The organism is Butyrivibrio hungatei DSM 14810, from assembly GCF_900143205.1.
GTDB lineage: Bacteria > Bacillota > Clostridia > Lachnospirales > Lachnospiraceae > Butyrivibrio > Butyrivibrio hungatei.
Window position 1 is genome coordinate 1 of the sequence record NZ_FRDH01000003.1, and the last position, 115343, is coordinate 115343.

Below are 115343 nucleotides of genomic sequence, written 5' to 3' on the forward strand. Positions count from 1 at the left end.
CTTCAGGAATCGCAAATGATTTCTTCCGCAGACGTTTGATAGCAGTACAAAACGAAGAGTTTGGAATTCCATTTACTCTGCAAAACTGAGCATCGGATAGTCCACTCTTACGGCAGTCCATGATGAGTCTGTACCAGTCCTCATCAGATCTGCGAGGTAATTGTTTCCTTGGATTCGACATAGCAGCTCCTTCCAAGTCGTAGTGAAATGTTCATCATTCGACTTTAAACATAGTAAAATGTACGTTATTCGAATCCATTATGAACTTGTTTAGTGGCGGCAGCTATCCGCCTAATAATTTAGCGCTTACGTTATTATATCGTGCATCACTTGTTTTATTTTATTAAAGTCTCTCACTATATTGTATCCTCGTATGTAAATTCACTGTAGTATTATCATCAATTATACCTAAGCAGAAAGCGGGCTACAATCATCACATGTGACTGTAACCCGCCTAATCAACATACAAATTGAATTTTGATTTAGCCTTCCATAACATCAGGTAAGGGAAAAGGAATTACATTTGTTGGAATATGCTGGCTAGCCTTCCAAAGAGTTAGTTTTGTCTGCATGTTAAGCCAGCTCTCTGCAGAAGTATTTGTGGCCTTACTGATACGTAGAGCCATTTCAGGACTTAATGCAGCTTTTTCATTTACAAATTCTGATAAGGTTTTTCTGCTAATACCAAGCATTTTTGCGGCATCGGTTATAGTTAAACCTAAAGGTTTCATTACATCTTCTAAAAATACACTTCCCGGATGTGTAGGTTTTCTAGTCATTCTTCGGCCTCCTTCCTCAATGATAATCCATATAATCTACAAGATGAGCATCTTGACCTTCAAAATAAAAAGTCATACGCCAATTTCCATTTACTGTAACCGACCACATATCTTGCTTATCACCTTTTAACTGATGTAAACGATACCCTGGCAAGTTCATGTCGTGAGGACTTATACTTGCATCTAATCTATCAAGCATTCGCGCAAGTTTTGGTGCATGCTCCGGTTTTATTCCTTTTTTTGATCCAGTTTCAAAGAACTCCTCAAGTCCTTTGTGAGCAAATGATTTTATCATACTTATATTGTAACCCGTAACGGTACAGGTGTCAATGATGCAGTACCCCTTTCGTCAGACAGTGCCTAAGACAATTTACTTCGAAAGTCTGAAAACTCATGCACTTCGCAGTATAAGCATATTAAGAAGTAAATGCATCATACGGGGCTTGAACCATGAATTCCCGTAGCACCACTGAACCATTTAATTACGAGATAAAGGGCTATGTCCTCATCCCGACAATTTTGAATTTGTGCGATTAACTTCCGATTATTATGTGTTAGCATTAGCACAATTGTCTACTTGCTTCCTAATTGTTTTAGTAGCAAGCATAATAGCGATTACTATAATAACAACCTTACTGAAATAGCCTACATATTGATTACTTCCAGTTACAAGTTGTGAAAAAACATTAATCAGGGAATGTGTCATTACACATATCCAAAGGTTATTTGTTTTCACATATAACGCTGAAAGAATAAAGCTATTTACAAGTAAACCAATTAAAAATGGGATCACATCAGCATGTGTTTCATCTAGATAAAAAAACAAAAAATGCCATAATCCCCACGAGAAAAATGTGATGATCGTAGCTAAAATGTAGTGCAGTCTTTCCTGCAAAAGCGGTTGAAACAGGTATCTCCAGCCAATTTCTTCTATACCGCCTAGTACTATATGCTTAAAAAACATTATGATCGGTAGATACCACACTCTTATTGATATCCTTCCTCCGAATACAACCGGAAGAAAATCCAAACATAAGAACAAAATCATCCAACCGTAATTTAGAGGGCTTTGTCTTATCCTAAAGAAATCACAGATTACGGTTTTAAAACCTGTATTTCGATATTTGATTGAAATAATGGCTCCCCATAACGCTGAAGAAATACCACCAATTGCAATGATGATCCATCCTAACGGTGTGGCATACCCTACCTCCAGTCCATATCGTCTTAGTACAAAGGCAATTATGCATACCACGATAATTTGCCCTAATGCTCCGGCCAAATAGAGCGTCAGTGCCTTTTTATTATTCATACCATTTCTATATCCTTTTTATCTTCCGATTTGTTAATTTCGCTGTCTTCCATTATATCGAATCAACCTCCATCAAGGAATGTACAATTCAATATGAGCGCCAAAACTCTTGTAATATGTTTGCAATATCACCATCAATACATATACTTCTATCTTCAATTTCCTCAGGACAGAATGCTTCCCCGAAATTTACGCAGGCATATACAGCCTTATCATTTGCCAATGTCATCTGCCAGAACGGATACTTTATTATTACGGGCGTATTAGCTCCTACTCCCAATTCAAGATAAAGAACATGAAGATTCTCATGTCTACGAATAAAATCAGAATATGCTGCAGATGCCCTATGCCATCCTTCATCTTCGACAAAAGAATCATCAGCTCTCAAATTCATAGTCATATCAGAGCCATCATCAGGACACTTTGGAATCATCTTAGAAGGAATCTCCATCAGTAGCTTACCGTCAATCGGTACCTGAAATACTCCCTGAGCATCTCTTACAAACCCTTGTACTTCCATAGCTTTCATTACCCACTCTTCATTATCAAAGGTTTTCTGAATAGCAGGATTCACGCTCTGAAACAAACCATAATCACCCTGAGTATAGAACAGTCTTTTCTTGTCAAAACCTGCTCTTTGAAACTGGTGATCTACATTTGTTGTGATAACAAAATAGTCCTTATCGGAAACCATCTTAAGAAGATCACTATACACTGGCTTTGGAGCATCAATATATCTGTTAAAATAAATATGTCTTGCCCACCAAGCCCAGCGGATTTCTTCACTTGGAAACGGATAGAATCCACCTGAATACATATCCCTGATACCAAATCTTTTTACAAAATCAAAGAAGTATTTTTCAAAACGTTCGCCACTATATGTCAAACCAGCAGATGTAGATAGTCCCGCTCCTGCACCAATGACAATTGCGTCTGCTTCCTTGATTTCATGAAAAAGCCTTTTTATTTGCTCTTCTTCGCTTCCCTTACCATAGGACATGCTTCTAGTAAAGTATCTCACAGCATTCATTCCTTTCTCTATAGTTTCCTGATAACCATTAGGCATATCATCATATAAGTTTTTCATAAATGGCCTTATCTTCGTCTTTAAAAACATTGAATATCACTCTTTCTACCTTACCAGGATTTTCACGAAGCCATTCTGACACAGTCTTAACGGCAATCTCAGCTGCTTTTTTGTTAGGAAAATGAAATACTCCTGTTGAAATACAGCAAAAAGCAACGCTCTTCAGGCCATTTTCAGCACACATATCCAAAGTGTTTCTATAGCAGTTCTCCAAATCCTTTTCCAATTCAGGAGTAAGTTTGTATTGGACAATTGGTCCTACTATATGAATAACTTTCTTTGCCGGAAGATTATACGCTTCAGTGAGCATTGGAACGGCGGTCGGCTGCTCATAATCTCTTCCATATCTGATTCGAAGTTCATTCATCTGCCTGTTGCACTCAGCTCTTAATTGCACTCCTGCAAAAGTGTGGATACAGTTTGCGACACCCTTCTGAATCACACAGCTCGTCACTGCGAGACTCGGCATCGATAAGGGTGTCGCTATCGGCGAAAAAATCGTCGTAGTTCTCACCCGGCTGTCCTTTCAGGAACAGATGAACATTACTATCCTTGCCCTCCTGGGTAACAATAATTCTCTCAACAATACTTCTGATAATTGATACAATGACTTCCGGATCTTCATCCTTGGTCATTCTCTCAAAATTCATTGCTATTTCAAGCGTCTTGCTTAGGTCACTATACTGATCTGAACGTTGCTTTTCGATTGCATCCAGCTTCTGAAGCTTCTTCTTTTTATCAGCTATCTCTTTTGCCATGTTGTCCATATCAGCCTGTACATATGGTCTTAAAGCATCTGATACATCTCTTAAGTTTTTAACCTGAAGCATTATATCCTGCTCCAGCTTTTCTATATCCTTTTTTAGGGTTAAGATGTCCTGCTCATTCTTATCACTCGCCTTAAACTTCTTGGCTTCTGCCTTTATGAGCTTAACATACTGATTGTCCTCTTCTTTCAGTTTTGCAAGCTCGCTTACTACATATTCATCAAGTTCCACTCCGCGTACTGCCTGATAAGTGCATGCACCTTTTCTCACAGCATTTGGACATGCATATTTAAAACGAGGTTTTCCATGAGTATAGCGATTGCTCTCAGAAATAACTGAAAGCTTTTTCCCACACAATGGACAATATATAATGCCTGCTAACAAAGCATTTGTTGCTCGATGTGGCCTATTGTATTTATCGGCAATGTCATCTTTAAGTTTCTGTGCAGCAACCCATCTTGTAGAGAGAATAAAACCTTCATGCTTGCCTACTGCAACAATCCACTCATCTTTTTCCTTGCGGATCGTATATCTGGAAAACTCAGGATTTAAGAAAGTAGAATCATCAGATTCTTCCTTAGTCTGGGTAGTCCTGTTATAGACAGAGATTCCATGAAATCCATCATATTCTTCCTTGTCTCCATACATATTACAGTTTTCATCAAGGAAATAATTATAGGAATATTCATCAGCGATACAATAGACAGGATTACTAATCAGATCCTTGACTGCAAGCGTAGTGAAATCAGCATTCATCTTTGTCCTGTAGCCTTCTTCATTAAGCCTCTGTGCAGTTTGATTGTAGGATCTTGTTTCAAGGAACACCTCAAAAACATGTTCAACTAAAGCTCTTTCTTCAGGAATAGGCACCAAATAAGTAAACGCGTTCTTACTCTTTCCTCGGCCGGTCTTGGAGCGCTCTGTAGTGAAGCCTGTTGGTGGTATACCTCCCATCCAGCGCCCATCCTTAGCCAGTTCTTCCAGATTATCCTGAATACGTTCTGTAATGATATCACGCTCAAACTCGGCAATCATACCGAGCATTTGAATCATCATCTTGGAATTATTATCCTTAGTGTTCAGATTATTTGAACTGATAAGTAATGCGCAATCATATTTATTCAGAAAATCTATCATATTAGTAAGATCCGACATCTTACGACTGATACGATCCAGCTTGTAGCAAACAATAGCCTTTATCTTACGGCGCTCCACATCATGAATCATGCGCTGAAAATCAGGACGATCTGAATAAAATCCACTTTTACCTTCGTCCTCATAAACCTCAAACTCATAATCTTCAGATAAATTCAAATGAAGTCTTGCATAGTCTTTACAGTATTCTTCCTGATTTGCAATAGAATCACCCTTATGAGTTATCTTAGATTTCCTGGCATAGATGACTACTCTGCGGTCATCCGTTTCTGGTGTGACTTTCCTCTTCATAAAATCAGTCCTTTCTTTTCATATACACACATTATAATGCTGCAATAAAAAAAGAACAACCACAAGCTATGATTGTTCTTCCCTATCCTTAGTTAAAAGCTCTTCTTCCAACATATTACAGAACTTCTCTAGTTCCGCTGGATTTAATAATTCCAAATGCTTTCTTAATATAGCAACTTTCTTCTGCTGAAATTCTGAGATATATTTTTCGCATCCTTCTGTATAATGAATCACACATGTAAAATGAGGTTCTTCGTACTGATTACGGTGAGGTTTCTTTTCCATTAGCGCCCCTCCCGATTATTCAGCTCCAAGCATTCCACTATTTCCTCTCGGATTTCATTCCTGATTGCTGTAAGTTTTCTTTTTATCGTATCGTAGGAGCAATCCTCTTCCTCAGCAATCACTCTGTAAGCCTTGCGCTCTGCCAGTCTCTTTCTGATGATCCTCTGGTCATCGTCTTCGTAGCTTTCGATGATATCCTCAAGAAGTTCAAAGTCCATTCTCATGGTGCTAATGAGCTTGATCTCAGTTTCATAAACAGAAGCTTCTTCAATTCCCTTTAGAAGTCCCTTATCTACTTCACCGGTTGCAAAAGCTTCTTCCAGTGTGACATTTGCAATTGCTTCCTCAGCAGTTGTATCGCTCTTCTTGGATGTCTGAACCCGTACTCCCAGTTCGCCCCGACTATGGCTTCTTAAATACTCCCGCTCAGCCTTAATCTTATATTCTGTTTTTTTCTGGGCTTTCTTGATCACCTTAGGAAACACAGCGTAATTTTCCATCATAATGGAAAATCTTTCCTCGGAATCAGCAGTCCGATAGGTCTTCATTAAATCTGTATCTTTCGCTTTAGCAGCCATAAGAATCACTCCTTTTCGCGTACTAAAGCAAGCCGGCTTGCTTGTTTGTTATGGTTATATGTTAATGCCTGCAGGGACCTGTTTCCCTCCCCCTGTTGGAATAATTCCATCCCGTTTTGGGATATTTACTTAAGCTGTGCATCCATCTGAGCCAGAGCCAACATTTGTTTTAATGCTGCTTCTCTTATAGCAGGATTCTTAATGCTACCGGCAATGATATTAAGTTCTGAAAGCCACCCTTCTTCCTCTGCACTTCCCCATACCAGGTAAGACGGTGTTGTATTAAGAAGCTTTGCAACCATAGATAAAACATCTGTAGGAACATCATGATCACCACTTTCATACTTGGATAATGTGTTCTGCTTAATCATCAGCAGTTCAGATAGCTTTTCCTGTGAAAGTCTTGCTTCAACTCTCTTTGCTTTAATCCTTCCACCGATAGTTGTTGTATCAATTGCTTTTTTCATTACTGCACCCTTTCCGATGCCTTCCAAAACGGAAGCAAACCGAAAAAAGCGCAAAAAGAAAAAGGGCTCTGCAAAACAACTGCTAAATATACCTTCTGATACGTAAAAACATATCTTAGGTTAGCTTCCGTTTTGCAGGCCCTTTTTAATCTGGTATCAACGTCTTACGCTTAATCTGCGTTGACCCGTGGTAAATACGACTCTCTTCACAAACTCTTGGCTGACAGACGTCACTCATTTGTAAGTCTTTTAACGCATATTTCAGCGACCAATCCAGCGATCTCCCTGACAGCCTCAATAATATTCAGTTTTAAAGTTACTTCTTATTACAAAGTTCCTCTACCAAGCTTTGCTGCATATCCAGCCAGACGTACAGACCTCTTTCGAGCCATCTCATCTGCGGATCTAGTATCATCAAATACGGATACTTTGCCATTCTTTACATTGATAGAAACTCTGGCTCCGCATCCAGGGCAGACCATATGGCTACTTGCAATTACAGACTCCATAAGAATCTCCCCGCACCTGTGGCAACAAACCACACATTCCCCAGCTTTTTCCTCCGCTGAACTCATCATCACGCCTCCTTAAAGTATCAAGTTTCTGATATCTCTCATTCGGAAAAGGGAAAGAAACCGATATGATGAGCATATTTAATTCTCTCTGACAATGGCCTTTCCGTAAGTGTAGTCAGCACTGCCATTGCCCAATACTGTGACTGTTCTGATCTTTTTCCTGTTTAGCAACACATTACGCAAGGTCTTTGATAACCTTGACTGCTACACCCTGAATCTTACAATCCTGAACAATGATGTCCTTCATGTTCTTATTCTCCGGATGAAGCCTGATTTGATTATTCTCTGTGTCTACAAAATATCGCTTCAACGTGTTCTCATTTTCTACCAGAGCAACAACTATGTCACCATCCTTGGCCTCTGACTGTTTTCTGACAAGTACCAGATCTCCGGTAGATATCCCAGCATCAATCATGGACTCCCCACTTGCTCTCAGCATAAAAAAAGTTCCCTTGCCAAACATTGATACAGGCAGTGAGATAAATTCTTCTGCGTACTCTTCCTCCAGTGTGGGAACGCCGCAGGAAACGGAACCCAGAAGTGCAACGCTTGTAAACTCTGTCTGAACCTTCTCGGTCTTCTCAGTAGAAATCTGCTGGCCATCATATCTGATCATGCCGTTATCACTCATGGCAACCAGATACTTATATGCAGTTCCTCTGGCTATACCGACCGCATCTGCAATATCTGTTGTAGACGGTGAGTGGCGATATTCTTTGTAGTAGTTCTCTACATATGACTGAATCTTTTCCATCAGCTCTGTAGATTTGTGTCTCATACGCCGCTCCTTTCTAAAGGAAGCAATCTGCTTTCGCCACTTCCTGTTTAGTAGTATATCACTCAGAACGTACGTTCGCAATGTTATTCTGCCAAAAATAAAAAAATTCTGACAAGCTGCTAAAATCGAGGCTCTTCCCCTTTTATGACTTCTATGGTAGCAAACCGGAAGTCCCAATAAATGGACAACCGGTCGCAATCATATTTCATCTCACCTTCAACCCGTTTGAGTATCCAGCCCTGACCATGATTTTTCGCATTTGTTCATACGTCACGCTGTATTCTTTTGCAAGTTGTCTTATCGTCTTTTGACGACCAGCGTATTTGCTTACAGCTGCCTTTTTCTGAACATCAGTTAACTTAACCATCGCAAACTCTCCTTTCCTGTTTCTTATAGGAAGAGTTTACAGCATGAACTGATTGATAAATTTAACCCCAACATTTAATTTGAATCTTGTGTTAAAAAAGCCCATAACATCTGCCCAATATATATATCCGCATACCGCTGATTATTTGTCTGCTTACCATACTTATCATTGAAATATTCTACGTATGCATCATTAATATCTTCTAATTCATCAACGGTTACTGGAAAAATCGATGGATTATTATTTTTTATAGCCTCTAAGCGCTGTTCTAATGCCATAACTTCCACTCTTGCATCAGCAAGTTGTTTCTCATAAAATGCAACAATTGCATCTTTTCCTTCCATCTCTCCGGCTTCAATTTTTTCGGCCCAATTTTTCCAAGCAGAAGCTCCTTTGGAATATGTATTTGTTGTATATTCTTCAAGCTCTGAAGAGACATACCACGACTGTACCATTTTGTAATACTCATCCCTTATAGCGACAACATCAGATTCCTCATCTTTTATAGACTCATACTGAATTTCTTCCTTATCGCTATTCATCTCTAGTGCAATAGCCTTAATCAACTCTGCCAAGCCAACGTCTAGGCCAACATTTTGAGTACCTATTGTTGGTTTCTGCATAGAATTCATGTTAAATGGATTTGGATATACACCAAATTGAGCAATCCAAGGGATAGCCTCTTTAAGCTTATTATTCATGTATTCCATGTATGTCATTTTATCCAAATTAATAGCAAGAGCCTGACAAAGCTTACCTATATTTTCCTCTGGTTGATCCATATGAGTTTCTGTAAATAATGCCAATCCATTTACAACTCTTTCCGCCCATATTACAAGACACTTTGTAGTAAAATGACTCTGGCAAGATTTATATATAAGGCCTCTCAATTCTTTTGGAAGTTCATCTACATCTTTTAATAATGCCCTATAAAAATCGCAAATCTGAGTCACCGTAACATTGTCTCTGTTAGCATTTTTTCTACTTGAAGGATTCTTATCCCAATTCCTTATTAGGATTGCCAATAATTCAGCACAAATCACTGGATAGAAATTTTCTCCACCAGTCTCTATATTTGGATCCATTTTAAAAAGATTTGGATCAATCTCGTATCTTTCAAAGACTTTATCTCTTTTATTTTCAAAAGTGCTACTAGCCTTCATCCCACAAAGCTTTACCATCTCTGTAGTAGAATAATCAGCAAGTCTTCTTTTTTTCTGCTTTGGCATAAATACCTCCTCTCTAAGAAAACGAAAGCGGAGCCATAACAGCTTCGCTTTGTCAGATCATTACTTATCAAGTAATGCACACTCAATAACTTTCAGTGCAACATCTCTAAGACTATGAATCAATTCAATTATCACTGTCTCAGTCATTACTATTACCTCCCCACATGTCAGATTTCACCATACTTAAAGCATCAGCAAAAGTGTTCAAAGCTGCAATTACACCTGGTGGAACCGTTACATCTCCATTATCAGCAGGATCCTCATATAAACATGCAAAACGCTTCTTGGGAATATCAAGTATTTTCGAGAGTTTAACCCACAATTGCTTATCCGGTTCACATATCTCTCGTTCCCACTTCGATACTGCCTGCGCCGAAACATTAAGTTCTTTCGCAAGTTCCTGCTGCGTCAGTCCCTTTTCTTTCCTTTGCTTCTTAATGAGCTTACCAATCGATAACTCATCATCCTTTAATTCTGTTGATAAACTCATGATAAGCCCTCCTCCATGAATAATCTAACGACCTGAGGTTGCAAAAACTAAACCTGAGGTTGAGTTTTACTCAAAAACATCTATTCCTCTCCGTCCTCACTCAGCATCCATATCCTTTTTAGTGGAATCTCCGCCTGAAGCTCGGAGCTGAGCTTGTCATAATTCTTAAACAATTCATCAATTACATCGTTTGCATCCCAAAGACGTATTTTAAAAAACTGATTACCACGTTCCTGTTCTACGCTGCTCTTAAACCCGCTCCAAGATACGAGAAGTCCATACTCCGCGCCGACCTTATTCATTACTCCACCGAGCTGATCAAGTGTAGGACGATCTACCGGTGTATCATGAGATTTCACTTGAACACAAATCTTTGGTGAACCAAATCCCATTTCTCCGCCAGCTGCAAGTATATCTTTTCCTCCGTCTGCACCTTGTTTACTATGATATACAGTAAACCCTTTTGCCTTCAGGATTTCAGATATCAATTGTTCCATTTTATAGCCCTGAAACTTCTGAATAATATACTTAGAAATAGCATCTCTCGAAGCCTCTTCAATATTGGTCTGAGATACTGTTTCAATGTCATCGGCATCTGCGAATACTTTCTGTGGAGCGCTTTTTACCTTCCAATTATTTGCAGCCATATCCTTTATTCTTTGCTCAGCATCATTTCTGGTAATCTTGCAAACAGTCATGAACGCGCCAAAGGAATACAAGATATCCTGATCAAAGTTATTTCTTGGTATATCTGTAGCGAACCAATCAACACTTCTATAATGGAAATAAGGGTTAGATGCATCTCCATCGAATGTATAATCGCCCACAACTTTTCCAAAATGAATGGTGCTAGACATTTTACTTGGAAGAACAATCCAGTCGCCCTTTTCAATACGATGAGCAATTGGATATATCTGTGACGCCCAATTTCTAATGGTATTTGGCTTTTCACCACTATACATCTCTGTCAGTTTTTGTAAGAGTTTATCTCGGTCCTGATATTCTGAAAGATCTACATTTAATCCATCCCAAGTTAAATATATCCTCTTATCCTCAAGAAACTTGGATTCATATTCACCATTTCTTCCTGCCCTAAATAGCCAAATGCTCATAAGAAAACCACCTTTCGTTTATACCAATATTGAAATCACCCCTAAAACTATTCCGATAGGAACTGTCATTATAAGAAGAAAGCTTGTCAAACATCCGCCTGTATGATTTGTGCTTCCACTTTTATTACTGCCTTCATTTATTTCATTTAGCATATACAGATCAAATAACTCGTCTTCTTCGTCATCTCCATCTGTAAAAATACCCATGCTTAGTCCTCCAAATATCGAACCTTCTTACCATGTTCAATAGCATAATCAATCTCTGAACGTGTACTGTCGCCTATATAGCCACCGACATTGATTACAAATATTTCATCTGCCATATCAATCTTTCGCTTATGCATATCATCAAGCATGTTCTTGGTCTTGGTTAATGTTCCTTCATCCATGTTCTCCCAGACCTCGGTATCTCCAGAATGCCCAAAGAGGCCAACACTAATAACTATGTTGCCCTCTAAAGTAAGTCTTTTCTGCACTTCCATAAATTCATTTTTAAAACGTGTACTGCCACATAGAGTAATTACGTTATAATTAGCAACCAAATAAATTCACCTCGTTAAAAAATAGATTCATCATCGCCCATAAGCGCTAACATAAACTCAGCTAATGATACCGACGTATTTACATATAAGCGCGCATGATAATCTTTAATCTCAATTCTTTTGGCACCTACGCCATGAGCATCACTATCCTTATTTCTCATCTCTGCCACAGAACTGATTATTTTATTAATTCCATTTATTAAATCATTTATCCTTTTATCAGTCTGAGCATCTTGATGAATTCCATATAATTGTCTTACTTGGCTATATAATTTGTTTACGTCACCACTTTCAGAGGGAGATTGATTTTTCTTTTCTATCATGTAGCAGAAAACTTCTTCCAGCAATGTTCGAGATTGCGTAATAGCGCTATCAAAATTCTTATCATCGACATTTTTTAATGCCCTTTCTGCAATGCTCGTAACATATTGCCGATCAATATTCTTTATCTTTGGCGCTTCAACTACAACCTGCTCACCTATTTTGCTAATAACAAAAGTTTTACCTAATACTCGTAATTCATGACCTCCAAAGTATAGGATGCCGTTTATTTGAGCTAATATATCTTTAATAATCTTTTGATATACAACATCTATTTCATCTGCAGGTAGACCAGTCAGTGCTTTTCTAAACTGATTTTTACCAAATAAATATCCTAATAAATCAGAACACCTGTCATTCTTCATACAATGCTCGAAGAGTTTATCTACATATTGCCAACGGCTAAGATTAACGCCACCCCAGCTATATTCCATAGGTATTCCAAAATCTCTACATATTCCGCAAAGATCTGGGCCACTCAAGTACGGCATTTGAATTTTAATCTGTCGTCCGGACTCAGTTTCGTAATCTCCGTAATTTACATCTCCATCAAGGATCTCATATATTTGTTTCGTTTTTAGTAACGCAAATAAATTATTTTGAGTATAAATATTTCACACTTCCTTTGTTTGATAAATCCATAGAACGATGTCCTGCATCATTCTAAACATCATTAATGCATCGGCTTTTGAAGGGATCTCTACAGTACCTTCTTCTCTATGAGTTCCATAATCAGACATCATTGAGTATATTGCATATATGGCTTTTGTCTTTTTATATGAACCTGATCTGTTTTCCTCAAAAAAATCCGCCAAATCATTTTTTGCAAGCGCGTCTATACTTGCCTTTAACGTTGCAACATCTGTCATTTCACCAGACATATTTGCAGCACCCCTAAACCATTTAGCAAATTGCTCAGGACCTTTATATTTTGAAAAAATTCCAGTAAGAACAGTCCTGCATGATTCGATACATGTACCGTAATTATTTGATGTATATGAATCTAATGCTCCCTGATATGCGCTAAATACGCCTTCAAATTCCTGTTCTAACCAGTTCTCTATTTCACTTATATCACTTAAGCGATCATCGCTACCTGTATAAGGCTCTACATCAAACGAATCCTCATTTTCTACCAGTTTATATCCAACTAATTCATATAAACCCTTTAATTCTTCAAGTTTTCTCCTTAGAACACTATCATCATCTTCATCTTGAAATCTTGATACTGGTATGTTTTCACCTAATTCTACTAACAAATTTCCTATTTTTTCTTCTTCATTGTTATATAACAAATCTGAAAAGACATTATCTAACCCGGTAAAAACGTCATATTCCTCATTTTCATTATGAAAGGTTCTTGAATAACCTTCGTTAACATAATACGGAACCAAATACTTTGAGTTAATCGTATAATATCTGCTTAAATCAGCACATTTAAAAATCTTCTTAAACTGACTATCCTTCTGGATTACAAAAGCCTTATTATCGAAAATCGCACATATTCTAGCCAGAACCACACTTTGCTTTGCCATTTATTCCACCCCTAACGCTTTAAATACAGCATCCTCAGCGCTCTGATAGAACACAAGGCTAAAGCTGCTCATAAGCTCAGCCGGTACAGTCCCAAGATCCACTGCTGATGTCTGTGGTAATAATACTTTCTTTGCACCACTATCAAGGCATACCTGTAATGTGCTTGCCAGGTTGTCAGCCTTCATAATTGTGCCACCTATGCTGAAATCACCAATAACAGCCATTGAACTCTGTACTGGCCTACCTAGAGCGATTGAGCATAATGCAATCAATGTAGGAAGTGCCAACTTATGTGTCATTCCTATACCCTGAAGATCCTGATAATTAATAACAAAATCTTTATTGAGCACACCGAGAGATCCGCTGATTCTGTTTCCGTTTGCTTTAAGGAAATTAAACGCAGTATCTACTGCCTCTTTACATTCTCTATCTGTTCCAAGACCTGTTCGGTCAAACTTACCATTTCCCGGTAGCATCTGTGACTCTAAGCGGAATACACCTATCATATCTGACTTACCATGAGAAATTGTATATACCTGCCCCGGATTACACATACCTTCAGGAATAAGCTTGCCGCCACCTTGCTCAGGTACAGAAACGTAATGCTCTGACATATCGTCCATATCGATGTAAGAGAAATTAACGTCATAGAACTCCATGCCTCCAAGCTTCTTAAGCTGCTCTTTGACACGCCTTCTCATTTCAAGAGCAATTTCTAGTACTTCAACAACATCTTCCTTACTGAAATTTCCATCTGGGTAAAGCAGTTTCAAATAGCCATCAACCATTCTGCGAACGGCGATTGTATCTCTCTGATTAAGGTTCTTTCCCAATCTGAAGTACTTATCTATAGCATCACCAAATTGCTCTTTTCTAAGCTCACGGATGAATCCAGCAAGATAGTCTGTGATAAAGCCATAATCATTTGTAAAATGTTCCGGTCTGAACTTAGGAATCTCCCAGCCAGGATTATAACAATGCATTCTATCTAGGAAAGCTGTATCAGTTCCCATTTCCGGTGGAAATGGATCAAATAAGCTGCTGGTCTTCAAGAGCACATCTACGCTCTGGTTGATGTTTCCAACAAATACCATAGAAGCTGAAGCAGCCTTTTCTTCCTTGCCCCTTGCAAAAGATCCTGAAGCCATGTAATCCTTCATAATCTGGATGCCGTCTTTATCCTTGAAGTTGATACCGGCAACCTCATCAAAGGCTACAACATCCCAAAGACCAACAAGTCCCATAGTTCGCTTACCCATGTTATAGAAAAGGTTAGCAACAGTGGTCTGTCCGCCTGAAACAAGAATACTGTTTGGGGATATTTCTTTATAAAGGTGAGACTTACCTGTGCTACGTGGTCCTAACTCACAGAGATTGAAGTTGTTCTCTACAAGCGGAAGCATACGAGTAATCAAGAGCCACTTTTCACGGTACGATAACTCATCCGGCTCCATTCCAGTAGACCTTAAGAGCACATCAATCCATTCATTTTTAGTGAATGCAGCCCTGCCCTGCTTCAGCTGGTTCATATCTACATTTGGCATCTGAATAGGTGTCAGCTTTGTAATAGATACCGGTGAAACATCCTTCTGTTTAGATTTTTTTGAACGAAGCTCTGCTCCATCCATATCTACAATGCCGAAATCATCAGAACTATCACCATATTCAAGCTGAACAATACACCAAATACCTCCGCAGAGAAGCCTGTCATACTGTTCAGGATACTCTTCTGAAATCGGAATCCTTGATAATCCAAGATTTGAGAAAGTCGCCTCATACATATCCATTTTCATATTCAGTTCAACGGTAATCATATCAATTACAGTATGGGAGCCTTTCTGACGGAGAAGTGAAAGAACCTTCTGAGCCTCATCAGGACGCACATAGTTGTTAGACAATATGTTTTTTACTGTCTCCACTCCACGCTCAATAATAGCTTCATCATCGGAATTACAATACTGCCCAAGCAAATACTCTAATACATAGATTGGAACATTTGCCCCTTCCTTGATGTGCTTTGTAAGATCCTTACGGACAATCTTTCCATCAAAAGTTTGACGCAGTTTTCTATTCAGTTCCTCTCTGCTATTTTCTTCAGATGTTTCTGTTGTAACAGTTATTTCATTCTCTGTTACTTCATCATTTTTGCTAAATGCGTCCATAAAACCCATTTTTAACGTCTCCTACTTTATATCTCTTATAAATTCATCGATTAGGTACATTGATTTTTGCTCATCATCTTCTAAATCAAAGAAAGCCTGAACCTTATTCTTAAACTCAATCATACTTGCTTTACAATTAGCGTCACCGTTCAATACAGCCCCCATCTTCGTGGTATCAATAGGGACTTCATGGTATTTAGGATTTCCGAATGAAAATTCTGGGCAGTAAATTCCTATATAATCTGTCTGTGTAACCCAAGCAGCCCCCATTTCACTTAAGCAAGCAGGACTTTCCAAATAGTCATTAGACCAGAGAATAATCATAAACACCTGATCATTGATATTTTCACGTAAGTAGTCATAAATCTTTTGACCTAACGGTATTTTATGTAATGGATGTGATGTATAAATCAGCTGATCATTTTTGACACCTAACCCAACAATAAGTTTTTCCAATGCATCCGCATACTTTTTATCACTGGACCTATGACTAAGAAAGATTTTCTTTATATCATTGTGCTTAATTCCGCCAGTTGAAGATCTGTCAGTTATCTCACTAAAATCATATCCTTTTAGCTCTGAATAAATATCTTCAAGGAACTTTTTGTTATCAGCATGTTCCCTTTGCTCAGAATCATATACATATTCATTTGACTGAATTGCTGGCATATTATCGGCATACCATTTGTTTATCTGTTCTAAATAATACAAGATGTCTTCTTTTTTATATGCGTCTATTGCCTCTTTTAAGCCATCCAAATAGCAGGTAATAGCACCTGAAGTATATGAATGGATTACAGAATAAATACTATTGTATTCCATTCGCAATTTATTATATGGATCTACCATATCAGTACATATCCCCCCTTATCCAAAGAATCCAAAATCATCTGCCGCAAATGCAATATCAATCTGGAATTCAATTCTCTGTGGAAGATCTGTGCTATCTTCCTGCTCTATAATCAAGTAATACAGTTCTTTGCTGTCATAAGCCTGCGATTTAAGACTAAAGTTACATCTGAATGTTCTATCCTGAACATCTTCGCTGGTCTTATCAGCAAAGATCTTCTGAACATCAGAGATCTTCTTACCAGTATTGTCTACAAAGTATGCATCGTAAACAGCTTTTTCTCTGTTTCCGCTAACTGCATCCTTCTGATAGAAATTCAACGAGAATATCATATTGCTGACCTTATGGTTAGCTGACAGAAGTGTTACCTCTACAGACTTTGTGTCATACTTTTCTCTGTTCTTCTGATACTCCTTAGAGCTGTTACGAAGATGCTTATACTCAATAAGTGGTACACACATCTCCTGCAAGCTCACACCACCATGAACAAAGTTCATACCGGAACCAGCATTAGTTTTAATACGGATGTCTCCGCGCGGAGCATATCCATAATAATCCGTCTTTCCTTCCATAAACTTAACAGGAAGTAAATACTCTGGATCATCGCCCTTTGTGAGAATAGCAAATCTACGGGCGTACTCTACAATTCTATGTACGAACTCTGACTTTTCAGTCTTGGCTTCCTCTGTCAAAGGACTGTATGTGTAAAGGAAACCATGATCTGCTGTAATCATGATATTGATTCCACCGAAATCATTAACAATTGTCCTTACAAGTGTTACAAGCTCCGATATAGTCTCTTCACAAGCATTAAATACCTTTGTCTCTGATGTATGGCTTGTCTCATCAATAGTGTCGTGATAAATATATACAACATCCTTGCCCTTAACAAGCTCAGATCTCTCTGCACGGCTAACAGCCATCAAATCCTTTGCTTTAACTGCAATACTTTCCGGATTTGATGCCTTTAATAAGTTTTCTCTATTAGTGCTCTCTGATGACTGGCCATCTGCTAACACTTTAAGAAGCTTCTTTCCATTATCAGATTCTTTCAACTCTACAGTGAGTTCCTTATGAGGCAAAAGTGCAGCCATTCCAAATTTTGTCTCTGTAGGGAATATACCCTGCATACTTGAAAGATTAACTTTGCCCTGCATCTCACGGCTAAGTTCTTCTTTCAAAGATGCTGCGACCTCATATCTCAAAGCATCGGAAATAATTACATATACCTTGTTGTCAGCATTCTTGACCTTACGATCATAGAACTGTTCCTGTCTGTCTATGCCATCAATATAGCCCTTCTCTTCAAGCTCTGATGCAGCTTCCTCGGACCAGTTATGTCCAAGTCCATCCAAGAACCAATTTGAATACAGTCTCTCTACCTTATTACAAACCTCTGTGAACAGATCCTGAAGATCACCACCATAAGCCTTTTTACTATTCTCATAGCACATATGGAACTGTCTATAATAGGTATCCATCTTATAGTAATCAGTTGTATATGCGTTCCAGATATTCTTAGCACCTACAACATGGAATCCAATAGCATTATCCTTATAGAACTCTTCCATTCTTGCCAGGGCTACTATGCCTTTGTAGTAATTCTCATAATCTGAAAACCACGCTAATGACCTACGCTTTTCAGCAATAGCGAAAATAATATCCGGCTCAAGAATTTCATTTTTTATATCCGTCATAAGCTTTGACAGGATAATACGATTGAGAGAAGGCAGTACCTCTGTATCTGCCAACTCTGATGCAGTCTGTTTTGAAAGTCTCTTTACAAGATGCATCTCTTCTTCTACTGTCTCAGCCATTGTCACATAAGAAGCAGAATCATCACTGTGAATCCAATCTGACACCAAATCACTGCAATAAGCCTGAAGCTGACCATTCTCAGACATATAATCTGACAATCCATCAAACACAGCCGCCGGAAGTGTTCTGCTGGCTGCTGTTAATATAATATGAGCAGCAAGCTTGCCAAGATTATGATCAACATCGTTGTAGCCGGTAATAGATGAAACCATTCCCCAGAACAAATCAGTTGCTTCATACTTTACAAATTCCTGATATAAATAATTATCATCAGTGTTAAGTCCTGCCTTTAATACTGACTTGATGATTGCAATAGGTTCTGTACGTCCTGCCTCACCAATGGATGCCATCACAGCAAGTTGAAGCTTCATGGGTGAGTCAAGACTATCAGAAAGCTTAACTACATCTTCACGTCTTGCCTTGGCATTAAGGAACTTGCTGTACTTCTTTACCTGATTTCTAAGAGCAACGGATGAAGGAATTCCCATCTCATCCATCCAAATCGCTATAAGATCAGCTCTAAACTCCTCACTGTATAATTCAACATCAAGAAGCCAATCATCCTCTACCTTTTCATAGGAAATTGGATTATAAAGAAGAAAATTTTGTGTTGGTTCATCTACATCGATTGTCTTTTTTACAGCAAAATTATTGTTTCCAGTAAGAGTAAGTATCTTAGCATTAGTCAACTCAAGATTATCAATTTCCTCGGCAAATTCCTTGTCCTCGTCATACCATACGATAATTCTTCTCTTATAGAACTCCGGTAATGGTTCTAAGAATCGTTTATTTAATTCCTGTGATATTGTTTGTAAATCCATATTTAACCCTACTACTTATTTTCTTTTAACCAATTTGCTAAATTTTTGTGTTTCTCAACATGCCAAGCAATTGGACCGCTCACACTATACCCGCATACAAACTGGGCTGCTGCTGTTGGATTGCTAAACTCCACGTCTTTTAGTAGCTCACCACTCTCATTTGTTACAGCTAGTCTTAATGCCTTGATTTCTTCCTTATGAGTAAAATCCTTTACATCCTCAGAAACAACTGTTCCTTTTAGCACTTTAACCTCGCCTGTATTAACATCGTATTTTGCCGTTGCATTGGTTCTATGAGTTCTACCCCAAATAAATAGTTTTAACATGATGAGCTCTCCTTATTTATTTTAATTTTGCAAGTACATCCTTAAATAATTCGTAATTTCCTTTAACCCCATCATCTAAATCAATACTAATCATTTGATCAGCTAAGTGATGTATTTTTTCCTCATACGCGTGAATCTCGTCATCTTGAGCTTTCAATGAATCAAGTTTTTTAGACAACTTCACTTTGTCAGAACCGGATGCTTGCCCTATTCTATTTTCTGTTTCCTCTATAGCCGTCCTATATCTTGCCTGCTGTTCATGAACATAGTCTGTTCTTATTCTCGCAATGGTATCTTGTTGATAGCGATGCATGTATATAAGGCACTTGAACCCGTTCTTTTTTCCAGAATCAAACATCCAGTATATCGGACGTTTTCCGGAACCCATTACCGAATACATAGAACAATGATCTGCATAAAACTCTGTATTAAAATACTCTCTTAAAGCTGCTCTCGATTGTCCAGTATAACCGATAGCTTCAACAATATAACTTAAGTTATCTTCTAAAGTCTTCTCTCCGTATACATATTTTATAAAATCTATAAATCTATTTACGATATCGTCGCTAAAATAGTCATCATCGGTTACTGGAATAATATTATCTTTATCTGCTGCAAACGTCTTATAACATTCATCATTCCACTCACCACCTGCATATACAATTCCAGGCATATCTAACGAATATCGTCCAAACATGCACCCAACCGCATATGAAATAAGTCTCTTAATATCCTCTTTAACATCTGCTTTTCTTAAGGTTACGTTCCTATCTTCTACTGTTCCATCAAGATCGGTAAATCCATATATTTCAAGGAATAACTTATTAATGGTTTCTTCATTTTTCTTTTGTTTATCAAAACGTTCCTCACATAAATTATCCCATCTAGTATATAAATCAGCTATCAAGATATTATCACCAAATTTATCAGGTATTAGTGGATGCCGTTTAAAGTCCCAAGATTCCTCATATGAATCCCATTCTGCTTTTGATATTTCAATATTTTCTTCAACAAGCCTTACTATTTCATCTTGTACAGATTTCTCAGCAAAGAGTATTGGCAAGCTTCCCACATGACCAACTTCATAATTTAAAGTCGGACTAATCAATGATAATATATATGCATTTGCTGCTGAATTCATATAGCCCAGAACATACTTTATTTTCTCAGCATCTGTAAATAAAGTGCATCCAGCAACATCAAACAAGAAACCTTCTGGTATATATCTCATAGAAAAACTGCCGCTAGTTACCTTGCACCACGATATTCCTTGCTGAAAATAAAACTGTGGGCTTCGAATAACACTTCCCTTAAATGCCTTTAATTCAGCTCCATCATGCTCCCAGTTAATTAAGTACTGGTTATTTCCATACCACTTTTTAAACCCACCACCTTTATTATATGGGAACCATTTTTTACCGCACTCTTCAGCCTCTTCATGTGACTTGCAATGCAAATTTGTTTTATTTATGTCTACCTCGAACCATAGACGTAAAAATCTATTATTATCCGCTGTAGCCATCCCCTGCTTAGGAAATGCAAATGAATCTACCCTAACGCCATCTTCGAAGCACTTTACAGCGCTATGAGTAACACTATAGGCCACCGGTTTACCTGGGATTTTTTCAAAATCTTCCCTAAATACATAATAATAATTGTCTTTATTAAAGAATTCTGGTTCTTTTCTGTCTCGAAGCGAATAGCAATAGTTTGAAAGCTTTACACCTAATGTTTTTGCGTTTTCATTGGTTTTTTTTGTAACCCATGCCACTATTGCATTATGTCCAACCTTACCTTCAAACAACTCTGTTCCAAAATCAACTAATGTGTCAATTGAGTAATTGGAAAATACTTCCTCACGTAAATTCTCAAAACTACTTAAAAACATCCATGATGTAGTAGTAATAAATGCTACATAACCATCTACTTTGGTGTACTTGTCTAACGCATGCTTATACATCACCATTGAAAGGTCGGATTTTACAGTAGCAAATCTTGATTTGACATAATTATCCAATTTTTTCCCAAATCTATTGCTGCCAAGGTACGGTGGATTCGTAATAGTAACATCATATTTCTGCGACATAACATCTGCTATCTGTACAATTGGATATAACTGCTCCAATGCCATTGCCGAGAACAGATTTAATTCATTAGCGATTTCCTCAAATCTTTCATATAACGCATCAAAATTTACTCTTGGAATATCCAGTATTGAACCATATTCCTTAGCATCGATATAGCTATCTATTATTGTTTTTATATCATTTTTTAAGTCTTCTTTAGAATTACTAAAATAATCAACTACACTAGCATCAATACCATTACTTTCCTTAATTGCAAAAATATGTGGAGTTATAGTCTTGCTAAAAATCCTTCTATCATAAAAACGTCCCTTCATCATTACTGCAAAATAAGATAGCTGCGCTGCTCTATCATCAATGTCCAATCCATATAGATTGTTATTAATAATCAGTGCCGCAGCATCCCTTGCTGAATATCCATATTCTTCATAAATAGCAATCAGAAAATCAAATAAGTATGTCAGAATATGTCCACTTCCCATACAAGGATCAAGGCATTTAATCTTTTCGGGTTGAATATCTCTATCTAGTCCTTCATTGTCAGTATTTATATCTGTTTCCTTGTCGAGATAATACTTTGCTTTTTCTCTTACAACACCATTTTCTCCACGATTACTCTTCATCCATAATCTACCAAGGCTATTATCAACCATATATCTAACAGCCCAGTCAGGTGTGTAAATTGTTGTGGCTGCAGGCACTAATTCCTTCGATAAATGCGCTTTTGACAATGTTCCATCATATACCAGTTCATTCTGCTCTGTGTTATAGTACTGATACATCCATCCAATTATTTGAACCTGATCTGTCCAGTCTTCTTCTGGAATCATCTCAATCATCTGCTGAATAACACTTCCTTCTCTCAACAAATAATCAGGAAGTAGTAATTCTGTATAGTCCATTATCTTTTGGAACATCAATGGTAAAATCTTGCTCAATTCATTGCACTGTGAAATAAGCAGGTACTTATATAAATCATCATCCTTGTTCTCCTGCCTCATCATTATGATTTTTTCTTGATCAAGGTTTTCAAAATCTAGGTGCAATGCTTCCGCCATTATTTGTGGCTTAAAAGCATTATTTTCATCCGTAAAAACTCTAACATGACTAGGTAAATACCCATTTACCTCCATAAATCTAATTGCAATGAATCTATTAAACCAAGTGTATGCAACCTCTTCCATCACTTGATTATATCCGTCCTCATTTATCTTATTGATTAAAGCCTGGCGCTGTTTTTTCTCAACATCAGAAAGCAAAACTCCATTGATACTTTCAAGCTTTAAATCTAGTTCTTTGCCTTCTTCAATTCCAAACTGAAGGGCTTTTTGTGAAACCTTTTCAATAAGTTCTCTTCTTGCCCATACCGCATATTTCTTTATCGCATTTTTATCCATTTGCGCATCTCCTTAATTGGTTATCTGGATTCCATCACTACCCTGCATGTACTGTTTCATCTGCTTACGAATGTTCTCAACATAAGCATCTATCTCTTCATCACTCTTAAGAACCTTTGCAGGGAACATCTGCTGTCTAGCCACCTTTTTGATGATTTCCTTCTTAGGTGGTGTTGGAGGAACATCCCCTCCCGCTGGTGTTACAGAAGACTTTTCTGGTACCTTAGGTGCCTTAGCTGCATCAATAGCCATCACTGCTTCATCTCTGCGTCCCCAGAGCTGAACTGAAACACCATCAAGAATTCTAAGGCTCTTTTCCGCAGCAATTGAATCCTTCTGCTGTGAATAGAACTTATCTGCTTTATCGGAAATAAGCTTTGTATCCTCATTTACATTAGCATCTTTATGAATGTCAGCCATGCAGGACTGTACTATTTCATACAATGATGCTCTCTTTTCATCAAGCATTGCATCATGTGACTTCTCAACGATTGCCTGAAGTCCGTTAAGCTCTGGTATTCTCTTATAGTCATACTTCTTATCAGAAAAAATTGTAGTGATCAATCTCATCTGATTCAAAGCATGTGTAGCATCATCATCTTTGCTAATATAATCAAGATCCTTGTTCATATTTTCAACAAACTTAGATGCACTATCAAACAGAGATACCTGAGTCTTAAAGAAGCTCTCAACATCCTTAAGATGATCTTGCATATCGTAAAGTGTATCTTCACTTGTTACCACCTTATCAATAAGGGCTATGTTGTCACTCTTCTGTGAAAGAACATCTTTAACAACTCTAACGGCGTCACGAACAAGCTGCTTATCCGGATACTTATGCTCCTCATACTTGTTAAGCAGTTCATTATAATGATTCTCAAGCTCTGTAAACTTTTCAATTATAAATGCAATGAGTCCGTCTTCATCTGTAGGTACATCCATAACATCAAGAAAGTCCCTAAGAAAATCTCTTGCTTCCTTCATTTTTGCAGGACTTACAACATGACGCTTTGTAATCTCAGTCTTACCTATCTCTGTCTTCTTACGGAGCATATCCGGGAGCTTTGGATCTGTAGGCTGAATTGTCATACCACCATACTTGATAGTTACCTTTTGCTCATATATAAGAAGTGCAACAACCGCTGCAATATCAATTTCTCTCCAACCGCTAGGTATACCCTGATATCGAGCCTGGATATCTGACATCTTGGTTGTGATGTGCTTCATATCCTGCATCTCAAGGTAGCCCTCAATCTTCTGAGCCGCGCCGCTATTTTCATTGGCACCAGGAATTGTAGGGCTCTGTCCGGTGAGAATGCCAATGATATCGGAATCATCATTATAATTCTTTCCAATGAGATCAAGGTCGTAATAAACATGAGTAACAAGATACTCAAGAGCCTGATCAAGCTTACTCTTAGCATCTCCACCTTTTATTTCAATATGCTCCCCATCAACATAGAACTCAGCTTCTTCTATAGCTCTCTTGATGTAATCAAGTGCATCGCCTTCATACTTTGTAGCTTCATCCTGCTGTGCACGGATTATATCCTGTACTGACTTAGGAAGTTGTGAAATATTTCTTGTCTTTACATACTTACGAATTTTTAATGCGCTTTCGATGCACTCATAATACTTACCATCACCAAGTACAACTATAGCCTGTCCCTTGGAATTGGTTTGAAGCCTAAGATCCTGCTTCTCGTAGTCATCTGTTGCAATAGAATAGATTTGCAACTTCATACCACCGGTCACAGAACCTATAGCTGTTCCATCAACATACTGGTCATACGGGAAGTCGTAAATCTTATAACGATATTTCTTTTTGTCGTAGATATCACCAAATACAAGATGACCAATACGCTCAATAATCTGTGCTGTATCTACAGAAGTTTCTTTGATATCTCTTGCGATATCCTGCTCTTCATCAGTGAGGAAATTATAAGTATTCCCATTTCTTCCGATGTAATTCTGGCTGAGAAGTCTGTCTAATGACTCCTGCACCTGAGCACGCATCTGGATTTTATCCATGTTGATATTATCTGCCATGAGGATAACAATTGAATCCAGTGTAGACTTAACATCAGTATCAACGTAACGAATAAGGTAAAGCAGTTTTAATACGTCAACATCCTGCTGCTTAATGCCTCTATCTTCATCAGCGGCATTCTGGCATCTGTCAATAACACGATTAATAGCACCGTCAAGAGATGTCTTAACGGTGTCATAGAATTTATAGAATGGTACAAGTGCAAACTCGTCCTGCTCTTGAACGCTCTTTGCTGCTTCCTGGAATCCTGAAAGCATTGAACGCTCACCACTGGACTGATGCTTGCCAGCATTACCATGTTTTCTGATTGCTGTATAAACCTTCTGTAACAGCAAAAACTGATATGGTACAAATGGGAAGTCTCTTGCAAATTCCTGTGGTGTCTCAAATCCTCTTACATCAAGAAGTGCATCATCCTTATTAAACTTAAGGAGGTTTCTAAGAACAGAGTCGTTTGCGTTATAAACCTTCTCTAATTCTTCCTGTGCTTCATCAGTCTTTGAAAGGAGTCTTTTCTGGATAACCTCATCAGCAGATGTTGAAGAAAGAGATAGTCTGGTCTTAAATCTTGCCTGAATACGTGAGAACTCGTCCTGACGAGTCTTGATAATTTCATCAAGAGCTTCCTGACCAGTACACATTACCCAAACCTTACCTTCACACTTGCTACCGATTTCCTCGATAAGTGACTGAAGGTTAAGAAGGTGATCTGTGTTCTCACCAACGTACTGACCAACCTCATCTATCATGAAAAGTAACCTAAAGTTTTCAGGTTTCTTATCTACATAATCTTTGATTTCTGATACAAGCTGAGCAATAGATGTCTCTACAGTTTCTGTTCCATTGAACCAGTTACGAGCGGCCTCTTCACTCATACCAAGAACTTCCTGAAGAGTAGCCACTACATCATCCTCAAAGAATACGAATGACTCCCTGGTATTAATCCAGGAATCACCGTTCTTTTCCTCAAATACTTTGCGGAACTCTTCTGTCTTGCCCTGCTTATCAACAAACTGCTCAAGTTTTGCAACTTTTAAGTCCTCGCCATAAAAGCCAAGGTAGTTATAGAACATCTTTGCGAATACACGAAGGACTGCTGTTGCATCTTTATTGATAGAACCCTCGATATCAATATTGAAAAGGATTGTATCTGTCTCACCCTTTGTAGCTTTATCAATGAGCATGAATGTCGCAGGATCATCCTCAAACTTTGTACGAAATCTCTCTACAGTCTTGATGCCCTGAACTTCCTTGTTGGCAAGAATGTATGAAAGAATCTTTAGGAAATGAGATTTACCACTTCCAAAGAAGCCGGAAATCCATACACCGACATCATTAGTCTTATTATCAAACGCATCGCCATAATTGTTGAAGAGTGTTATGAAATGCTTCTTTAATTCCTTGGTTACAACGTACTCATCCAACTCCTGGATAAGAACTCTTTCTGTATCCTGTTCTACCTGTACGACACCATTAATAGGTCTATTGATATCGTCTTTAAACATCTTTTGAATCTTCATTATCGTGTACCCTCCACAATTGCATTAAATGCTCTATAGTAATCCTGCTTAGGAAGCTTGTTGAACAAATATACATCTCTTCCGTCAAATGATCCCGGATATAAAACAACAATTGGAATGCTGTTTAACTCCTGAGGCTGAATGGCATTCAAAACATCATGTGCTCTTATAAACGGATAAGCCTCGCCAACTCCGGTAATGAGAAGTACATCCCCTTCCTTGAATCCATCTTTACAGATTTCAGCCACGAAGTTCTTCGCTGAAGCTGACTTACCTTGGATGTTATCAAGGATGAACTTTGTACCTTTTGTCTCTTCAAGCTTTGGAATCTTATCTAACAACCTCTTATCTTCACAAAGTTTAAGTAATACCTTGTAAAGATTTTTTTCTATAACATGACAGTTGACATCCTGATCAGAAACCAGCTGCTCTGTAAAATATCTCACAGCCATTTCATCTTTGGGGTCATAACAAAATATATGAATATTGACTTCGTTGCTAAGACCATTCCCCTTTTGGAAATCAGGGTCCTGCATCTGGGCTTTTAACTTATCAAGCCTTTCTAATATGTTGCTCATCAAAACATCTCCTAACTTTTAATAAAAACAATTGAATGCCGGTAATGCTACATCCTCACCATTTGCCCTAATTGCATTTTCAACTTCAGAGCAGATCATAACCGGATTAAGCGCTGTTGCCCTTGGACTATCAATGTAATCATTTTCTATAAGAATTTTATTAAGCACCTGTTTTATTTTGTTTATGGTTGCCTCTGACCATGAAGCCACCTCATCGTCCTGCTCCTGCAATCTCATAAAAAAAACATTGAGATCAATACGCCCATACGAGAAATCCTGCTCACGATACTTTGCTCCGATAACCGTAATCATATAATCCCATACCAAACGATACTGCTTCATCATGGCATAAAGACAAGCCTGCTTAGCAACTTCCATTGGACTGTGTGCTATAACACCGATAAGTGTCATATCATCCAATGTACGTAATCGCTTAACACATACCTTTGCTATATTTTTAATCATTCTTTCTGTGGGAAATTGGAATAAGTTATCCCTTACAACTCTGTCCACAATTTCATCATCAGAAAGCTGATCATCAACCATGAGCTTGGCAACTATCTTTGTTTCATGAAAAAGAAATTGTTCTCTGGTCAGACTTCCACTTCCACTATATGGTGAATCATATTTTGCCATTCATTTTGTCCTCTGCCTTATCAGTTTTATCAAAATGAACAAGATCTCCAAAGTCACAATCCAGCTTGTCACAGATTTTTTCTAACACAAGCATAGAAACAGGCTCACCCTTGCTCATCTTAGCAATAGTTCCACTGCTGAGCTTCACTTCATTCATAAGGTCTGTCTTGTTCATGTTTTTGTCGATTAATAATTTCCACAATCCGTTGTATGATATTGCCATGTCTTTTATAAACCTTTCTACAATTAGCGGGTTTTAAATAAGCCGCTATTCACGCAACATACAGAAATTATACTACAATCTCAGAGAACACTCAATAAATACATGCATTAAATCTTCGAGTTTGTAAAGATTTCATTCTCATTATTTGCTATAATTACCTCCTTCTCTCCACTATTATTATGCGCACACGATATGTCCATTAAAAAGGACTCTCAACAAAGTTTTTTCATTTTCGCAAGCAGGGCACCGAGGACCCTCGGCGCGTTTTTGCTTGTTGGTGGTCATTCCCCCAATCCCCCTGAACCTCGTTATCACTCGGAGCCACGCATCAGATAAACTGACGCTGAGTGCATTTTCCTATAACGCAAAAAAGAGGGAGACTCCACTGTGTCATCACAATGAAATCTCCCTAATTCTTATCGAGTCTGTTCAGTTGTCATTTGCTTTTCAGCCTGATCTTTCTGCTCCTCAAATTTGAGGAACAGATCAACATTGTATTTTGCCATCTGTATATCTTTCATTTCCTGCTTCGCCTGCCGGTACTCGGCATAGGTCTTTTTCTTTTCCTGAAGGACTTCGCTGTATTCCTGATTCAGTTCTTTGATTTTAGGAAGTTTACCCTCGATCTTGGAGAAAGCTTCCTTAGCAGCTTTACAAAGAGTGATAGTCTCCCTGTGCTCTTCAAAGAACTTTTTGCTATAACCGCTCTTGCGATATTCGGCATAAGTGTCCTTAGTCTTGGAATAGTTTATGATATGCTTTTTCAGGGCAGCTATCTCAACAAGCCTTGCCTCAAGAGCTTTCTGCTTCTCAGTAATTTCTCCAAATCTCTCGGAGGCAGCCTTGGCTTTTTCTGAGAGTTCATCATAATCTCTGAGACCATGTTCTTCAAGAAACAAAAGTGTCTGTGCCATCTGCTTGATGTTATGAACCTTAGCCCAGCGTTCATAGCCTGGTCCTTTTCCCTTGGCTATCATAGCCTGGATATCAAGAAGCATATCCACCTTTGGCTCAGGTTTAACATAAACATTTTCGTCAGTACGCTGTTGCTTCGGATCAGGTGTAAATGCACTTTCCCCGGAAAAGACTTTCTCCAGATCCTCTTCTCTGTAGCCTGCTCCAAGAGAGCGCATTCGTAAGAATTTCTTTTGATCTCTACCCTTAAGAGAAACATATTTACCGCGTTTTATTTCGTAGCCCATTTCCTGGAGAAGCTTTATAAGTTCTTCCATATCCTTGGGCTTTTGTTCCATACAGATATCAATGGACTCACGGATTTCTTCACGATAGCTTTTCCGCTGAGGATAAACTGTGCGCTTACTCCGTTCACTGGGTTTCCTTGGAGTTATGACGGAGAGACCATTTTCAAGGCATACAATGTCACTGACTTTTTGGAGTGCTATTCCTGATAAATGAAAATCTCTGAACTTGCCGTCACAGGTAAGATTCGTTGAATTATAGATGATGTGGTTATGAATATGAGCTTTATCTACATGAGTTGCAACTATAAAAGCATGTCTCCCCTTAGTCCAGCGCATAGCCGTTTCATATCCGATTCTGTTTGCTTCCTCTGGTGTGATTTCTCCGGGTTTGAAAGCCTGCCTGATCTGATAGGCAATCACATCGCTATTATTTTCTCTGCCGGTATTATGCTGATATTCTCTTTTGGCAAGAGCGAACTGCTCCTCCACAAGCTTAGGATCACACTCATAGCTGCTGACCAGAATACCGCCATCTGTCTTCTCAGGATTCTGAGCATAATCCGTTCTGTCCTTCAGGCACTGCTGAATGGATTTTCCTTTATTCATATGCATGGCTATAAGTCTGGTAGCAGCTATAAGTCATCACCTCTTTTCTTAAATCGTAGCAAGCCTCTGTAATATTTCTTTCATAAGAATCCAAAGTTCTTCCTGCTGTCTCTGAACATCTTTGATATCTTCCAGGTATATGCTGCCTGTCTCATTGGCTCTTTTTGCATACTGATTGATGTTATTGGCATTGATGCGAAGGAGTCGTGATACCTCCTTCACATCGCTAAGATCCAGCTTTATAACATAACCATCAATCGCCATTTTTCTGATATAGGCAGACATGTTTCTGATACCGGCTTCTTCCATACGCTTTCTGATTTTTTCCTTATCTCCGGGCTTTATCCATACCCGGATTCTGTCAGTATACTCACGCATGTCAGAATCTCTCCATGGCATTACAGATGCAGCAAGGAGTTACAGGCTTTGGCTTTTCAACATCATAGGCAGCTTCCTGAAGTTTCTTAAGAACAGATTTTTTCTCCTGTTCCTCGTCTATCACATCAGCATTTGTCTTCTGAGCAGGTGTCTTATCTTCAGGAAGATTGTTAATGACACCATCGAAATTGTTATCATTCTGCTCAACCATGTCCTCAATGCCTCGCATGAAGTTCCTGCTGACAGATGGACCAGCTCCGGGATCTTCTGTCGGGCTTTCCGACAAAACTTCTTCCTCGACTTCTACTACACCGCCGACTTCATCCCATTTTCTGATCTTATTCTTTCTCTTTTTCTCCATAGGCTATTTCCCTCCCTTCGCAAAGTCCAGAGTGAACTGTGGCTGACCATTATCAGTTGTAGATAGGACTACTGTAGTGTCATAGGTCTTGCCAGTTTTTACCGACCTGCATTTTTTCAGCTTTGCCTTTCCGTCTGTAAGCAGCTGCACTGCAATCTGCTTCGTAAGCTTCTTGGAGAGAGAATCGAAGAAACGATTATCCTTCCAAAGAGCAAATTTGCAGTCCTTATTCTCACAGAAAAAGCCCTTGGACTTCTCCACTACATTGCTTCCACAATGAGGGCATTTACCCAAAGGCTCATATACAGGATGCATAAGTACCTCTGCATCAGGAACTATCCTGTAGGTATCAAGCAGGTTTCTTATCATCTGTGTGATCTCAATCATAAAGGCATCTGCATCATAGCTGCCCTTTTCAATTTCTAAAAGCTTCTGTTCCCAGTCGGCTGTCATGGAAGCTGACTGAATGGATTCAGGAATAACTGTGATCAAGGTCTCGCCCTTATGCGTAGGAACAAGATATTTTGTTTTCTTATCTCCACGCCTTTCCAAGAATCCAATGCGGACAAGCTTTTCTATAACACCGGCTCTTGTGGCAGGTGTGCCAAGTCCTTTCCTCTCAGCTTCATCAGGGATTTCATCACAGCCTGCCTTTTCCATGGCAGAAAGAAGTGTATCTTCTGTATAGGATTTTGGAGGTGTGGTCTTCCCTGCTTTCACAGAAGTTTTATCAATTGCAACTGTATCGCCTGCCTTAAAATCCAGAATAATAACTCTGCTATCCTCATCAGAATCCTTATCTTTGGTATTAGCTACACTTCGCCATCCGGGATCAGCTATATATTTCCCTTTAAGCGTATAGGTTTTCCCAAGGCAACTGACTTCTGCAACAGTTTCCTTATATTTGCAAGGAGCTGATACACTCTCGGCAAGCCTTGTAGCTGCAAGCTGCAATATTTTCTTTTCCCCTTCAGGAAGTGCTTCAACATCTGTCGACCTAAGTGTTTCAGTTGGGATGATTGCATGGTGATCAGAGACCTTTTTGCTATTAAGGATCTTTTTGAAATTAAGCTCATCCGTTACCTTTATGGAGAGCTTGTTTTCAATGATTCCAAGGATAGAACTCGCTGTTGTCTCCATATCATCTGTGAGGAATCTACTGTCAGTTCTTGGATAGGTGAGCAGTTTTTTCTCATAAAGGCTCTGAGCATAATCAAGAGTCTGCTGAGCTGTGAAGCCATATCTTTTATTAGCTTCTCTCTGCAAAGAAGTCAGTTCAAAAAGAGCAGGAGCGTTTTCCAACTTTTCACTTATGTCTGCTTTTGTTACTACTGCCTTGCCCTCGATTCTACATTTCTCCGCAAGATCATCAGCCTCAGCTTTATCAGGGATACGTTCTCCTGTGAAGATGAGATCATTCCCTTCCAGCTGTACCTGATAAAAGTCTTCCGACTTGAATGCCCTGATCTGTGCCTCACGCTCTACAGTGAGAGCCAGTGTAGGAGTCATAACACGGCCTACATTTAAGGTCTGTCCATAAGAACAGGTGAAAAACCTTGTGGCATTGATGCCAACAATCCAGTCGGCTCGTTCTCTGCAAAGTGCAGCTTCATAAAGCCTGTCATAATCCTTCCCATCAGCCAGGTTATCAAAACCGTTTCTTATAGCCTCATCTTCCATGGATGATATCCATAATCTCTTCATTGGCTTTTTGCAGCCTGCCTTATCATAGACAAGTCTGAATATTAGCTCCCCTTCACGTCCTGCATCACAGGCATTTGTTACTACTGTGACATCATCTCTGTTCATCAGATCCTTCAATATCTGGAACTGCTTTTTGGTGGAAGCTGCAACCTGATACTTGAATATATCTGGGATTATAGGAAGATCTTCCTTTTTCCATTTTTCGTATTTGCTATCATAAGTCTCCGGCTCAGCAAGCTCTACGAGGTGCCCAACGCACCAGCTGACAAGATATCCATTTCCTTCCAGGTATCCATCCTGTCTGCCGGTGCATCCAAGTACCTTTCCGATGGACTGCGCAACCGAAGGCTTTTCAGCCACAACCAGGTTAATCATCGCAGTCATCGTCTCCTTCCTCATCGAAGTCATCACAGTAGTCATCCTCGAAATCCTCATCATAATCATCCTCAAGGAAATCGTAGTCGTCCTCAAAATCATAGGTGCGATCAAGGAGCTTTATTGCCCTTTCCACTACATCCATAGATTTCTCTACAAGCTCTGTTGCCTCGCTGACTGCACGATTTGCCCTGCGTACTTTCTGATTGCTCCTGTGAACTATTCCTGCAACCGTACCTACTACACCTACTCCTGCAACAATTCCCATTACCAACTTCTTATTCATGCGTTTTTCTCCTCTCATTTACATAGCGGCCTGAAGATCTTTCTTCGGCTCAGTTTTTGTTTTATTTGTCTTTGATACTTTTTCTTTTCCGGCAGAGAGCTTATCCTTTACGGAAGTCTTCTTTGCAGATTTCCGGCTGGCAGTTTTTTTCTCAGCCTTAGCAATTTCTTTGGTTTCATCCTTCTTTTCTTTGGATTCCTCTGCATTTTCTTTGGATTCAGCTTTGGGTTCAGCCGTCAGAGTGATCTTTTTATCATTCTTAAAATCACTGAAATCAACCGGAGGTGTGATCTTGATATAGCCAACCGGCTGGTCAGCCTCCGGATCAGCGAAAGGGAGCTCATCACCATGAACCTCCATGAACTCATCAATCTCTTTCACAGTGGTAAGAGCCTGAACCTTGTCATCAATCTTTTGAATCATCTCTGATGCAGTTCTGCGGATTGTGTCAAGTGATGCCTTAAGCTCAGGCACTTCTTTTCCCTCAGACCAGGAAGCGACATAGCCAAAGGAATAATCAGAAGTGTCTATGCCATAATGCTGGCAGACTACATAGGCTACAGATTCGGCCTCTGTCTCTTTCTGATTCTTCGACTTTTTCTCTCCTGAAGCTTCCAGTGCATTCTTGGAATGAAGAGCCTGGTGGGCTGCTTCATGGATGATAGTCTTTACAGTTTGGGCTTCACTCATGCCCTCCTGCACAGCGATACGGTTATCCTCCAAATGAAAATATCCCTTTGCACCGGATTCAATGTTTTCAAAAGTGATGGGTACAGGAACTACTTCTGTGATTGCATCGAGAAGCGTCTTATAGCCATCCACACTTCCGGTAAGTTCTGCAATTCCAAGTGTTGGAAGCGGATCGCCATCAGTCTGACTCACATCAAAAGTACTGACAGGCTTAAAGGCATTGATTGTCACTTCAACCTTTTCTTTTACAGGCTCACCATCTTTATCAAGGATTGCCTTGCCGTTTGCATCCAGCTTGTCCTGCTCACGTTCCATTTTGTAAGGAGCAGGTGCAAGAATCCTGATTCCCTTCTCACCCTTTACCACATGGCGGTTCATTTCTTTCCAGCCGGTGAAGGACTGACACATGGTTGCATCAGGTTTTTGCATCATGATAAGGATCTGATTGTTCACAGAGTACCTGGGAAGCTTGGCGCAGAAATTCAGATAATCCTTGAAGTTATCCGAGGAAAAGATATCCTTAACGCCTTTTTCAAGTTTTGTGGTGATCTCTTCCATTTCCTTTTTTCTGGCTTCAGCAGCTGCTTTGGGATCAAAATTATTTTTGTCATATGCCATGTTTACTCACCCTCCTTTCCCTTCTTATCAGGCTTTTTATTTACCTCTTTGGACTTTTCTTTCATCCTGGAAAGTTTGTCCCTAATTGAAAGAGCAGGGACACTGCCCTGCTCTCCATACACTGCTTTCGCATATTCGCTGTATCGTGATTTTCTCGCCATTACTCTTCCTCCGTTTCATCTGTTGCTTCGTCTGCCGAATCCTCAGATAGCTCATAATCCTCATCCAGATCATCAGGGAGACTTGCAAGATATTCATCCTCATCCTCGTTATAATCAGCATCAGGATCTACGGTAGTTACCGTTTTTCTTTTGGTCTTAATCTTAGTAAAGTAGATATAGCCTCCTGCACCACCGATTGCTAAGAGTAGGATCAGTGCCATGGCTCCTGTAGGATTTTTCTTCTTTTCTGGTTCAGGCTGTACCGGCTCTTCAGGCTCAGGCTCCGGCTCCGGTTCCTCTGTAGGTTCTTCTGTTGTTTCCTCAGGCTTTTCCTTACCTGTAGCTGCAAGATATTTATCTACCTCTTCCTCATCCATCAGAGCTAAAAGATCTGACTCATCGACCATATTCAGGAAGTGAACTGTCTCCTCGCCCTCATCATCACGATCTATAATGATATAAAAATAGTTGCCGGACTTTGTAACAACAGTGATGAACTGCTTGCCTCCTGCTTCAAGAGTGCCGTAGTCATCAACAAGAGTCATGTTGCCATCAGGTGTAAGCGGTCCCCACTTTTCTTCCTCAGGTTCTGTAGGTTCTTCCGGTTCTGTTTCCACAGGATCTTCACCCTCACACATGGTGTAATCGTATTTGCAAAGCTCACAGTCCGGATCAATTTTATCCGCTGTACACTTGTGCTCACAGGTGCAATCAGGACCACCTGCAAATGCTGTGATAGGTGTCGCTCCAATAAAAGAAGCTGCGACAATTGCCACAGCTCCCAGTAATCTACCTCTGATATTCAGTTTATTTTTCATCTTCGATATCCTCCCAGTCAAAATCATCCTCCGAATCAGTTTCCTTTGTTTCAGCTACATCAGCTTTGTCCGTAGCTGTAGTTACAACAGTTGCCTGAGTGCCTGCATTACCGGCCTGACCATTTGCCACAAGTTTAAGGAACTCTGCAAGCTGCTCTGGTGATAAGTTCAGTGCTCCAACATCAGCAAGGATCTGTGAATTTTCAGCTTCCTGCAATCTCTGCTGTGCAGCCTTAAGCCTTGCCTTATCATCTTCAAGTTTTTTCTCCATACGCTTAACCTCAGCGCGGAGCTTATCTAATCTCTCATACATGTTTCATCATCCTCCTATCTGATTCTGCCGTAGCAGTAAAAATGTGCTCTCCAGTACCGTGTGTCATAGCTTGCATACTGAATCGGATTGCCGCAGTGGATCATGATCTTATTAACAGGATCTACAACAATTCCAACATGGCTTGCGCCTGCCGTATCATAGGTGCCCTGGAAGAAAATCAGATCTCCCGGCTTTACATCACCTTCATGGACTCTTGCAGTAGCATTCTTCCATCCATTCGCTGTAAGCCTTCCATAGTCCCAGCCGTTTCCACAGTGATTGATAACCCAGCTTACAAATCCAGAGCAGTCAAAACTTGTGCTTGGCTTGCTTCCACCCCAGACATAAGGATATCCAAGGTATCTCTCTGCCTCACGGAGCATATTTGCAAACTGAGCATCTGTAAGATATTCACCCGGAACAGCATAGTCATCATATTCTCCTGGCGAGAAGCCTCCTACATAAGGATCATCACCAAAAATGTCAGGCTTATTGCCTTTCATCTCCACAATGACTTCATAGCGTCTGATCTGATCTACAGTAAGCCCTACCTCATCAAGGGCTGCCCTGATTCCTTCATTTGTGAGTTTTACATTAAGGATGTAGTAGTCATATTCTTCCTCTGACTCATTCCCCTCATCATCAGTGACCGTCCTTGTCCTGGTTTCAACAACTTCTTCAATTTCCAGTTCATATTGAGCTTCGAAGATTGTTTCCAGAATCTCTTGGGCTTCCTCTTCCGTATAATCCTCGTAAAGAACCGTAAGAAGTGCTGCAAGCTCAAAAGGATTATGACCAATCTCAGCCAGATCATAGTTGTACTCGTCATAATCAGGATAGTCATCCTCAATGTTGTCTATCTGATCCTGAAGATCAGCTTCCAGCTCTTTGTAGTCAGCTTCAGCAGCAAGGATGTCACTGTCATCTGCTGTATAGCTTGTACCAACCAGCATGTTGTTGGTTCCGCCTGCCATCATGGAACAAGAAGTAAGAGTCCCTGACATTACAAGAACAACGATTAGAACAATAAGAGCTATGATGAGTCCAAGGGGATGCTCCTCAGCAAATTCTTTTATCATCTCAGCAATACGCCCTGCCATATCCTCAGCCTTATCTGTGAATCTTTTTGTAATGCTGTAGGAAGCATTGGCGGTTTCTTTTGCCTGAGCCTTAAAAGCATTCCTTTGGATCTCCTTTTTCATGAGGTTCTTCTGAACTTCCTTAGATCCCGGCTTTACATTTTTTGTTTCCGTCCTCCCATGGATTTTCTCAGAATATCCGCCTTTATCAGAACTCTTTAGTTCTTTCATCTTTGCCGCATATCCGAGGTCTTCCGCTAATTCTGTAACAGAATTTACTGCATCGCCTCCTGCATTGTTATCTTCATTAGCCTTATCAACCTGGCTGTGAATTGTCCTTGATACAGCTGCATCGGAATAGATCTTTTTTCTGCCCTGTTTCTGAAGCTTCTTACGCTTTTTGATAGCTTCTGCACTTTCAGAAATATCAACTTTTCCGGTACGGAGTTTTTTTCTCATAGCCTCAGCCTGAGAAGTTTCGTTTTTCAGCTTCCCGGCATGAGACTTTTTCTTTGCTGTATAATCAGGTTCTTTCTTAGCTTTGGATCTGCCCTTATCCCTCGTGTAGATTCCTTCATTCATTTATCCGCATCCTTTCCTTTATTTTTCTTCCTTTTTTGCCTCTGTGATTTCAGACAAGCGGGTTGTCATGATACGATAGAGCTCAATGTCTGTAGGGAATCTGTCTACGAATGGCAGGATTACATTGCCATAAAAAATAAGCCCTTCACCGGCTCCTGAGTGTGTGACATAGGATAGCTGATGTGGACTTATATTGAGCTGCTTGGCAAGAATCTGTCTGTCACCTACAGCCTGGTTCAGCATATATACGAAGTCTGAATTTTCAAAGATATTCTCTACCTCTTTGGATGCAAGCAGATCTTTGACGTTCTGCGTAATACCTGTAGGAATACCGCCCCACTTTCTGAAGCGCTTCCATATCTCTACCGTATAGGCCGCTGTCTGCTCTTCTTTTAACAGAAGATGCATCTCATCAAGGTAGTATCTGGTAGAACGTCCTTCACTTCTGTTGGAGGAAACCCTGCCCCAGACCTGATCCTGAACGATAAGCATTCCAATTTTCTTTAGCTGCTTACCAAGATCCTTGATATCAAAGCAAACGATTCTGTTTGTGATATCTACGTTGGTTCTATGATTGAAGATATTCAGAGACCCCTTTACATAAATTTCAAGAGCCGTGGCTACATGCCTTGCCTCTGCCTCATCCTGCTTCAAAAGCTCATTATAAAGATCTTCCAAGAGAGGCATATTCTCCGGTACAGGATTCTCATAATAATCTCTGTAGACCTTACGGATGCATCTGTCGATTACGGTCTTCTCTACCGGAAGAAGACCTTCCTTACCACCAACGATAAGCTCACACAGCGATAACAGGAACTCTGCCTTTAATGACACAGGATCATCGTCATCGGAATAGTTATTGTTGATGTCCATAGGATTGATATACTGCGTCGAAGTGGTGCTGATCTTAATGACCTGACCACCGAAACGCTCTACCAGTGGTGCATACTCGGCTTCTGGATCTGAGATAATTACATCATCATCCGTAACCAGGAATGCATTTGCAATCTCTCTTTTTGCAGCAAAAGACTTACCGGAACCCGGAGTACCAAGGATAAGACCATTAGGGTTCTTAAGAAGCTTTCTGTCTACCATGATCAGGTTGTTTGAAAGAGCATTTAAGCCATAATACAAGCTTTCATCTCCTGCCTGGAAAAGCTCCTGAGTAGTGAACGGTACAAAAATCGCTGTTGAGCTTGTAGTCATGCCACGCTGAATCTCGATAAGGTTCTGTGCAAGCGGAAGGCTCGACATAAGCCCCTGCTCCTGCTGGAAATCGAGTCTTACAAGATTACAGTTATGCTTCTGAGCAATGGACTTTGCCTGGAACACATTATTTTCAAGCTCCTGTTCAGTACGCCCTGTATTCATCACAAGGAAAGTCAGAAGGAACATTCTCTCATTTTGGCTCTGCAATTCTTTTAACAGGTCTTTCGCATCATTGCCGAAAGTAGCTAGATCAGAGGGGATGATGTCCATATCATACCCGGCACGAACCGCCTTTTTCTGCTCCTCGATCTTACTTCTATCAAGCTCTGTGATTGTATGTTTTACTGTCTTAATCGCCTCATTCTGATCTACTGACTGGATGTGCATGGTTACGATCTGGCTTGATTCCATATTGAGGAAATCTGCCAGCATCCTGTCACTGATATCAGAGGCATCAATGGACAAAAAGCTCATGGCTCCGTAGATATTTCCCATCTGAAACTTCTTTCCATTTGGAAAGTTGAAGCTGCTTGGTGCAATGAAGTCTTTTACTGTAAGACCTGAGCCCAGTAGATATTTCCAATCGAAGTTGAACTTATCCCTGTCTCCCATATGGAACTGCTGATGCATAAGAGCAAGGCGCTCTTTTCCGTTCAGGATTTTCGCCTGTACTCCAAGTCTTTTGAAATTATTAAGGATATCCGTCTCAATGTGGATAATCCTTGGTTTTGCTGCCCTCATAGAATCCGCATGGATGCCAAAGGTCAGATATTTTGTTTTTGTCAGACCGTTATTGCCTGCTTCCATCTGATGAAAGAGCATGGTGCTATACTCATCTCTTACGCTGTCAAAACCGTCTTTTGCATGAGGAATCGCAATGCTGGTCCTGAAATCATCAATATCTGTAGCCATGTTCATGAAGGAAAGCTCAAAATGTACTGAGCTGTCAAAGAAGTTAAGAAAGGCACACCATTCCTCGAAAATCTCTGTCTTATCCTCCTGAAGAGCAAGCTGATAGTTGATATCCTGAAACTGTATTGTCTTGGTATAGTAGTCTGTTCCGATCCTACAGATACCATCCTGAAACATCCTGTCAAATGGAATGCTCTGCTGGGCTGTTCTTGGAATGCCATCATTTTTCTGAGCATTCTTTATGATCTCTCTGATTTCTTTCTGCTCAGCCCTTGTCAGGTTAGCAGGCATTTTGAAATCTCTTTTCTCCTGCTTCTTAAATAGTGAAATCAAGAATCCTTACCTCCTTCTTTTTTGTGTTTGTCATCTCTCATGGCTTGTGAATACATGATGATCTCATCGATTTCTGTCTGAGCTTTTTCATATCTTACTAATGCCGAGAAGTTATTGTCTGTCTTATAAGGCCTCTGTTTTGGTCTTACGAAGGTTGCTTCTATAAGATGTCCTAACAGGACTTCAAGATGCTGACCGTTCTTTTCATACATAGCCAGGAAGAAAAACGGCATCATGATAACCATCATTCCCATGGCTGCTGTACTTACGGATGCAATCTGCTTTATCAGAAAGAATGACGGCACTCCGAAAAGTGCCGCCACAGAGAAGCAGATCAGCTGTCTTTTAGTCAGATTGAACATCACTTTGCTTTTGACCTTTGTAAGATCACGAGGCACCGAAATATACGATGCTGCCATATCTGAAAATCCTTTCTTATTTTTGATTTACAGTGACATTTACTGTGACAGTTTTTGTCACTGTATTCTTCATCAATGTGCGTGAAGCACTGACTTGGCTACTGCTCCGGTCTTAAAAAGCGTAAACGCAAGAAGAACCGTATAGCCCATGACTCCCCAAAGAGAGCCAATGATATCTGTCGTGAATGCTACTGACTGAATCAGTACTGCATATATTCCGACGCAGACCATGATCAGAAATCCCTGGAATCCCAGTGCAAACAATGACCTCAAATAGTTCTGACCAATCATGCTCTGCTCTCTGTTTCCAAAGGTTGCAAAGGGGATTGGTGCAAGGCTGACCATAAGATAGATCTCAATCATCCTCGCATATACAATGACAAAAATCAGAGCTGACAAAAGATATATCAGGAACTGCACAATAAAAGACTGCAAGAATATGGATAAAAGCTCCGGCACTTCCATGGCCTCAAGTGTTGATTCCATGCTTGCCAGGGTACTTGCATCTATCGCTGTACTGCCTGAGATTATTCCTCCTGCATTTGATATAACATGCTGCGCCACATCAAATACTGCCATTGTGATATTCATCGTATTTGTGATTAGTGTTACTGCTACAAAGGTTTTGAAAATCCATTTCCAGAAGATCCAGGTCTCAAAGTTTGCCAGATTGTTATGGCTGATGACTAGCTGTATAAGCTCGTAACAGGCTATGAAAGTCAGAAGTATTCCGGCAATCGGCATAATCACATTTTCTGACAGGTTCTTAATCATGTTGAAAACTGCCGGTGAAAAGCTTGCCGGTGTCGTACCTACTTCTGTTGCAATCTCACCTACCTGAGTATTAACTGAGTTGAAGGTGTTATTCAGATTGTTCATAATGCCTGAAACAAGCAGACCTCTTAGCCATTCTTCAATCGATTCAATAATGCTGTCCACTTGTTACCTCCTCTTCTCAAAATGGAGCCAGGGTTTTATGCCCTGACTCCGGCTCTTTCGGACCGATTAAAAAAGTCCGGAAAGAAGAGGAACAAGTGTAGTTCCGATGAGGGCAACACCACCTCCGGCCATGAGCTGCTTCATTCCCTGGCTCTTTGCGCCGGGATTATCATTGCCGTATCCTTCCATAAGGTTGATTGCTCCCCAAATTCCAAGACCTGCACCAAGTGCTACAACGAGTGTCTGAAGTACGCCTACTGCGCTATTAAAAAATGCCATAATGTCAAAAACCAAAAACGCAGATGATTGTTATTTTGTAGTTTTTTGTTTGCAGACTCCAAATATAAAAAGAGCTGCTTCTTTTGCTGAAACAACTCTTTCTAACTGCGTTTTTGGTTATCCTCCTTATAATGTGTGATTTATTTGGAGCCTGCTTTTTCCATATTCAGTTGTCTTTCCGTGAGTCCGTCGACTGACTCAGGGATATGCGCGCATATTTATTTGCCCTCACAGCTTAAAAGCCTGGTCTTGGGCATAAGAAAAAGCCCATGCTGAAATGCCTTTTATTGACACCTCAGTGGGCTTTATTCTTCATCAAGTTCGATGACTTCATATTCGTCATCGGGTTTCAATATTAAGTTGTGATCAAGGAACTTCTCTATATCAAACCAGTTCCTTTTGTCTGCATCCGCTGTAAGTGGATAATTCGGATGCTGAGTCAGATCATATTTATCTGACAAAAATGGTCTTACACCACGGACCTGCACTATACATTTGCTTCCGTCCATGACCGCCAGCTCATCAATGCTCATAAGATCATGACCGAGCTTCTGATAATTCATATTGTAACTCTGTGACGTACCCCTAGATTCTCCGGTGTTGTACATGTCAATTGTTTCCTTACCCAGGACAGTATTGAGTTCCTTCAGGGTTGTCTGTTCAGAGCCACCAAGGAAAATCTGACTATCGCAATTGCCTGTGATCGTGTCAGCGTTATCCTTGTAAATAGCCTTAAGCTGTGATTTTGCCTGTAGTACAAGTGCAGCTGAAATCTCACGGCTTCGTATGGTTGCCATTAGCTTTTCCAGATTCGGTATCTGTCCGATATTGGCTGCTTCATCAATAAGGCATCTAACATGAACCGGAAGTCTACCACCATATACATCATCTGCCTTTTCACAGAGCAGATTAAAAAGCTGAGTGTAAACCATGGAAATCAGGAAATTAAAGGTTGCATCTGTATCTGACATAATGAGAAACAATGCTGTTTTCTTATCACCCAAGGTATCAAGCTCAAGCTCATCATAAGATGTGATCTCTCTCAGCTCCTTAATATCAAAGGGCGAAAGTCTTGCACCACAACTCACGAGTATAGATTTTGCAGTTTTGCCGGCACTTAATTTATATTTGGCATATTGTCTTACCGCGAAGTGATCAGGATCTCTTTCTGCCAGTTCCTCAAACATAAGGTCAACCGGATTCTTAAATTCCTCATCATCTTCCCTGACCTCCATTGCATTCAGCATTTCCAGAAGAGTTGAAAAGTTCTGTTCCTCTTCCGGAGCTTCATAATGGATATAGCCTATAAGCGCCGAATACAGCAGTTTTTCTGCTTTCTCCCAAAATTCATCACCTGCCTTACCTTCACCTTTTGTGTTGGCTATCAAGGTAGTGACGAGCTTCAGGATATCCTTTTCATCATGCACATAAGCAAATGGATTGTAATGCATCGACTTCTTAAAGTTGATGGTATTAAAGATCTTCATCCTGTATCCATTCTTTACAAGTGCGTTACCCACTTCATTTACCACAGTGCCTTTCGGATCAGTAACAACATAACTTGAATGCATCTGCAAAATATTCGGTTTAATAAAAAACCTCGTCTTACCTGATCCAGAACCACCTACGACAAGCACATTTTTGTTTCTTGCATATTTTGGATTTGTGGGTCTACTGTTCATCGTAAGCCTCTCAGTTTGCGACAGAATCACATTATTTTGGAAATTCGGATCGATGTAAGGCTCTATGTCTTCCCTTTTGCCCCAACGGGCTGACCCGTATTCTCTATTGTGACGAAAATTTTTTGCATTCTTTCCCTTTAGATAAACTGCTAGTCTCAGTGCCGCGCCTATACCAATTCCCACAAGTAGATCTATAGGATTCAGACTCGGCAAAGGATTTGAGAATGCTGTTCCGAAGCATCCATCCAGCACCAGGCTCTGTACCTTTTCTGAGGCATTTGTACCTGATGCAATACGGAATGCTTCACCGATATTTGTAGCGATTGCTCCCACAACAACATAAGGAATGTTGAGGATAAGGAGCTTTTTGGTTTTATTATTCATCGTTCCGGCTCCTTTATCTTTTCCTTTGCTTTGTGAGGCAGGTTTGCCACAAGTTCCTTGAACTTCTTAAGCTTCTGTAAGATACTTGGACGATCCTTTTCCATGGATTTCTTACGCTTGGTTTGCTTAGCCGCATATTCCTTTAGAACCGAGGTTATAGCATCCGCATCCTTTGCCTTGAAAAACACAGTGTATTTTGGCGGATCTACTGTTTTGTCCTTTGTGATGGCAAAGTCTACACCATATTTATTGGCAATACGTTTGAAATCTCTGATTCCGGAATCACCTATCTCCATACTGGAAACACCCTGTCCTTGACCTACAAGCTGCTTAACAGTCTGCTTCCCCTTTATGGGAGTATTCTTCGCAGCTTTTCTTTTGACTTTATCTTTCTCAAGCTGTTCCAGATAAGCTTTTACATATTTATAGATGCCCCTAACTGACAATTTTGTTGTTTGCCAAGCCAGGTTTACTGTTTTTTTGGATACTTCCTCCTCCAATGAATCACTTCCTTTCTGTCATCATTGCATTATTCACCACATTCCAAAACTCCCTCCAGTGTTGTAGGTATCACCTTGGAACGCTTTGCTACGGAAATATCTGCACGAACGTCATCGTTTATCTTTTTACCGCATACCACCAGAAATCTGGCACGTTTTAAAAGGTCCTCAGACATCTCTCTGCGCTTCTTTTCTCCATCAGGATCATCCTCTGAAATAATCCCGCTAAATGCTAGTACCGGGCAAAGAGGAAGATATCCTGCTTTTACCAACTCGCTGCAATACTTTCTTGCCTGATCTTCCGCATCCACGCGGTTCTTGCTCCATGCTGCTGTAACATAAGCTCTCGGTATTGTTCTACTCATCTCATCCTCCTTAGTTTGTCTTAAAAGCGGTGTAACAACGCTCATCAACAGTAATGACTGTCCTCCGACTTTCCATCTCCTTTAAGGCAGCCTTATAATCCTCATCATGAAGAAGTTCAATGCCATATTCAGTCAGCTTAAAAACTATCATTGCTCCTCTGATATACTCATTTTCCTGAAGTTTAACGATTCTACCTTTATAGAAAAAAGCCACAAATGGCGTTCCGCTTATTAATGCGCAGTCCATATGTCCGGAAAGACATTCCAAAACATCCATGACCTTCAAAAGATCTGCTTTTCTTGCCTGCATGTTTGGACCTATGATCAGAGCTCCTATTCCATCCAGGTTGATTGTTCCAATCTCAAAAAGCTTGCCGGTGCTTTCAAAATCAGGGTTAATCCCTATACAAAATGCTTCCAACTTCTATCCCTCCTTAATCCACACAAAGCGCACTGTAACGCTCACCATCTACTATCAGGTCTGCACAATAATCTGAAAGGGTCTTTTTGACACATTCGACATCGCCTTCTCCCAATCTGGAATAAGCTCCCGTACCATCAGTGGAAATCTCTACCAGCAAGAAACTGCCTATCAGGTATTTGCAGTCATCCACTTCAATCAGTTTTGATTTGTCATAATAGATCATGAAGTCCTTAACAATAAGAAGCCCCAGTCTATCGTCCTTACCAAGCTCATCAGTGTATGCATCAAACTGTTTTTCCGAGATAAACCTATGCTCTGCATTTGTTCCGATGACTACATACTTTCCTGATGTAGCCACCATAGTATCTACCTTTCCTACAATTCCATCCTTTGTAGGATCTAATGTTATTGAGATAATATCTCCCATTTTTCTTTTCCTCCGTTAAATACGTCCCTCAGCCATGTCATTGTTGACCATAGCCTGGTAATAACTGTTTATAGTAAGTGGTGCATTATAAATAGCAGCCAAGAGATATTGCTTGATGTTTCTAACTTTTACTGGATTATGCTGCATACAGTCCATGACATACTCAATATGTGATGAATTAAGCTTCAAAAACTGCGACTTCACTATGCCGACAGGCTTATCATCACCAGCAATCCGGATAGTTTTCCTCTTGGAGCAGATCACATCCAGCATCATATCCATAATTGCTTCAAGTGTTTCCTTTTCAAATGGATACCTCTCGTAAAGAATTTCCATACTAAGCTGTTCCATAAGATATTCACGATATGCGTTTCTCTCATCCATATCCTTATCCATATCGTTATCCACATTATTCCCTGATAAGATAGGATTGTTATTACTAATATCAGTATTATTAATCTCAGTATTATTAGAGGATGATTCACATACTTCTAGAGGTATGTCAGACATACTACCCTGAGTATGTTTCTCATACTTCTTGGAATATGAACCACATACCACTATGAAGTTCTTCACATAAATCCTGGTGGGTTTACCCTGGCCCTGCTTTACTCTCTCAATCAGACCTATTCTTTCAAGCTCATCGAGAAGTTTGCAGGATTTCTGATGACATCTGCCAATGGATTTCTCAATACTGGAGATTGTCATGTAGACGAAGATCCTGCCCTGCTCATCAATCCATTTGTTTCTGGCTGATAAAGATACCCGGTCCAAAAGTATCCCGTAGAGGATCTTGGCATCTGAGGACAGGCATCTGAATCTATCATCTGTAAAAAACACTTTCGGAGTTCGGTAAAAGCTGTAACTCTCTGACTGCTCGTTGTAAAAGTAGTCAAATTTCATAGCTTTATGCCTCCTGTGGAGTCACCCTTTTTACAGTTCTGTGTTCTGCCATTATTTTTGCCATACAAGGCCAGCAAAACGCTCTGCCATAGCCATATGGGCACTCATTCTTACAATTCTTTGGATGAGCAACCGGCTCCTTCTGACCGATTACTGATCTTGTGACTGTTTTTGGTGCCCCGCCCATTCCGTTTACGACTGTTTTTGACATATTCTTATCCTTTCCGGGCATAAGAAAAGCGCCAAACCGGAGATTCACTCTCAGCCTGACGCTTTTAGCCCACCAGCTATTGTTTATTTTTTGTTGAAATCTGAAGGATCAGATTGCCTCTCCGCCCTTCGATTTAGCTGCCTTTTCAACTGCTTCCTTCTTTGGCGCTTTAGCAACCTCTTCCTTTTTTGCTTTCAGTTCACCGATCACGGAGCCTTTCTCCTCCTTATCGATGTCCTGGCCTTCACGCTCTGCCTGACGTTCCACAAACTTTTCACCAAGCTCAAAGATCTTAGCCTGGGAATCGTAGTGGTAAACGTTGTCTGTAAGCTTATCAGCAGGAGCAACCTGAGTTGCATTTACTTCCTTTACCATATTCTCAAGATCTGAAAGTCCCATCTTTCCATTGTCAGGAACAATGAGAATTTCATGGATGCTCGAAGGTAAGATATAGAAGTCACCACCTACTCTTTCAGCAGCCTGATCCATGAAGTCCTGATAAGCAAGAACTCCGGCACCGTGAACCTTATCAGGTACAGATGCTACAAAGATCTGTTCATCCTCAGGTCTTACAGGATAGAGCCCCATCATTTCAGCCTGCTCAACTCCCATCATCTCAGCAAGAACTTCGCCCATGCCCTTGATCTCAGCAGGCTTGATACGAGGTGCATTCTCCAGAGCATCTGCATGAAGCTGCTCAGGTGTAACCCCCATGTTCTCAATCATCTGATTAGTAGCAAGGATTGAAGCTCTGCCCTCATCATCAGAATTAAGAACAAATCTGTAAACAACAGCCATGTCTTCAATGTTCTGATGTGGAACATTTTCAAGCATCTCCTTATTAGTTTCAGCAGAAACAACCTCCATGACCAGCTTATCTTTCATCTGATCATAGTCTGTAAGAGAAGCTACGTCGATCTGAGGCTGATTGAGAAAGCCATCTGAAATAGCCTTCACAGCTTTATCTACCACATCATCATAGGAGATGCCGTCCTGCGTTGCTCCGTAGAACTTGTCGATTCCGATGTTCACTCCGATGTTGCTGCCCTCAGGCTTAACCGTCATAGCCTCATAGCTCTCATTGAGCTTGTTTACTGTGTTTACAGTGATGTCAACTTCAGTTCCCAGCTCGTAAAGCTTTTCCTTTACATCTTCAACGAACTGCTCTTTGAAATTTTCATAATCCATAAGTGTGTTTTTCCTTTCTGTTTGCGATTGGCCTTGGATCGTCATCCGCTGGCTGGTTACAGGCATAAGAAAAGCGCCAGACCTATGACTTATTAAATCTAGGCTGACGCTTAAAATACCTTTATTCTTTTGCAAAAGAAAATGGGCTTTGCAACCGGTGCTGTGTTCCGTTCGCTTGACCCATTGTAAATATAACACGTCCAAAATCCATTGAAAAGATGCACCAATGGGGAACTTTTGGGGCACCGATGGGGAAATTATGGGGCACAGACAGGCAAAGGATTATCTCGATAGCATAAATGTGGCTAAAGAGTTCCTTCCAACATCTAATAATGATGAAACAAATGCTGCCAATATAACTACAAGATATCCCATAGCAAGTATAATTCCGAATAATACAGCTGCAAGCCAGGACTTAGTAAAAAGTGCAAGAAGGATACAGATGCCAACAAGTTTCATCGGAAGACCTGCTACATTCTCATAACCGCTTGCTACTATCGTGATCATCAGGCTTAGTAAGCTCATTACAATTATCATTGGAAGAATTATCGGTGCCAATAGGATTTTTACTAATACTCTACTCATATCAGATCCTCCCTTCGCGTTTTTCATTTGCTACCTTATAGGCAATCAAACGAAGTACATAGTCAGGCATCTGTCTACGTCCAAGCTCCCACTCCTGCATAGTTCTATAAGGAACTCCAAGCCACTTGGCAAATTCTGTACGATTCATACCTGACTGTTCCCTGATTACTTTAAACATGTAAGCTGTCTTACGACGCTCAGCGTCTTTGTCATCCTTGTCAGTTCTTTCAACTTCAATCTTGATGCCTTCTACATCATAAATATCTTTCTTCATAGGCTACCTCCGTCAATGTAGTCAATGCGTGTACTTGTCCACCCTCATTTTAATGTAGTCATTGCGTGCATGTCAATGCAAAAAATAAAGCTGACTGCCATAATCGACAATCAGCTTCTTTTACGGGATCTCTATCATGAAAATGTATCTCCCTTTTTACAAAAGTGTTTCTATATGCACAAACTTGAAGTTGTGCGATTAACTTCTGATTATCGACGATGCAAATCAAGCCACTTGTGCTTCTTTAGCGTCATCTTCATCGCTGTTGATTTTGGAGTCAAGCTCTTTTACAACATTTATGGACATCAGAACAACAGCTACTGTAGTTACTATGTCCGCTACAGGAGCTGATAAAAGAGCTCCTTCTACGCCAAAGAACATAGGAAGAAAAATGGCAAGCGGAACACTTAATACAAAGTCCCTGAGTAATGATAGTCCCATAGCCATTACTGGCTTTCCAAGAGACTGAAGGAAAACACTAGTAGACTTCTGAATACATGTCAGAATGATCATTGAAAGGAAAATCCTGAATGAAAGAACCGCAAATTCATTATAAAGACCGTCCTCACTTCCAAATATTGATGTAATCTGAAGAGGGAAAAGCTCAAATAAAAGCACTGAAACCAGCCCTACAATTGCTTCAGCTTTGAGGATTGTTGTAAACAGCTCTTTTACCCTTCTGTATTCTCCTGCTCCATAGTTGTAGCCAACGATAGGCTGAGAACCTGCGGCAATTCCGATACATACCGATACTACTATCTGGAATACCTTCATAACAATTCCTACTACTGTAAGTGGGATATCAGCGCCATACTTACTCATTGCTCCATATTTAACAAGAACATTGTTCATTACACCCATGATTACCACAATAGAGAGTTGTGTTAAGAAACTGCTTATTCCAAGAGGGACAAACTTACCTATTACGACCATATCAGGAGTCATGTTTTTTAAAGTGAGCTTAAAGGTCTTTGCCCTGAAGAGAATGTACACAATTCCGCAGATTGCTGTAACAATCTGACCTGCTATAGTCGCGATAGCAGCTCCCTTCATTCCCATATGAAGGGCGAAAATTGCAACAGGGTCAAGAATCACATTGATGATGCATCCTGCAAGAGTAGTAATCATGGCAAATTTAGGGCTTCCATCAGCCCTGATAATGGAATTAAGGCCATTACCGACAACAAAGAAAGGAATTCCCAAAATGATGTAATCAAAGTACTCATTTGCATATGGAAGGTTGTTCTCAGTAGCTCCAAACGCTGTAAGGATCTGTGACTTAAATACAGCAAAAAGAACTGCCATTATAACTCCGAATGCCACAAGAAGCATTACAACATTGCCCATGCTCTTATTTCCGGACTTCACATCTTTTTTACCCTGACAAAGACTAAGATATGCAGCAGCGCCATCCCCAAGCATCAGAGCAATCGCAAGTGATATAACTGTGATTGGAAAAACAACATTTGTTGCACCATTTCCAAGATATCCTACGCCTCTTCCAATGAAAATCTGGTCCACTATGTTATAAAGTGACGATACGAGCAGCGACATAATGCAGGGAATTGAAAACTTGAGAAGAAGCTTTCCTATCCTCTCTTCTGCTAGATAGTTATTTGTGTTCTGATTCATTTTTACCTCCTTAAAATCCGTAAAAAAAGAACACGGTAAGCGAGTCTTCACTTACACGTGTTCGGTTACAACCCAGTATTCATAAATCGCCTGCCCGCTGGGCGGCATTCAATTACTCGGTTATGATACAGATTTTTTTGAGCTCACGTAATAGTCAGATTTGACAAAAAAATTAGCTTTTTTGAAAATTCCATGCGCCAATAATCAGAGAACTCAACATTTATAAATTCGCCTGTTCTTTCATCTTCGGAAACTCTCTTTATTTCCGTTATTTTTCTCCTCCCGATTCACACAAGTTTCTAACACTTTCTCCCCACACGAGCTTAACAGGAACACACACGCTTTGGGAGAAGCTGCTATCCTGCAGCATCTTAAGAAGCAGTTCCATAGCCATCTTAGCCCTCAGTTCATTATTCTGGTACACAGATGTAAGCACGGGCACAACCCTTTGACAGTCACTGCTTCCGTCAAAGCCAACAACAGAAATATCCTCCGGAACGGATATTCCGCAGCTCTTTAAGAATACCATAATGTCAATTGCATAGTAGTCGGAAACTGCGAATATGGCGGTATATTTCTTTATTTTCTCCAGATTCTTTTGGTAAAAGAGCTGTCTCTTTTCCCTGCTCATCGGAATCATAAGGAAGTCGGCATCCTTCCCGAGGCCACGATTAAGGCCGTTAAATCTGTCAAGGTCCATACATACGTTGTTATCAGAGATGCACAGCACCTTCTTATGTCCATTCTTCTTAAGGTATTCCCCGACCTGTCTGCCGCCGTCAAAGTCATCTATGGTCACGTTGCTGATGCGGCCCTGCTCCTTCATAAAGCCGTCGTAAACAACGAAGGGAATTCTTATGTGATCCCTCAGGTTCTTGTATTCATTCTCGCAAAAGCCGATTATGATAAGACCGTCCAGGTTCCACATTGAAGAAAAGCGCACGGCATCCATGATCTCTTTCGCTTTTTTGAGCATCATGAAGTACCCTGCATTTTCTATTTCGTCGGATAAATAGTTAATGGCAGAACTGATAAAAGGGTCTTCTAAAACTCTTCCCTCATACTTTTCATGGTTGTTGACCACGACTCCGATAATCCTTGAATTGTTTCTGGCCAGGAGCGTAGCAGCCATGTTGGGAATATAGCCGCTTTCCTCTAGCTTTTGCTCGACCCTTTTGATCGTTGCATCGGATATCTTTTTGGTCTTGCCATGCAGTACATTTGATACTGTGGCCGTGCTGACTCCAAGATCATTTGCAATATCTATGATCCTTACTTTGTTCTCATCCCACATTATTTGCCCTTATTCTATGGTGTTCATCCACTTTCTGCTTCTAAACATAAACACAGTTATGATATATCTTACCAGTTCTTCCTGGGACAGTATAAAATACACCCAGACAATCGGAAGCTTGAGATACAGGCCGGTAAAGAGTCCAAGCGGTACTCCCACAAGCCAGGTTCCCAAAAGATCTATTATCATAATGTACTTGGTCCTGCCGCCGCTTCTTATTATACCGCCGCCCAGGATCATGTTCTGGACCTTGACCGGCGCCAGAATTGCAAAGGCAAGAAGCAAAAATCCACCGATCGCAGCGACATTTGCATCAACCTTAAACAGGCCCACATAAAGGCTTCTCAGCAATATCAAGGCTGCTGATAAAATTACCGAGCCAGCAAAGCCATATAGACACAGCTTCCTGGACTCCTCATAGGCCTTGTCATATTCCTGCTCTCCGAGGCGTTTTCCGATGAGGATCCCTGCTGCCTGTGCAAGTCCCGAAAGAGCTCCGATTGACAAGCCCTGGACCGGACCTGTAAGAGACATGCCCGCAAGCTCGTCTGTCCCCATGTGTCCGTAAATAAAGGTATTTACATTCTGTCCCACAGTCCACATAAATTCATTAAACACTATTGGGAACAGGATTGTAATGTACTGTTTTAATTCTACTTCACTTAGTTTGATACAGAAACGGAATTTACAGATCTTATTATAAAATCGGATCATGAGAGCCAGATTAACAACCTGAGATGCCACGCTGGCAATGGCTGCGCCTTTAACTCCAAGAGCCGGTGCACCAAGATGTCCGAAGATCAGGATGAAGTTAAGCGCTGTATTGACGATGGCCGCCACGGCACTGATGTATAAGGGATATTCCGAATGGTCATTGCACCTTATCTGCACCGCCAGAATAGAAGCTATTCCCGAAAGAGGATAAACCAGTGAAACTATGCGTACATAATCGGTTCCGGTCTTAATGACAGCCGCATCCTTCGTAAATATTCCGGTCAGCATCTGCGGAATAAGAAGACATGCCATTGTGGTCAAAAGAGCTATCGCCATCATGACCAGCAGATTCACCGACATACTCACATCGACTTTTTCATCATCCTCTTTTCCCATGTACTGAGAAACCATGATGCCTGTTACCGTTGCCACCGCTCCGCTGACAAAGGCAAAGACAAAGCCCGGCTTACCGCCAACTTCTACAGCAGCTATGGCTGTCTTTCCAAGCTGTCCCACCATAACCTGATCGATCATAGAAAAAGAAGATTGCAGCATGGCCTGTAATGCAACAGGGACTGCAATCTTCATTGATTTTTTGAAAAAAGATTCTTCTGCCATCACTTGCCTCCCCTAATAATCCTTAACAGTATTATTAGTATAAAAAGCCGATGATAGCAATGGGTTAATCGCGTAACCTTTAATCAGGCAGACTCTCATTTCCGGCCGTTTCTCTTGCTTCTACCGCTCTTATTTCACCCTTATCAACCAATCTGAAAAATGCATCAACCACTTCAGGGTTAAGCTGGGTCCCGGAGACTTCTCGGATTATTGACAGCACCTTCTCAAAATCCATTTGCTTACGGTATTGCCTGTCGGAATACATAGCATCAAAACTGTCTGCGACCGCGATAATACGTGCCACCTCAGGAATGTCATTCCCTGAAAGTCCATTGGGATAGCCTTTTCCGTCATGCCTTTCATGATGAGACAGCGCACCTACCGCAAGTTCAGGTACAGCACTTATATCTTTAAGCACTTCGTGTCCCTTTGTAGTATGCTCTTTTATTACGTCATATTCTTCATCTGTAAGTTTACCGGGCTTATTAAGCACAGCTTTCGGAATTCCAACTTTTCCTACATCATGCAACAGACCGATACGATAATACTTTTCAACAGTCTCTTCGTCATACCCCATCTCTTTTGCGATCATGGCTGTATATTTTGCAACTCTCTCAGAATGGCCGTTGGTATACGTATCCTTCATATCTATGACTTTGGCAAAAGCCGCTGATATCTCGGATGCAAAAATAGCGTTCATTATCAAAGTTTTCCCTAATTGCAGGATTCAGACTTTGAAACAGACCAAAATCTCCCTGAGTGTAAAATAATCTTTTCTTATCAAAGCCTGCTTTCTGAAAGCAATGATCCACGTTTGTAGTAATCACAAAGTAATCTATATCCTTAACAAGGTTATAAAGTTTTGTATAAGTATCTTTAGGTGCATCAAGGTATCTGTTGATGTAGATATACCTTGACCAATATGCCCAGAACTCTTCCTTGGTTTTGTATGGATAAAACCCTCCTGAATACATGTCTTGAAAACCATATTTTTCTTCAAAATCAGAAAACCACTTTTTAAACCGGTCTCCACTGTACGTAAACCCTGCGGAAGTAGAAAGTCCTGCCCCGGCTCCAATAACAATAGCATCAGCTGTCTTTATTTCTTCTTTTAATCTGTCAAGCTGCTCTATATCATCATCTTTCCCGAGGGACATACCGCTGTTAAAGCTATGTATGGCACTTAAACCTTTTTTTATTGTATCCTGATAGCCATTTGGCTGAAACGATCTGATCTTAGTCGTTGTCATTATAAAACACTCCTTACAGCTTAACCATTTAACAGTTTTTCATATATTTCAAAATCAATGTCCTTAAAAACATTGAAAACAATCTTCATCTCACTGCCTGTCTCATCAAGCCAGTTTTTAACTGTCTCTACAGCAATCTCAGCAGCTCTCTGATTAGGAAACATGAAAACACCGGTAGAAATGCAGCATAAAGCAATGCTCTTTACGCCATTTTCTTCTGCTATATCAAGACATGATTTATAGCAGGATGCCAAAAGCTGCTCATGTTTTTTAGTCAGAGGTCCTTGAACTATAGGACCTACTGTATGAATAACATAATCACAAGGTAAATTATATGCCGGAGTGATTTTGGCCTGACCTGCAGGTTCAGGATGCCCCTGCTTTTCCATTATGCAGTTACACTTGTAGCGGAGGCCAAGCCCAGCTTTCGAGTGAATAATGTTATCTGCGCAGGAATGAAGAATTTGCCAGCATCCTGTGAGCCCACTGTTCGCAGGATTTACGATAGCTCCAATCTTTAACGTAGTCATATCACCTTGCCAAAGAATGATTCTATCATCACCTTTTATAGGTGGTAAGCTTTGTACATTAACTATGCCAGCTAATCTATTTTCCTCAGATAAATAATCGTCATGAATTTTCCAAAACTCGTCATCATAATCCTTTGGAATCCAAATATTCATAAGTCCGCGCAGCAAATCCTTTTGCCCCTGTTTGTCCTTAGGTATTGGATAATTGCTAAGCTGACTATCTTCTTTCTGTAATTCCTGTATCAACCAAATTCTTTGTTCATCATGATTCATCTAAAGATAGCCCCCTTTCTTCCGCATATTTCTTTAATATATTGTAATTATCTCTGCTAGGAATAAACCTTCCTTGCTCCCAATTAGCTAAAGATGATCTTGACACATCCAATTCCTTAGCAAATTCTCCCTGTAGCATTCCGCATTGTTTTCGTATACTTCTTATTACTTTACTATATCCACTATTACAGAATAGCTCATAATCATCACCAATCAATTCCGGAGTCTCATTTAACTCCGCAATGGTAATTCCTTTTTCCTTAGCTATTCTCTCTATAGTTTTGAAGTACTTAAGCTCTGGAGTACAAATACCTCTTTCCCATCTACAGACTGCTTCTCCAGTACACCCAATAAGATTTCCCAAAGCATAGGTTGTCATTCCATATGCCATTCTGATACTCTTTATTTTCTTATTGCAGTCTTTCTCTATAAATCTTTGAAAATCACTTCCAAAATAGGACGGATTTGCATTTAATCTATCAAGTTCAATACCACAGGCGATAGCAGTTTCTTTTATAGCTGGAAAATACTTTCTTAAAGGTCTTACACATTCTATCTCCCAATGCTCCAGAGTTTGTTTGTCACATCCTATCACTGATGCATATTCTTCCAAGAGCATACCATGTGCTAACCTAATTTGTTTAATCTTCAGACCCCAATTGCTTTCAACAAAAGTATTGTACTCATCTCTATATTCAGCAGGATTATCCATCAGCCTATTAAAATCAATTCCAATGCTCACTGCAAGATTTTTTATCTTATTGAAACTTTCTTCGTTTGGATGGAAACCCGTGCATTCAGATTCCCATGCTGATAGCCTGCTTCTGTTTACACTGATAAGATCTGAAAACTCTTGTTGAGTCATACCATACATCTCTCGTATTTTTGCAATGCAAATACCATAACCAGGTTTGCAAAATCGAGTATGCTCATTAAGAAGTTCATCCGGATTAATATTGAGAATTTCGCCAAGCTTGACTGCATCTTTATAATGAATTGGATTGAATCCTCTCTCCAAATCCACTATTCCATATGCCCTCTTATATCCAAGTTTATCTGCCAATTCCTGATGACTAATTCCACGGTTCACTCTATGATACAAAAGAATTTCTCCAGGAGTAGCATCTTCAGAAGGCTTTTCTACAGGTAATGCAAGGTTTACGAGCACCTTGCCATTCTTTTGTTGTATGCCTGTGTGATTGAGGTAGGTGCCGCTTTATCTATGCAAGTATGCATCGGGACAAAACAACCGAGCATCTGCGAATTAGCAGCATTAACAATAGCATCCACCGAAAGTCTTGTGATATCTCCTTGCCAGACAGAAAGTCCATCCCTGATAACCGGGATGTCTGACAGATTCACCACACCCTTTTCAGCCGCTCTTTCTGTCAGATATTCATCCTGTACTTTCATTACTTCAGAGGACAATTCTTTTGGCATACGGATGTTCATAAGCGACCTTAAGATTCGTCTTTTATCTTCCGTACTATTTGGAGTCTGTAATTCCTTATATTCAGCAGAATCTGCCTTGAACTCTTCTACAAGATAATCAAGACGTTCTTCCTGTGTTGTATTCTTTGGCATAGCCTTAGTTTCCATATTCCACATCCTTCTAAAAAAGGCTCTGAAGTATACACCTCAGAGTCTCATTGTTAATATTCCGCCTGTTCCTCTGATAACATTTATTAACCCTGCGTTCTTAAGCTGAGTAAGTATCTTTCTAATGATGACAGGATTCGTATTTATACTGGCTGCAAGAAAATCGCTCGTTACCTTGTGTTCATCTTTAAATGTATCCAGGTGCAGATAAACACCTGGACTATTATCCTGAAATTAAACACTCCAAAATTTCATTAATTCAAATACTACCATTGCCGTCGCGAAAGAAGCATTGCCGAGTACGTTTACTATGTACTTAAACTTGCCCTTCCCGCCCTTTGTGAGAGCTTTGACGGATACAAATGCTGACGCGAGACATACTGCAAAGCAAAGCATCTGCACGAAGCAGCCAATGATGCCCTGCGGCTTATACAGTCCGTACTGCGCTCTCAACACACTAAGCCAAAAACCGATGACACCGGCAGAGACAATCTTAGCGATCTGCGCTACCGTTATGATCTTTGAACCTGCGTAGGGCTTATTCTTCTTGGCAATTACTCTGATGAGCTTTATGATAAGAAGCACGGCTGCAACAAGTACGATCAACACATAAAGACACATCAATATAAGCTCAGCCACTAGTCCCTTCTCTGTAACATAACCGGAAGACGCGACACCGAACACGCGAGTGCCGTCATCGAGAACCTTATACTCCGCCGCCATTCCGAACGAATCATCTTGTAAGTAAAAAGCATCCTCGGCAAATCTTGTAATGGTATACATGCCCGCGACGTCGTACTCTTCTTCGCTTACACGTGTGATCGGCATGAGTCCCAACATCGACATGAATCTTAACGGACCGCGCCTCCACGACTTCGCGCTGATGCACAGCCCCGAAAGATCCTGTGAAGTAAAGTCGCCGCCTATCGTCTCCGGGATCTGAATGACAGGATCACCGAACACGAGCTCAGCCATGGCCTGATGAGGCTTTCCGCTGCCGTTCATAAGAGTAACCACACCGATTCCGCTTTCGGGATCGAACTCAAGGTTAGCGGAGCCGCCGTTGGTTCCTCCGTTGTGACCCAATGTGGTTGCATATTCATAATCGTCAGGCCAGAATCCGTGACAGCCGAAAGCAATATCAGTACTGCCGCAGAACATCGTTGCAGAGAACAATTCATCTCTTGTGGACTCATTCTCGAACAGAGGATTCTCGTCTGACACAAGTGCGGAACAGTAAAGTGCCATATCCTCGATCGTACCGCAGGCAGCACCTGCAGGATACGGTAAGATGAAGCAAAGCTGATGACCGTTAGATGCCCAGGAATCAGCGGCTCGTTGATAATTCACGAACTGCTGTCTTCTCTCGTAAACCCACTCGTTATCGTTATGTGTCGGTCCGATGGCAGTGTGCTCCATACCGAGCAAATCGAAGATATGCTCATGTATATAATCCTCATAAGACTGGCCGGTGATGCACTCGACTACATAGCCGGCAAGTGCCGCTCCATAGTTGCTGTAGGAAGAAACCTCGCCCGGGCGGTACATTTGTACCGGCTCTGCATACTGCAAAGCTTCCCCCAGATCCATGATGTCATTCTCATCTGTGGACTGCATCGCCCATGTCGCCTCGCCCCAGCCGGCATTGTGGTTCATGAGGTTCAACATGGTGATGGGATCGTCATATCTTAAGTTATGGAAGAAGCCTTCCGGCAGGTAATTACGGATGTCCTCGTTAAGGTCTATCCTTCCCTGCTCCCACAACTGCATTACACTAACCCAGACCATTGTCTTGGAGCAAGACCCCCACTCATAAACAGTATCATCAGGTGTCGCCTCGATTCCGTTCTCAATGTCGATATATCCGAACGCCCCCGAATAGACCAATTCATCGCCTTTTACGACTGCTACCGCGAATGACGGATACTCGTTCTCATTCTCTGAAGCCCACTGTTCGATACGACTTCCTACTTCATCGATTGGGATGCCAGAGGGCGTCTCATTCTGGGCCGCCATTGTCGTAATGGACATACAGGCGAGCATCGAGGCAGTTGTTAAACATGCAATTATCTTCTTAAGCATATCTATTCCTCCATCATTTCGACAAATCTCGAGTTGTTGATTTCACTGCCTTTCATTCATCTTTTTATAATAATCTGAATCGGAAGTTGCATCAAAGCCATCAAGTAAATACTCTTCCGGAATAAACTTTGTATAATCAAGATCCATGTAATAGTTACAGAATATCTGCTCTCCATATATTATTCTGCCTTTGCCATCAGTGAGCGCATACACAAATCCATTGTAAGAATCCGCATTTACTGCAAGCAGGTCATAAGTTTTCTCTTCTTCAACGCAATAATATCCTATATACTCTGTAGACTCATATCCTTTTAATCTCTCTACCTCTTTTGCATATGCATCCGAAGAGTAATCCACAACCATATATCCTAAAAACTGCGCATCCCATGGGTTATAGTAGACCATCTTAAAATCAGCCACATCCATGGAATCTGTTATTTCTGAAGGCCATATAGTTTCGTCCATTCCCCACTTGGTCCACACTGTATCCACGCCCTTTTCATAAGCTCCGTTTGAGAAGTTCATAAACTCATTGTAACGGGACACATCGTCATATTCTTCAATAGGAGCTGATTTAAAAGAAAAAAGCAGGACCCCCACAATAACAGTCATAACAACTACTCGCCAAAAAGCTGCTATAAGGCCCACTATAGTAACAATTTTTATTCCGCGAACAAGCTTTTTATTTCCTGCTATTTTTTCCAATAGTCCGGTCACATAGAGCGTAACGATTGCCATTATAACCAGAGCGATAAAGGTAACAGCAAGCACGACTTTGTTGATCTGATCTGCATCTACGTTAAAAGTCTGTATGCCAATTGATAATAGTAAAACCAATACTCCTATAAAACTGATTATCTGAACACTCTTAAGTAGTTTACCTTTTTCTTCACTAGCATAATCAGCCATCTTTGTGGCTACTTCTCTTACTTCTTTATCCATCATCTCGCTTTTTCTTTCTCCTTCGATTATTTCTCTGACATCAACATCATAGAAATCCGCAATTTCAACCAATAATGAAATGTCCGGTAGATTGGTTCCGTTTTCCCATCTCGATATGGTTCTTGAGCTTACATTAAAAACCTGTGCAAGCTGTTCCTGTGTCATTTGCTTTTCATGTCTTAATTCTTTTAAAAATCTGCCGGTCTTTTGTTGATCCAATTATTGATTACCTCCTCTCCTTGGATAGTTGAAGTATATTAAACCTATCCGTGCATTACCACGACACAAAGCGAGAAATGCCGTATTTATGCACCGGACAAGGTATGTCTGGTAGTTCCAAAGGTACTGGTCTATTCTTCCTGTGTGGTATTCTTAGCCATAATTTTATACAGCCTTTTCCTCGTTTATTTCTGTAAGATATGCTGCAATAGGCTCTATATACTTGATATCTGATATGTCATAGGATGAAGCCATCCTCTCAAACATCTCTTTTTGTTCACTGGTTGCATCTTTTTTATTTTTTACAGCAGAAACAAACATCTTCATAGTGATCCTTGTAGGGGCACTCATCTTTTCGTAATTCATTCCGCCCTGACAGTAAAACACCTTAATATATTCACTCTGAGGGTCAGTGAGCGCATTCTTAAGAAGTGCATCCACCTGAGGCTCTCCATTTGGAGTTCCTCCAACACAAAACATAGCAAGTTTCTTGTTTTTCCAGCTCTCAGCTTTTTCAAGGAACCACTTTGACTTCACAATCTTTTCAGCCATAGCCCATCCACCATAGCAAATTGCGTCATAGCCGTCGAAAAAATCATTTTCCTTTTTTTGCGCATCCTTAAGCTCAAGTACATCTCCATCTACTTTACCAGCAAGCCACAAAGCGTATCTCTTTGTAAATCCGGTCTGCGATGTGTAAATAATAAGTGTTTTCATTTTTCTCCTCCTCATTTGAATCCGTATCTTATCAAAAATGTATCTATATGCTTTTCTATTGTTTGAAGTGCTTCTTTCTTTTTCCTTGGTTCCCTGTCTATCAGTTGAATCATGATAGTTATCGGTGATAGAAATTCCAGCGCGATTATCTTCGCGTCACCTTCTATCATTTGTCCATTATCCATCATCCTTTGAAAAATCGAAGCATATAAATTCTGAAGATATGTTAGTTGATGCCAGGTTGCCAGCTTAGCAAAAGTTGCATTTCTATATTGTTCCATGGTAACGAGTCTTCGCATCTTTTTAGCTGTGTCATTTTTAAGCGTAAAATCCAAAGACTTTAAAACGTACTCCTTCAGTTCCTCTTTGGAATTGATCAGATCTGGCAGCTCATCAGGCGCTCCGCTGATCATACCTTTGACATACTCCGCTTCTGAGCTTTCTATTACCGCTTTTAAAAGTTCCTCTTTATTCTTGAAATATTTGTAAATCGTCGGTCCCTTTATTCCAATAGATTCAGCGATCTCATCAACACTTGTCCCATCATATCCTTTTATGGAAAAGATATTTCTTGCCGCTTCTATCAGTGGTTCCTTAGCATTTGTCCTTGCCATATAGCCACGCTTTCTACACTTTTTATCTTTTACTGGTGTTTTTCTAACCATCGTTACCTATTATATGGTAACGCACGTTAACTGTCAATAAACCATGATGCCCGTGTTCATGGGTAAAAAAATAGGAGGCAACATATGCCTCCTGCTTTACATTTACCAGACAGTAAAGGATTCAATTTCTAAAATTAATCTTACCTGTTTCAGGGTCCATTCCATCAACTATTGCGAGAGATTCAAGTTTGTAGCCCAGATTTCTGATTATCTGTCCACCTGACTGGAAGCCCTTTTCAATAGCTATACCAATTCCTGCCACAGAGGCACCAGCGCTGTTTATTATTGAGATAAGTCCCTGCAATGCACATCCATTTGCCAGAAAATCATCGATGATAAGGACCTTATCATTTTCATTAAGGAACTTTTTGGATACGATCACATTGTTCTTGTTTTTGTGGGTAAAAGACTCTACTTCTGCAGTATACATTTCGCCATCAAGGTTTACACTCTGAGACTTTTTGGCAAATACCACAGGAACATTAAAATGCCTTGCTGCCACGCAGGCAATACCTATGCCTGATGCTTCGATAGTCAGGATCTTATTTATCTCAACACCTTCAAATCTTTTTGCCCATTCTGCGCCCATCTGATCAAAAAGCTCAACGTCCAATTGATGATTTAAGAAACTGTCTACCTTTAATATGTTGCCTTCCTTAACAACACCGTCTTTAATAATTCTCTCTTCAAGAAAATTCATCTCTCTACCTTCTTTGCTTGTATATTCAGAATAAAAGATCTTTATCTTTCTTCACGGAAATAATTGGTTCCAAGACTCTTTGGAGGCTGGTCTTCCTTTTTGTTCCTCATACTGGTAATAACAAGGACCACAAGAGTAACAATATAAGGGATCATCTTGTACAGCTCTTTGTATTCAGTATGTGTACCTGAAGGAAGATACAGGTATAAAATGTAAAGTCCGCCAAAAAGAATTGAGGACAAAATACCAATATCAGGCTTCCATATTGTAAAGATAACCAGCGCAATAGCCAGCCATCCTCTATCTCCGAAAGCATCATTAGACCATACACCGCATGCATAATCCATTACATAATATAATCCGCCAAGTCCAGCTATCATACAGCCAAGACATGTTGAGACATATTTGTATTTTTTTACATCGATTCCAGCTGCGTCCGCTGCTGCAGGATCTTCGCCAACAGCACGAAGGTGAAGGCCTACTCTTGTCTTTTTAAGCACATAGGCACAGATCAAAGCAATGATAATAGCTACATATGCCAAAAATCCGTATGATAAGAACACTTTGCCAAACCAGCCTGTTTTTGATGCAAAAGGAAGACTCTTACTAAAATATGCAGAGGTTGCTGACAATGAAATTGATGGAACGTCAGCACCTGCAAGCTTTATTAGTGATCCGCCAAAGAAATTTCCAAAGCCTATACCAAAGGTCGTCATTGCAAGACCTGTAACATTCTGATTAGCTCTTAAGCTAACTGTCAAAAAGCAGTATAACAATCCCATTAAAAATGAGCCTATAAGTGCACAGATAAGTGGTATAAATATTGCCAGGAAACCATTGAGCTGTCCTGAAGGAACTGACTGTTCATAGAAAAAAGATCCTATAACACCGCTTATTGCGCCAACATACATCACTCCAGGAATTCCAAGATTTAAGTTTCCTGATTTTTCTGTGATCGTCTCACCTGTACTTCCAAGAAGCAGAGGAACGCCCTGCTGTACAGCTCTTGGTATAAAAGCAACCAAACTAAACATTATGCGTTCTCCTTTCCTAAATCTTTACGTACTACAATCTTATATCTTATAAAAAACTCACATCCAATAATAAAGAACAAGATGATTCCAGTCAGAATATCTGCAAAGCTCTGATTAAGCTCAAAGGCTGTAGATATTTCGCTGGCGCCTCTGCCCATGAAGATGATAAGAAGGCTAGTAAAGATCATTGCAATCGGATTAAACTTGGCAAGCCATGAAACCATAACACCTGTAAAGCCCTGGCCATCAGAAATAGTTGTGGTTATCGTATGGTTAATACCTCCAACCAAAAGAAGTCCTGCCAAGCCGCAGATTGCTCCAGATAGTAGCATGGTCCTGATAATAACCTTCTCAACGCTGATACCTACGTATCTAGCTGTATTCTGGCTTTCACCAACTACTTCTATCTCATATCCATGTTTGGTATATTTCAGATAGATCATCATTCCAATAGTTACAACGGTAGCAACGATAATACTTAAAAGATATTTGTTGCCAACATTTGGAAGCCAGCCAACGTTTGAATTCTGGTTAATGATACCAATCTTACCTGATCCCTTAGGAACTTCCCAAACTATAGTAAAGTACGCCACAAGCTGAGTTGCGATATAGTTCATCATCAGGGTTGAAAGAGTTTCATTTGTATTCCACATAGCTTTAAAAAGTGCTGGGATAACTCCCCATATAGCACCTGCCAATATAGAAGTAACGATCATAAGAAGGATCACAACTGCATTTGGAAGCTTATCCGCTAATGTGATCATACAAGTTGCAGCCGCAAGACCTCCCATAAGTACCTGTCCTTCACCACCGACATTCCAAAACTGCATTTTAAATGCAGGTGTAAGTGCCAGAGAAATAATAAGAAGAACAGCAACATACTGCAGTGTTATCCAGGTTTTTCTCTGGGTACCAAATGCCCCTTTGAAGATTGTTGCAAATATGGATATTGGATTGTCGCCTGTGCAGACCATAGTGATTATTGCGCATAACAAAAGAGCTGACAGAATTGCAACTACTCTAATGATCCACGCTTCTTTGCCGCTGATATCTGCTCTTTTTACAATATGATAACGAGGCTCTTTTACTTTCTGTTCCATTATTAAGCCTCTCCTTTCTGTGTCATCATTGATCCAAGTGTATATTTATCGGTATTTCTTCCATCTACTATTCCTGTAACCTTACCACCGCAAAGAACAAGGATCCTGTCGCAAAGTTCAACAAGAACATCCAGATCTTCTCCTACAAAGAGTACCGCTGCTCCACGTTTCTTTTGCTGGTTGATAAGGTCATAGATCTGGTAGGAAGAACTGATGTCAAGACCTCTTACCGCATATGCTGTCAAAAGTACCTTAGGCCTTGAAGATATCTCTCTTCCAACAAGGACCTTTTGTACATTTCCGCCAGATAAAAGTCGTACTGGTGTGTCGATACTTGGAGTTGCTACCTGAAGCTTATCTACAACCTTCCTCGCAAGTTCTCTAGGCTGTTTTTTCTCAGTAAAGAATCTTGACTTACCGTTTCTATAGGACCTGAGCATCATATTATCAGCAAGATTCATGTTTCCAACAAGTCCCATTCCCAGTCTATCTTCAGGAACAAATGAAAGCTTTACGCCAAGTTCAGAAATTTCTCTTGGAGATTTACCAAGAAGTTCCTCTGTCCTTCCATCCTGATGGATATATGTGATCTTTCCCTCTTTAACAATCTCAAGACCTGCAATTGCACGGAGAAGTTCCTTTTGTCCACAGCCTGATATTCCTGCAATACCAAGAATTTCTCCTGTGTTAGCAGTAAAAGAAACATCATCAAGCTTAACTAATCCCTCTTCGTCAACAACAGTAAGATTCTCTACTGTGATGCGAGGCTTAGGATCTACTGGTTCAGGTCTTTCAATATTAAGAGAAACAGAATGACCTACCATCATATCAGTCATCTCCTGGGCATTGGTCTTGCTTGTCTTCATGTCATTAATGAATTCTCCATGACGCAGAACTGCAACTCTGTCAGATATGCTCTGTACCTCGTTTAGCTTGTGAGTAATGATAACTATGGATTTTCCATCATGCTTCATATTGCGCATGACATTAAAAAGTTTCTCGGTTTCCTGAGGCGTCAGTACGGCTGTAGGTTCATCCAATATTAAAATATCAGCTCCCCTGTAAAGTACCTTAACGATCTCAACTGTCTGCTTTTCAGAAACGGACATATCATATATCTTCTTTTTGGTATTGATCTCGAATCCGTACTTGTCGCAGATTTCTTTGATCCTCTTTTCAGCCTCTTTTATATTAAGCTTACCTTCAAGACCAAGAATAATGTTCTCTGTCGCATTAAATACATCAATAAGCTTAAAGTGCTGATGAACCATTCCTATTCCCAGATCAAAAGCATCTCTAGGAGAGCGGATAACAGCCTCTTTGCCGTTTATGATTATCTGACCGGCATCAGGATAATAGATTCCCGCAAGCATATTCATAAGAGTGGTCTTTCCACTTCCATTCTCACCAAGAAGAGATAATATCTCGCCCTTATAAACATCGAGATTAACATTACTATTTGCCGTTACATCACCAAAAGACTTTGTAATGCCACGAAGCAATATGGCTACTTCCCTATTTTCCACAATTATCACCTTTCAAAATTTCTTTATAGACTAAAAATAGGAAATCTTTGTGAGCACAGAATTATCTGTGCTTCTACAAAGATTTCCTCAAATTACATAATGTAATAATTAATATGCAGTATCAAGAAGTGAAATTCCGTCGATCTGTAAATCGAAGTAAGGAGCTGAACGGAATTCTGAACCAGACTCTGCAAAGTAACCATCAGTGATAACTTCTGTATCAGCTGTATAATCAGCATCTGTATCAACATCAGCCATGTATGATGTAAGTGTCTCACCGTTTACAGTAAATGTAGTTGTATCAAATACATGAAGTGTTCCTGCATTCATAGCCTTTTCAGCCTCTGCAATTGCATCAGCTGTACCCTCTGCTGCTGCATCTCCAAGGTCTGTAAGAACAACTGAACCTGTCTCAAGTGTTCCAACCCAGTCAGTATCAATTGCTTTTCCATTTGCTACAGAGTCGATGATGTATGCAAAATATGGAGCCCAATCAATTCTTGAAGAAACAATGAATGTGTTAGGGCAAGCAGATGCTGTGCTTCCGTTGTAAGATACATCAGGTACACCAGCCTTTTCACATGCTGTAGGAGCACCCATTGAATCAGCGTGCTGTGAAAGAAGTACGCAGCCATCTTCGATAAGCTTGTTAGCGCCTTCCTTTTCAGCTGTCTCATCGTACCAAGAACCTGTGAAAGTTACTTCCATTGTAGCTGATGGGCAAACTGAACGTGCGCCAAGGAAGAAGGATGTATAACCTGAGATAACCTCTGCATATGTGTAAGCACCAACATAACCAATCTTTGTCTGGTCTTCTGTGATCTCACCATTTGCGATCATCTCATTAAGCTTCATTCCTGCAGCGATACCTGCAAGATAACGTCCCTCATAGATTGTAGCAAAAGCGTTGTGGTAGTTTGAAAGATTCTCAGTATGTGCCTTTGTACCTGTTGCATGGCAGAACTGAACTTCAGGATATTCCTTAGCTGCCTCGATCATATAATCTTCATGACCAAATGAATCTGCAAAAACGATATCGCAACCTGCATCTGCAAGCTCACATGCAGCCTCATAGCACTCCTGTCCCTCAGGAATATTTGTCTTGAACATATATTCAACACCTGCAGCCTTGCAAGCCTCTGTAGCACCGTTGATAAAGTTAAGATCGTATGTTGAATTCTCATCGTGTAAGAAAATAAATCCAACCTTTACGTCTGATGCAGCTGTCTGCTCTGCACCTTCTGTTTCAGTAGCCTCAGATGCTGTCTCTGCTTCTTTTTCTGTTCCAGTCTCGTTTGAGCAAGCAACTAATGACATTACCATTGTTGCAGCAAGAACTGCTGACAATACCTTTTTAATCTTTTTCATCTCATCCTCCTATTTTGTTACCGTGCACAGGTCATTTGTAAGGATGTTTTTTCTACGCTTTTTCTGAAATAAAAAATAGGCGTAGAGCCAACGTTTCTACGCCTATCTGATTTGATATCTTCAACAATTAATATAATAAACTATTGTATATGCATCAAACACTCGATAGTCCGGTAATTTACGGTAACCGGGTAGAAACATCAAATCCATATCATTTGACCTATATCGATAAAATACCCGCTTATATTAGCAAAGTAACATCAAGATTACAAGCTTTTTTTAATCTTTTTAATAGCAAATTTTGACTAGTTTTCAATTTACATAAATTTCCTCACAAAAAGGGAGCAGCAATGCTGCTCCCCACAACAAGTCCACACCCTCACGCAAGTTTCCAGTTATCTGACTGCATCTGCATAGAGATCATATGACTGTATATTCCATTTTCTTCTTTTAATTTGACAGGGCTTCCAAACTCTGCAACCTTACCGTTCTTGAGAACTACAATCTTGTCGGCACCATCTACAGTACGCATACGGTGAGCAATGATGAGTACAGTCTTATCTTTTATAAGCTTACTGATAGCTTCCTGAATAACTGACTCGTTATCAACATCAAGAGACGCTGTTGCTTCATCCATGAGAATGATAGGTGCATCCTTAAGGAATGCTCTTGCTATAGATATTCTCTGACGCTCTCCACCTGAAAGTTCTGAACCATTTTCACCTATAAGAGTATTGTAGCCATCAGGAAGCTTTTTGATGAATTCCTCACAGTGGGCAAGTCTTGCAGCTTTTTTAACCTCCTCATCTGTAGCATCTTTTCTTCCTATCCTGATATTCTCAAGAACCGTATTATTAAACAGTGTTACATCCTGGAACACTATTGAGTACATTGATAAAAGAGTTTCCGGATCGATCTTACTAACGTCCATACCGCCTACAGTGATGCGTCCGCTTCCGATATCCCAAAATCTTGCTGCAAGCCTTGATACTGTAGTCTTGCCGCCACCAGAAGGGCCAATAAGAGCTGTGACTTCGCCCTGCTTTGCTACAAAGCTGACATCACTAAGTACTGTCTCGCCGTCATCATAAGCAAACTTAACATTCTGAAACTCAATATCATAGCCGTTATTAGAAAGCTTCTCTACTCCAATCTGCTCATCATGTGTTAATATCTCATCCATTCTCTCACACTGGGTATCTGTAGCGATAAGAGCTGAGAAATTCTGAAGAGCAATCTGAAGAGGCTCATACATTCTTGATACTACCAGCAGGAACATGAAGAATGTAACTATGTTGATATCTCCTTTTATCAAAAGAGTTGAACCAACGATAGCCACAGTTCCAATGCCGAATTTAAGGATCATCTGGGCATTGCACACAAATGCTGCATTAAGGAACTCTGAAAAGATATTGTGCTCTTCTACAGCTTTTATCTTTTTGTTAAGTCCTTCAAGGTATGTATCCTGGGCATTATAAGCCTTGAGATCTCGAACTGTCTCAAGCGCTTCCTGAATACCATCAAGGCAGGCAACCTTGTATCTGTTACCTCTTCTGTTTACCTTATGCATTACATTTCTAGATGTAAATACAATGATAAAAGAAACAGGAAGTACCCAAACTGCTGCCAGTGCCATTCTAGGTTCATAAAAGAAAAGGCTAATAACAACTATAGTAGTTGAAATAAAGGCTCCGATCAGTTCAGGAAGCCAATGTGAAGAAGCTGTCTCTAACAGTGCACAGTCAGCCATTATGGTATTTGTAAGGTCTGCCAGATCTTTTTTGCCAAAGAATGAAAGCGGGATTTTTCTAAGTTTCTCAGCAAGTGAACGCCTTCTAACACCGCTCTCTACATATGTTGAAAAGAATGTTGCATTGTACTGAAGGTATTCTGTTCCAGCAACGGCAAGCAAACAAACGATAGTTCCAATTACATATATCATGATATGAGACTTTGGAAGTTCTCTATTAAAAAGATCGCAGGTCAAAAAATAAAGAAGTCCAACAGGCATCATCTGAGCAAAATTTGCTAATGTGCATGCTCCGATCGCCTTTATCATATCCTTGGCTCCCTGCTCAGAGAGCGCGTATTTATGCTGCATTTTTTCTATTATACTCATGCTCCCTTACCTACCTTCCAATTTACTGATTTCTGGTACTCATTCCACATATGGCTATAGATACCATTTCTTGCAATAAGTTCTTCATGCTTTCCTGATTCTGCTATCCTGCCCTCTGTCAGTACACAGATCTTGTCTGCATCAACTACTGTAGATAAGCGATGAGCTATCATGATAACCGTCTTATCCTTTGAAAGATTTGCAAAAGCCTTCTGAACCATTACCTCATTATCAGGATCAGCAAAAGCTGTTGCTTCATCAAGGATCAAAATAGGAGCATTTTTAAGGAACGCTCTGGCAATTGATATTCTCTGAGCTTCGCCTCCAGATACATATGTGCCTTTGCTTCCTATCATAGTATTTAATCCCTCAGGAAGCTTTTCTATGATATCCCAGCACATGGCATCCTTAAGAGCCTTGACCACCTCTTCGTCTGTAGCGTCCTGTCTTCCCATTCTGACATTGTCTAAGATAGACATCTTAAGCAGCTTACTGTCCTGGAAGACGTAAGAAACCTGTCTCATAAGCTCGTCGCTTGCAATATCCTTTACGTCAATTCCGCCAATCTTTATACTTCCCTTATCTACATCCCAGAACCTTGCAATAAGTGAAGCAAGTGTGGTCTTACCGCCGCCAGAAGGTCCTACAAATGCCACATGATCTCCAGGCTTTATTTCAAGAGATATACCGTCTATTGCATTACTCTTTTTCTCATCATAGGTAAAAGAGATATCTTCTATGCTGATGCTGCTGTCCTTAGGAACCTTTGGATCCCTAGCTTCTGAAAGAGGTTCCTTATTAAGGATAGTGTACATTCTGCCAAGGGCATCTTTTACCACCATCTCACTCTCACCTGCATAGGCAACCTTCATAAGAGTGATCGTCAGTAGTGGAGTGATTATCAGGTAAAAGAGAATATTGTACAAGAAGGTATTAGTGATGCCTCCTCTGGTAAAGATGAAGCTGCATACAATAAGGGCTGCAAATACAGCATTGGCTGCTGTTGTAAAAAGAACCATCGGAATTCTCATAAGAACTGTGTATTTGATTGTCCACTCTTCATACTTATCAATAGCTTCTTTAAATCTCTTAAATGAAAATACCGACTGGCCAAAAGTCTTAACAACAGGAATACCTCTTACATACTCAACCGCTTCAGCTGACATCTCATCAAGGGCATTCTGGTATTCCTTCATATCATTCTGAAGTTTTTCTCCCATCATGCCGCCCATTGCAAGAAACGCCAAAACTGCTGGAATAAGGCAGATAAGGCCTATTCTCCAGTCAAAAATAAGAAGCATAGCTATAAGTCCTATAGGTGTTGCATAGCTTACAGCCTTATCAGGAAGGCTATGAGCAAGGAATGTCTCTGTTGCAGCAGTTGAATCAGCTACTACTTTTCTGATCTTACCGCTTCCTTCAGCCTCGATATAGCCAAGCGGAAGCTTCATGATATGCTGCATCAAAGATACTCTCATATTGGTCTGAACTCTAAAGGCAGCCACATGGGAACACATAAGCGCAGCTATGTAAACTATATAAGCTAAAACGCTCATTCCCACGGCTTTCCATCCGTAAGATACGATATGAGTTGCCCTGCTAAAATCAGGTGCCACCTCAACTACTTCCCTTATGATGCACCAGATAAAATAAAATGGCGCAAGGGATAACAACGCACTTATTACAGCCAGTATCCAGGAACTAATAGTAAAATATTTGTGATTTCCGGCATACTTAAACAGCTGCGGTATAACACTTTTCTTCTTTTCTCCCATTTTCTCTCTTTTCTCCATATGTATATTTATTTGCTATGACCCCATTCTCCAGGCTAAGCACCATTGTGGCGCATCTCCTTACAAGATCCGGATCATGAGTTACAACAAATACTGTTTTTGAACCCCTAAGTAATCTGATAAGATCTGCAACCTTTTCCATGTTGTAAAAATCAAGACCGCTGGTTGGCTCATCAAACAATATAATGTCCTTATCCGATAGGATTGCACTGGCAACTGCAACCCTCTGTTTTTGTCCACCTGACAGGCTCATAGGATGTCTTTGGGCAAAAGAGCTAAGGCCAAGCTCATCTAGAACTTTAAGGACACGCTCTTCATTTTCCTCATCCATTCCAAGAGTCACCTCTTCCATTACTGTTTCGCAAAACAGTTGATGATTTACATCCTGCATCACCATATATGACTTCTTTAACAGTTCTTTTTTCCTGCATCTTTTACCATCTATAAGTGCATAACCCTTGAACCCCTTCATAAGTCCGCAGATGCACTTTGAAAACGTTGATTTACCAGCTCCGTTAGGTCCAACAATGGCAATCACTTCATTTTGAGGAATCTCTAAACGGTCAATATTAAGTGCATCATACTTTTTGTAGCTATAGGCAAAATTCTCAAGAACAATATTGTTAGCAAAAGAAATCTTCTCTTTTACAGGCATCATAGAAAGGTTTTCTTCTATTGATCTAAGACCGTACTTTCTATGGTCATCTTCTCTTAGGAGCCTGAATTCTTTCATAGGCATATCAAATACAACTTCGCCTTTATTAAGGCAGATAACTCTGTCACAAATGTCTTTTAGCCAATACAGCCTGTGCTCAGCAACTACGATGGTTCTTCCAGCTTTTTTCCATCTCTTTAATGTCTCTTTAAGATCATCAATTGCTTCAAGGCTCAAGTTAGATGAGGGTTCATCCAAAACGCACACTTCAGGATCAAGAGTATCTACAGAAGCACAGGCAATCTTTTGCTTTTCGCCTCCAGACATATCAAAAATACTCCTATCCATAAGCTTTCTGATATTCATGGATTCAACCGTTCTTTCTATCCTTGCCTTTATATTTTCTTCTGGAAGTCCCATGTTTTCAGGTCCAAAAGCAAGCTCTGAAGTACTATCAACGCAAAAGAACTGACTTCTTGGATTTTGGAAAACTGATCCGACTTTTCGGGCTGTCTCATAGAGCTCTTCACTAGTGATGTTCATTTCATCAACAAGAACCTGTCCCTTCATTTCTCCTTCATAAAAATGAGGAATGAGACCATTTATCATGCGAACCAATGTTGTCTTTCCGCAGCCTGATTCGCCGCACAAAAGAACTGCCTCGCCTTCTTTAATTTCAAGATTGATATTCTTCACAGATCTGTCATCTGATTTTGAATAATTAAAACTCACATTCTCAAATTTGATCATTTCACCACATCCATAATCAGTAATATCCAAGGAACTATACAGATAGCTATTGCAATATAATCCTGGAAATGAAAGCCTACCTTGCAGATATTAGTTCTTTTAACCTTGCCTCCAAGTCCCCTTGTAAGGGCAGCTGCAGATAACTCCTCGCCAATGTTCACACAGCAGGTCATAAGAGGAACCAGCCTGTACTCGATCATCTTGGAAGAGTGTTTGCCCCCAAAGCTTATTCCTCTCATCTTCATGGCACTTCCAATTGAATCAGCTTCATCCATTACTGTGGGAAAAAAGCGAAACATAACAGAAAGTGGAATGATGATATTATCACTTACATGGATCTTCTTCATAGCTGCAGTGAATTCGCTCACAGTCGTGGATTCCATGAGATATCTTCCCATCATGATGCATGGAAGAAATCTTCCAAGTAATCCACAGCAGCCCAGGATCATGTAATACAAAAATCCGCCCATATTATGTGCGTTAGCACTTGAAAGAAGAAGGCTGGATCCGGCAAAGAGGATGATTCCTATTAAAGCAGTTTTAAATCTCTTAGCTGTCAAAAGAAGCACGAAAGGCACCATGCATAAGACAGGAACCATCTTTGCAGTAGCTTCACCTCCAGCTCCGCCAAGAGCAAAGGTTGTTACTGTTATAAGTATCAGCAGCTTCGTCCTTGGATCCATAAGGATTCCACGATCCAATTTCATTAAACGATACCTGCTTTCTCAAAATGCTTTTTAAGGAAGTGCTGTCCAAGGAGTGCTCCAAGAATTCCAAATACAAATGAGCATCCAAAAATCACAGGTGCTGTCCAAGGCTGGAATATCTTTGTAAGAGCTTCTATATATTCACTTCCAAATGAGGTTCTGGTAGCAAAATATCCGTTTATATCAAGATATAAAGGAAGGAAACATCCAAATATCGTAATGCTCATGATTCCATGGCTAAGTACTGCCTTTTTCTTACTTGTATAATTGCCGCTCCTTGCTACAAGATCAGCTAATACACCACAAATTATTCCAAAAATAAATGGCCAATAGCCCATTCCTGTCACCCATAAAAATGCTCCGATGATCACAGTAATTATGGTTATCATTCCAAATTTCTTTACCTTAGTAAAAAAGAGCATCATTGTAATACCGCCGACCAAAGGGCACAAAACTGCAAGCATTGGCATCATAATAGGAATAAATCCAAGCATTGATACTGCAGTCATGATCACCAGATAGATTGCCGCATAAATACCAATGTTGATGAGATCCTTTCCGCTAAGCTTTTCTTTTTGACTATTCTGAGTCATTATTCCATCCATTTTTTTCTCCTCCTGCCTCATAAGGCATATCATTTGTTAGCAAGCGCTAACACTATCATCTGATTTTATTTGCTCCATATCCTTTTTTCAACGCCGAAACAACAATTTTAGCCTTTTTAGCAATGGGTTGTTATTTTATTTTTTCTTTGAAATTTCTTCTCTTGAATTCCATAGGTAGAACTTTGTGATATTTTAAGAACGCATCTGAGAACCTTGATTGATTCTGATATCCAACATCCTCAGCTATTTCCCCAAGACTTTTCTTGCTGCTTATGATAAGTTCTGCTGCCTTTTTCATCCTGATCTCTCTTATCATATCGTTATAGCCTCTCCCATAGACTGCTCTAAAGTAGTTTTTAAGAGAGGATTCACTCACCCCGAATTTTGCAGCAAGCTCTGCTGCAGTATGTCTGCTTGAAAGATCCTCTGTTATGATTTCAAGAGTTCTTTTAGCTATATCCACCTGAGAAGGAGTACAGTAGGTCCTTCTCTTATCTGCATCAAAAGAAATGTCTCCAAGTAAAAGAAGAAGCTTTATTATGTCTGCCATCAAAAGATTGGTATCATAATCGCCCTGTATGTCTTCCTTTATCTCTTCAACACATCTTTTAACACGCTTATCTGCCACTGTTATTACAGGCTCATTTCTATGACTTAATTTTTCAATCAAATTATTAGCTGTCTTCTCAGCGCCAAATATGGAAATCTCACTGCTTAACTTTTCTGATGGAACGATTATAACTTCTATTCCCTCATACTCAGCTGTAGGGTAAAAGAATGCTTTTTTACCATCTCCAGAAGTTCCATAATCAAGGGCAATCTCATCCCCTGTAACAAAGGTCGTAGTTCCTGAATTAAGCCCAACTTCACACCTGCCCTTAAAGCAATAGTTGATCTTAAAAGGAACTGTTCCCTGCTTTCTAAAAGAAGGAGACCTGAACACGCTATCTGGAAGGTACCTTGACCAAATATCTATATATCCAATATACAGGCATTCATTTAACACTATCCATTTCATTTTTCCTTCATGTTCGTTATTTTTTCCAGGAATCGTAAACTGTATCTGAGTTCCTTTTTGTTTTTCGTTTCTTCCCATAATAATCCCTTACGCTAACACTTTTTCTTACTCCACGTTCAATCATAGCACTTCTTGTTAGCAATGGCTAACTTTTTCACAAAAATGAGCCCTAGGGACGGAGGTTGTGGCTCATTTTTGTAAAAGTGAGTCACACACTGCATCCCTAGAACTCAATACTTTGGAAAAATGAGCCACAACCTCCGTCCCTAGGGCTCATTCAGCATAGATTTCATGCTGTCATCAACTACGATCTTAGCGTCCATTTCGATGTTTTGTGCATTTCTTAGCATTTTACAGGTTGCCTTCACGGGGTATCTCCCCCTTTCAGAGGGACGCTCATCGACTATCATCTCTGTTTTTCCGGACTGATTTGTGAAGTGAAAAGAAGATTCTGTGATAGAAACATTATCTATAGGAGCATATGTTTCTCCAAGAAGCATTATAGGAGCTTCGCAGGTGATGTTTATATGGTCCATTTGTATGTCATGAACTCTGCCTGGAAGTTTTGAAGAGCCTTCTCGCTTTGTTGCTGTAATAGCTATAGGCTCACCCTCTCCCCACCAGTTGCAGACTCCTGTAGTCCTTACCATGGAGTCACAGAAATTCCTGGTATTACCTTGGATGTGATCTAAGAAAACATTATATATTTCGCCACCATCTCTGGACCATATCCCTACTCCCCTTATACAATCCTTAAGAATACAGCTACTAACTGTAACATCGTGGATATCTCCATAGGTCTCAGTTCCTATTTTGATGCCAGAACAATTAGATGACAAAATGCAATCGCTTACAATAATATCCCTGCAGTCTCCATATCTTTTATACATCGGTGTTGTAGACTTGATAACAATACTGTCATCTCCACTTACGATCCTGCAGCCTCTAATGATCACTTCCTGACAGCAATCGGGATCAATGCCATCAGTATTGGGACCTCGTTTATTATTCTCAATAACAATATTCTCTATCCTTACCTTCCTGCAGCCAGCAAGGTGAAGAGTCCAGAAGGCAGAATCCAAGAATGTAACATCAGATACCAGGAGATTTTCCACATCTTCCAGATAACTCATTCTTGGCCTGAATCCGATAACAGCCAGTGGACTTCCTTCTTTGGCATGCTCTGGATCATCGTCATAAAAAACTTTCCTACCCTGACCATCAATTACTCCAGTTCCAGTTATTGCAATATTCCTTTCATGAAGAGCAAACAGAAAGCATCCGTCTTCCCAGCCATCAACTCCATTGTCATGGCTACTATCCTTGAAATAATCTATGATATCTTTTTCATCAAGGCTGGATATAAGACAGGAACCTTGTTCTAAATGCAGTTCCACATCAGACCTTAATCTTATTGTTCCTGACAAAAAAGAACCTGCTGGCACCAAAACCCTTCCGCCGGTTTTGGTACATTCATCTATAGCTCTTTGGATTGCCTCTGTACACACGCTCTTCCCATCCGGGATAGCCCCAAAGTCCAAAATATTATAGACCATTATATCTACATAGTTCCTTTCCATTCATATCTGTCTCCAACCTTACGCCCCTGTCAAAGCAACATATCTGCCTGTCATCAATAAACGCATATGCTTTATCCTTTATATGCTCGATTCTGTATACATGACCATTCATATGCTGCTCATAGTAGCCGGTGTAATCTTTAACGCTGCTCCAGATGAGTCTGTCCCTGCTAAGCACTACTCCATACATCCTGCTGATATACTCAAGTACAGCCAGCATGGCTGGACCATAGGCATCCTGCTCTCCCTCTACTCCAATAAGTGAAGGCTTCATAGTTATTGGATCATACTGCTGTACAAAAATACATTCCTCTCCTATTGCCTCAAAAAGCTTTCTTCCAAGCTTTGGAATAAGCCCGTAGTATCCATAGTTTTCAAGAGCTATGATAGCTCTTTGATAAGTAAGGGCCTGGGCTTGTCCGCTCCAGTTATTGATCTCATCATTTCTGTACAAAGGATCTGAAATAGAAACTGATGGAAGTGGCATTGGAGTCCAAAACTCTTTTTCATTTAAAAGATGCTCTTCAACAAATCTTCTGGCATCTTCAATGGTCATACTTTTCCAGTACATCATCCTGAGATTGTTGTGGATCAAGGCTTCCATCTGTTTATGCTTATTATCCCTGTCAAAAAAAGCTCCCTTTTTATCATCCCAGAGAATTTCTCTGATGCGAACCTGTAGGGAATCAGCTTCTTTCCTGTGAAGGGTATATAGTTCCATGTTACCTTTTATCCTGGCGATCTCTGCCATGGTATCTCTGGCAGCATATGAATAACTCATAAAATCCATAGAAGCCATAGGTACAACTTCATATCCCTGGGGAGCTGTTTCATCTTCCCAGTAATCAGGAGCATCTCCATACCTTACTGCGTTATCTTCACCGGTATCGTACTTGCACCAGCTCTCAAGGCACCCATCACTGTCTGAATCTCTGTATTTCCACAGGTATTCATCATACTTTTTTAGTACCTCATAGAGCTGATCAAGAAATGCCGGATCCTTTCCTGTCATATAGTAGACATCCAAAGCAGGTCCAGGAAAGCAAAACCCCTGAAATTTATCATATTGAGGAATTAATTTATCCCCTGTATATTCGATGCTACCTGGAAGCCTTCCGTCGCTTCTCTGATTGTCCATGAATATCTTCTGATTGTTATAGGCCACTTCAAGATCTCTTTTACCGTACATTGCACCACCCATAGGCTGCGTTTCTATCCAAACCTTGTTATAGCCTCCCCCTTCGATAAGAACCTTTTTTCCGGCAAAAGATTTAATATTCTGCCTGCATTTGGCTTCTGCAGAGTCAAAAAGCTTTTGCAATAATCTATCAGAAATCTTAAAAACAACTTTTGTCTCTCCCATAAGCTCATCCCTTCAGCCCACTTGTTCCAATACCTTCCACCAGGTATTTGTTAAAAAACAGGAATATTAAGAAAACAGGAATCAGCGATAATGTAGACATGGCAAACATTGCTCCATAGTCTGTAACTGACGCTGAATCTGCAAAAAGTTTTATAGCTATGGATGCAGTATAGGACTGAGGTCTTGAAAGATACAGCAAAGGTCCCATGTAATCATCCCATTTCCAGTAAAATTGAATTATTATAGTCGTTACAATTGCTGGTTTCAGAAGCGGTAAAATGATCTTGCCATAGATGCCATACTTGCTACATCCGTCAATCTTGGCTGCCTCGTCCAATTCTCTTGGGATTCCCTGCATGAACTGCATCATCTGATAGATAAAGAATGCCTGTCCGCAAAAATATGGAAGTATAAGTGGCACATATCCAGGAACAAGTCCCAATCTGTAGTAAATAAGATACTGAGGAATCATAATAACCTGTCCCGGAAGCATCATGGTTGCAAGCATAAAGGTGAACCAGACTTTTCTTCCCCTGAACTTTATCCTTGAAAAGGAGTACGCCACCAAAGACGATGAAATCACTGTTCCAAATGTTGCAATTGTAGTTACAAAAAGCGAATTCTTAAAAAATGTTGCAAATGTAGTTCCGCCAAAGCCCTTCCAACCGGTGTGATAATTGGAAAACTTGGAGGACTGCGGAATAAGGCTCAAGGTTCCTCTTAATATTTCAGCATTATCCTTAAATGAACCGCTTATCATCCACAAAACCGGATAGATCATCACAAAGCCAAACAGAAGGACAAAGAGGTGATAAAACACCTTCTTTACTATTTTCTTTTCTCTCATATCCAACTGTCCCCCTACCCTTCAGATTCACTAAATACCCAGAACTTGGAAGTTCTGAATATTACAAGTGTGATAAGACTCATAACAATCAGCATGACCCAGCTCATGGCACAGGCATATCCCATATTGTTGTACTTAAAGGCCTGATTATACACATTAAGTGCATAGAGCATAGTGGCGTTATTAGGTCCACCGCCTGTAATAATAAATGCCTGAGTAAAGGTCATAAATGCAGAAATAGTCTGCATTACAAGGTTGTACAAAATGATAGGTGAAAGGCATGGCAAGGTAATCTTAAAGAATCTCTGAAAGCCGTTGGCACCATCAATTTCAGAGGCTTCATAATAGGTTGTAGGTATCTCTTTTAACCCTGCTGCAAATATGATCATGGATGAGCCAAACTGCCATACCGCCATGAGAATAAGCGGATAGATAGCAAGAGCCTCACTTCCAAACCAGTTTATCTTTTTAAGCCCCATATCCATGAGAACTGAATTAAAAAGTCCCTTTCTGGCAAAGAGCTGTTTCCATACCAGTGCCACTGCTACCGAACCACCAACAAGAGAAGGCACATAGTAAAGAGATCTGTAAAAGGTCACCATTCTGCTCTTTCTTGTAAGTAAAAAAGCAACAAGGAGTGCAAAGGTAAGTTTTAAAGGCACAGCAATAAAAACATATTGCAAGGTTTTACTGATTGATTTTAAGAACACTTCATCCTTAAGGAGCATCAGAAAGTTCTTGAGCCCCACAAAAACTGCCATTTTGCTTCCAAGTGAATAATCTGTGAATGCATAATATAAAGACATACAGATTGGAATAAAGGAAAAGCAAACAAATCCAAATATAAATGGTGCGGCAAAGACATGGCCTACAACATTGTCATTATTCAAAAACATACTGAGGGAATCTGCTTTTGTTTTCTTCGTATCTTCCATGTAAAAAAACTCCCCTTTCAAGTCCTAAAAAATCCTGCCCGTTTTTACACGAGCAGGATTTAAAAATTCATTACTTAAAAATTGCCTGGGCATCAGCGTAGGTCTTTTCCGCTGCCTCTTGTGCTGTAATCTCACCACTAGCAACCTGCTGGATGTAGTTAAGGTAATTGTCCTGTACCTGATCCTGTCCCTCAGGAGAAAGAACATTGTATTCCTTAGGAGTCGGATTCTTGCTGACACTGTCTACGTAATCGTACATGATCTGCTGTCCTTTGGTTGCAGATGATGAAAGTGCTTCTCTTACATCCTCATTGGCTGGAATTCCTCTCTCAGCCTGAAGGATATTATTGCAGTCCACGTCATTTTCAAACCAGCTGATAAATGCTGCAGCAGCCTCCTTGTGCTCAGAATCCTGTGAAACACAAAGCATCTGTGAAGACTGAATCAGTGTTCCGGAATTACCACCTGCTACTGCCTTTGGAAGAGGTGCAAGAGCAAGTTCTCTTCCCTGCTCAGCGCAAGCATTGTAAATTGTAGGGAACTGATTTACAGCAACCCATACCATTGCTGCTTCTCCTGTAACAAGGAAGTCATTTTCAATGTTTGTAACCTCTGCAGAAGCACCAGCGTCAGGATATGAACCTTTTTTGATCATATCTGCTCTCATCTGAATGAAAGGTGCCAGCATCTGTGGATCATCAAATCCCATTCCTGTAAGATCAAGATTGAAAAAGCTGTACTGTCCAAGATCTCCCTGCTGTCCAATGTATGTAGAACAACCTGCAGTAAAGTCTGATGAAAGGAATGTAGATGAACCAAATATACCAAGCTTTTCAGTTATGGTGTCTGCAGCCTTCTGGTAATCTTCCCAAGTCCAATCATCTGTTGGCAATGTAGCTCCAGCTTCTTCAAACAAAGCAGGGTCATAAGCAATACCATAGGTGTTGATTCCATTGGTAAGTCCAAGCTGTGTTCCATCTGTCTCTCTTGTTGTCTTTAAATTAGCCTCTGATATCTTGGAAACATCTACTACTCCAGATTCTATGAACTCATCAAGAGGATATATCTTATCGATATACATAGGGAAGTTTCCTCCAAGCTGAAATACATCCCATACTTCATCAGATGCAACTAAAGTTTTAAGCTTGGTAAAATAGTCATCAAAGGAATAATACTCGTACTCGATAGTTACATTAGGATTAAGACTTTCATACAGCTCAATCGCTGCTATAGTCTTGTCATGTCTGTCCTGAGATCCCCACCATGCCATTCTCAAGGTAATTGGCTCATCACTGCTGGTATCCTCAGCCTTATCCTCTGTAGCAGCTGTTTCTTCTTTGGCTGAAGTCTCGGCAGCATCCTTAGTCTGGGAGTCATTTGCTGTAGTACTATCTGTCTGGCTGCCGCATCCCACAAGTGAACCTGCGATCATTGTTGCAGCCATCATTATGCTAACTAACTTTTTCTTCATTTTTCCTCCAATATCCCTGTCGCAATTATTCAAAAATAGAACTTTTACGACATTACCTTCTCTCACAAGTTATTTTTTTACTTCCTCAAGACGTCTTTTGTTGTAAAAATCTTATAACTGCAGCGGAATATTTTCAATATTTTAGGGCAATTGTGACAATAAAGTGAAAACCCATAGAATTTTCAAACTATATTTACCTTCCCTTTTAAAATTGACTTACGATACTGAAGTGGAGTTATTGTCATCTGCTTTTTAAACACCCTTTCAAAGTAAGTAAGACTGTCATATCCAAGCCTGTTGGCAATCTCAGCCATGCTCATACTCTCGTCCATAAGATACTGCCTGCTGGCAGCTATCCTATATAGATTTATGTACTCAGAGATTGTGAAGTTAGTAACCTCCTTAAAAATGCGGCAAAGATATGCATTGCTCATATAGAAATGCTCAGCCAGCACCGTCACTGAACTGATCTTGTCATAGTTCTCAGCAATATAATCCGCAACCTGATGAACTCTTTTCTGCTTTTCTATGTGAGTCTTCACTCCCACATCATCCAGTTTGCCAAGTTTTCTCCGCTCAAACCTGTCGGCATCAAGAAAAAGCCTTAAAATTTCAAGCTTAATCCTGCCTGCCGTCATTTTATCCTTTTTACCGGTAGCGAGCCTTTCTATGTTAGCAAGTACTTCCTGGATCAGATCGTCTTCTCCCACCTGATAGACACCGTGATACTTAGAAAAAAAGCTTTTAGCATCTATCCCGAACATGGCGCACATGGGAGCAATAAAACTCTCCTTAAGCTCGATAAGGAGTCTGTCATGGCTGCTTCCGCCTATTATATTGGTCTTGGCAATCTTGGCCTTATCGATGATGGTAATAGTTCCTGGCACCATGCGATAGCACGCCCCCTCATAAAAGAAATTTCTCTGGCCGCCAAATATATACTGGATCTGATATTCATTGTGATAAAATCCAAGAGCCTTGGTAAAGTCCTGATTTCTCGACACTCTTCCAACAGCTATACCATCAAAATCACCCTTGTAAATTTCTTTAAACATTCTCCACCTCTGTCATAATGAAATTATTCAGGAAATATCTTTTTCATCTAACTTAATAAACACCGGATGTTCGAGAGGTGTCTCGTTTGGCTGATGAAGGACTAAAAAAAGCTCTCCTTCAAAAGTTTCAAACAGCATTCCATGTCCACCATCCTTGTCAAAAAGTGGCTTATTATCTACTGTCCAGTTGCCACTAATATCCCCATTATCTGATCTTGCGATTCCCTCCGCATATCCCTGATCAGCCATGGTAGCCCACAGCATGATAAGTTCTCCATTCTTAAGTCTATGCAGAAAGGGGCCATCAGTTACATATACCGGGCCATCCCAAAGTCTGTGGGTTATGCTCTTTACCCAGGGCTTTGCCATTGAAGCACAAAAGAGAGTTCTAGGCTCTGATACCGGTCTCTTAAGATCCTCCGACAGCTCAACTGCACAGATCTGTCCATCTCCCACATCCATCCACTCATGGGAAAAAACCATATAAGGTTTTTGATCTGGAGAAAGATAAAATGTTCCATCAAGACAGTTCCACTCATCAGGAGTTATCTTTCCTTCACTGTGGATCTTGAAGGTGCCAAGCGGATCATCAGAAGAAAGGATCATTGTTCCTTTTTTGTCCAGTGCCTCAGAATTAAATGTAGCAAACATATAAAAAGATCCTTTATAGACATGTACTTCAGGTGCCCAATAGTTTTTGTCAGCCCAAAAGTCTTCCGGCTTATGAAATACCTCAAAAGGGCCATCCCAGGTCACAAGGTCACTACTGGTATAGCAGTCAAACCCATCTGCCTTGCCCCAGCAGGTTTTAGCTCTGGTTCCATACATATAGTAAACTCCACCATATGGCAAAACAAAGGGATCTCTAATGTTAATATCTTCTAGTCTCATTCTTGCTGCTCCTTTATATACAATTTTTTGAACACTTTTTTATAATAGCACACAAAAGTGATTGTTTAATTGCAAAAACTGTACAGAGTAACAATAAAAAAAGGAGTGACCGTAAGGTCACTCCTAATGAGCCCTAGGGACGGAGGTTGTGGCTCATTTTTGTAAAAGTGAGTCACACACTGCATCCCTAGAACTCAATACTTTGGAAAAATGAGCCACAACCTCCGTCCCTAGGGCTCATTTTGGCTACATCAGAATATCTGCTTCTTCACGTCCTCTTTGGTTGCAAAAGGTCCAGGAATTACGTCTGTACCTCTATGCTCTCCAAGATAGTCAACGTTAAAGGTAATTGGTGTTCCATCAGCATTTTCGTACTTTTGCTGAGGCTCAAAGGCTTTACCCAAGACTTCAGTATCAATCATATCTACCTTGAAGTCCTTAAGTACATCATAGATGTTAGTATCAAGATAGTATCCACCATCCTTTTCAACTACATCCACATAAACCTTTCCTGATCCGTCGATGAAGGAATTCTTCTCCTTTGCCCAGCCCTTGGCGCCTTCAAAGTAGGCATTTCCATCAATCCAGACAGGGAGATGTGCAAAGTGGAACTGATCATGCTTCATCATATTTGGATATGGATCATCAAGATCAAACTGTGGAAGCCACTCGTCATAAGTTGGATACTCATCAAAGCAGTATGTTCCAACCTTTCTGTTCTCTGTATACTTCTTGTCAGGCTCTGAATCATTTAAAAGAACCAGGTCATCAGAAGGCCACTTCTGGATGAAGATATTGTTGTAAATGCGGTCATCACCATGAAGAATAGTCATAAAGCCCATTACTTCTGTTCTGTGTGGCATATGATATGGTGTGTATCTCCAGGTTGTTCCCTCTCCAACCATAGTAAAGGAGCCAGCACAGAGATTATGTACCATAGCTACGCCCTGAGTTGCTATGCGAAGTGAAACATCTGACAAAAGGATATTGTTATCGATAAGTGTTGGTCCATGGCTTACTTCTACGAAGATATCCTGACATGTCATTCCGCCCTTAAGCTGCTCAGCAAAGGAAGGTCTTTCATTATCATGTAAAAGATTCTGTGTGATCCTTGTACCCTGAGCTTCCCAGTCACACCAGATTCCCATTGTGCAGTGGTGGATGTGATTGCGGCGCATGACTACATCGATAGCTGCGTGCATCTTGATACCTGCAATCTCAGCTCCGCCAAGCTCCATCATATTGTTGATATGATGAATATGGTTATCTTCGATGATGCTGAATACGCCGCCCATACGTCCGATAATACCACCCTGCTCACAGTGGTGGATATTATTGCGGCGAATTATATGGCCTCCGATCTTTTCTTTTAACCAGCCATAATACTGACCACGGCATACAGAATCTCTCTCCATCTGAGTAGGACTCTTTAAATGCTCTGTTGTGTAGTAGTTGCTGTTTTCAGGATCAAAATAGCGTCCAACGCAGATTCCTGCGCATTTACTTCCCCAGATGTCGCAATCTTCAATGATCCATCCCTTACTCCAATGAGGACTGATCATTCCATCCTGATAAGCTGCTGGTGGAGCCCATGTTGTTGCAGCTTTATTGATGTTAAAACCGCTGACTGTAATGAATCCCACGCCTTCTTTTTCCGGCATGAAGCACTCACGTCTTACTGTGATCTCAACGTTTTCTTTATTAGGATCTGCTCCGCCAAAGTTAGCGTAAAATACTGTTTCGTTATTTTCTTTATCCTGCTCTGCGTACCATTTTCTGGTGGATTTCTCAGGAACCCATGAACATTCATAGACTTTAGCCTCAATACACTCATCTACGCTCTGAGCCTCGTAAAGAGCTTCATCATTAAGCCATACACAGCCTGTGTGCTTGTTTGGTGTAGCGAAATACCAGTCGCCATAAACAAGTGTTGTATAAGGATTGTATTCACCAAAGATGCTGTTCTTTACTCTGGTTTTCCACACATCACCTTCATGTTTTTCCCAAGAGCTGACCTTCTCAGCGCCTGTGATAATTGCACCAAGTGGCTTTTCGCTTCTATATACTATTCTGTTTTCCTCTGTTCCTGGATTAACAGGATTTACATATTCTCTGTAAACACCAGGAGCAACTACTATCTCATCACCTGGTAATGCGACTTTAGCTGCTTCATTTATTCGTCTAAAAGGCAGCTGCTTACTTCCATTTCCATCGTGCTTTGCGTTAACGTCTACGTAAATTGTCATAATTACCTTCTTTCTTTTGCTGTCTATTAGCCCTTAACCGCACCTGCCATCATACCTTTTACCAGCTTATCCTGGAATATGATGAAAAGAGAGATCATAGGAAGTACTGAGAGTGTCAGAACTGCTAAAATTATAGGAATATCAAGTGAATGCTCACCTTTGAACTGACCAAGTGCTAGTGGAAGTGTCTTTTTTGAAGGAGTAATGATAAGTGTATTCGCAAAAGCAAATTCATTCCACATTGCTACACCGTTATATATTGCCAGTGTTGATAATCCGGACTTTGAAAGTGGAAGTATCATCCTGAAAAAGTTCTGATAACGGTTGCATCCATCAATTTCTGCTGATTCCTCAATCTCTTTTGGAATAGTCTTCATAAATGCTGTAAGGATAAATACAGACATTGGAAGTGCAAAAGCTACATATGGTCCGATAAGAGCCTTAAGTGAATCATAGATTCCTATGTTTGTAGTAAGTTTAAAGATAGGAATAAGTGTAACATGCATTGGTACCGACATCATAGCAACTATGGTTGCATATATAAATGGGTTTAACTTGAAGTTCATTCTTGCAAGTGGATAAGCTGCAAAGGCTGAAATGATGAGCATAAGTACCAAAGAAACACCAACTACCACTACGCTTCTAAAGAAGAAGCCGAAAAATCCGTGGGTTACAACTTCCACATAATTGAGGAAGTACCAGGGATCTGGTAAATGAAATACTCCCTGCTGAAGCATATCGAACTGTTTGCGGAACGAGTTGATCAGCATAAAGCAAAATGGTGTAAGTGTAAGCACTAACTGTATAAGTGCAAATATAATAGCAATCGTCCAAGCAATCCTTGACTTGATCTTGGACTTTTTATATTCATTTTCAATTGTCATTAGTAATCCTCCTTAACCTTGAATACTTTGTTAAAGAGCAGTGCTATAGCTGTTATCAGAACGAACATTCCTGCTGCTACGCACGAACCATATCCCATATTAAACTGCTGGAATGACAGCTTGTACATATATGTAGCCATGAGCTCTGTGGATCCTGAAGGACCTCCCTGAGTCATATTCCAGATCATATCGAAATACTTAAGAGATCCGATAAGTGACATTGTACATGCAGTCTTAAAGATAGGTCCCAAAAGAGGTATTGCAATGTGGCGGATATACTGGCCTCTGGTGGCGCCATCGATAATAGCTGCCTCATATATAGCAGTATCGATATTTCCGTATCCGGCAATGAAATAAACCATATAAAAAGGTGTAAATTGCCATGCCATTACCCCAATAACAGTAAATAAGGCGTTTGGAGATGTTCCAAGAAGATCGACAGTAGTTCTTTTACCATTTATAAGTGTTGCAAGAGAAGAAATGATACCTCCATTAGTTGCAAGTGCGTATATGAAAAGAAACGCGATTGCAACAGAACTCATAAGATATGGTAAAAACCAGATGATCTTAAAGATATTAAACTTCTTACCACCTGCATCAAGAAAAGTTGCAAGTAACATTCCGATAGGAATCTGTAAAAGAATTGAGAAAACCATTACAGTCAGATTGTGTCTGAAGGATTTCCAGAACATCTCATCATGTAAAAGAGTTTTCCAGTTTTCAAAGCCTATAAACACCCTGTCTGCAGATATACCATTCCATTTGTAGCCGCTTATGGCAAATGTATCTATTACAGGATATACGATAAATATTGCTATCAGCAAAAGCGCTGGCAACAGGAATACAGTTGCTGCCTTGGCTGTACTCTTTGCTTTTGCCTGAGCAAGCCCTTCTTTTTTACCTTTACTCACATTAGCTCCTTCCCTGCCGCCTATTAGACGAAACAATCTTAACTAGTGATTATGAAAAACCGCCCGCAGGAAGTTTATTTCCTGCGAGCAGTTACTTTTATAAGACTTCAGTAAAGACATTCCCCTTTGCTTTACTGTTCAGCAATCGCTTTCTGCATTGCTGCATCTTCTTCCGCACCAATCTCTTCTGGAGTCTTCTCAAGACCAAAGAGCTCTGTCATGCAGTTCTTGTGAACTTCTGTTACAGATGCTGGAAGGTACTGGTCATACCAAAGCTGTACGTTTGATGCGCTAAAGAATACGTTTGCTACAACCTTATCGTTAGGGTCATCAACAGTATCAGCACCGTAGCCCTTGATTGAAGGAATTGCACCTACTGCAACCTGCATCTGATTGTATGTATCATCGTTGTAGTACTGAGTAGCAAGAACATAGCAAGCATCAAGCTTCTCCTGGTCAATAGAACCATCTTCCTTGAAGCAGTTGAATGAGAATCCGTTACCGATAGCTGTTCCGATTTCAACATTCTGAGGAACACCAGCTGCCTTAGCCTCTGTATCCTCAGGGAAGCGGAATACACCGATGTTCTCTGTGTACCACTCTTCATTGTCGTTCTTCATTCCTGAAGACTGCCATGAACCATGAAGCATCATTGCTGCTGAGCCATCATACATAAGCGCTCTATCCTGGTTATCATCTGCTGTAAGAGAGTTAACACCATCTGGGAAATATCCCTTTCTTACCCAATCCTGGATCTTCTCAGCTGCATAGATGAATGCAGGGCTGTTGAAAGAACCGCCATTTTCCTGTGTATAAGCTGCATCAAACTCAGCATTTCCTGAGTGACGAGCTACAAGATACATGTAGTACATTGAACCTGTCCACTTGGAAGCATTTGCAAGTGAGAATGGAATGTAGCCTGCTGCCTTAAGCTTTTCGCAAGCTGCCTCGAGTTCATCGATAGTTTCAGGAACTTCGATTCCCTGCTCAGCAAAGATTGTCTTGTTATAGTAGATATCGCATCCTGAAAGTCCACCGAAAGGAATAGCAAGAAGCTTTCCATCATATGAAGACTGTGCTATAGCAGCATCAATAAATTCAGGGTGATCATATTTGGCATACATATCTGTGATATCGATTGCATGACCTGACTTGTAATACTCAGCCATAGGACCGCCGCCCCAGTGCATGTACATATCAGGACACTGTCCTGAACTCATAGCAACAACCAGCTGCTGCTTGTAGTTATCATTCTGCTGATGAACCTGAGTAACCTTGATATTAGGATAATCCGCCATGAATCTCTGAACTGCAGCTTCCTGCGTTGATTTTCCAGGATCATCTGTAGCGATATCCCAAAGAAGAATCTCTAAAGGCTCTGTTGTTAAAGTTGGAAGATTCTTTCCATCTGTCTGCTTACCTGTTGAAGCACTAGCACTATCTGTTGTTGTCTCTGTTGTTGTCTCTGTTGTAGTCTCTGTCTTTGTTTCAGATGATTTGCTATCAGATGTTCCTGAGGCAGGTGCTGAACTTGATCCGCAACCAGCAAGTGTTGTAACAGCAAGTACTGATGCAAACAAGACAGCCAAAAATTTGTTTTTCATACAATATCCTCCTAAATAAAGTTATAAGTTTCTTTGCATACCTTCTGAGAATATCCTTGTTTCGAAACATTGGATCGATCATTTGATAATACAACTTTATAATGATTCTCCTTTTTTGGCTTGTGCAAAGTTGCTAATCACCATACCAAAATTGCTATTATAATATGTATATTGTTAATAGTTTTTGTGGCTACATCTTATCTTTGCATCAATTTGTCGGTTTTTTTCACGTTTTTTAAGTATATATATGTTATAATTCACATTAATCTTCAAAATACATTTATTGCTTTTAGGCAATATGTATTTTACCCATAGCAATTTTTAACCTATTAAGCATCTCAAAAACTACTTCAGGAGAATTTACAGAATATGAGAAGCGACTTAGACCTTGCAGCAAGCGCAAAAGAAAACATCCAGCACAAGATCGGTACCAACCTTAGAATGTTCATAAATAGGCTCCATACCGACTTCCCGCCACACTGGCACACTGACGTTGAGATCATATGGCCCAAGGAAGCACCATACAGGGTTGTATGCTCCAATCAAACCTATGACGTAGAGATAGATGATATACTCCTCATCTGCCCTGCAGTTCTACACGAAATCTTTTCCCCTACTCCGGGATCAAGAATCTATATTCAGGCAGATTTTTCAGGCATTGTTTCACTAAAAGAAATAGACAAAGCCTTTCGCCTCATGTCTCCAGCCCTGCATATAAAGAAAAAGACCTGTCCACCAGAAATCTATGAACAGGTCTGCAATTATCTAAACAGTATCATGGAATTATATTTTGGTTCCGCTCCTCCAATCCATATTAGAGAAGGAGAAGTTGATGACGACAGTGTCGTTGCCTTTACTGAGCTTGCCCCTTTTGGCGAGCTTGAGATCTACTCTATTCTTTTGCAGTTTATTGCCTTTTGCAGCAAAAACATAGACATTTTTAGAGGTACAGATTCTGTCTTGGTTTCATCAACTTATAAGAACACTATCTCACTTAGTAATGTATGTACTTATATCTCTGAGCACTTTGCTGAAAATATAAGTCTTGAAAGCATCGCCACATATGCTGGTTTTAGCAAGTATCATTTTGAAAGGATCTTTAGCGAATACGCCGGAATGACCTTTTACCAGTATCTACAGCAGATGCGTATTAACTATGCTCAGACTCTTTTGTCTAATCCTGAGCTATCTATTACTGATATATCTTTCCAGTCAGGTTTTGCCAGCTCTACTGCATTTACAAGAGCCTTTAAAAAAAGTACCGGGTACCCGCCCTCACAATTTAGAATGTTAAATGAGGCCAAGCACCCGTTATCGGCAAATCCTTATTTCGCTAGTACTTAAAGTTCCGTACCTGAAGTCCGTATATGAGCCCTAGGGACGGAGGTTGGAGCTCATTTTTCGGGACAATGGGTTTTATCAGATATCGAACACCAGAGCTTTCCCGAAAAATGAGCTCCAACCTCCGTCCCTAGGGCTCACTTTCCGTCACTCCACATTCTTCAATGCTTCATTCATCGGAATCTTACCGATCTTGCGGTACTCAATGATGGCAACGACTGCGTAAGTGATGATTCCCATCAGGAACATCTTTACATAAGCTGAAGGGTCAAGCCAGATCACCATCCAGCCGCTCATCATCTTTTTGAGCATCACTCTGAATATGCCAACCATCACGTAAGATAGTATTGGATATGAAATAAGGAGCGAAGCTACAACAACTAATGCTGTTGGGATTATGTAAAGAGTTGCGATCTCTTTTTTGGAATAACCCAGGATCTTGGCCATTGAAATGGACTGCACGTTTCTCTCTATAATGAGCTTGGATAATATGTAAATAAGTACAATGAACATGATGACTGAGAAACCATCCACCATGTACATGAGATTACCCATAGATATCATGAGCTGCCTGGACACTCTTGTAAGAGATTCCTCATCAACCGTCGTTCCTATGTATTTCCCCTCTATATCAGTGATCTCGCTATCTGAGAAGTATCCTGAAAAGAACTCTTCGTCATAGCCCAAAACATCATTTAGATGCTTCTTACTCATAAATACTGTGATTCCGCCGTCGTAATCATAGATTCCCGAAACCTTAAAGCCATAATATCTGTCTTCGTATGGCTCTTTTAAGGTAATGACATCACCCTTTCCAAGGCCGTATTTATCCGCATAGGCCGAGGATATAAGGACCATCTTCTCATCGAATTTGGCATCTATATATCTGCTGTCTTCCTGAATACCATAAAGAGTAACTTCCTCAACTCTTGTTCCACCTTCTCCTGTAGTTTTCAGACTGTAGGCCGAGAACTTTTCTGCATCAGGATTATTGGTTGTGATCTTACTTTGTAAAAAAGTATATGAAAAAGCTGCTGAAAGCTCATCATTTGAATCTATGGCTCCTGCAGGCATCTGCAAAAGATATATATGCTTAGCCAGCATGGACTCTGTCACTATTCCCTGATAGTGAACTAGAAGTGGTGGCAGCATCATACCAAAGAAAAGAAGCATGTTTGCAAATAAAAGACCTGTAAAAAGGATAATGTAGCTACTCTTATTTTGTATAAGAATACGAATGCGGAACCTATCAAAAAATCTGATCTTCTTATTTAGCCTAACCGCTGTCTTTTGCTTCTTACCTGAAAGGTCACGTTTTATGAGCTTTAATGGGCTAAGCGCAAGTTTTTTCCTAAGGATAAAATATGTGATCACCAGCATTATGACCATTGGGATTATTGTGGTCCTGATAAAAGCCTCAGCATTCCACAATGTCACATAAGTTGGAAGTGAGTAGCTTCCGTAGTACATTGCAGCGCAAACGTCCTTAAAAAACGTATATCCAAGGATATTACCTATAATGGATGCGATTATAGTAACAACTAGTGGCATTGCCATATAGTGCCTTATGAGCTCATTTATGGTATATCCTGAAGCTCGTAGAGTTCCAATTACAGTAGCTTCTTTGTGAATCGTATTATTTATTGTGATACCAAATACGAAAGCTACAATGATAATAATGATGTACAAAAGAACTTCCATCATGGCCTTATCACTTCCAAGGTCCTCACCAGTAAAGGTGATAGCCTGATCAAGATATCTTGGAATGAAATTCTCCAAAGTAACTTTCTTGGCCATGTGCTCCATGAGATCATCGGATGCTTCTTTTTCCTTTTCTTCTGTAGTAGGTCTAACGTCATAGATCCAACCGTAATTGTACTCAACATCATCTTCGTTATAAGTATTAAACTGATCCTTAGAGACTATTGCTACTCCAAAGGCTGATGAATCAAACATCATATCGTTGTTACTATAAAAAAGTGCACTGTAGTCAGATAATGCCACAAGTCCTACGATGCTATAGTTCTTGCCCTCAGATACAAGACTGTCTCCAACCTTTAAGTCATTGTTATCAGCATACATTCTGTCTATTGCTATTTCCTGCGGTTTCTTAGGAAGACGTCCCTCCATAACACAGACCTTATCTATTTCTTCTCTATTTGCAAAGATCCTAAGCTTTGTCTCATTATCAAAGTTCTTTTCCACATAGAAATTCTCATAAACAGTAACGTTTTCTTTTTCTATCCAGTCTTTTTCAGTATCTGTAAGTTTATCTTCTGTCCTAAAATTACCATTCTCTACGTTGTACTTATCAAAGCTTTCGTTATATGCAGTTATCATACTGTCACCTGCAACCAAGAAGCCTGATACAAAACCGATTGAAAGTACCAGCAATATGAAGATGACTATGTATTTTCCGACATCGCTTCTAAGCTCTCTAAGGAGCCTTTTATTTAATGGATTCTTCATAAAATGCTCCTTTACCAGTCGAGTTCTTCAGCTGTCATCTTATTTTCATTTCTGTAGCTCTTTCTAATGACGCCGTCTCTTAGCTTCACCACAAAGTCAGCCATATTCTTGATGGCATCGTTGTGAGTAACCATGATGACTGTATTTCCATACTTTTGATTGACCTGTTCGATAAGGGTCAGGATCTCTTTTGACGTATTGTAATCAAGGGCTCCTGTTGGTTCGTCGCATAAGAGGATATCAGGATTTTTTACTATAGCTCTTCCTATGGCGCATCTTTGCTGCTGTCCGCCAGATAACTGGCTAGGAAGCTTATTCTGGTGCTCTTTGAGTCCCAGAATTTCTATGATCTCATCGATATTAAGTGGATTGTGGGAAAGATATGCTCCCACCTCGATATTTTCTCTGACAGTAAGATTTGGGATCAGATTGTACATCTGAAAGATGTATCCTAGGTGTTCTCTTCTGTAGGACGTAAGAGCCTTTTCATCCATATCCGCCATGCTCTTACCTCGTATTACTATCTTGCCGGAATCTGCGTTATCGATTCCTCCAATGATATTAAGGAGTGTGGATTTACCAGAACCAGACGGTCCAAGAAGTACTACAAATTCCCCCTGCTCGATTCCAAGGCTTATATCCTTTAGTACTTCTATTCGGCTTCCACCTTCTCCATATGATTTTTTGATGTTTTGAAGTTCAAGTTGCATAGATTTTTTCTCCTCCTATCTGCTCATAAGATCAGCACACAACAGCAAGCTCTTCCAAAGTAGCCCCCTTTCTATGAGCATCGCTGTATATCTCCGTGCACTTTTTGTATCTGTCAAAGGTCTTAAGAGCTGACTCTTTATCACCATAAACTTTCCAGAAGCCTGTATACATGACGCCTTCTGCGGAACTTTTCATGAATCCCTTTACGTCTTTTACCGGATACCCCAGGAAAAGACCTATCTCATGAGGAAAATCCTGGTCCTCATTTAGGTGTCTTGCAAGCTCTGCAACGCAAAGGTCAGCGTTGGTACAAGAATAACCTTTCTCCTTAAGGATCTGGCAAACCTCTTCATTGGCAAAATCCCTTTTTAGAAATGATGGCCTGTAGAGATAAATAAGAGCATGGTCCTTGGTATACTTTACCGGAATCATTCTAAGACCTTTTTTGCATAGTCTTTGATTAAATTCCCTTACCTCCTGGATGAACTTTTGTCTGTCATCCATATCCACGTTGAATAGATTTCCTGTCTTGAGCCCTGCCAGGGTTGGTGAGCATAGGCTAACAACTAGTTGGTCCCCCATTGCTGTCCTCCGGTGTTTTAGTTTTTTGTGATAATTATTGTCATTTAAATTCCTTGATTTGAATGTTAGCATATGCTAACTTCTTTTTCAAGAGCACTACTATTTATTTGTTGCTCAGAAAGGATGAAACAGTATGAATAAAGTTAAAGTTGTTTTTTGGAGTGGAAGTGGAAATACACAGGCAATGGCTGATGCCGTTGCAAACGGGATCACTAGCGCTGGTGGTGAAGCTGAAGTAACTACCTTTGATGCACTTAGCCCATCTGAGGCTTCTAAAGATTCTGTAATTGCTTTTGGATGCCCAGCTATGGGCGCAGAAGTTCTTGAAGAAGGAACTGTAGAGCCATTCATGGAGCAGTATGAGAATATCTGCAATGGCAAGAAGATTGCCCTCTTTGGTTCTTATGGCTGGGGCGATGGCCAGTGGATGCGTGACTGGGTAGATCGCCTCAAATCAGCTGGCGCTACTATCATCGGTGGCAAAGGCGTCATTGCCAACAACGCCCCAGATGATGCTGCAATCTCTGAGTGCGAAGATCTCGGCAGAATGCTTGCCCAGGCTTAAGTCGACCTAGACAGGAAAGTGAGCCCCAGGGACGGAGGTTAGGGCTCATTTTTACAAAAGTGAGCCCTAACCTCCGTCCCTGGGGCTCACTTTTTTGTTACTTCATGTAACGTCTTCTACAAACAGCAAGTCCCAAAATTCCCAAGACTATGAATATTCTTGAAATATTAGCTATCCATGCGGTATCGACATAATACCCTGGTTCAACCTGTTTTTTATCTGAAAGTTTTAGATTAACTGTAATGGGAATATCCGTGTAATTATCTGTCATTGCTGTAACAGTTATTGTTCCAGTCATGTCTTTTGGCCCAGCATCTACTGTATATAAGAGTTTGTCATCTATGACAGTGGGTGCTGAATGGAATGTCACATCTCCTACATAGCTAAGAGCATAGCTTGTAAGCTTGCAATCTTCTGGTAAAAGTGCCACAAGATTTATGGTATCTGCTCCCCCTGTTGCGTAAAAGTAAGTCTGTGTAACTGATGGATATTTATCCAAAGTCTTTTTTCCATCTGAAGTTGCGTAAGTTAAAAAGCTTGTGTCCTTAAGTAAAAAAGCTATAACTCCAGCTAGTAACACAAATCTGCATAACATTTCCCAATTCTTTTTCATACTCATAAAGTATCTCCCTATACTTTTTTCTAATCTCTTTTCGCCTCGATTCATTTTATTGCACTAAATTGTTTTTTCAATGAATTTGGGATGAATGTCTAAAATTATGGGATGAATGATATCATTATTTCTTGAATATCGTTTGCAAGATGATATTATTAAAAAAGCTGTACGAAAAGACATTAAAAAAGGGAATTAACGTATGAATATTGCTATTGTTGATGATATTTCTTTGGAAATAGATCGTTTGACCACAATGATTGAAAAATACATGGAAGAAAACCACCATTCTGTTAAAATCAGCTCTTTTAACAGTGCTGAAGAGTTCCTTGCTGACTACAGACCTCTTAAATACACACTGATCTTCATGGATATCTACATGGATCAGATGTCTGGTATTGAAGCTTCTAAACAGATAAGAGAAATGGATAGCGATACTCTCATCGTTTTCCTTACTACAAGCCTTGATCATACCTTTGATGCCTTTGGTGTACACGCTTTTCAGTATCTCATCAAATCGCCTGATGATGAGACTTTAAGGATTTCTGTCTGCAAGGTCCTTGATGAAGTCATTTTTCTTCGCTCAGCAGAGGGTAAAAAGATTTCTATCGTAGTAGATGGCGAAAATATAGATATTGCTTTTTCTGATATTGTCTATGCTCAGAGTCAAAAGAACTATATTCAGCTGATAGACAGAATGCAAAACAGCTATCGTACACGAATGACCTTTTCTGATATCTGCGAACTTCTAAAGTCCGACAATAGATTTTTGCGGATAAACCGCGGTATCATGATCAACATGGACCATATCACAAATTGGGGCAAAGAAACCTGTGAGCTAGCAGGCGGACACATGCTTCCTATAAATGTAAGGGAACAAAAGACCTTGAATGAGATCAGACAGAATTATGTGTTTGCTAAACTGCATAGTAAAAGACCTTCAGGAGGCGCAAAGTAATGGAACTTAAAAACTTTCTTTTACCTTTCATGAACTTCATGCTCCTTTTTCCAACAACTATTTTGTGCCTTGCGCCAGCTCACGATCATCTTAGGGAGAAGTGGTCTTTCGCTGTGATAAGGCTTTCTGTGCTGATCATATGCACTGCTGTAGTTCTTTCATTCTTTGCAATGTACCTTTCATATTATTGGAACATTTTATATGTACCAGCCTTTGCAGTAGTCTTTTGTGGCTACCACTTTGCAACAAAGCTACACATATCACAGTCTTTTTCAATTTACCTTTTGGTGTGTGCACTTACCACTTTTATAAGTAATTTCTCCATTGTTTTTGATGCTTTCCTTCATCCCGACGGAAACCTCTCTGATTTCAGCTTCACAGCCAGTATAGTTGAGCTTACGTTTGTACTTCTATTCTGCTGTTTATCCGCGTATCCTGCTGCCAAATACGGCGGATATCTGATAAGTCACCTTCAGCAACCTGATGTATGGTGGACTGCTGGCATAGTATCTTCTTTATTTTTCATCTTCAATCAGATCATGGTAGTCCGTAAGTACTCTACTCTTCATACCAACATGGTAGGAGCTGCTTATATTGCAGTTATGCCGATCATGTTTATCATGCTTATATTCCTTTGCATTATTTTTTACTTCATGGTAAGTGCCATCATCAAAAAGGCTGAGCTTGATGATAGAAACCACATCTTGGAGATGCAGGAAAAACAGTATGAGTCGCTTCAGCAGTACTTAAATGAAGATGCCAAGGTTCGTCATGACTTTAGGCAGACTATATATACGTTAAAAGAGCTCTCTTCTGCCAAAGACTATGATACTTTAGATGATTACTTAAGCCGCTATATCGACATTGTTCCTCAAAAGAACACTCAATCCTTCTGCCAGGATAATGCACTTAACGCCCTTTTAAATCACTACTATCAAAGAGCCTTAAAAGACAATATAAAAACTGATATTGAGGTATCACTTCCAGGTAAGCTACATATGGACAGCATTTCACTTTGCTCCATAGTTGGAAACATTTTAGAAAACGCCATTATTGCCTGCTCAGAGATACCAGAAGAAAAGCGTTTTATCCACCTTGTAATCTCTAAAGAGCAGGGACAAGAAATCTACATCGCTGTCTCAAACTCTTTTAACGGAAAAACAAGACAAAAAAATGGCCGCTACCTCTCCACCCACAAGGGAGGAAACGGCATCGGCCTTATCTCCGTTACAGCCACCTCAGAACAGCACGGCGGCTCAGCATCATTCACTCATGACGACAAAGTCTTCTATTCAAATATCATGCTTGTAGACAAAAATGAGCCCTAGGGACGGAGGTTGGGGCTCATTTTACTGTGATAGGGAGCATGCTATGGGGTGCCCGACCGCAGACCCACAGGCAGCTATCCTACAGTATATTATTTTCGAATCTCTGAGAATTTTGCTTAGTTCATGAGCTTTTATTTTTCTTTTGAAATTCTGTTTTTGAAACACTGTCTGAGTCTTTGATGCCATTTTTGCTGTAAAGTTTTGTTTTGCCCTCATCAAGAAAACGATACTTTTCTATATGCTCATGCAGTTTTTGTTTAATACGCATGCTCTTGCTACAGACTTGCAGGGCGGAATTTATAATAAGTGGTCATAGGAGCTACGCTCCCATAACAGAAAAAGAGACGACTCTCCAAGCTAGCATGAGAGATCGTCTCTTTATTCTGTTAACAAAGCCCGCCAAAAGCGGGCGTGACCACTTATTATAAATTATTACCGCCCTGCTTCAAACAACGCAAACCGCATGCGTGTCAAAAACTGCTTATGAGCATAAGAAAATGGCGTTTTCTTGACAATCGTTCAAACCCAAAACTTTACAGACAAAAATGTGCTTCAAAGACGAGTTTGTTTCATAGAATTTCAAAAGAAAAATAAATGCCATGAACTGCAAAATCCGAAGGATGAGAAAAAATATACTGTAGGGTAGCTGCCTGTGGGTCTGCGGTCGGGCACCCCATAGCATGTTCCCTACCACTAAAAAAAGTGAGCCCCAACCAACCTAGGGCTCACTTTTTCTCACTCAGTCTTTTTTGTGTCCTACTTTTTCAAGTGCACATTTGATGATGAGTCCTGCTCCAAGAACGATTGGAACAAATACTAAAAGTACATCGATGAGTGAAACATAACTAAAGTAAATTTCGGTGCCAAGCATTAGTGCAAGAACAAAAACAACTAATGATGCGATAAGGCATCCGATCGTGAATTTATTTTTCTTTACTACTACTGCAATGGCAGAAAGAATAAGAAGCACCAGAACTATAGCTGATGTATTAACTCTGCCTATGCTGTAGAATCCAAATGATGTTATTCTCATCATCTTGAAAAGCATAAATAAACCAATACATACAAGTGCCCAACCAATATTTCTTTTTGTCATCTCACAGTACCTCCATATCTGTAAATATAAGTTTTCCCCTCAATAAAAAGTATAGATGAGAAACAACTATAACATAATACCTAACCATGCAAATTAAAGTCAATATATACCGTTTAGTGCGCAAAATATAAGCGATAAAACGCAAAACTATACCAAAAAGCTGTTTATATACATTTTATTATACTTTTAAGTTGAATTTAGGTTGGCCATTCATAATGCACTCATAGCAAACAATTCATTTTTAAGGAGAAACACTATGAAAAAATTAGAAGTAAAAAAACTTATCCCATATGTAGGACTTATGGTTATGTGTGCAACTGTTACAGGCTGTGTTCAACAGGCTGCTACGCAGTCAACAACAGATACTACTATTTCTACAGAAGATATAAGTAGCAAGGAAATAAATGAGATGCCTGAAGGCAAAGCTCCTGAGGATGCTCCTGAAAAGCCTGACGGAGAAGCTCCAAATGGAGAAAGGCCTGATGGTGCCCCAGAAAAGCCTGACGGAGAAGCCCCAGACGGTGCTCCAGGCGGCGGTTTTGGTGGAGGCGGAATGAGTAGTGCTGATATAGATTACTCAGGTGCTGTAGAGATTACAAGCAGCGACTCTCAGAAAGGAAAAACTTATTCAAGCACCACAGCTGACGAATCAGCTCTTTTAATAGAAACTTCTGAAGACGTTACTATCACAGATGCTACTGTTACTAAGACTGGCGACTCAGACGGCGGTGATAACTGCAACTTCTATGGTCTTAATGCAGCTGTTCTGGTAAAAGATGGCTCAACAACCACTATCACAGGTGGCACTATCACATCTGACGCTGACGGAGCAAACGGTGTCTTTTCCTATGGTGGTAACGGTGGTCAAAACGGGTCTACCGGTGATGGAACAACAGTTAACATATCTGATACAGCGATCACCACAACTGGTGATGGTTCAGGCGGAATCATGACAACAGGCGGCGGTGTTACAAATGCCAAAAATCTTACAGTTACTACAAGCGGTCAGTCATCTGCTGCCATTAGAACTGACAGAGGAGGCGGAACAGTCACTGTAGATGGAGGAACCTATACCACTAACGGTCTTGGCTCTCCTTCTATCTATTCAACTGCAGACATTACTGTTTCAAATGCAACACTAGTTTCAAACCTTTCAGAAGCAGTTTGTATTGAAGGTATGAACTCTATCACACTCACAGACTGCGACATGACTGCAAACAATACTCAGATGAACGGAAATGCTACTTTCCTTGACTCTATCATGATCTACCAGTCAATGTCAGGTGACGCCGACAGCGGTACATCAACCTTTGATATGACAGGCGGGCTCACTTACAAGCAAAAATGGTCATGTATTCCATGTAACTAACACTAATGCTGTTATCAACCTTGAAAACGTAAAGATCACAAATAAAGACTCTGACAATATTCTTCTTTCAGTATGTGACGATGGTTGGAGTGGTGCTGATAACATCGCAACACTAAATGCAGTAGATCAGACACTTGAAGGAACAATTCTTGTAGGCGATAATTCTACTCTTACACTTAATCTCACTAAGGGATCAAGCTTTACAGGAACAATAAGTGGAAAAATCACTAATGCCAAAGGTGACACTGTTTCAACTGAGATTGGAGAAGTCAACGTAACTCTTGATAGCACAAGCACATGGACACTTACAGCTGATACATACATCACATCATTTGATGGAAATATCTCAAATGTTGTATCTAACGGATATACTCTCTACGTAAACGGCGTAGCAATGAACTAAAATATATAACACAAATGGGACGGTTTAAGCCGTCCCATTTTTTGAGCCCTAACCTCCGTCCCTAGGGCTCATTTTCTGACAGTCATTTCGCCTGCCATATTTATTGAATAATAATCTTTAATCTCTGAGCTGTTATCTGTCATGCCAAGGATCCACATGAGTTTGGTAAGAGCTGCTTCACTTGTCATATCGTGAGCTTCTAATGCTCCGATCTCGAGAGTTCTTTTACCAGTTTCATAGACGTCCATCTTGGAGCCTTCGTATCTGCACTGGGTTCCCACAACTACTGTCATTCCGCCCTTAATGAGCTTATCAAGGGTTCCGATGAAGTCGTGCTTAACAAATGGCATACCGCCAATTCCATAGGCCTCAATATAAAGACCTTTGTAGCCCTGATCAGCAATACTTTCAAGGAAGCTCCTGTGAATACCTGGGAACATCTTGATCATGCAGACTTTATCAGAAAAAGTATTGGAAAGCTTGAAGATTCCGCTTCTTTCTGGAACTGCTTTCTCATCTATTGTCATACCAAGGGAACTGATAGTAGCAATGTTTGGATAATTGATACTTTCAAAGGCATCAAAGCTAAGGGATCTTACTTTTGAAGCTCTGCAGCCCAGCATAACTTTACGATTAAATGCCACAAATACGCCTGGAATCTGACTTGCTGCCATATGGATCGCACATCTGCAGTTCTCCATAGCATCCGCTATAGGATTGGTGATAGATAGCTGAGAGCCAGTGATCACAACTGGTATACCAATGTTTCTAAGCATAAATGATAGCATTGATGAAGTATATGCAAGTGTATCTGTTCCATGGATCACAACTATTCCGTCGTAATCATTTCTGCATTCGCTGATACGCTCTGCAAGTTTGCACCAGTCCTCAGGAAAAATATTGGCACTATCAAGGCTACAGAAATCCTCTATCTCGATGTCAGTATCACCTGATACCATCTGTAGTTCTTTTTGCATGTCATATATAGATAACCCCGGGATCAGACCATTACTCTTCATGACTGCTGACAATGTGCCGCCTGTATTTATTATCAAGATCTTTTTACTCACGTTTATATCCCCTTAAAAGTTCCATCGCTTTTTTATAAGATGCCGCCATATCTGACGGTCTCTGCACTTTATATCCTGAAATATTACTATCTGGTGAATAATCGCCAATGACTAATGCTTCATTTACTGAAACCTTAAAGTCTTCGCAATACTTCTGTATTGTAGTAAAAGATGCTCCCTCATTGCAAGTCAAAAACTCATCAAAGATATTTCCTAAAGAAGATGCCACCGCTTCTACGCTACTTACCCCGATAACCCTAGCTTTATTTCTCTCTTTTAACATTCCAAGCTGCATCATCAAAATATCGTCTGGAGCCTTATCTACATCAACAAATATAAGTTTATACATCCGGTAATTACCTCTTTGACTGTATTCGATCGGCCATGTCAGCTTTGCTGCTAACACAGATTCCCTATTGGATAAAAAAAGAATGCCACAAAGGGCATCCTTTTTCAAATCTTATCTAATGATCAGAACTTAGTTTACAAATACATTTGCACGGTTATTGAAGTAATAACGGTTTACAAAGAACATAACAACTGAAACGATAAGCTGAAGGATCGTACTTGATGTAAATCCTGGAATTGATGTCATTACAGTAACAAGTAATGCATAGATAAGTGATAAAGCAAAGTTCAAAGCATAAAGTGCACAAACAAGCTTACCTGCATTAGCCTTACGCTTGATGATAGATATAGCAGCCATTACACCAACAACTGCAGTACCAAGTGTAAGAACACCTGCGATGGTATCAATTGGCTTAAGCGCGCTGAAGTATGAATATACATCCTCTGCTGAAACCCCTACAGTGTTATAAACTGAACCTGTTAAAAATGCTATACCAGAAACAAGATTTATAAGTGCTCCAACCCAAAGAACGAAGTATCCGAGGAAGTTAGCCCACTTCATTCCAAGTGGCTCCTGCTGAGGAACGTAGTTAAATGCTGAACCATCAACTGGTGCTCCCATAGGCTGACCGTTGTTTACAGGTGTCTGCTGAACTGGTGTTGCATTAACTACTGGTGTTACTGGATTACCGCAGTTTGGGCAAACCTGTGATCCTTCTGGAATCTGTGCTCCACATGTGTTACAATTCATAATTTTTCTCTCTTTCCTATTTATAAGTTTCCTTTTGTTACGCTAACCGCAACATGTTTATCATAACGGAAATAAAATATTTTTTCAAGCAAAAACACAGTATCTGCATGCGATTGAACGCAACAATACCATATATTGAAACATTATTTTATATTCACTCTTTATTTATACAATTTTAATTTCAGGCTATTTTGTCGGTATGTTAGTATATTTATTGAGGTTTTTCCGTTTTATTTTGCATAATTTTTCATTACACAAGTCGCACTTATCAACCCATTTTTCATGGAGGTAACATATGGAGGAAAAAAGTAAAATAACCTCGTTGCGTGTAATAATGAGCGGACTTGTAATGCTGGCTCTTATTCTTGTAGGTTCTATTGCTACTCTTATTGGCGTCATCAATCTTCGCCGTGGCATGGAAACCGAGGTCGAAACAGGTGTTAAGGCTGCATGCCAATCTTATGCCATGGTACTTCAATATTCCACAGAAAACTTAGATAATCTTGAAAAGAACTTGAGTGATCAGACAGGTTATGACTATACCTTCTTTAAGGGTGATACCAGAGAAAGATCAAGTATCTCAGGCGTAGTAGGTACTAAGGCAGGAGATGCTGTAATTGCTTCTGTTCTTAAAGGAAAGCAGTCCTATCAAGCTCAAAACGTTGTGATCAATGGTGATAAATACTATGTAGCTTATGAGCCACTGATCGACAATGAAACTGGTGACGTTTATGGTATGGCTTTTGTAGGACTTAAGAAGATCAACATTTCAACTTACATTAATGACAGGATAAAGACCATGATCACTGTTGCTGGTCTCATTATCATTGCCTTTACTATCGCTACAGTATTCTACGTACTTCAGATCATCAAGGCTATTGATGAAAATGTACAGGCTGTACGCCAGATGTCTACAGGTAATCTTGAAATTCACTTAAGCGATAAGGTTAAGAATAGAAAAGATGAACTTGGTGAAATGTCCAGCGCTCTCTTTGATATGGCCGAAAAGATCAGGAGCGTTATCGGAAATGCCAGAAACTCTTCTGATGAAGTTGATGATTCTGCTGGATATCTTAGCGATACCGTTAATACAATATCTGAAACTGCAGAGCATGTAACTGTTGCTGTAGCTCAGGTTGCTACAGGAGCTTCTAGCCAGGCTGAATCCTTACAGGATGCTGTAGGTAGCGTAAGCGACATCAATGAAGCAATCGAGCTTATCACAGCTAATACAAAGGAAATGCAGGGACTTGCTGATTCAATGCAGCAGAATTCTGTAGCCAGTCAGGAAAAGCTGGGTGAACTTAGAAAATCCACAAGAGAAAGCATTGAAGCCATCGATGGAATCGTTGAACTTATTGGTAATACCAATACTGCTGTAACAACCATTTCTGAAGCTGTTACTATCATCGATGCTATCGCTGCTCAGACCAATCTTCTTTCTCTCAATGCTAGTATCGAAGCTGCAAGAGCTGGTGAAGCAGGAAAAGGCTTTGCAGTAGTTGCTGAAGAGATCCGTCAGCTGGCAGATCAGTCTGCAGAAGCTGCTAGAAATATTCAGGAATCTATGAAGGGACTTGCTGCTGATTCTAATAAGACCATGGAAGAAGCTGGAAGTGTTCAGGAGATCATCAGTAATCAGCGCAGTACTATCCACAGAACAATTGAGCAGGTTGATGCACTTATCGAAGACATCAACAGATCTATTGCTCTTACAGGTGAGATTGTTGCTAACGTTGATAAATCTGATCAGGCCAGCAAGGTTATCAGCGATGTTATCACTAACCTTTCATCTATCTCTCAGGAAAATGCGGCAAGCTCCGAGGAAACAAGGGCTTCAATGCAGGAACTTTCAGAGACAATGGAATCTGTATCACAGAAAGCAAACAACCTGAACAAGATAGCAAAGATCCTGGACGAAGAAATGGCGTTCTTCCAGATTGGAGCTACAACAGCTTAACGGCTGTTGTAGGCGGAAGTGGACCTGTGGGGACGGGGTTAGTAGGCCATTTTTTCTTCGAAAAATGGCCCACTAACCCCGTCCCACAGGTCCACTTTCGCTTTTTCTTACCACACCCTATAGTTTCCAGAAAGTGCCAGCAGCGCAAACATATAGAGGCAGTTGTCATAATATCTGCGTACACCTTTTCTAAGCGGCTGGTTCCAGAACCAGTTTACCCATCTTCTGGCTATTTCATAGTCGCTATCCTTTTCATCGCTATAAGGAACAGTAAGTGCGCTCTGAGCAATAGTAGCTACAAGTCCCACAGGATGAAGAACCGGCCTGTCTACAGGCGTTCCATCAACTTTGTAGGTGCATCTTACAGCTTCAAGATCTGTTCCAAAGAATTTCATCATCTTAAGAGGAATAGCCAAAAGCTCTTTATCCTCTCCAAACCACACTGCTTCAAGCCCAATATTTGCAGCTGTTCTGTAGGCATCGCTAAAGAAATCCCCATAATATCCCCAAGGCAGCTCTTTATCCATAGGCGAACCATCAAAATTACCATATTCAGGGCTAAGTCCTGTTTCCTTGTGACAGGCTGTCTTCAAGTACTCTCTGCTGGCTTTTGCTGCTTCCTTAAAGAATTCTCTGTCCTCTTCATAAGCCCAAAGAGCAAATAATTCATAAAAATGTGGCAGATGATACGATGGATCCGTAAATGGACTTCCCGGCACAAATAAAATCTGCTTATTTTCATGATTCCACATTGGACAGCCTTCTCTTTTATCTTCACCCTTGTGGATGCAAGCCTTAAGTATCTCTTTGGCTTCTTTAGAATAGTTCATGATGCCTTCGCCATCTCCCCATCTGTGGGAAGCAAAGAAAAGAGCCATTGCAAAAAACTCTTCTCCATCAGGAGCTGGTCCATATGCATTCTTGGTGCCATCAAGCTGACATGACCATGCAAAATAGCCTTCATTCTCGCCTTCTTCCATATACATGTACTTCTTGGCCCATTTCCAGATGCGGTCAAATTCCTCTTTCATATCAAGCTGAACACACATCATCATGCCATAGGACATTCCCTCTGTTCTGGCGTCATTATTACCGGTATCAACAAGATAACCCATATCCTTGTCTTCATGGTATATTCTCTCATTTTCATCATAAAAAAAGGTATTAACTGCCTCTTTTATCCTGGCAGCTATCTCTTCATCTGTCTTTCCTATCTCTTTAAAGAAATTTCTATAATTCTTACTTTCAAATGCCCCCATATTCTTTTCCCTTCTTATATATCATTTTGATTATCTTCGCATTTTACCCAAAAATAATCTTCCCTTTATTTGCCATATTCTAGCCACTTTTTGCGTTTTCAGATCACTATTTTAAAAATAATAAAATTTAATTGTTGACAATTCAATTATATTGTGTAAAATATAATTGTAATCAAAATTCAAACCACTACATATCATAATTAAGTAGACAAAGGAGATTATCGCTATGGAATATAAATTTACAGAAGCTAATTTCAATGAAGAAGTACTCGGCAGTGACATTCCAGTTTTAGTTGATTTCTACGCAGACTGGTGCGGACCATGTAAGATGATGATGCCTGTAGTTGAGAAGATGGCAGAAGTTTACGACGGCAAGATCAAAGTCGGAAAGATAAACTCTGATGAAGAAAATGCTCTTGCCGCAAAATACGGCATCATGTCAATTCCAAGCTTCCTTATCTTTAAAAATGGCGAAGTTGTAGACAGTGCAACTGGTGCAATGCCTGCAGACGCTCTTGCCAAGAAGCTTGACGCAGTTTTATAATTTGCCTTTTCCTATCTCCCCTTTATAAACATATAAAAAGAGCTGGCGCGCATTTTATGCACGTCAGCTCTTTGCTTTAGTCTTCCTGAACAATAGGTCTTATCTGCTCTAACAGATCTCCTATCTTTTCATAGATACTCTCATCAGTACTTACGTTACTGATTGCAGTCTTCATCTTATCCTGCAGTTCCTGAAAATCTTCATCTGCTTTTTCCATATTTACAAAGACTTCGCCTAAGCCCTTTAGCTTGGCATCTACGTTTTCACTGTTTTTCCTTGCTTTATCCCTGATACTCTGGGACACATCATCAAGAACAGTTCCTGCTCCAGCTAAGCTATCAACCTTATCCCTGCTTGTTTTTACCGCTGCATCTATCTCTCCAAGCTTTGCCTCGACCTCTTTTGAGAAGTTTTGAGCTTTATCATTTATTTCTACAGCTTTGTCATCGATCAGCTTATCAATCCTCTCGTCAATGGCTTTTGTCCCCTCAGACAGCTCACAGACCTTGTCATATACTGCTCTTATATCTGATACGATGCCTCTAAGGTCTCCTGCCACATAGGCAATTGGAATAGCTGCGTCTCCTATCTTGGAGGATTCAATGGTAGCTGTAAGTGCCAGCACATCTCCTCTTGATGCTATGTTCTTTAGTGAAAGAACTTCCTCCATTATGCTATTCTGGGTTTTTCTGATATTTTCAAGCTCTGCCTTGATATCTGAAAGTGATGACTTTTCAGGTGCCGCTGGAATCGATGTATCAACAGTTTCAAGGCTTTCAGCTGCCTTTTTCACCCCTTCAGTAAGCTCTTCTTTTACTTTAGAGAGCTTAAAAGGTTCCACATCGAACTTTTCCAAAAGGCTCTCTGCATCACCTACATCAACACTTTCCGCTATCTTTTCCTTGGCAGGTCCAGCCAAAAGAGCTCCTTCAAGATTCTTTAGAGCCTCATTAACGCTTTTTTGCTGTCCCTTAAGGTCATCTGTATATTTTTTTAAGGAATCAGAAATGTAGATGATGGCTTCGTCTTTTTCTGCCCTTGCTCTTCTCTCGTTTATAGCTGCTTCATCAAAATCTTCCTGATCGCTTAACTTTTTTTTGCCAAACACATCAAACATATCCCACCTCACTCAAAAACAATGCATGACATAGCGCCCTTTAAATACTTGTCCTTAAAATGTACTCCGTAGCCAACAATGCCACACAAGTCCCCGAGCATTTCAAGTTTTTTAAGATATGAGTCCAGCTCTCCATTTTCTTTAAAGGTCTGATACCTTGAGAAGTTGTTAATGGCAAGAACCGAAGGAAAAGAAGGAAATTCGAGATGTATCTTTTCCATTATCTGTGAAACCTGCTCTGTTTCAGCCACGTCACTGCTCTCGCTGTAGGACTTTATCTTGCCTGAAAGGTTCTTGATAACAGCATAAACTGTTGCCTGTTCATAGATAATTCCATTAGCTGAGACCATGGCGCCGTTTGTTCCTGCGCCTATTGAATGAATACCCTTACTTTCTACCTCATAGGAGATAGTGTTTAGCATCTTTTTATCTCCACCGGTACAGAAGTTAACAAGAGCAGTGTCATCATTACCAGGAGATAGAGCTTCCACATCATCTATAAGTCTTTTTATGAATCTTGCAGGAGCTGTCTTCGTCTTTTCCAAAACGCCTGTAGCTATGGAAACACCGCCTGTAAAAGCAATTACAGACGCGCCATTTTCCACGATCTCAGATCCGTAGGACATCAAAGTACATCCTATACTGGGTATTCCAGGATAGAGTTTTTCTAATGTCTCAACATTTACTTCAAATTTCTCCTCACAGCTAAGAAGGATAATAAGCTTTGGTGCTGTAAGGCCATTTAAAGCCTCAGCCAGACTACCTGTTGAACTTTTCCCGTAAAAGATATTCATAAAGCACTCTCCATCTGTCAGATTCTCATGGCAACTTCATATGCTCTCCAAATAACTGTCCTTAAGTTTCCAACGCTTCTGCAGTCGCCTACAAGGTCGATATTACTTGTTCTCTCGCTATCTTTGATAATAGGATTTGAAATATAACCAGCAGAACTGATAACTGAATCGCAGCTTATCTCTATTTCTTTGCCATCCTTGGTAGTGCAAAGGATGCCGTCTATCCTTACTTCCTTAAGGCTTGTCTCAAGGTAGACCGGTACCTTATGAAGCTCAAACCACTCTCTAAGGTATGAGCTGTTTGCAAGGCAAACGCCAGGCTGGGATACAAGGTCATCCTTCATCTCTACGATGATCGGCTTCTTGCCCTGAAGTGCCAACTCATAAGCTATTTCGCAGCCTGTCAGGCCTCCGCCTATTACAGCTACTGTTTCGCCGACTTCCTTACCTCTAAGGAAATCGCAGGCTTCTATCATGTGCTCATAGCCTGGAATGCTTCTAAGGATCCTTGCTTTGGCTCCTGTAGCCATGATTATGTCGCTCTTACCAAAAGACCTAACGTCTGTGATCTCAGTATTATAGTGGATCTCAACACCAAGCTCATCCATCTTTTTCTTATACCAGGAAAGAAGATCTCTGAGCTTACCTTTATAAGACTCAGCTGAAGCAGCTATAAATGCTCCGCCAAGTTCAGAACTCTTTTCATAGATAACTGGCTCATGTCCTCGTAATTTAAGGACTCTTGCAGCCTCCATTCCGCCTATACCACCACCAATGATGATGACTTTCTTAGGGTGCCTAGTCTTTTTGATGAAGTGCTTGTCTTTCTGCATTGTTTCTGCATTGACAGCACATCTGGCAAGGTGAAGACTATCACTAAGCTTCTGATCATTTGGAACACCTTTATAATGGCACATGTTAAAACATCCGTTGTGACATAGGATACAAGGTCTGATGTCATCTTCTCTATCTTCCATGAGCTTAGTGATCCACTCTGGATCTGCAAGGAACTGTCTGGCAAATCCGGCACCGTCAAGCTTGCCCTTTGCTATCTCATCTGCTGCCACTCTTGGATCAAGTCTACCTGCGCAAACCACTGGAATATCCACGAAGTTCTTAAGGTTCTCAACATCCTCAAGGTTACAGTTTTCTGGCATGTAGATTGGAGGATGTGCCCAGTACCAGGCATCATAAGTACCATTATCGCAGTTGAGCATGTCATAGCCTGCATCCTGAAGGTACTTAGCTGCCTTCTTGGACTCTTCAAAGTCTCTTCCAGCCTCTACATAGTCTTCTCCTGGAAGTGCGCCCTGCCTAAATCCCTTAGTCTTAGAGATCACACTGTATCGTAGTGATACCGGGAAGTCTTTTCCACAGGTTTTCTTTATCTCTTTTACGATATCCACAGCAAATCTGTACTTATTCTCAAAGCTTCCGCCGTATTCATCAGTTCTTTTATTAACATAATCAAGTGTAAACTGGTCAAGAAGATATCCTTCATGAACCGCATGAACTTCAACGCCGTCAACTCCTGCATCTTTAAGGAGCTTGGCTGTCTTGCCAAAGGCAACCACGTACTCTTTTATCTCTTCTACTGTGAGAGCCCTTGAAGGTAGCTTGTCTGACCATCTGTTAGGTGATGGGCTTGCAGTAGCTGTGATCTTGTCAAGGTCCATAAATGGCTTGGACAATACTCTAAGAGCCTTGTTATTGTATAATGTCTCCATCATTGAGCTTACGGTAAAAGACCTGCCAAAGCCGGCTGTAAGCTGAACAAAGAGCTTAGCTCCTGTCTTGTGGAACTCAGGCATCCACTTTGCAAGGTCCTGATACATCTTCTGATTCTTGTAAAGCCACTGACCAAACATTGGATTGTAAACCGGCTGGCATCCTGGAAGTACAAGCCCTGCGTTATTCTTTGCAACCTCCAGAATGAAATCTGCTCCAGCCTTGTCAAAATGATTCTTTTCCATCCATCCAAAAAGATCTGTTCCTCCCATGGATGTCATGACAAAGCGGTTCTTGATCTCAACATTTCCAATATTCCATTTAGTAAATAATGGATCTAATCTCTTTTCCATTATGCATTTCTCCTACCAATATATTTTTTACCCTCAGCTCTGCCCAGCTGATAAACTCTTTCCAGTTCCTTTGGGTCCTTTTCTATTGCACTGATATTAAGAGGCTCTAAAGGTCTTATTACCTCTATCTCGCCTTTTTCTTCCTTTTCTCTTATGTATCTCTTTTCCTCATTGTACATAAGATACCTGTCTTCCATAGCCTTGATCATACCTGGATATTTTCTGAGCATGAGCCTTACAAGTGGCATGTATTTTTGCTTGCCCTTCACGTAGTCCCTGGGCTGAGTCTCGATAACCAGAATCTTGTCATAGCCTTTTTCCTCCATGAATTTAAGAGGAATTGAATCTGAAATGCCACCATCAAGATACACGCCGCCGTCTATCTCTACAGGTCTTGAAACAAGTGGCATAGAGGCTGATGCCTGAATCCACTTGATGTCCTTTCTATCGCCATTTTCACATTTGTAATAAACAGGTTTGCCTGTCACTGCATCAGTAGCAACGCAGTAAAACTCCATTGGATTTTTCTGGAAGGCCTCCAGATCCCACTTATCCAGCTCATAAGGAAGCTTCTCGTAGCAAAAATCTACGTTATATATGTCTCCTGTTGCTATAAGTGAGGAAATGCTGTGATATCTCTTGTCAGTACAGTACTTCTTGTTATATCTAAGTGCCCTGCCTATCTGACCGGATTTAAGATTGCAACCAAAGGTTGCTCCTGCTGATACCCCAACTGCTCCGTCAAAGGTTATCCCCTCTTCCATGAGCACATCCAGAACGCCGCAAGTGAACATTCCCCTCATTGCACCGCCTTCCATTACAATACCCGTTTTCATAATATCTCCTAATGCCTTGATTCTTACGTAAAAATAGGAGCAGTCCCTAAGAGACTGCTCCTTAATAGACTACTTATATTATACTACTAATTTAGGAATATTTAGCCACAAATTCGTCCATTGTGATAGGTTTGCAAAAATAGAACCCCTGAAGATAATCGCATCCAATCTTGCTCATCGCGTCATCCATCTTTTCATCTTCTATTCCTTCTGCCGTTATGCTAAATCCCATGCTTTTGAATGTATTGACCACATTAGGAAGCATAACATCAGGCTCTCTCATATATTCCCACACAAGGCTCATATCAAGCTTAATATTGATAAACGGGCACTTCTTTACGCGTGACAGATTAGAATAGCCCTTTCCATAGTCATCAAGTACAAAGTAAAGTCCACTATTTTGTAAAAGTTCTATCTGCTTTGTGAGCAGTGACTCCTCAACCATGATGTCTTCAGTGATCTCAAAATGGATCTTTTCAGGGTTAACGTTATATTTTTTCATAATGGCTAAGAGCTTATCACCGATATCAGGTCTCATAAACTGGATAGGTGACAGATTAACGTTGATCCATCTAAGTCCCATCTTCTTTATGTCATTTTCATTTATAAACTTACATACTTTTTCAAAGACCTGTTCTCCAAGTTCAATGACTTGTCCGCTTTTCTCAGCAAGTGGAATGAAGATTGTAGGAGAAATGATCTTTCCTGAAGGATCTTTTATCCTTGCAAGGGCTTCTGCACCAATGATCTTCTTTGTCAGGCTATCGATGATAGGCTGCAGGTAAACTTCAACAAGATTGTGATCAATGGCGTATTCAAGCGATCTCTTTGCCTCAGTCTCTTTTGCATTATCTCTAAACTCCTGCTCACCAAGGATTATAAGATCATCAACTGTGCTCTCAGCCTTACCAAGAGCATTAGTAAGCATGTTCATTACTACATCCGCAGATCTGGAGCTTTCCTTTGGGTCCATATAGATATAGCCTGCATCAAGATAGAGCTCTGCCCCATTGTTCTTCCAAGGTTTTTCGAACCTTTCAGATATTTCCCTTCTCATTCGATCATGATTGAATTTATCATGTCCAAGTACTATGAATCTTCCACTTCTGTAGTAAAAGACCAGTGAATTAGAATATTTTTTTTGAAGGAAATTGCCTATCATCTGGATTCCCAAAGCCATCTGCTGGGCGCCATAGATCTCGCGAACATCTTTGTAGTTTTTTATAACAACTGCAAACATGTTATATTCCTTGTATTCACTTATTTCTACCAAATATTCCTTAAGTGCTTTGCTGTTAAAGAAAGATGTCCGGCCTTCCAGGTAAAAGTCTGGATTTTCAAAGGACAGATAGATTATGACTATAGCTATGAGGCAGAACGTATCTTCAAGTAAAAGAGTCGGGAATATATATCGTAAGATAAATCCTATCATCAATATAGTGTTATACCAGAAGATCCCTGCTGCTTCCCTTCTTCTGACAAGTCTGTTCTTGCAAATAAAGAATATTGCATAAGTTCCAATAAGATAGATAGCCGTAGCCACATAAATATAGTTATACCATGGTCCACTATGATATCCGTTCTCATCCATGTAATAGATTTTTTGGATCCACGGACTAAGCATAGTCACAAATATTCCAAAAACAGCGGGGATTCTTACAAGCAAATGCATGATCAGCTTCCTGCTACTATCAGTTCTAAGTACGTTTGCCGTAAAGCTATAGAATGCGTAAGTTCGCAAAAAGAACAGTATAAAATAAAGGCTATTGGTAAAATACTCAATAACCAGAGGGTAAACCTCATGATTCATGTCTACCCAACTGGATACTATGTCCATGATAACGCTACCACACTCGATAACCAAGAGAGATACGAAGGTCAGGTTCCTCTTAGTTGGGATATGTGGCAGGACATAGTAATACCCAAGATAAATTAAAAGCAATAATAAACTTGGCAAGGCATAACTTAAATCCCACATATATATGCTCTCCCGGAAAGCAGTTACGCTTATGAGCAGCTGTGATACCAATTACGTTATTTAGTACAGCTTTTCTTTAAATTTTATAATTCAATATTACTATATTTAAAGATACTAAAGTATAAATAAACTATTAAAGTATTATATATACATGAGTTTATGAAGTTTATAATCACCTAAAAATCCATATTTTAAGCTTGAACAAGCTTATTCATATCGCCGTGTGCCGTGTTACTGCGCTATTTTTTGGTTTTTACGCTTGCTATTTCTGATGGGCGCTGGTTTGTTTTGGGCGAGCTTTCATCTGCATATTTATACAATTTTCCTGGATTATTTCTATTTTTATGCTTATTAAGCTTCAACAACTAGCATAATTCAATTGTAGGCTGAAAATGTCTCTTCATCCCCATAAAAGACATTCATATCAATGTATCTTTCAGTTCCGGAGTAGCCTGATAACACATGCCTGTTGGAATACTGCCAAAAAGTCCAGTTAATTGATGGATCTGGCTTGCCGTAAACATTTCTGATCCAGACATCATAGTCTGCAAGCCTTTCCTGGATCACAGGAAGCCACTCCTGTGTAGTATAGATAACAGGCTTCATAGAATAACAAGTTTCTACTTCATCCAGGAAAACTCCAAGTTCCGTCAGCATCTTGTCCTTATCAAGCATATCTGGCTCTCTGTAGCCACCATAAGGCTCCACATCTACTACTGGTGGAAGCATACCTGGAACAGGTGTCACTGTTTTACAGAAATTCTCAGCTTGAGTCACACCAGATGAATCAAGGCTAAAAAAATGATAAGCTCCAATCCTAAGATTTGTATTTTGCGCTTCGTTCCAGTTCTTTTCAAACTGCTCATCTACGGAACTAGAGCCTTCTGTTGCCTTTATATATGCAAAAGAAATATCCTCTTTTGACAATACTTCCCAGTCAACCACTCCCTGATAATGAGCAACATCAACGCCTCTGATAGGGTACTTTCTCTTGGAAGGATTATTTATGTGAAGCACTCCAAAATAAAATAAACCAGCTGTTAAGCCCATCAGCGCTACAATTATTACAAGCGCCGCAGCTGAAATCAGTAATTTCTTTTTCATGACATCCTCTCATCTTATCTAGCACATTTTAGGATGCGACATATCTCCTAAAAAGAACTTTCATCATTTGTTCTCCAGCTTTTTCATCATCCAGTATGCATCACGGTATGTTCCGTCCGCATATTTCATGTTGTCAGGGAAAGTACCGTATTTCTTGAAGCCAAGCTTCTCATAAAGAGAAATTGCGCCTTCATTTCCAGCCACTACTTCCAATTCAGCCTGCTCATATCCAAGCTTAGTTGCTACATCAAGTACTGTTTCCAGCATAGCCTTACCAATTCCGCAGCCGCAATAATCCTGATACAGTGCAATAGCAACGTCGCATCTATGCTGATATCTTCTGTATGAAGCAATGCTCATAAGTGAGCAATTGCCCACATGTTTGCCATCGACAAATGCAAGTAGCATAAGTTCACGGTCAGATTCAATCTTACTCTTAAGAAAGTTCCTTTCATCTTCCAAAGTAATAGTAACTTCATCAGGTTCCCTTATAAGATATGGAGTTTCACCACAAGTAACCTTAAGATACTGAATCAAGTCTTCTGCATCTTCAAGCCTTGCTGACCTTAATTCAACAGTTCTTCCAAGCTTATCAGTTATAGTAATTGGTTCTAATGTCATAGCCTTCTCCTCCAAGCTTTATTTAACTTCTTTTTACCGTCTGTATGTCACTCCAAACATGAACTTCCACATATCGTTCTGGTCCATATTTTCCATCCGGGTTCCAGTCCTGAGGTAGTCCGTATTTATCAATGATTTTCAGTATTTCCTCATTTGGTTTGCTTCCTCTTCGCTGAGGTCCGAAAGATTCCTAAACGGCCCGATCTTTTTATCAAAATAATGATATAAAACCATAATTCCCCAACAAATTTGAATTTGCGCGATTAACTTCAAATATAAATGACGAAGAGCATTTTTGTTTATTTCGCAAATTTGAACTTTTATTATTTTTGCGAATCAGAAAGCCATCTGGCAATATCGATAATCCTTATTCCTTCATGCTGGCTTTCATCATGTTTTGTTCTGGCTATCAGCAACTTTGGATAAGCATCCTTAATACTTAAAAGCGATGAAACCTCTCGTTTAAAAGTATCCTCTCTGGATATATCATCAGATACCTGAATGTAGACCTTTTCGCCTTCTTTGATTGCGACAAAATCCACTTCTTTTTCATATAATTTTCCCACGTATACTTCGTATCCGCGTCTGAGAAGTTCTATTGCCACTAAATTTTCATAGAGATGTCCATAATCAGCATTTTTTGTTCCTATCTCAGAAAAGCGGAAAGCCAAATCGGACAGGTAGTACTTCTTATCTGATTCTAAATATCTTTTCCCCTTTATGTCATAACGCTGGATTGGATAAAAAAGGAATGATCGGCAAAAGTAATTTATATATGCCCCTACTGTCTTATCATTAGTTCTGTAGGTGCCAGATGTTAGTTTGGATGCCACATTTCTTATCGAAGTCTGGTTACCAACGTTATCCATAAGGTAGTTCCCAATCATTATCAAAAGATCTTCGTTTTCTATCTTGAATTTTCTAACGATATCCTTTGTAATAGTAGTCCTATAGATACCATTAACATATTGTCTGGCATCTTCCTCCGTTTTATAAAGATATGAACCAGCCATTCCACCTTTCTTTACATAAGAATCAAAGGCTTCATCTATATCATTTGATGGATAATACATAAGATACTCTTTAAATGAAAATGGATATAAGCTTATCTCATAAACTCTTCCACCAAACAACGTAGCCAAATCACTTGATAAAAGAAATGCATTTGACCCGGTAAGGTAAATATCATAGATTTCTTCTTCGTAAATACTATTGATCACACGTTCAAAACCTTCACATAGCTGTATTTCATCAATGAAAAGATAATTCGTTTTGTCGTTTGCATACTGTTGCTCTATGTAGTCATAAAGCTTGTCCGCATCCAACAATTTCTCGAACTTCTTTAAGTTCAGCTTGATCCGGACGATATTAGCCTTATCATCAGCAGATATCAAATCTATGAAAG

Annotated in this window: 110 protein-coding genes, 2 pseudogenes and 1 riboswitch (1 of these 113 running past the window's edge); of the genes and pseudogenes, 7 read left to right on the forward strand and 105 right to left on the reverse strand. The window is 40.2% G+C overall.

The annotated features are described in order from the left end of the window. The 88 genes and pseudogenes from tnpA to BUA02_RS00440 all read right to left on the reverse strand — a co-directional run. Positions 1–181: IS66 family insertion sequence element accessory protein TnpA (gene tnpA / locus BUA02_RS00015; protein ID WP_416386382.1), on the reverse strand; the 181-nt coding region annotated here is incomplete at its 3' end. A 301-nt stretch (positions 182–482) separates the two neighbouring features. Continuing rightward, entirely contained in the window at positions 483–779 is a 297-nt protein-coding gene (locus tag BUA02_RS00020; protein ID WP_072699940.1) for a HigA family addiction module antitoxin, read from the reverse strand. Positions 780–795: 16 nt separating this feature from the next. Continuing rightward, positions 796–1074 (reverse strand): type II toxin-antitoxin system RelE/ParE family toxin, encoded by a 279-nt coding sequence (locus tag BUA02_RS00025; protein ID WP_072699942.1) that lies wholly within the window; start codon positions 1072–1074, stop codon positions 796–798. A gap of 252 nt (positions 1075–1326) precedes the next feature. Then, entirely contained in the window at positions 1327–2091 is a 765-nt protein-coding gene (locus BUA02_RS00030) for a CPBP family intramembrane glutamic endopeptidase (protein ID WP_072699944.1), read from the reverse strand. An 88-nt stretch (positions 2092–2179) separates the two neighbouring features. Then, positions 2180–3178 (reverse strand): SIR2 family NAD-dependent protein deacylase, encoded by a 999-nt coding sequence (locus BUA02_RS00035; RefSeq protein WP_072699946.1) that lies wholly within the window; start codon positions 3176–3178, stop codon positions 2180–2182. Continuing rightward, a pseudogene (locus BUA02_RS00040) lies at positions 3162–3605 on the reverse strand (macro domain-containing protein); the annotation flags it as partial. The gene BUA02_RS00035 and the pseudogene BUA02_RS00040, both read right to left, overlap by 17 nt. Further along, entirely contained in the window at positions 3559–5391 is a 1833-nt protein-coding gene (locus BUA02_RS00045; protein ID WP_072699948.1) for a recombinase family protein, read from the reverse strand. The gene BUA02_RS00045 and the pseudogene BUA02_RS00040, both read right to left, overlap by 47 nt. Before the next feature lie 66 nt (positions 5392–5457). Further along, positions 5458–5676: a hypothetical protein gene (locus tag BUA02_RS00050; RefSeq protein ID WP_072699950.1), complete on the reverse strand. Its 219-nt coding sequence runs from the start codon at positions 5674–5676 to the stop codon at positions 5458–5460. Next, positions 5676–6254, reverse strand: a complete 579-nt coding sequence (locus BUA02_RS00055) for a hypothetical protein (RefSeq protein ID WP_072699952.1) — start codon at positions 6252–6254, stop codon at positions 5676–5678. The genes BUA02_RS00050 and BUA02_RS00055 overlap by 1 nt, the downstream gene beginning before the upstream one ends. 125 nt (positions 6255–6379) lie before the next feature. Further along, the gene (locus tag BUA02_RS00060; RefSeq protein WP_072699953.1) at positions 6380–6721 is read right to left on the reverse strand and encodes a helix-turn-helix domain-containing protein; all 342 of its coding nucleotides are present in this window, start codon (positions 6719–6721) and stop codon (positions 6380–6382) included. 326 nt (positions 6722–7047) lie between these two features. Further along, on the reverse strand, positions 7048–7296 hold the full coding sequence (locus BUA02_RS00065) for a hypothetical protein (protein ID WP_072699955.1): 249 nt from the start codon (positions 7294–7296) through the stop codon (positions 7048–7050). A gap of 175 nt (positions 7297–7471) precedes the next feature. Then, a complete protein-coding gene (gene lexA / locus BUA02_RS00070) occupies positions 7472–8074 on the reverse strand; it encodes a transcriptional repressor LexA (RefSeq protein ID WP_072699957.1) in 603 nt (200 codons plus the stop codon). Positions 8075–8279: 205 nt separating this feature from the next. Next, positions 8280–8441, reverse strand: a complete 162-nt coding sequence (locus BUA02_RS15740; protein ID WP_178297582.1) for a hypothetical protein — start codon at positions 8439–8441, stop codon at positions 8280–8282. A gap of 74 nt (positions 8442–8515) precedes the next feature. Further along, positions 8516–9670, reverse strand: coding sequence for a hypothetical protein (locus tag BUA02_RS00075; protein WP_072699959.1), 1155 nt, complete (start codon positions 9668–9670; stop codon positions 8516–8518). 139 nt (positions 9671–9809) lie between these two features. Continuing rightward, complete coding sequence (locus BUA02_RS00080; protein ID WP_072699961.1) at positions 9810–10160, reverse strand: helix-turn-helix transcriptional regulator; 351 nt, start codon at positions 10158–10160, stop codon at positions 9810–9812. Positions 10161–10240: 80 nt separating this feature from the next. Next, a complete protein-coding gene (locus BUA02_RS00085) occupies positions 10241–11272 on the reverse strand; it encodes a restriction endonuclease (protein ID WP_072699963.1) in 1032 nt (343 codons plus the stop codon). 18 nt (positions 11273–11290) lie between these two features. Further along, positions 11291–11479 (reverse strand): hypothetical protein, encoded by a 189-nt coding sequence (locus BUA02_RS00090; protein ID WP_072699964.1) that lies wholly within the window; start codon positions 11477–11479, stop codon positions 11291–11293. Between the two features lie 2 nt (positions 11480–11481). Then, positions 11482–11754 (reverse strand): hypothetical protein, encoded by a 273-nt coding sequence (locus BUA02_RS00095; RefSeq protein ID WP_242946446.1) that lies wholly within the window; start codon positions 11752–11754, stop codon positions 11482–11484. A gap of 74 nt (positions 11755–11828) precedes the next feature. Continuing rightward, positions 11829–12500 carry an abortive infection family protein gene (locus BUA02_RS00100; protein WP_242946447.1) on the reverse strand — a complete coding sequence of 224 codons (672 nt, stop codon included), beginning with the start codon at positions 12498–12500 and terminating at the stop codon, positions 11829–11831. Positions 12501–12749: 249 nt separating this feature from the next. Continuing rightward, positions 12750–13670, reverse strand: coding sequence for a hypothetical protein (locus BUA02_RS00105; protein WP_072699970.1), 921 nt, complete (start codon positions 13668–13670; stop codon positions 12750–12752). Further along, entirely contained in the window at positions 13671–15842 is a 2172-nt protein-coding gene (brxL, locus tag BUA02_RS00110) for a protease Lon-related BREX system protein BrxL (protein WP_330393285.1), read from the reverse strand. 12 nt (positions 15843–15854) lie between these two features. Next, a complete protein-coding gene (locus BUA02_RS00115; RefSeq protein ID WP_072699973.1) occupies positions 15855–16682 on the reverse strand; it encodes a toll/interleukin-1 receptor domain-containing protein in 828 nt (275 codons plus the stop codon). Between the two features lie 18 nt (positions 16683–16700). Next, positions 16701–19322: a BREX-1 system phosphatase PglZ type A gene (gene pglZ / locus BUA02_RS00120; protein WP_072699975.1), complete on the reverse strand. Its 2622-nt coding sequence runs from the start codon at positions 19320–19322 to the stop codon at positions 16701–16703. 11 nt (positions 19323–19333) lie between these two features. Then, complete coding sequence (locus BUA02_RS00125) at positions 19334–19648, reverse strand: DUF4357 domain-containing protein (RefSeq protein ID WP_072699977.1); 315 nt, start codon at positions 19646–19648, stop codon at positions 19334–19336. 16 nt (positions 19649–19664) lie between these two features. After that, positions 19665–23129: a BREX-1 system adenine-specific DNA-methyltransferase PglX gene (pglX, locus tag BUA02_RS00130; RefSeq protein WP_072699980.1), complete on the reverse strand. Its 3465-nt coding sequence runs from the start codon at positions 23127–23129 to the stop codon at positions 19665–19667. Between the two features lie 12 nt (positions 23130–23141). After that, positions 23142–26699: a BREX system P-loop protein BrxC gene (gene brxC, locus BUA02_RS00135; protein ID WP_072699981.1), complete on the reverse strand. Its 3558-nt coding sequence runs from the start codon at positions 26697–26699 to the stop codon at positions 23142–23144. Next, positions 26699–27277 carry a DUF1788 domain-containing protein gene (locus BUA02_RS00140; protein WP_072699983.1) on the reverse strand — a complete coding sequence of 193 codons (579 nt, stop codon included), beginning with the start codon at positions 27275–27277 and terminating at the stop codon, positions 26699–26701. The genes brxC and BUA02_RS00140 overlap by 1 nt, the downstream gene beginning before the upstream one ends. An 18-nt stretch (positions 27278–27295) precedes the next feature. Beyond that, positions 27296–27913 carry a DUF1819 family protein gene (locus BUA02_RS00145; protein WP_072699986.1) on the reverse strand — a complete coding sequence of 206 codons (618 nt, stop codon included), beginning with the start codon at positions 27911–27913 and terminating at the stop codon, positions 27296–27298. Next, positions 27900–28136 (reverse strand): helix-turn-helix domain-containing protein, encoded by a 237-nt coding sequence (locus tag BUA02_RS00150; protein ID WP_072699988.1) that lies wholly within the window; start codon positions 28134–28136, stop codon positions 27900–27902. The genes BUA02_RS00145 and BUA02_RS00150 overlap by 14 nt, the downstream gene beginning before the upstream one ends. A 416-nt stretch (positions 28137–28552) precedes the next feature. Next, on the reverse strand, positions 28553–29974 hold the full coding sequence (locus BUA02_RS00155) for a relaxase/mobilization nuclease domain-containing protein (protein ID WP_072699990.1): 1422 nt from the start codon (positions 29972–29974) through the stop codon (positions 28553–28555). 18 nt (positions 29975–29992) lie between these two features. Beyond that, positions 29993–30322, reverse strand: a complete 330-nt coding sequence (locus BUA02_RS00160; protein ID WP_072699992.1) for a plasmid mobilization protein — start codon at positions 30320–30322, stop codon at positions 29993–29995. Between the two features lies 1 nt (position 30323). Next, positions 30324–30683, reverse strand: a complete 360-nt coding sequence (locus BUA02_RS00165) for a DUF4316 domain-containing protein (RefSeq protein ID WP_072699993.1) — start codon at positions 30681–30683, stop codon at positions 30324–30326. Between the two features lie 3 nt (positions 30684–30686). Then, positions 30687–32759, reverse strand: coding sequence for a DNA topoisomerase 3 (locus BUA02_RS00170; RefSeq protein WP_072701152.1), 2073 nt, complete (start codon positions 32757–32759; stop codon positions 30687–30689). Then, complete coding sequence (locus tag BUA02_RS00175; protein ID WP_072699995.1) at positions 32755–33048, reverse strand: hypothetical protein; 294 nt, start codon at positions 33046–33048, stop codon at positions 32755–32757. Before BUA02_RS00175 ends, BUA02_RS00170 begins: the two co-directional genes overlap by 5 nt. A gap of 18 nt (positions 33049–33066) precedes the next feature. Next, on the reverse strand, positions 33067–34356 hold the full coding sequence (locus BUA02_RS00180) for an ArdC family protein (RefSeq protein ID WP_072699997.1): 1290 nt from the start codon (positions 34354–34356) through the stop codon (positions 33067–33069). A 2-nt stretch (positions 34357–34358) separates the two neighbouring features. Next, positions 34359–34517: a hypothetical protein gene (locus BUA02_RS15745; RefSeq protein WP_176756628.1), complete on the reverse strand. Its 159-nt coding sequence runs from the start codon at positions 34515–34517 to the stop codon at positions 34359–34361. Continuing rightward, the gene (locus tag BUA02_RS00185; protein WP_072699999.1) at positions 34517–35335 is read right to left on the reverse strand and encodes a DUF4366 domain-containing protein; all 819 of its coding nucleotides are present in this window, start codon (positions 35333–35335) and stop codon (positions 34517–34519) included. Before BUA02_RS00185 ends, BUA02_RS15745 begins: the two co-directional genes overlap by 1 nt. Beyond that, on the reverse strand, positions 35325–35648 hold the full coding sequence (locus tag BUA02_RS00190; RefSeq protein ID WP_072700002.1) for a DUF4315 family protein: 324 nt from the start codon (positions 35646–35648) through the stop codon (positions 35325–35327). Before BUA02_RS00190 ends, BUA02_RS00185 begins: the two co-directional genes overlap by 11 nt. A 14-nt stretch (positions 35649–35662) precedes the next feature. Next, positions 35663–37309: a C40 family peptidase gene (locus tag BUA02_RS00195; RefSeq protein WP_072700005.1), complete on the reverse strand. Its 1647-nt coding sequence runs from the start codon at positions 37307–37309 to the stop codon at positions 35663–35665. An 18-nt stretch (positions 37310–37327) separates the two neighbouring features. Next, a complete protein-coding gene (locus BUA02_RS00200) occupies positions 37328–39721 on the reverse strand; it encodes a VirB4-like conjugal transfer ATPase, CD1110 family (RefSeq protein ID WP_072701154.1) in 2394 nt (797 codons plus the stop codon). 38 nt (positions 39722–39759) lie between these two features. Beyond that, complete coding sequence (locus BUA02_RS00205) at positions 39760–40182, reverse strand: PrgI family protein (protein WP_072700007.1); 423 nt, start codon at positions 40180–40182, stop codon at positions 39760–39762. 72 nt (positions 40183–40254) lie between these two features. After that, a complete protein-coding gene (locus tag BUA02_RS00210) occupies positions 40255–41121 on the reverse strand; it encodes a VirB6/TrbL-like conjugal transfer protein, CD1112 family (RefSeq protein WP_072700009.1) in 867 nt (288 codons plus the stop codon). A 66-nt stretch (positions 41122–41187) separates the two neighbouring features. Further along, positions 41188–41400, reverse strand: coding sequence for a Maff2 family mobile element protein (locus BUA02_RS00215; RefSeq protein ID WP_072700011.1), 213 nt, complete (start codon positions 41398–41400; stop codon positions 41188–41190). A gap of 305 nt (positions 41401–41705) precedes the next feature. Further along, positions 41706–43466: a VirD4-like conjugal transfer protein, CD1115 family gene (locus BUA02_RS00220; protein ID WP_072700013.1), complete on the reverse strand. Its 1761-nt coding sequence runs from the start codon at positions 43464–43466 to the stop codon at positions 41706–41708. Further along, positions 43463–43966, reverse strand: a complete 504-nt coding sequence (locus BUA02_RS00225; RefSeq protein WP_072700015.1) for a PcfB family protein — start codon at positions 43964–43966, stop codon at positions 43463–43465. The genes BUA02_RS00220 and BUA02_RS00225 overlap by 4 nt, the downstream gene beginning before the upstream one ends. A 29-nt stretch (positions 43967–43995) precedes the next feature. After that, on the reverse strand, positions 43996–44331 hold the full coding sequence (locus tag BUA02_RS00230; protein WP_072700017.1) for a DUF7768 domain-containing protein: 336 nt from the start codon (positions 44329–44331) through the stop codon (positions 43996–43998). Between the two features lie 10 nt (positions 44332–44341). Beyond that, on the reverse strand, positions 44342–44752 hold the full coding sequence (locus tag BUA02_RS00235) for a hypothetical protein (protein ID WP_072700019.1): 411 nt from the start codon (positions 44750–44752) through the stop codon (positions 44342–44344). A 13-nt stretch (positions 44753–44765) separates the two neighbouring features. After that, positions 44766–45182, reverse strand: coding sequence for a hypothetical protein (locus BUA02_RS00240; RefSeq protein ID WP_072700021.1), 417 nt, complete (start codon positions 45180–45182; stop codon positions 44766–44768). A 15-nt stretch (positions 45183–45197) separates the two neighbouring features. After that, positions 45198–46085: a DUF6017 domain-containing protein gene (locus tag BUA02_RS00245; protein ID WP_072700023.1), complete on the reverse strand. Its 888-nt coding sequence runs from the start codon at positions 46083–46085 to the stop codon at positions 45198–45200. Between the two features lie 4 nt (positions 46086–46089). Next, entirely contained in the window at positions 46090–46296 is a 207-nt protein-coding gene (locus BUA02_RS00250; protein WP_072700025.1) for a hypothetical protein, read from the reverse strand. Between the two features lie 108 nt (positions 46297–46404). Continuing rightward, on the reverse strand, positions 46405–47484 hold the full coding sequence (locus BUA02_RS00255) for a DUF5688 family protein (RefSeq protein ID WP_072700028.1): 1080 nt from the start codon (positions 47482–47484) through the stop codon (positions 46405–46407). A 282-nt stretch (positions 47485–47766) separates the two neighbouring features. Continuing rightward, positions 47767–48069, reverse strand: coding sequence for a hypothetical protein (locus tag BUA02_RS00260; protein WP_072700030.1), 303 nt, complete (start codon positions 48067–48069; stop codon positions 47767–47769). Position 48070: 1 nt separating this feature from the next. Next, entirely contained in the window at positions 48071–48343 is a 273-nt protein-coding gene (locus BUA02_RS16030; RefSeq protein WP_072700032.1) for a helix-turn-helix domain-containing protein, read from the reverse strand. Positions 48344–48568: 225 nt separating this feature from the next. Next, complete coding sequence (locus BUA02_RS00270) at positions 48569–49975, reverse strand: MATE family efflux transporter (protein ID WP_072700034.1); 1407 nt, start codon at positions 49973–49975, stop codon at positions 48569–48571. Between the two features lie 268 nt (positions 49976–50243). After that, a complete protein-coding gene (locus BUA02_RS00275; RefSeq protein ID WP_072700036.1) occupies positions 50244–51269 on the reverse strand; it encodes a LacI family DNA-binding transcriptional regulator in 1026 nt (341 codons plus the stop codon). 9 nt (positions 51270–51278) lie between these two features. Then, the gene (locus BUA02_RS00280) at positions 51279–52601 is read right to left on the reverse strand and encodes an MATE family efflux transporter (protein ID WP_072700038.1); all 1323 of its coding nucleotides are present in this window, start codon (positions 52599–52601) and stop codon (positions 51279–51281) included. Between the two features lie 79 nt (positions 52602–52680). Next, entirely contained in the window at positions 52681–53301 is a 621-nt protein-coding gene (locus BUA02_RS00285; RefSeq protein ID WP_083572575.1) for an HD-GYP domain-containing protein, read from the reverse strand. Next, the gene (locus BUA02_RS00290; protein ID WP_330393288.1) at positions 53216–53851 is read right to left on the reverse strand and encodes an SIR2 family NAD-dependent protein deacylase; all 636 of its coding nucleotides are present in this window, start codon (positions 53849–53851) and stop codon (positions 53216–53218) included. The genes BUA02_RS00285 and BUA02_RS00290 overlap by 86 nt, the downstream gene beginning before the upstream one ends. A gap of 20 nt (positions 53852–53871) precedes the next feature. Further along, positions 53872–54654 (reverse strand): protein-ADP-ribose hydrolase, encoded by a 783-nt coding sequence (locus BUA02_RS00295; RefSeq protein ID WP_072700041.1) that lies wholly within the window; start codon positions 54652–54654, stop codon positions 53872–53874. After that, positions 54644–55822 carry a helix-turn-helix domain-containing protein gene (locus BUA02_RS00300; RefSeq protein WP_072700043.1) on the reverse strand — a complete coding sequence of 393 codons (1179 nt, stop codon included), beginning with the start codon at positions 55820–55822 and terminating at the stop codon, positions 54644–54646. Before BUA02_RS00300 ends, BUA02_RS00295 begins: the two co-directional genes overlap by 11 nt. Further along, complete coding sequence (locus BUA02_RS00305) at positions 55813–56253, reverse strand: macro domain-containing protein (RefSeq protein ID WP_330393289.1); 441 nt, start codon at positions 56251–56253, stop codon at positions 55813–55815. Before BUA02_RS00305 ends, BUA02_RS00300 begins: the two co-directional genes overlap by 10 nt. Positions 56254–56298: 45 nt before the next feature. Next, positions 56299–56460, reverse strand: a pseudogene (locus tag BUA02_RS16210) (Rrf2 family transcriptional regulator); the annotation flags it as partial. A gap of 27 nt (positions 56461–56487) precedes the next feature. After that, positions 56488–58335 (reverse strand): serine hydrolase domain-containing protein, encoded by a 1848-nt coding sequence (locus BUA02_RS00315; RefSeq protein ID WP_072700045.1) that lies wholly within the window; start codon positions 58333–58335, stop codon positions 56488–56490. Positions 58336–58377: 42 nt separating this feature from the next. Continuing rightward, complete coding sequence (locus tag BUA02_RS00320) at positions 58378–59496, reverse strand: helix-turn-helix domain-containing protein (protein WP_072700048.1); 1119 nt, start codon at positions 59494–59496, stop codon at positions 58378–58380. Positions 59497–59661: 165 nt separating this feature from the next. Next, a complete protein-coding gene (locus BUA02_RS00325; protein ID WP_072700050.1) occupies positions 59662–60213 on the reverse strand; it encodes a flavodoxin domain-containing protein in 552 nt (183 codons plus the stop codon). 11 nt (positions 60214–60224) lie between these two features. Then, positions 60225–60878, reverse strand: coding sequence for a TetR/AcrR family transcriptional regulator (locus BUA02_RS00330; RefSeq protein ID WP_072700052.1), 654 nt, complete (start codon positions 60876–60878; stop codon positions 60225–60227). A gap of 121 nt (positions 60879–60999) precedes the next feature. Further along, positions 61000–61578, reverse strand: a complete 579-nt coding sequence (locus tag BUA02_RS00335) for a xanthine phosphoribosyltransferase (protein ID WP_072700054.1) — start codon at positions 61576–61578, stop codon at positions 61000–61002. 41 nt (positions 61579–61619) lie between these two features. Next, positions 61620–62612 carry an ABC transporter permease gene (locus BUA02_RS00340; protein WP_071176425.1) on the reverse strand — a complete coding sequence of 331 codons (993 nt, stop codon included), beginning with the start codon at positions 62610–62612 and terminating at the stop codon, positions 61620–61622. Beyond that, positions 62612–63712, reverse strand: a complete 1101-nt coding sequence (locus tag BUA02_RS00345) for an ABC transporter permease (protein WP_072700056.1) — start codon at positions 63710–63712, stop codon at positions 62612–62614. The genes BUA02_RS00340 and BUA02_RS00345 overlap by 1 nt, the downstream gene beginning before the upstream one ends. Positions 63713–63714: 2 nt before the next feature. Next, positions 63715–65247 carry an ABC transporter ATP-binding protein gene (locus tag BUA02_RS00350; RefSeq protein WP_083572576.1) on the reverse strand — a complete coding sequence of 511 codons (1533 nt, stop codon included), beginning with the start codon at positions 65245–65247 and terminating at the stop codon, positions 63715–63717. Positions 65248–65346: 99 nt separating this feature from the next. Further along, entirely contained in the window at positions 65347–66606 is a 1260-nt protein-coding gene (locus BUA02_RS00355) for a BMP family ABC transporter substrate-binding protein (RefSeq protein ID WP_072700060.1), read from the reverse strand. Between the two features lie 146 nt (positions 66607–66752). Beyond that, positions 66753–66854, reverse strand: a riboswitch (purine riboswitch). A gap of 131 nt (positions 66855–66985) precedes the next feature. Further along, the gene (locus BUA02_RS00360; RefSeq protein WP_072701158.1) at positions 66986–68719 is read right to left on the reverse strand and encodes an ABC transporter ATP-binding protein; all 1734 of its coding nucleotides are present in this window, start codon (positions 68717–68719) and stop codon (positions 66986–66988) included. A gap of 2 nt (positions 68720–68721) precedes the next feature. Then, positions 68722–70500, reverse strand: a complete 1779-nt coding sequence (locus BUA02_RS00365; RefSeq protein WP_242946448.1) for an ABC transporter ATP-binding protein — start codon at positions 70498–70500, stop codon at positions 68722–68724. Further along, entirely contained in the window at positions 70460–71923 is a 1464-nt protein-coding gene (locus tag BUA02_RS00370; RefSeq protein WP_072700064.1) for an ABC transporter ATP-binding protein, read from the reverse strand. The genes BUA02_RS00365 and BUA02_RS00370 overlap by 41 nt, the downstream gene beginning before the upstream one ends. Then, positions 71920–72630 carry an energy-coupling factor transporter transmembrane component T gene (locus BUA02_RS00375; RefSeq protein ID WP_072700066.1) on the reverse strand — a complete coding sequence of 237 codons (711 nt, stop codon included), beginning with the start codon at positions 72628–72630 and terminating at the stop codon, positions 71920–71922. The genes BUA02_RS00370 and BUA02_RS00375 overlap by 4 nt, the downstream gene beginning before the upstream one ends. Continuing rightward, on the reverse strand, positions 72630–73235 hold the full coding sequence (locus BUA02_RS00380; protein WP_242946449.1) for an MptD family putative ECF transporter S component: 606 nt from the start codon (positions 73233–73235) through the stop codon (positions 72630–72632). Before BUA02_RS00380 ends, BUA02_RS00375 begins: the two co-directional genes overlap by 1 nt. A 130-nt stretch (positions 73236–73365) precedes the next feature. Beyond that, positions 73366–74331 (reverse strand): helix-turn-helix domain-containing protein, encoded by a 966-nt coding sequence (locus BUA02_RS00385; protein ID WP_072700068.1) that lies wholly within the window; start codon positions 74329–74331, stop codon positions 73366–73368. A gap of 188 nt (positions 74332–74519) precedes the next feature. Then, positions 74520–75833: a glycoside hydrolase family 28 protein gene (locus BUA02_RS00390; RefSeq protein ID WP_083572577.1), complete on the reverse strand. Its 1314-nt coding sequence runs from the start codon at positions 75831–75833 to the stop codon at positions 74520–74522. Beyond that, complete coding sequence (locus BUA02_RS00395; protein ID WP_072700070.1) at positions 75799–77196, reverse strand: MGH1-like glycoside hydrolase domain-containing protein; 1398 nt, start codon at positions 77194–77196, stop codon at positions 75799–75801. The genes BUA02_RS00390 and BUA02_RS00395 overlap by 35 nt, the downstream gene beginning before the upstream one ends. Positions 77197–77200: 4 nt before the next feature. After that, entirely contained in the window at positions 77201–78043 is an 843-nt protein-coding gene (locus BUA02_RS00400; protein ID WP_072700072.1) for a carbohydrate ABC transporter permease, read from the reverse strand. A 14-nt stretch (positions 78044–78057) separates the two neighbouring features. After that, positions 78058–78978: a carbohydrate ABC transporter permease gene (locus BUA02_RS00405; protein ID WP_072700074.1), complete on the reverse strand. Its 921-nt coding sequence runs from the start codon at positions 78976–78978 to the stop codon at positions 78058–78060. Positions 78979–79048: 70 nt separating this feature from the next. Next, positions 79049–80449 carry an ABC transporter substrate-binding protein gene (locus BUA02_RS00410; protein WP_083572578.1) on the reverse strand — a complete coding sequence of 467 codons (1401 nt, stop codon included), beginning with the start codon at positions 80447–80449 and terminating at the stop codon, positions 79049–79051. A gap of 182 nt (positions 80450–80631) precedes the next feature. Next, positions 80632–81504, reverse strand: coding sequence for a helix-turn-helix transcriptional regulator (locus tag BUA02_RS00415; protein WP_072700076.1), 873 nt, complete (start codon positions 81502–81504; stop codon positions 80632–80634). Positions 81505–81531: 27 nt separating this feature from the next. Beyond that, positions 81532–82395: a glycoside hydrolase family 43 protein gene (locus tag BUA02_RS00420; protein WP_072700078.1), complete on the reverse strand. Its 864-nt coding sequence runs from the start codon at positions 82393–82395 to the stop codon at positions 81532–81534. A 251-nt stretch (positions 82396–82646) separates the two neighbouring features. Further along, entirely contained in the window at positions 82647–84641 is a 1995-nt protein-coding gene (locus BUA02_RS00425) for a right-handed parallel beta-helix repeat-containing protein (RefSeq protein WP_072700080.1), read from the reverse strand. Between the two features lie 26 nt (positions 84642–84667). After that, a complete protein-coding gene (locus tag BUA02_RS00430; RefSeq protein WP_071176434.1) occupies positions 84668–85525 on the reverse strand; it encodes a carbohydrate ABC transporter permease in 858 nt (285 codons plus the stop codon). Further along, a complete protein-coding gene (locus BUA02_RS00435; RefSeq protein ID WP_071176435.1) occupies positions 85525–86436 on the reverse strand; it encodes a carbohydrate ABC transporter permease in 912 nt (303 codons plus the stop codon). The genes BUA02_RS00430 and BUA02_RS00435 overlap by 1 nt, the downstream gene beginning before the upstream one ends. A gap of 131 nt (positions 86437–86567) precedes the next feature. Continuing rightward, complete coding sequence (locus BUA02_RS00440; RefSeq protein WP_072700082.1) at positions 86568–88040, reverse strand: extracellular solute-binding protein; 1473 nt, start codon at positions 88038–88040, stop codon at positions 86568–86570. Positions 88041–88409: 369 nt separating this feature from the next. Between BUA02_RS00440 and BUA02_RS00445 the strand changes: the two genes are divergently transcribed. Continuing rightward, the gene (locus BUA02_RS00445) at positions 88410–89384 is read left to right on the forward strand and encodes a helix-turn-helix domain-containing protein (protein WP_072700084.1); all 975 of its coding nucleotides are present in this window, start codon (positions 88410–88412) and stop codon (positions 89382–89384) included. A 144-nt stretch (positions 89385–89528) separates the two neighbouring features. On the opposite strand, the gene BUA02_RS00450 is transcribed toward BUA02_RS00445, so the two are convergent. The 3 genes from BUA02_RS00450 to BUA02_RS00460 are packed head-to-tail and all read right to left on the reverse strand — an operon-like array spanning position 89529 to position 93143. Further along, entirely contained in the window at positions 89529–91850 is a 2322-nt protein-coding gene (locus BUA02_RS00450; protein WP_072700086.1) for an ABC transporter permease, read from the reverse strand. Between the two features lie 11 nt (positions 91851–91861). Further along, complete coding sequence (locus tag BUA02_RS00455) at positions 91862–92560, reverse strand: ABC transporter ATP-binding protein (protein WP_072700088.1); 699 nt, start codon at positions 92558–92560, stop codon at positions 91862–91864. 31 nt (positions 92561–92591) lie between these two features. Continuing rightward, positions 92592–93143 carry a DUF3793 family protein gene (locus BUA02_RS00460; protein WP_072700090.1) on the reverse strand — a complete coding sequence of 184 codons (552 nt, stop codon included), beginning with the start codon at positions 93141–93143 and terminating at the stop codon, positions 92592–92594. A 133-nt stretch (positions 93144–93276) separates the two neighbouring features. On the opposite strand from BUA02_RS00460, the gene BUA02_RS00465 reads away from it, so the two are divergent. Further along, positions 93277–93708 (forward strand): flavodoxin, encoded by a 432-nt coding sequence (locus BUA02_RS00465; RefSeq protein ID WP_072700092.1) that lies wholly within the window; start codon positions 93277–93279, stop codon positions 93706–93708. Positions 93709–93805: 97 nt separating this feature from the next. On the opposite strand, the gene BUA02_RS00470 is transcribed toward BUA02_RS00465, so the two are convergent. Then, positions 93806–94327 (reverse strand): hypothetical protein, encoded by a 522-nt coding sequence (locus BUA02_RS00470; protein WP_072700095.1) that lies wholly within the window; start codon positions 94325–94327, stop codon positions 93806–93808. A 196-nt stretch (positions 94328–94523) separates the two neighbouring features. On the opposite strand from BUA02_RS00470, the gene BUA02_RS00475 reads away from it, so the two are divergent. Both BUA02_RS00475 and BUA02_RS00480 read left to right on the forward strand, forming a co-directional pair. Then, on the forward strand, positions 94524–95279 hold the full coding sequence (locus BUA02_RS00475; protein WP_072700097.1) for a LytR/AlgR family response regulator transcription factor: 756 nt from the start codon (positions 94524–94526) through the stop codon (positions 95277–95279). Further along, complete coding sequence (locus BUA02_RS00480) at positions 95279–96607, forward strand: sensor histidine kinase (RefSeq protein ID WP_072700098.1); 1329 nt, start codon at positions 95279–95281, stop codon at positions 96605–96607. Before BUA02_RS00475 ends, BUA02_RS00480 begins: the two co-directional genes overlap by 1 nt. Positions 96608–97346: 739 nt before the next feature. On the opposite strand, the gene BUA02_RS00485 is transcribed toward BUA02_RS00480, so the two are convergent. Next, a complete protein-coding gene (locus tag BUA02_RS00485) occupies positions 97347–97703 on the reverse strand; it encodes a hypothetical protein (protein ID WP_072700100.1) in 357 nt (118 codons plus the stop codon). Between the two features lie 256 nt (positions 97704–97959). On the opposite strand from BUA02_RS00485, the gene BUA02_RS00490 reads away from it, so the two are divergent. Beyond that, positions 97960–99072 (forward strand): hypothetical protein, encoded by a 1113-nt coding sequence (locus BUA02_RS00490; RefSeq protein ID WP_242946450.1) that lies wholly within the window; start codon positions 97960–97962, stop codon positions 99070–99072. 471 nt (positions 99073–99543) lie between these two features. Here BUA02_RS00490 and BUA02_RS00495 read toward each other — a convergent pair whose 3' ends face one another. From BUA02_RS00495 to BUA02_RS00505, 3 genes are all read right to left on the reverse strand, one after another. Continuing rightward, complete coding sequence (locus BUA02_RS00495) at positions 99544–100545, reverse strand: asparaginase (RefSeq protein ID WP_072700102.1); 1002 nt, start codon at positions 100543–100545, stop codon at positions 99544–99546. After that, complete coding sequence (locus BUA02_RS00500) at positions 100538–100894, reverse strand: hypothetical protein (RefSeq protein WP_072700104.1); 357 nt, start codon at positions 100892–100894, stop codon at positions 100538–100540. The genes BUA02_RS00495 and BUA02_RS00500 overlap by 8 nt, the downstream gene beginning before the upstream one ends. A 129-nt stretch (positions 100895–101023) precedes the next feature. After that, positions 101024–101644, reverse strand: coding sequence for a zinc-ribbon domain-containing protein (locus BUA02_RS00505; protein ID WP_072700106.1), 621 nt, complete (start codon positions 101642–101644; stop codon positions 101024–101026). 295 nt (positions 101645–101939) lie between these two features. On the opposite strand from BUA02_RS00505, the gene BUA02_RS00510 reads away from it, so the two are divergent. After that, entirely contained in the window at positions 101940–103604 is a 1665-nt protein-coding gene (locus BUA02_RS00510) for a methyl-accepting chemotaxis protein (RefSeq protein ID WP_083572579.1), read from the forward strand. Positions 103605–103711: 107 nt separating this feature from the next. Here BUA02_RS00510 and BUA02_RS00515 read toward each other — a convergent pair whose 3' ends face one another. Next, complete coding sequence (locus BUA02_RS00515) at positions 103712–104863, reverse strand: family 8 glycosyl hydrolase (protein ID WP_072700110.1); 1152 nt, start codon at positions 104861–104863, stop codon at positions 103712–103714. Positions 104864–105089: 226 nt separating this feature from the next. Between BUA02_RS00515 and trxA the strand changes: the two genes are divergently transcribed. Beyond that, positions 105090–105407 carry a thioredoxin gene (gene trxA / locus BUA02_RS00520; RefSeq protein ID WP_071176452.1) on the forward strand — a complete coding sequence of 106 codons (318 nt, stop codon included), beginning with the start codon at positions 105090–105092 and terminating at the stop codon, positions 105405–105407. Between the two features lie 76 nt (positions 105408–105483). Here trxA and BUA02_RS00525 read toward each other — a convergent pair whose 3' ends face one another. The 8 genes from BUA02_RS00525 to BUA02_RS00565 all read right to left on the reverse strand — a co-directional run. Beyond that, entirely contained in the window at positions 105484–106524 is a 1041-nt protein-coding gene (locus tag BUA02_RS00525; protein WP_072700112.1) for a hypothetical protein, read from the reverse strand. Positions 106525–106532: 8 nt separating this feature from the next. Continuing rightward, entirely contained in the window at positions 106533–107318 is a 786-nt protein-coding gene (locus BUA02_RS00530) for an FIST N-terminal domain-containing protein (RefSeq protein WP_072700115.1), read from the reverse strand. 17 nt (positions 107319–107335) lie between these two features. After that, entirely contained in the window at positions 107336–109399 is a 2064-nt protein-coding gene (locus tag BUA02_RS00535) for an oxidoreductase (RefSeq protein WP_072700117.1), read from the reverse strand. Beyond that, the gene (locus BUA02_RS00540) at positions 109399–110235 is read right to left on the reverse strand and encodes a patatin-like phospholipase family protein (protein WP_072700119.1); all 837 of its coding nucleotides are present in this window, start codon (positions 110233–110235) and stop codon (positions 109399–109401) included. The genes BUA02_RS00535 and BUA02_RS00540 overlap by 1 nt, the downstream gene beginning before the upstream one ends. Positions 110236–110326: 91 nt before the next feature. Further along, entirely contained in the window at positions 110327–112213 is a 1887-nt protein-coding gene (locus BUA02_RS00545; protein WP_083572580.1) for an EAL domain-containing protein, read from the reverse strand. 375 nt (positions 112214–112588) lie between these two features. After that, the gene (locus tag BUA02_RS00555) at positions 112589–113317 is read right to left on the reverse strand and encodes a glycoside hydrolase family 25 protein (protein WP_072700125.1); all 729 of its coding nucleotides are present in this window, start codon (positions 113315–113317) and stop codon (positions 112589–112591) included. Positions 113318–113380: 63 nt separating this feature from the next. Further along, on the reverse strand, positions 113381–113938 hold the full coding sequence (locus tag BUA02_RS00560; RefSeq protein WP_072700127.1) for a GNAT family N-acetyltransferase: 558 nt from the start codon (positions 113936–113938) through the stop codon (positions 113381–113383). Positions 113939–114261: 323 nt separating this feature from the next. Beyond that, positions 114262–115343, reverse strand: partial view of an ATP-binding protein gene (locus BUA02_RS00565; RefSeq protein ID WP_072700129.1) — the 3' portion only. The gene runs 115 nt beyond the window's last position; 1082 of the gene's 1197 nt are visible here — the last part of the coding sequence; the start codon falls outside the window, past its right edge; its stop codon occupies positions 114262–114264.

Excerpts from the sequence above, each read along its gene's own strand:
- BUA02_RS00020 (WP_072699940.1), bottom strand. The coding sequence starts at position 779 with ATGACTAGAAAACCTACACATCCGGGAAGTGTATTTTTAGAAGATGTA.
- BUA02_RS00025 (WP_072699942.1), bottom strand. The coding sequence starts at position 1,074 with ATGATAAAATCATTTGCTCACAAAGGACTTGAGGAGTTCTTTGAAACT.
- BUA02_RS00030 (WP_072699944.1), bottom strand. The coding sequence starts at position 2,091 with ATGAATAATAAAAAGGCACTGACGCTCTATTTGGCCGGAGCATTAGGG.
- BUA02_RS00035 (WP_072699946.1), bottom strand. The coding sequence starts at position 3,178 with ATGAAAAACTTATATGATGATATGCCTAATGGTTATCAGGAAACTATA.
- BUA02_RS00045 (WP_072699948.1), bottom strand. The coding sequence starts at position 5,391 with ATGAAGAGGAAAGTCACACCAGAAACGGATGACCGCAGAGTAGTCATC.
- BUA02_RS00050 (WP_072699950.1), bottom strand. The coding sequence starts at position 5,676 with ATGGAAAAGAAACCTCACCGTAATCAGTACGAAGAACCTCATTTTACA.
- BUA02_RS00055 (WP_072699952.1), bottom strand. The coding sequence starts at position 6,254 with ATGGCTGCTAAAGCGAAAGATACAGATTTAATGAAGACCTATCGGACT.
- BUA02_RS00060 (WP_072699953.1), bottom strand. The coding sequence starts at position 6,721 with ATGAAAAAAGCAATTGATACAACAACTATCGGTGGAAGGATTAAAGCA.
- BUA02_RS00065 (WP_072699955.1), bottom strand. The coding sequence starts at position 7,296 with ATGAGTTCAGCGGAGGAAAAAGCTGGGGAATGTGTGGTTTGTTGCCAC.
- lexA (WP_072699957.1), bottom strand. The coding sequence starts at position 8,074 with ATGAGACACAAATCTACAGAGCTGATGGAAAAGATTCAGTCATATGTA.
- BUA02_RS15740 (WP_178297582.1), bottom strand. The coding sequence starts at position 8,441 with ATGGTTAAGTTAACTGATGTTCAGAAAAAGGCAGCTGTAAGCAAATAC.
- BUA02_RS00075 (WP_072699959.1), bottom strand. The coding sequence starts at position 9,670 with ATGCCAAAGCAGAAAAAAAGAAGACTTGCTGATTATTCTACTACAGAG.
- BUA02_RS00080 (WP_072699961.1), bottom strand. The coding sequence starts at position 10,160 with ATGAGTTTATCAACAGAATTAAAGGATGATGAGTTATCGATTGGTAAG.
- BUA02_RS00085 (WP_072699963.1), bottom strand. The coding sequence starts at position 11,272 with ATGAGCATTTGGCTATTTAGGGCAGGAAGAAATGGTGAATATGAATCC.
- BUA02_RS00090 (WP_072699964.1), bottom strand. The coding sequence starts at position 11,479 with ATGGGTATTTTTACAGATGGAGATGACGAAGAAGACGAGTTATTTGAT.
- BUA02_RS00095 (WP_242946446.1), bottom strand. The coding sequence starts at position 11,754 with ATGGAAGTGCAGAAAAGACTTACTTTAGAGGGCAACATAGTTATTAGT.
- BUA02_RS00100 (WP_242946447.1), bottom strand. The coding sequence starts at position 12,500 with ATGAAGAATGACAGGTGTTCTGATTTATTAGGATATTTATTTGGTAAA.
- BUA02_RS00105 (WP_072699970.1), bottom strand. The coding sequence starts at position 13,670 with ATGGCAAAGCAAAGTGTGGTTCTGGCTAGAATATGTGCGATTTTCGAT.
- brxL (WP_330393285.1), bottom strand. The coding sequence starts at position 15,842 with ATGGGTTTTATGGACGCATTTAGCAAAAATGATGAAGTAACAGAGAAT.
- BUA02_RS00115 (WP_072699973.1), bottom strand. The coding sequence starts at position 16,682 with ATGGTAGATCCATATAATAAATTGCGAATGGAATACAATAGTATTTAT.
- pglZ (WP_072699975.1), bottom strand. The coding sequence starts at position 19,322 with ATGGATTTACAAACAATATCACAGGAATTAAATAAACGATTCTTAGAA.
- BUA02_RS00125 (WP_072699977.1), bottom strand. The coding sequence starts at position 19,648 with ATGTTAAAACTATTTATTTGGGGTAGAACTCATAGAACCAATGCAACG.
- pglX (WP_072699980.1), bottom strand. The coding sequence starts at position 23,129 with ATGGATAAAAATGCGATAAAGAAATATGCGGTATGGGCAAGAAGAGAA.
- brxC (WP_072699981.1), bottom strand. The coding sequence starts at position 26,699 with ATGAAGATTCAAAAGATGTTTAAAGACGATATCAATAGACCTATTAAT.
- BUA02_RS00140 (WP_072699983.1), bottom strand. The coding sequence starts at position 27,277 with ATGAGCAACATATTAGAAAGGCTTGATAAGTTAAAAGCCCAGATGCAG.
- BUA02_RS00145 (WP_072699986.1), bottom strand. The coding sequence starts at position 27,913 with ATGGCAAAATATGATTCACCATATAGTGGAAGTGGAAGTCTGACCAGA.
- BUA02_RS00150 (WP_072699988.1), bottom strand. The coding sequence starts at position 28,136 with ATGGCAATATCATACAACGGATTGTGGAAATTATTAATCGACAAAAAC.
- BUA02_RS00160 (WP_072699992.1), bottom strand. The coding sequence starts at position 30,322 with ATGCGTGAGTATACTGACAGAATCCGGGTATGGATAAAGCCCGGAGAT.
- BUA02_RS00165 (WP_072699993.1), bottom strand. The coding sequence starts at position 30,683 with ATGGAGAAAAAGAGAAAGAATAAGATCAGAAAATGGGATGAAGTCGGC.
- BUA02_RS00175 (WP_072699995.1), bottom strand. The coding sequence starts at position 33,048 with ATGAATAAGAAGTTGGTAATGGGAATTGTTGCAGGAGTAGGTGTAGTA.
- BUA02_RS00180 (WP_072699997.1), bottom strand. The coding sequence starts at position 34,356 with ATGGCATATGACAAAAATAATTTTGATCCCAAAGCAGCTGCTGAAGCC.
- BUA02_RS15745 (WP_176756628.1), bottom strand. The coding sequence starts at position 34,517 with ATGGCGAGAAAATCACGATACAGCGAATATGCGAAAGCAGTGTATGGA.
- BUA02_RS00185 (WP_072699999.1), bottom strand. The coding sequence starts at position 35,335 with ATGAAAAATAAACTGAATATCAGAGGTAGATTACTGGGAGCTGTGGCA.
- BUA02_RS00190 (WP_072700002.1), bottom strand. The coding sequence starts at position 35,648 with ATGTATGAGAGATTAGATAAGCTCCGCGCTGAGGTTAAGCGTATGGAG.
- BUA02_RS00195 (WP_072700005.1), bottom strand. The coding sequence starts at position 37,309 with ATGAATGAAGGAATCTACACGAGGGATAAGGGCAGATCCAAAGCTAAG.
- BUA02_RS00200 (WP_072701154.1), bottom strand. The coding sequence starts at position 39,721 with ATGCCTGCTAACCTGACAAGGGCTGAGCAGAAAGAAATCAGAGAGATC.
- BUA02_RS00205 (WP_072700007.1), bottom strand. The coding sequence starts at position 40,182 with ATGGCAGCATCGTATATTTCGGTGCCTCGTGATCTTACAAAGGTCAAA.
- BUA02_RS00215 (WP_072700011.1), bottom strand. The coding sequence starts at position 41,400 with ATGGCATTTTTTAATAGCGCAGTAGGCGTACTTCAGACACTCGTTGTA.
- BUA02_RS00220 (WP_072700013.1), bottom strand. The coding sequence starts at position 43,466 with ATGAATAATAAAACCAAAAAGCTCCTTATCCTCAACATTCCTTATGTT.
- BUA02_RS00230 (WP_072700017.1), bottom strand. The coding sequence starts at position 44,331 with ATGAGTAGAACAATACCGAGAGCTTATGTTACAGCAGCATGGAGCAAG.
- BUA02_RS00240 (WP_072700021.1), bottom strand. The coding sequence starts at position 45,182 with ATGGGAGATATTATCTCAATAACATTAGATCCTACAAAGGATGGAATT.
- BUA02_RS00245 (WP_072700023.1), bottom strand. The coding sequence starts at position 46,085 with ATGAAATTTGACTACTTTTACAACGAGCAGTCAGAGAGTTACAGCTTT.
- BUA02_RS00250 (WP_072700025.1), bottom strand. The coding sequence starts at position 46,296 with ATGTCAAAAACAGTCGTAAACGGAATGGGCGGGGCACCAAAAACAGTC.
- BUA02_RS00255 (WP_072700028.1), bottom strand. The coding sequence starts at position 47,484 with ATGGATTATGAAAATTTCAAAGAGCAGTTCGTTGAAGATGTAAAGGAA.
- BUA02_RS00260 (WP_072700030.1), bottom strand. The coding sequence starts at position 48,069 with ATGAGTAGAGTATTAGTAAAAATCCTATTGGCACCGATAATTCTTCCA.
- BUA02_RS16030 (WP_072700032.1), bottom strand. The coding sequence starts at position 48,343 with ATGAAGAAAGATATTTATGATGTAGAAGGCATCAAGATTGAAGTTGAA.
- BUA02_RS00270 (WP_072700034.1), bottom strand. The coding sequence starts at position 49,975 with ATGAATCAGAACACAAATAACTATCTAGCAGAAGAGAGGATAGGAAAG.
- BUA02_RS00275 (WP_072700036.1), bottom strand. The coding sequence starts at position 51,269 with ATGTGGGATGAGAACAAAGTAAGGATCATAGATATTGCAAATGATCTT.
- BUA02_RS00280 (WP_072700038.1), bottom strand. The coding sequence starts at position 52,601 with ATGGCAGAAGAATCTTTTTTCAAAAAATCAATGAAGATTGCAGTCCCT.
- BUA02_RS00285 (WP_083572575.1), bottom strand. The coding sequence starts at position 53,301 with ATGAACGCTATTTTTGCATCCGAGATATCAGCGGCTTTTGCCAAAGTC.
- BUA02_RS00290 (WP_330393288.1), bottom strand. The coding sequence starts at position 53,851 with ATGACAACGACTAAGATCAGATCGTTTCAGCCAAATGGCTATCAGGAT.
- BUA02_RS00295 (WP_072700041.1), bottom strand. The coding sequence starts at position 54,654 with ATGAATCATGATGAACAAAGAATTTGGTTGATACAGGAATTACAGAAA.
- BUA02_RS00305 (WP_330393289.1), bottom strand. The coding sequence starts at position 56,253 with ATGGAAACTAAGGCTATGCCAAAGAATACAACACAGGAAGAACGTCTT.
- BUA02_RS00315 (WP_072700045.1), bottom strand. The coding sequence starts at position 58,335 with ATGCTTAAGAAGATAATTGCATGTTTAACAACTGCCTCGATGCTCGCC.
- BUA02_RS00325 (WP_072700050.1), bottom strand. The coding sequence starts at position 60,213 with ATGAAAACACTTATTATTTACACATCGCAGACCGGATTTACAAAGAGA.
- BUA02_RS00330 (WP_072700052.1), bottom strand. The coding sequence starts at position 60,878 with ATGGTTAGAAAAACACCAGTAAAAGATAAAAAGTGTAGAAAGCGTGGC.
- BUA02_RS00335 (WP_072700054.1), bottom strand. The coding sequence starts at position 61,578 with ATGAATTTTCTTGAAGAGAGAATTATTAAAGACGGTGTTGTTAAGGAA.
- BUA02_RS00340 (WP_071176425.1), bottom strand. The coding sequence starts at position 62,612 with ATGTTTAGTTTGGTTGCTTTTATACCAAGAGCTGTACAGCAGGGCGTT.
- BUA02_RS00345 (WP_072700056.1), bottom strand. The coding sequence starts at position 63,712 with ATGGAACAGAAAGTAAAAGAGCCTCGTTATCATATTGTAAAAAGAGCA.
- BUA02_RS00355 (WP_072700060.1), bottom strand. The coding sequence starts at position 66,606 with ATGAAAAAGATTAAAAAGGTATTGTCAGCAGTTCTTGCTGCAACAATG.
- BUA02_RS00365 (WP_242946448.1), bottom strand. The coding sequence starts at position 70,500 with ATGGGAGAAAAGAAGAAAAGTGTTATACCGCAGCTGTTTAAGTATGCC.
- BUA02_RS00370 (WP_072700064.1), bottom strand. The coding sequence starts at position 71,923 with ATGATCAAATTTGAGAATGTGAGTTTTAATTATTCAAAATCAGATGAC.
- BUA02_RS00375 (WP_072700066.1), bottom strand. The coding sequence starts at position 72,630 with ATGAAATTGGATCGTGGAATCCTTATGGATCCAAGGACGAAGCTGCTG.
- BUA02_RS00380 (WP_242946449.1), bottom strand. The coding sequence starts at position 73,235 with ATGGATGGAATAATGACTCAGAATAGTCAAAAAGAAAAGCTTAGCGGA.
- BUA02_RS00385 (WP_072700068.1), bottom strand. The coding sequence starts at position 74,331 with ATGGGAAGAAACGAAAAACAAAAAGGAACTCAGATACAGTTTACGATT.
- BUA02_RS00390 (WP_083572577.1), bottom strand. The coding sequence starts at position 75,833 with ATGGAAAGGAACTATGTAGATATAATGGTCTATAATATTTTGGACTTT.
- BUA02_RS00395 (WP_072700070.1), bottom strand. The coding sequence starts at position 77,196 with ATGGGAGAGACAAAAGTTGTTTTTAAGATTTCTGATAGATTATTGCAA.
- BUA02_RS00400 (WP_072700072.1), bottom strand. The coding sequence starts at position 78,043 with ATGAGAGAAAAGAAAATAGTAAAGAAGGTGTTTTATCACCTCTTTGTC.
- BUA02_RS00405 (WP_072700074.1), bottom strand. The coding sequence starts at position 78,978 with ATGGAAGATACGAAGAAAACAAAAGCAGATTCCCTCAGTATGTTTTTG.
- BUA02_RS00410 (WP_083572578.1), bottom strand. The coding sequence starts at position 80,449 with ATGAAGAAAAAGTTAGTTAGCATAATGATGGCTGCAACAATGATCGCA.
- BUA02_RS00415 (WP_072700076.1), bottom strand. The coding sequence starts at position 81,504 with ATGTTTAAAGAAATTTACAAGGGTGATTTTGATGGTATAGCTGTTGGA.
- BUA02_RS00420 (WP_072700078.1), bottom strand. The coding sequence starts at position 82,395 with ATGAGACTAGAAGATATTAACATTAGAGATCCCTTTGTTTTGCCATAT.
- BUA02_RS00425 (WP_072700080.1), bottom strand. The coding sequence starts at position 84,641 with ATGACAATTTACGTAGACGTTAACGCAAAGCACGATGGAAATGGAAGT.
- BUA02_RS00430 (WP_071176434.1), bottom strand. The coding sequence starts at position 85,525 with ATGACAATTGAAAATGAATATAAAAAGTCCAAGATCAAGTCAAGGATT.
- BUA02_RS00440 (WP_072700082.1), bottom strand. The coding sequence starts at position 88,040 with ATGAAAAACAAATTTTTGGCTGTCTTGTTTGCATCAGTACTTGCTGTT.
- BUA02_RS00445 (WP_072700084.1), top strand. The coding sequence starts at position 88,410 with ATGAGAAGCGACTTAGACCTTGCAGCAAGCGCAAAAGAAAACATCCAG.
- BUA02_RS00450 (WP_072700086.1), bottom strand. The coding sequence starts at position 91,850 with ATGAAGAATCCATTAAATAAAAGGCTCCTTAGAGAGCTTAGAAGCGAT.
- BUA02_RS00455 (WP_072700088.1), bottom strand. The coding sequence starts at position 92,560 with ATGCAACTTGAACTTCAAAACATCAAAAAATCATATGGAGAAGGTGGA.
- BUA02_RS00460 (WP_072700090.1), bottom strand. The coding sequence starts at position 93,143 with ATGGGGGACCAACTAGTTGTTAGCCTATGCTCACCAACCCTGGCAGGG.
- BUA02_RS00465 (WP_072700092.1), top strand. The coding sequence starts at position 93,277 with ATGAATAAAGTTAAAGTTGTTTTTTGGAGTGGAAGTGGAAATACACAG.
- BUA02_RS00470 (WP_072700095.1), bottom strand. The coding sequence starts at position 94,327 with ATGAGTATGAAAAAGAATTGGGAAATGTTATGCAGATTTGTGTTACTA.
- BUA02_RS00475 (WP_072700097.1), top strand. The coding sequence starts at position 94,524 with ATGAATATTGCTATTGTTGATGATATTTCTTTGGAAATAGATCGTTTG.
- BUA02_RS00480 (WP_072700098.1), top strand. The coding sequence starts at position 95,279 with ATGGAACTTAAAAACTTTCTTTTACCTTTCATGAACTTCATGCTCCTT.
- BUA02_RS00485 (WP_072700100.1), bottom strand. The coding sequence starts at position 97,703 with ATGACAAAAAGAAATATTGGTTGGGCACTTGTATGTATTGGTTTATTT.
- BUA02_RS00490 (WP_242946450.1), top strand. The coding sequence starts at position 97,960 with ATGAAAAAATTAGAAGTAAAAAAACTTATCCCATATGTAGGACTTATG.
- BUA02_RS00500 (WP_072700104.1), bottom strand. The coding sequence starts at position 100,894 with ATGTATAAACTTATATTTGTTGATGTAGATAAGGCTCCAGACGATATT.
- BUA02_RS00505 (WP_072700106.1), bottom strand. The coding sequence starts at position 101,644 with ATGAATTGTAACACATGTGGAGCACAGATTCCAGAAGGATCACAGGTT.
- BUA02_RS00510 (WP_083572579.1), top strand. The coding sequence starts at position 101,940 with ATGGAGGAAAAAAGTAAAATAACCTCGTTGCGTGTAATAATGAGCGGA.
- BUA02_RS00515 (WP_072700110.1), bottom strand. The coding sequence starts at position 104,863 with ATGGGGGCATTTGAAAGTAAGAATTATAGAAATTTCTTTAAAGAGATA.
- trxA (WP_071176452.1), top strand. The coding sequence starts at position 105,090 with ATGGAATATAAATTTACAGAAGCTAATTTCAATGAAGAAGTACTCGGC.
- BUA02_RS00525 (WP_072700112.1), bottom strand. The coding sequence starts at position 106,524 with ATGTTTGATGTGTTTGGCAAAAAAAAGTTAAGCGATCAGGAAGATTTT.
- BUA02_RS00530 (WP_072700115.1), bottom strand. The coding sequence starts at position 107,318 with ATGAATATCTTTTACGGGAAAAGTTCAACAGGTAGTCTGGCTGAGGCT.
- BUA02_RS00535 (WP_072700117.1), bottom strand. The coding sequence starts at position 109,399 with ATGGAAAAGAGATTAGATCCATTATTTACTAAATGGAATATTGGAAAT.
- BUA02_RS00540 (WP_072700119.1), bottom strand. The coding sequence starts at position 110,235 with ATGAAAACGGGTATTGTAATGGAAGGCGGTGCAATGAGGGGAATGTTC.
- BUA02_RS00545 (WP_083572580.1), bottom strand. The coding sequence starts at position 112,213 with ATGTGGGATTTAAGTTATGCCTTGCCAAGTTTATTATTGCTTTTAATT.
- BUA02_RS00555 (WP_072700125.1), bottom strand. The coding sequence starts at position 113,317 with ATGAAAAAGAAATTACTGATTTCAGCTGCGGCGCTTGTAATAATTGTA.
- BUA02_RS00560 (WP_072700127.1), bottom strand. The coding sequence starts at position 113,938 with ATGACATTAGAACCAATTACTATAACTGATAAGCTTGGAAGAACTGTT.